General features: G+C 72.5%; 107 protein-coding genes and 2 tRNA genes (2 of these 109 only partly in view). 63 read left to right on the top strand and 46 right to left on the bottom strand.

Annotated elements, in window-relative coordinates; translation table 11 throughout:
- On the bottom strand, window positions 1-1,407 hold the 5' portion of the coding sequence (locus tag IEX42_RS07220; protein WP_229660684.1) for a glycoside hydrolase family 13 protein. Its footprint begins 174 nt before the window's first position; the window shows 1,407 of its 1,581 coding nt (coding positions 1-1,407); it begins with the start codon at window positions 1,405-1,407; its stop codon lies off the left edge, out of view.
- Between the two features lie 73 nt (window positions 1,408-1,480).
- On the opposite strand from IEX42_RS07220, the gene IEX42_RS07215 reads away from it, so the two are divergent.
- Window positions 1,481-2,176: an iron-dependent transcriptional repressor DtxR gene (locus tag IEX42_RS07215; RefSeq protein WP_188779168.1), complete on the top strand. Its 696-nt coding sequence runs from the start codon at window positions 1,481-1,483 to the stop codon at window positions 2,174-2,176.
- A gap of 40 nt (window positions 2,177-2,216) precedes the next feature.
- Here IEX42_RS07215 and IEX42_RS07210 read toward each other — a convergent pair whose 3' ends face one another.
- Window positions 2,217-3,023, bottom strand: a complete 807-nt coding sequence (locus IEX42_RS07210) for an NAD-dependent protein deacetylase (RefSeq protein ID WP_188780982.1) — start codon at window positions 3,021-3,023, stop codon at window positions 2,217-2,219.
- Window positions 3,024-3,131: 108 nt separating this feature from the next.
- Entirely contained in the window at window positions 3,132-3,398 is a 267-nt protein-coding gene (locus IEX42_RS07205) for a DUF2277 domain-containing protein (RefSeq protein WP_188779167.1), read from the bottom strand.
- 47 nt (window positions 3,399-3,445) lie between these two features.
- Between IEX42_RS07205 and IEX42_RS07200 the strand changes: the two genes are divergently transcribed.
- Window positions 3,446-4,642: a saccharopine dehydrogenase family protein gene (locus IEX42_RS07200; RefSeq protein WP_188779166.1), complete on the top strand. Its 1,197-nt coding sequence runs from the start codon at window positions 3,446-3,448 to the stop codon at window positions 4,640-4,642.
- A 33-nt stretch (window positions 4,643-4,675) separates the two neighbouring features.
- Here the strand turns inward: IEX42_RS07200 and IEX42_RS07195 are convergent, their stop codons facing one another.
- From IEX42_RS07195 to efeU, 4 genes are all read right to left on the bottom strand, one after another.
- On the bottom strand, window positions 4,676-6,022 hold the full coding sequence (locus IEX42_RS07195) for an endonuclease/exonuclease/phosphatase family protein (protein WP_188779165.1): 1,347 nt from the start codon (window positions 6,020-6,022) through the stop codon (window positions 4,676-4,678).
- 108 nt (window positions 6,023-6,130) lie between these two features.
- On the bottom strand, window positions 6,131-7,381 hold the full coding sequence (efeB, locus tag IEX42_RS07190; protein ID WP_188779164.1) for an iron uptake transporter deferrochelatase/peroxidase subunit: 1,251 nt from the start codon (window positions 7,379-7,381) through the stop codon (window positions 6,131-6,133).
- A gap of 22 nt (window positions 7,382-7,403) precedes the next feature.
- Complete coding sequence (gene efeO, locus IEX42_RS07185; RefSeq protein WP_188779163.1) at window positions 7,404-8,588, bottom strand: iron uptake system protein EfeO; 1,185 nt, start codon at window positions 8,586-8,588, stop codon at window positions 7,404-7,406.
- Window positions 8,589-8,614: 26 nt separating this feature from the next.
- Window positions 8,615-9,487 carry an iron uptake transporter permease EfeU gene (gene efeU / locus IEX42_RS07180; RefSeq protein ID WP_188779162.1) on the bottom strand — a complete coding sequence of 291 codons (873 nt, stop codon included), beginning with the start codon at window positions 9,485-9,487 and terminating at the stop codon, window positions 8,615-8,617.
- A 104-nt stretch (window positions 9,488-9,591) separates the two neighbouring features.
- On the opposite strand from efeU, the gene IEX42_RS07175 reads away from it, so the two are divergent.
- Entirely contained in the window at window positions 9,592-10,269 is a 678-nt protein-coding gene (locus tag IEX42_RS07175) for a lysophospholipid acyltransferase family protein (protein ID WP_188779161.1), read from the top strand.
- A gap of 101 nt (window positions 10,270-10,370) precedes the next feature.
- Here IEX42_RS07175 and IEX42_RS07170 read toward each other — a convergent pair whose 3' ends face one another.
- Window positions 10,371-11,282, bottom strand: a complete 912-nt coding sequence (locus IEX42_RS07170) for an SMP-30/gluconolactonase/LRE family protein (protein WP_188779160.1) — start codon at window positions 11,280-11,282, stop codon at window positions 10,371-10,373.
- Between the two features lie 128 nt (window positions 11,283-11,410).
- Between IEX42_RS07170 and nhaA the strand changes: the two genes are divergently transcribed.
- Complete coding sequence (gene nhaA / locus IEX42_RS07165) at window positions 11,411-12,718, top strand: Na+/H+ antiporter NhaA (RefSeq protein WP_188779159.1); 1,308 nt, start codon at window positions 11,411-11,413, stop codon at window positions 12,716-12,718.
- A 15-nt stretch (window positions 12,719-12,733) separates the two neighbouring features.
- On the opposite strand, the gene IEX42_RS07160 is transcribed toward nhaA, so the two are convergent.
- The gene (locus IEX42_RS07160) at window positions 12,734-13,342 is read right to left on the bottom strand and encodes a hypothetical protein (RefSeq protein ID WP_188779158.1); all 609 of its coding nucleotides are present in this window, start codon (window positions 13,340-13,342) and stop codon (window positions 12,734-12,736) included.
- Between the two features lie 157 nt (window positions 13,343-13,499).
- On the opposite strand from IEX42_RS07160, the gene IEX42_RS07155 reads away from it, so the two are divergent.
- The 6 genes from IEX42_RS07155 (at window position 13,500) to IEX42_RS07130 (ending at window position 25,100) form a co-directional block, all read left to right on the top strand.
- Window positions 13,500-14,171: a response regulator transcription factor gene (locus IEX42_RS07155; RefSeq protein WP_229660682.1), complete on the top strand. Its 672-nt coding sequence runs from the start codon at window positions 13,500-13,502 to the stop codon at window positions 14,169-14,171.
- Complete coding sequence (locus IEX42_RS07150) at window positions 14,168-15,511, top strand: sensor histidine kinase (RefSeq protein ID WP_188779157.1); 1,344 nt, start codon at window positions 14,168-14,170, stop codon at window positions 15,509-15,511. The genes IEX42_RS07155 and IEX42_RS07150 overlap by 4 nt, the downstream gene beginning before the upstream one ends.
- 116 nt (window positions 15,512-15,627) lie before the next feature.
- On the top strand, window positions 15,628-16,200 hold the full coding sequence (locus tag IEX42_RS07145; protein ID WP_188779156.1) for a TetR/AcrR family transcriptional regulator: 573 nt from the start codon (window positions 15,628-15,630) through the stop codon (window positions 16,198-16,200).
- 11 nt (window positions 16,201-16,211) lie between these two features.
- Window positions 16,212-18,521, top strand: a complete 2,310-nt coding sequence (locus IEX42_RS07140; protein ID WP_188779155.1) for an MMPL family transporter — start codon at window positions 16,212-16,214, stop codon at window positions 18,519-18,521.
- A 76-nt stretch (window positions 18,522-18,597) separates the two neighbouring features.
- Entirely contained in the window at window positions 18,598-21,867 is a 3,270-nt protein-coding gene (locus tag IEX42_RS07135) for an ATP-dependent helicase (RefSeq protein WP_188779154.1), read from the top strand.
- Entirely contained in the window at window positions 21,864-25,100 is a 3,237-nt protein-coding gene (locus tag IEX42_RS07130; RefSeq protein ID WP_229660681.1) for an ATP-dependent helicase, read from the top strand. The genes IEX42_RS07135 and IEX42_RS07130 overlap by 4 nt, the downstream gene beginning before the upstream one ends.
- 10 nt (window positions 25,101-25,110) lie before the next feature.
- Here IEX42_RS07130 and deoD read toward each other — a convergent pair whose 3' ends face one another.
- A complete protein-coding gene (gene deoD, locus IEX42_RS07125; protein WP_188779153.1) occupies window positions 25,111-25,827 on the bottom strand; it encodes a purine-nucleoside phosphorylase in 717 nt (238 codons plus the stop codon).
- A gap of 43 nt (window positions 25,828-25,870) precedes the next feature.
- Between deoD and nudC the strand changes: the two genes are divergently transcribed.
- Window positions 25,871-26,791 carry an NAD(+) diphosphatase gene (gene nudC, locus IEX42_RS07120; protein WP_229660680.1) on the top strand — a complete coding sequence of 307 codons (921 nt, stop codon included), beginning with the start codon at window positions 25,871-25,873 and terminating at the stop codon, window positions 26,789-26,791.
- 279 nt (window positions 26,792-27,070) lie between these two features.
- Here nudC and IEX42_RS07115 read toward each other — a convergent pair whose 3' ends face one another.
- Window positions 27,071-27,352 carry a mycoredoxin gene (locus IEX42_RS07115; protein ID WP_188779151.1) on the bottom strand — a complete coding sequence of 94 codons (282 nt, stop codon included), beginning with the start codon at window positions 27,350-27,352 and terminating at the stop codon, window positions 27,071-27,073.
- A gap of 79 nt (window positions 27,353-27,431) precedes the next feature.
- Between IEX42_RS07115 and IEX42_RS07110 the strand changes: the two genes are divergently transcribed.
- From IEX42_RS07110 to IEX42_RS07090, 5 genes are all read left to right on the top strand, one after another.
- A complete protein-coding gene (locus IEX42_RS07110; protein ID WP_188779150.1) occupies window positions 27,432-29,507 on the top strand; it encodes an ATP-dependent DNA helicase UvrD2 in 2,076 nt (691 codons plus the stop codon).
- Window positions 29,508-29,670: 163 nt separating this feature from the next.
- The gene (locus IEX42_RS07105) at window positions 29,671-29,910 is read left to right on the top strand and encodes a hypothetical protein (RefSeq protein ID WP_188779149.1); all 240 of its coding nucleotides are present in this window, start codon (window positions 29,671-29,673) and stop codon (window positions 29,908-29,910) included.
- A gap of 129 nt (window positions 29,911-30,039) precedes the next feature.
- Window positions 30,040-30,297 (top strand): WhiB family transcriptional regulator, encoded by a 258-nt coding sequence (locus tag IEX42_RS07100; protein WP_188779148.1) that lies wholly within the window; start codon window positions 30,040-30,042, stop codon window positions 30,295-30,297.
- A 44-nt stretch (window positions 30,298-30,341) separates the two neighbouring features.
- Window positions 30,342-30,491 carry a hypothetical protein gene (locus IEX42_RS07095; protein ID WP_188779147.1) on the top strand — a complete coding sequence of 50 codons (150 nt, stop codon included), beginning with the start codon at window positions 30,342-30,344 and terminating at the stop codon, window positions 30,489-30,491.
- 87 nt (window positions 30,492-30,578) lie between these two features.
- On the top strand, window positions 30,579-30,737 hold the full coding sequence (locus IEX42_RS07090; RefSeq protein ID WP_188779146.1) for a hypothetical protein: 159 nt from the start codon (window positions 30,579-30,581) through the stop codon (window positions 30,735-30,737).
- A gap of 6 nt (window positions 30,738-30,743) precedes the next feature.
- Here IEX42_RS07090 and IEX42_RS18280 read toward each other — a convergent pair whose 3' ends face one another.
- From IEX42_RS18280 to IEX42_RS07075, 3 genes are all read right to left on the bottom strand, one after another.
- The gene (locus tag IEX42_RS18280) at window positions 30,744-32,906 is read right to left on the bottom strand and encodes an AarF/UbiB family protein (RefSeq protein WP_308422207.1); all 2,163 of its coding nucleotides are present in this window, start codon (window positions 32,904-32,906) and stop codon (window positions 30,744-30,746) included.
- Window positions 32,907-33,027: 121 nt separating this feature from the next.
- Window positions 33,028-33,186, bottom strand: coding sequence for a DUF5679 domain-containing protein (locus IEX42_RS07080; RefSeq protein ID WP_188779145.1), 159 nt, complete (start codon window positions 33,184-33,186; stop codon window positions 33,028-33,030).
- A 376-nt stretch (window positions 33,187-33,562) separates the two neighbouring features.
- On the bottom strand, window positions 33,563-34,612 hold the full coding sequence (locus IEX42_RS07075) for a PHP domain-containing protein (RefSeq protein WP_188779144.1): 1,050 nt from the start codon (window positions 34,610-34,612) through the stop codon (window positions 33,563-33,565).
- A gap of 269 nt (window positions 34,613-34,881) precedes the next feature.
- Between IEX42_RS07075 and IEX42_RS07070 the strand changes: the two genes are divergently transcribed.
- Window positions 34,882-35,463 carry a M48 metallopeptidase family protein gene (locus IEX42_RS07070; protein ID WP_188779143.1) on the top strand — a complete coding sequence of 194 codons (582 nt, stop codon included), beginning with the start codon at window positions 34,882-34,884 and terminating at the stop codon, window positions 35,461-35,463.
- Window positions 35,464-35,470: 7 nt separating this feature from the next.
- On the opposite strand, the gene IEX42_RS07065 is transcribed toward IEX42_RS07070, so the two are convergent.
- Together IEX42_RS07065 and IEX42_RS07060 are read right to left on the bottom strand one after the other, a co-directional pair.
- Window positions 35,471-36,037 carry an NUDIX hydrolase gene (locus tag IEX42_RS07065; RefSeq protein WP_188779142.1) on the bottom strand — a complete coding sequence of 189 codons (567 nt, stop codon included), beginning with the start codon at window positions 36,035-36,037 and terminating at the stop codon, window positions 35,471-35,473.
- The gene (locus tag IEX42_RS07060) at window positions 36,027-37,478 is read right to left on the bottom strand and encodes a zinc-dependent metalloprotease (protein ID WP_188779141.1); all 1,452 of its coding nucleotides are present in this window, start codon (window positions 37,476-37,478) and stop codon (window positions 36,027-36,029) included. Before IEX42_RS07060 ends, IEX42_RS07065 begins: the two co-directional genes overlap by 11 nt.
- A gap of 65 nt (window positions 37,479-37,543) precedes the next feature.
- Between IEX42_RS07060 and IEX42_RS07055 the strand changes: the two genes are divergently transcribed.
- From IEX42_RS07055 to IEX42_RS07035, 5 genes are all read left to right on the top strand, one after another.
- Window positions 37,544-37,990 carry a molybdenum cofactor biosynthesis protein MoaE gene (locus tag IEX42_RS07055; RefSeq protein WP_188779140.1) on the top strand — a complete coding sequence of 149 codons (447 nt, stop codon included), beginning with the start codon at window positions 37,544-37,546 and terminating at the stop codon, window positions 37,988-37,990.
- Between the two features lie 42 nt (window positions 37,991-38,032).
- Window positions 38,033-38,284 (top strand): hypothetical protein, encoded by a 252-nt coding sequence (locus tag IEX42_RS07050; protein WP_188779139.1) that lies wholly within the window; start codon window positions 38,033-38,035, stop codon window positions 38,282-38,284.
- Window positions 38,285-38,376: 92 nt separating this feature from the next.
- The gene (locus tag IEX42_RS07045; protein ID WP_188779138.1) at window positions 38,377-39,441 is read left to right on the top strand and encodes a YlbL family protein; all 1,065 of its coding nucleotides are present in this window, start codon (window positions 38,377-38,379) and stop codon (window positions 39,439-39,441) included.
- A complete protein-coding gene (locus IEX42_RS07040) occupies window positions 39,435-40,055 on the top strand; it encodes a PPA1309 family protein (RefSeq protein WP_229660679.1) in 621 nt (206 codons plus the stop codon). The genes IEX42_RS07045 and IEX42_RS07040 overlap by 7 nt, the downstream gene beginning before the upstream one ends.
- Window positions 40,052-43,051, top strand: coding sequence for a UPF0182 family membrane protein (locus IEX42_RS07035; protein ID WP_229660678.1), 3,000 nt, complete (start codon window positions 40,052-40,054; stop codon window positions 43,049-43,051). The genes IEX42_RS07040 and IEX42_RS07035 overlap by 4 nt, the downstream gene beginning before the upstream one ends.
- A gap of 156 nt (window positions 43,052-43,207) precedes the next feature.
- Here IEX42_RS07035 and IEX42_RS07030 read toward each other — a convergent pair whose 3' ends face one another.
- A complete protein-coding gene (locus tag IEX42_RS07030; protein ID WP_229660677.1) occupies window positions 43,208-44,578 on the bottom strand; it encodes an amino acid permease in 1,371 nt (456 codons plus the stop codon).
- A 124-nt stretch (window positions 44,579-44,702) separates the two neighbouring features.
- On the opposite strand from IEX42_RS07030, the gene IEX42_RS07025 reads away from it, so the two are divergent.
- The 9 genes from IEX42_RS07025 to IEX42_RS06985 all read left to right on the top strand — a co-directional run bounded on the left by IEX42_RS07025 (window position 44,703) and on the right by IEX42_RS06985 (window position 53,713).
- A tRNA-Met gene (locus IEX42_RS07025) sits at window positions 44,703-44,776 on the top strand.
- A 130-nt stretch (window positions 44,777-44,906) separates the two neighbouring features.
- The gene (locus tag IEX42_RS07020) at window positions 44,907-45,545 is read left to right on the top strand and encodes a TetR/AcrR family transcriptional regulator (RefSeq protein ID WP_188779137.1); all 639 of its coding nucleotides are present in this window, start codon (window positions 44,907-44,909) and stop codon (window positions 45,543-45,545) included.
- Between the two features lie 133 nt (window positions 45,546-45,678).
- Window positions 45,679-46,728 carry an NAD(P)-dependent alcohol dehydrogenase gene (locus IEX42_RS07015; protein WP_188779136.1) on the top strand — a complete coding sequence of 350 codons (1,050 nt, stop codon included), beginning with the start codon at window positions 45,679-45,681 and terminating at the stop codon, window positions 46,726-46,728.
- Entirely contained in the window at window positions 46,725-48,227 is a 1,503-nt protein-coding gene (locus IEX42_RS07010) for a mycothione reductase (RefSeq protein ID WP_188779135.1), read from the top strand. The genes IEX42_RS07015 and IEX42_RS07010 overlap by 4 nt, the downstream gene beginning before the upstream one ends.
- 146 nt (window positions 48,228-48,373) lie before the next feature.
- Window positions 48,374-48,856, top strand: coding sequence for a CBS domain-containing protein (locus IEX42_RS07005; RefSeq protein WP_188779134.1), 483 nt, complete (start codon window positions 48,374-48,376; stop codon window positions 48,854-48,856).
- A complete protein-coding gene (locus IEX42_RS07000) occupies window positions 48,853-50,136 on the top strand; it encodes an ArsB/NhaD family transporter (protein ID WP_188779133.1) in 1,284 nt (427 codons plus the stop codon). The genes IEX42_RS07005 and IEX42_RS07000 overlap by 4 nt, the downstream gene beginning before the upstream one ends.
- Before the next feature lie 323 nt (window positions 50,137-50,459).
- On the top strand, window positions 50,460-52,601 hold the full coding sequence (locus IEX42_RS06995; RefSeq protein WP_188779132.1) for a DEAD/DEAH box helicase: 2,142 nt from the start codon (window positions 50,460-50,462) through the stop codon (window positions 52,599-52,601).
- A 64-nt stretch (window positions 52,602-52,665) separates the two neighbouring features.
- Window positions 52,666-53,475 (top strand): SigB/SigF/SigG family RNA polymerase sigma factor, encoded by an 810-nt coding sequence (locus IEX42_RS06990; RefSeq protein WP_188779131.1) that lies wholly within the window; start codon window positions 52,666-52,668, stop codon window positions 53,473-53,475.
- A 4-nt stretch (window positions 53,476-53,479) separates the two neighbouring features.
- Window positions 53,480-53,713, top strand: a complete 234-nt coding sequence (locus IEX42_RS06985) for a hypothetical protein (protein WP_188779130.1) — start codon at window positions 53,480-53,482, stop codon at window positions 53,711-53,713.
- A 9-nt stretch (window positions 53,714-53,722) separates the two neighbouring features.
- Here IEX42_RS06985 and IEX42_RS06980 read toward each other — a convergent pair whose 3' ends face one another.
- Both IEX42_RS06980 and IEX42_RS06975 read right to left on the bottom strand, forming a co-directional pair.
- Complete coding sequence (locus IEX42_RS06980) at window positions 53,723-54,748, bottom strand: glycosyltransferase family 61 protein (protein ID WP_188779129.1); 1,026 nt, start codon at window positions 54,746-54,748, stop codon at window positions 53,723-53,725.
- Between the two features lie 16 nt (window positions 54,749-54,764).
- Complete coding sequence (locus tag IEX42_RS06975) at window positions 54,765-55,310, bottom strand: DNA polymerase ligase N-terminal domain-containing protein (protein WP_188779128.1); 546 nt, start codon at window positions 55,308-55,310, stop codon at window positions 54,765-54,767.
- A gap of 75 nt (window positions 55,311-55,385) precedes the next feature.
- On the opposite strand from IEX42_RS06975, the gene IEX42_RS06970 reads away from it, so the two are divergent.
- Window positions 55,386-55,799 carry a CBS domain-containing protein gene (locus tag IEX42_RS06970; RefSeq protein ID WP_188779127.1) on the top strand — a complete coding sequence of 138 codons (414 nt, stop codon included), beginning with the start codon at window positions 55,386-55,388 and terminating at the stop codon, window positions 55,797-55,799.
- Between the two features lie 35 nt (window positions 55,800-55,834).
- A complete protein-coding gene (locus IEX42_RS06965; RefSeq protein ID WP_229660676.1) occupies window positions 55,835-56,494 on the top strand; it encodes a response regulator transcription factor in 660 nt (219 codons plus the stop codon).
- 12 nt (window positions 56,495-56,506) lie between these two features.
- On the opposite strand, the gene IEX42_RS06960 is transcribed toward IEX42_RS06965, so the two are convergent.
- The 5 genes from IEX42_RS06960 to IEX42_RS06940 all read right to left on the bottom strand — a co-directional run bounded on the left by IEX42_RS06960 (window position 56,507) and on the right by IEX42_RS06940 (window position 62,349).
- Window positions 56,507-57,166: a haloacid dehalogenase type II gene (locus IEX42_RS06960; protein WP_188779126.1), complete on the bottom strand. Its 660-nt coding sequence runs from the start codon at window positions 57,164-57,166 to the stop codon at window positions 56,507-56,509.
- Window positions 57,163-57,753 (bottom strand): nucleoside/nucleotide kinase family protein, encoded by a 591-nt coding sequence (locus IEX42_RS06955; protein WP_188779125.1) that lies wholly within the window; start codon window positions 57,751-57,753, stop codon window positions 57,163-57,165. The genes IEX42_RS06960 and IEX42_RS06955 overlap by 4 nt, the downstream gene beginning before the upstream one ends.
- Entirely contained in the window at window positions 57,750-58,613 is an 864-nt protein-coding gene (locus tag IEX42_RS06950; RefSeq protein WP_188779124.1) for an adenylate/guanylate cyclase domain-containing protein, read from the bottom strand. Before IEX42_RS06950 ends, IEX42_RS06955 begins: the two co-directional genes overlap by 4 nt.
- Window positions 58,614-58,915: 302 nt before the next feature.
- Window positions 58,916-60,748 (bottom strand): NAD(P)/FAD-dependent oxidoreductase, encoded by a 1,833-nt coding sequence (locus IEX42_RS06945; protein ID WP_188779123.1) that lies wholly within the window; start codon window positions 60,746-60,748, stop codon window positions 58,916-58,918.
- A 134-nt stretch (window positions 60,749-60,882) separates the two neighbouring features.
- On the bottom strand, window positions 60,883-62,349 hold the full coding sequence (locus tag IEX42_RS06940) for a WS/DGAT/MGAT family O-acyltransferase (protein WP_229660675.1): 1,467 nt from the start codon (window positions 62,347-62,349) through the stop codon (window positions 60,883-60,885).
- 170 nt (window positions 62,350-62,519) lie between these two features.
- Between IEX42_RS06940 and IEX42_RS06935 the strand changes: the two genes are divergently transcribed.
- The 4 genes from IEX42_RS06935 to IEX42_RS06920 all read left to right on the top strand — a co-directional run bounded on the left by IEX42_RS06935 (window position 62,520) and on the right by IEX42_RS06920 (window position 68,381).
- Complete coding sequence (locus tag IEX42_RS06935; RefSeq protein ID WP_188779122.1) at window positions 62,520-63,359, top strand: NHL repeat-containing protein; 840 nt, start codon at window positions 62,520-62,522, stop codon at window positions 63,357-63,359.
- A complete protein-coding gene (locus tag IEX42_RS06930) occupies window positions 63,356-64,837 on the top strand; it encodes an alkaline phosphatase family protein (protein WP_229660674.1) in 1,482 nt (493 codons plus the stop codon). Before IEX42_RS06935 ends, IEX42_RS06930 begins: the two co-directional genes overlap by 4 nt.
- Before the next feature lie 64 nt (window positions 64,838-64,901).
- Window positions 64,902-66,323 (top strand): MoxR family ATPase, encoded by a 1,422-nt coding sequence (locus tag IEX42_RS06925; protein ID WP_188779121.1) that lies wholly within the window; start codon window positions 64,902-64,904, stop codon window positions 66,321-66,323.
- 3 nt (window positions 66,324-66,326) lie between these two features.
- A complete protein-coding gene (locus IEX42_RS06920; protein WP_188779120.1) occupies window positions 66,327-68,381 on the top strand; it encodes a vWA domain-containing protein in 2,055 nt (684 codons plus the stop codon).
- 6 nt (window positions 68,382-68,387) lie between these two features.
- Here IEX42_RS06920 and IEX42_RS06915 read toward each other — a convergent pair whose 3' ends face one another.
- From IEX42_RS06915 to IEX42_RS06905, 3 genes are all read right to left on the bottom strand, one after another.
- The gene (locus IEX42_RS06915) at window positions 68,388-68,984 is read right to left on the bottom strand and encodes a hypothetical protein (RefSeq protein ID WP_188779119.1); all 597 of its coding nucleotides are present in this window, start codon (window positions 68,982-68,984) and stop codon (window positions 68,388-68,390) included.
- A gap of 159 nt (window positions 68,985-69,143) precedes the next feature.
- Window positions 69,144-70,250, bottom strand: coding sequence for an acyl-CoA dehydrogenase family protein (locus IEX42_RS06910; protein ID WP_188779118.1), 1,107 nt, complete (start codon window positions 70,248-70,250; stop codon window positions 69,144-69,146).
- A 9-nt stretch (window positions 70,251-70,259) separates the two neighbouring features.
- Window positions 70,260-71,426 carry an acyl-CoA dehydrogenase family protein gene (locus IEX42_RS06905; protein WP_188779117.1) on the bottom strand — a complete coding sequence of 389 codons (1,167 nt, stop codon included), beginning with the start codon at window positions 71,424-71,426 and terminating at the stop codon, window positions 70,260-70,262.
- A 154-nt stretch (window positions 71,427-71,580) separates the two neighbouring features.
- Here IEX42_RS06905 and IEX42_RS06900 point away from each other — a divergent pair, with 154 nt between their 5' ends.
- Window positions 71,581-72,840, top strand: a complete 1,260-nt coding sequence (locus IEX42_RS06900; RefSeq protein WP_229660673.1) for a DUF445 domain-containing protein — start codon at window positions 71,581-71,583, stop codon at window positions 72,838-72,840.
- Window positions 72,837-73,085, top strand: coding sequence for an RNA-binding S4 domain-containing protein (locus tag IEX42_RS06895; protein ID WP_188779116.1), 249 nt, complete (start codon window positions 72,837-72,839; stop codon window positions 73,083-73,085). The genes IEX42_RS06900 and IEX42_RS06895 overlap by 4 nt, the downstream gene beginning before the upstream one ends.
- Window positions 73,086-73,147: 62 nt before the next feature.
- Here IEX42_RS06895 and IEX42_RS06890 read toward each other — a convergent pair whose 3' ends face one another.
- The 5 genes from IEX42_RS06890 to aroA are packed head-to-tail and all read right to left on the bottom strand — an operon-like array spanning window position 73,148 to window position 77,253.
- Window positions 73,148-73,522: an FKBP-type peptidyl-prolyl cis-trans isomerase gene (locus tag IEX42_RS06890; protein ID WP_188779115.1), complete on the bottom strand. Its 375-nt coding sequence runs from the start codon at window positions 73,520-73,522 to the stop codon at window positions 73,148-73,150.
- 13 nt (window positions 73,523-73,535) lie between these two features.
- Window positions 73,536-74,006 (bottom strand): CBS domain-containing protein, encoded by a 471-nt coding sequence (locus IEX42_RS06885; protein WP_308422205.1) that lies wholly within the window; start codon window positions 74,004-74,006, stop codon window positions 73,536-73,538.
- Window positions 74,007-74,051: 45 nt separating this feature from the next.
- Window positions 74,052-74,933, bottom strand: a complete 882-nt coding sequence (locus tag IEX42_RS06880) for an inositol monophosphatase family protein (protein ID WP_188779114.1) — start codon at window positions 74,931-74,933, stop codon at window positions 74,052-74,054.
- 36 nt (window positions 74,934-74,969) lie between these two features.
- Window positions 74,970-75,965, bottom strand: a complete 996-nt coding sequence (rsgA, locus tag IEX42_RS06875; RefSeq protein WP_229660672.1) for a ribosome small subunit-dependent GTPase A — start codon at window positions 75,963-75,965, stop codon at window positions 74,970-74,972.
- A 7-nt stretch (window positions 75,966-75,972) separates the two neighbouring features.
- Window positions 75,973-77,253 (bottom strand): 3-phosphoshikimate 1-carboxyvinyltransferase, encoded by a 1,281-nt coding sequence (gene aroA, locus IEX42_RS06870; RefSeq protein ID WP_188779112.1) that lies wholly within the window; start codon window positions 77,251-77,253, stop codon window positions 75,973-75,975.
- Between the two features lie 53 nt (window positions 77,254-77,306).
- On the opposite strand from aroA, the gene IEX42_RS06865 reads away from it, so the two are divergent.
- A complete protein-coding gene (locus IEX42_RS06865) occupies window positions 77,307-77,858 on the top strand; it encodes an ArsR/SmtB family transcription factor (protein ID WP_188779111.1) in 552 nt (183 codons plus the stop codon).
- Window positions 77,855-79,114: an MFS transporter gene (locus IEX42_RS06860; protein WP_229660671.1), complete on the top strand. Its 1,260-nt coding sequence runs from the start codon at window positions 77,855-77,857 to the stop codon at window positions 79,112-79,114. The genes IEX42_RS06865 and IEX42_RS06860 overlap by 4 nt, the downstream gene beginning before the upstream one ends.
- A 7-nt stretch (window positions 79,115-79,121) precedes the next feature.
- Here IEX42_RS06860 and IEX42_RS06855 read toward each other — a convergent pair whose 3' ends face one another.
- Window positions 79,122-79,679, bottom strand: coding sequence for a DoxX family protein (locus tag IEX42_RS06855; RefSeq protein WP_229660670.1), 558 nt, complete (start codon window positions 79,677-79,679; stop codon window positions 79,122-79,124).
- Between the two features lie 81 nt (window positions 79,680-79,760).
- Here IEX42_RS06855 and IEX42_RS06850 point away from each other — a divergent pair, with 81 nt between their 5' ends.
- The 4 genes from IEX42_RS06850 to rsrA all read left to right on the top strand — a co-directional run bounded on the left by IEX42_RS06850 (window position 79,761) and on the right by rsrA (window position 82,323).
- Window positions 79,761-80,564 carry an SOS response-associated peptidase gene (locus tag IEX42_RS06850; RefSeq protein WP_188780969.1) on the top strand — a complete coding sequence of 268 codons (804 nt, stop codon included), beginning with the start codon at window positions 79,761-79,763 and terminating at the stop codon, window positions 80,562-80,564.
- Window positions 80,557-81,222, top strand: coding sequence for an alpha/beta hydrolase family protein (locus tag IEX42_RS06845; protein ID WP_188779110.1), 666 nt, complete (start codon window positions 80,557-80,559; stop codon window positions 81,220-81,222). The genes IEX42_RS06850 and IEX42_RS06845 overlap by 8 nt, the downstream gene beginning before the upstream one ends.
- A gap of 103 nt (window positions 81,223-81,325) precedes the next feature.
- Entirely contained in the window at window positions 81,326-82,021 is a 696-nt protein-coding gene (locus tag IEX42_RS06840) for a sigma-70 family RNA polymerase sigma factor (RefSeq protein ID WP_188779109.1), read from the top strand.
- On the top strand, window positions 82,021-82,323 hold the full coding sequence (rsrA, locus tag IEX42_RS06835; protein ID WP_188779108.1) for a mycothiol system anti-sigma-R factor: 303 nt from the start codon (window positions 82,021-82,023) through the stop codon (window positions 82,321-82,323). Before IEX42_RS06840 ends, rsrA begins: the two co-directional genes overlap by 1 nt.
- 12 nt (window positions 82,324-82,335) lie before the next feature.
- On the opposite strand, the gene IEX42_RS06830 is transcribed toward rsrA, so the two are convergent.
- Together IEX42_RS06830 and IEX42_RS18325 are read right to left on the bottom strand one after the other, a co-directional pair.
- Window positions 82,336-82,521: a hypothetical protein gene (locus IEX42_RS06830; RefSeq protein ID WP_188779107.1), complete on the bottom strand. Its 186-nt coding sequence runs from the start codon at window positions 82,519-82,521 to the stop codon at window positions 82,336-82,338.
- Between the two features lie 82 nt (window positions 82,522-82,603).
- A complete protein-coding gene (locus IEX42_RS18325) occupies window positions 82,604-82,678 on the bottom strand; it encodes a 50S ribosomal protein bL37 (RefSeq protein WP_369759046.1) in 75 nt (24 codons plus the stop codon).
- A 91-nt stretch (window positions 82,679-82,769) separates the two neighbouring features.
- On the opposite strand from IEX42_RS18325, the gene IEX42_RS06825 reads away from it, so the two are divergent.
- Window positions 82,770-83,150 (top strand): thioesterase family protein, encoded by a 381-nt coding sequence (locus tag IEX42_RS06825; protein WP_188779106.1) that lies wholly within the window; start codon window positions 82,770-82,772, stop codon window positions 83,148-83,150.
- Window positions 83,151-83,299: 149 nt separating this feature from the next.
- Here the strand turns inward: IEX42_RS06825 and IEX42_RS06820 are convergent, their stop codons facing one another.
- Complete coding sequence (locus IEX42_RS06820; RefSeq protein WP_188779105.1) at window positions 83,300-84,976, bottom strand: acetolactate synthase; 1,677 nt, start codon at window positions 84,974-84,976, stop codon at window positions 83,300-83,302.
- A 34-nt stretch (window positions 84,977-85,010) separates the two neighbouring features.
- Here IEX42_RS06820 and IEX42_RS06815 point away from each other — a divergent pair, with 34 nt between their 5' ends.
- Window positions 85,011-86,465: a sensor histidine kinase gene (locus tag IEX42_RS06815; protein ID WP_188779104.1), complete on the top strand. Its 1,455-nt coding sequence runs from the start codon at window positions 85,011-85,013 to the stop codon at window positions 86,463-86,465.
- A gap of 36 nt (window positions 86,466-86,501) precedes the next feature.
- Here the strand turns inward: IEX42_RS06815 and IEX42_RS06810 are convergent, their stop codons facing one another.
- Window positions 86,502-86,753, bottom strand: a complete 252-nt coding sequence (locus IEX42_RS06810; RefSeq protein WP_188779103.1) for a WhiB family transcriptional regulator — start codon at window positions 86,751-86,753, stop codon at window positions 86,502-86,504.
- A 346-nt stretch (window positions 86,754-87,099) separates the two neighbouring features.
- Between IEX42_RS06810 and IEX42_RS06805 the strand changes: the two genes are divergently transcribed.
- A complete protein-coding gene (locus IEX42_RS06805) occupies window positions 87,100-87,504 on the top strand; it encodes a hypothetical protein (RefSeq protein WP_188779102.1) in 405 nt (134 codons plus the stop codon).
- A 12-nt stretch (window positions 87,505-87,516) separates the two neighbouring features.
- Here the strand turns inward: IEX42_RS06805 and IEX42_RS06800 are convergent, their stop codons facing one another.
- The 3 genes from IEX42_RS06800 to sodN all read right to left on the bottom strand — a co-directional run bounded on the left by IEX42_RS06800 (window position 87,517) and on the right by sodN (window position 89,580).
- Window positions 87,517-88,293: a SigB/SigF/SigG family RNA polymerase sigma factor gene (locus tag IEX42_RS06800; RefSeq protein WP_188779101.1), complete on the bottom strand. Its 777-nt coding sequence runs from the start codon at window positions 88,291-88,293 to the stop codon at window positions 87,517-87,519.
- Window positions 88,293-88,673, bottom strand: a complete 381-nt coding sequence (locus IEX42_RS06795; RefSeq protein WP_229660669.1) for an ATP-binding protein — start codon at window positions 88,671-88,673, stop codon at window positions 88,293-88,295. Before IEX42_RS06795 ends, IEX42_RS06800 begins: the two co-directional genes overlap by 1 nt.
- A gap of 505 nt (window positions 88,674-89,178) precedes the next feature.
- A complete protein-coding gene (gene sodN / locus IEX42_RS06790) occupies window positions 89,179-89,580 on the bottom strand; it encodes a superoxide dismutase, Ni (RefSeq protein WP_188779100.1) in 402 nt (133 codons plus the stop codon).
- 69 nt (window positions 89,581-89,649) lie between these two features.
- On the opposite strand from sodN, the gene sodX reads away from it, so the two are divergent.
- The 3 genes from sodX (at window position 89,650) to IEX42_RS06775 (ending at window position 92,243) form a co-directional block, all read left to right on the top strand.
- Window positions 89,650-89,964: a nickel-type superoxide dismutase maturation protease gene (gene sodX, locus IEX42_RS06785; protein ID WP_188779099.1), complete on the top strand. Its 315-nt coding sequence runs from the start codon at window positions 89,650-89,652 to the stop codon at window positions 89,962-89,964.
- A gap of 71 nt (window positions 89,965-90,035) precedes the next feature.
- Window positions 90,036-91,214, top strand: coding sequence for an NAD(P)-dependent malic enzyme (locus tag IEX42_RS06780; protein WP_373286185.1), 1,179 nt, complete (start codon window positions 90,036-90,038; stop codon window positions 91,212-91,214).
- A 60-nt stretch (window positions 91,215-91,274) separates the two neighbouring features.
- Window positions 91,275-92,243 (top strand): zinc-binding dehydrogenase, encoded by a 969-nt coding sequence (locus tag IEX42_RS06775; RefSeq protein WP_188779098.1) that lies wholly within the window; start codon window positions 91,275-91,277, stop codon window positions 92,241-92,243.
- Between the two features lie 31 nt (window positions 92,244-92,274).
- Here IEX42_RS06775 and IEX42_RS06770 read toward each other — a convergent pair whose 3' ends face one another.
- Window positions 92,275-92,916, bottom strand: coding sequence for a TetR family transcriptional regulator (locus IEX42_RS06770; RefSeq protein WP_188779097.1), 642 nt, complete (start codon window positions 92,914-92,916; stop codon window positions 92,275-92,277).
- A 159-nt stretch (window positions 92,917-93,075) separates the two neighbouring features.
- Here IEX42_RS06770 and IEX42_RS06765 point away from each other — a divergent pair, with 159 nt between their 5' ends.
- Both IEX42_RS06765 and IEX42_RS06760 read left to right on the top strand, forming a co-directional pair.
- Entirely contained in the window at window positions 93,076-94,005 is a 930-nt protein-coding gene (locus tag IEX42_RS06765) for a DUF4397 domain-containing protein (protein ID WP_188779096.1), read from the top strand.
- A gap of 1 nt (window position 94,006) precedes the next feature.
- Window positions 94,007-94,744, top strand: a complete 738-nt coding sequence (locus tag IEX42_RS06760) for a class F sortase (RefSeq protein WP_188779095.1) — start codon at window positions 94,007-94,009, stop codon at window positions 94,742-94,744.
- Between the two features lie 6 nt (window positions 94,745-94,750).
- Here IEX42_RS06760 and IEX42_RS06755 read toward each other — a convergent pair whose 3' ends face one another.
- The 4 genes from IEX42_RS06755 to IEX42_RS06740 are packed head-to-tail and all read right to left on the bottom strand — an operon-like array spanning window position 94,751 to window position 100,343.
- A complete protein-coding gene (locus IEX42_RS06755) occupies window positions 94,751-95,590 on the bottom strand; it encodes an alpha/beta fold hydrolase (RefSeq protein ID WP_188779094.1) in 840 nt (279 codons plus the stop codon).
- 37 nt (window positions 95,591-95,627) lie between these two features.
- Window positions 95,628-96,362 (bottom strand): AAA family ATPase, encoded by a 735-nt coding sequence (locus IEX42_RS06750; protein ID WP_229660668.1) that lies wholly within the window; start codon window positions 96,360-96,362, stop codon window positions 95,628-95,630.
- 7 nt (window positions 96,363-96,369) lie between these two features.
- On the bottom strand, window positions 96,370-96,546 hold the full coding sequence (locus IEX42_RS06745; protein ID WP_188779093.1) for a DUF6104 family protein: 177 nt from the start codon (window positions 96,544-96,546) through the stop codon (window positions 96,370-96,372).
- Window positions 96,546-100,343, bottom strand: coding sequence for a multifunctional oxoglutarate decarboxylase/oxoglutarate dehydrogenase thiamine pyrophosphate-binding subunit/dihydrolipoyllysine-residue succinyltransferase subunit (locus IEX42_RS06740; protein ID WP_188779092.1), 3,798 nt, complete (start codon window positions 100,341-100,343; stop codon window positions 96,546-96,548). Before IEX42_RS06740 ends, IEX42_RS06745 begins: the two co-directional genes overlap by 1 nt.
- Window positions 100,344-100,534: 191 nt before the next feature.
- Between IEX42_RS06740 and IEX42_RS06735 the strand changes: the two genes are divergently transcribed.
- Window positions 100,535-101,362 carry a phosphatase PAP2 family protein gene (locus IEX42_RS06735; RefSeq protein ID WP_188779091.1) on the top strand — a complete coding sequence of 276 codons (828 nt, stop codon included), beginning with the start codon at window positions 100,535-100,537 and terminating at the stop codon, window positions 101,360-101,362.
- On the opposite strand, the gene IEX42_RS06730 is transcribed toward IEX42_RS06735, so the two are convergent.
- Window positions 101,336-101,408 (bottom strand) — tRNA-Arg (locus IEX42_RS06730). The two genes, IEX42_RS06735 and IEX42_RS06730, sit on opposite strands and share 27 nt — an antisense overlap.
- 98 nt (window positions 101,409-101,506) lie before the next feature.
- Between IEX42_RS06730 and argS the strand changes: the two genes are divergently transcribed.
- The 9 genes from argS to prfA form a co-directional block, all read left to right on the top strand.
- Complete coding sequence (gene argS, locus IEX42_RS06725) at window positions 101,507-103,189, top strand: arginine--tRNA ligase (protein WP_188779090.1); 1,683 nt, start codon at window positions 101,507-101,509, stop codon at window positions 103,187-103,189.
- Window positions 103,190-103,196: 7 nt separating this feature from the next.
- Window positions 103,197-104,612, top strand: coding sequence for a diaminopimelate decarboxylase (lysA, locus tag IEX42_RS06720; protein WP_188779089.1), 1,416 nt, complete (start codon window positions 103,197-103,199; stop codon window positions 104,610-104,612).
- A gap of 91 nt (window positions 104,613-104,703) precedes the next feature.
- Window positions 104,704-106,029, top strand: a complete 1,326-nt coding sequence (locus IEX42_RS06715; RefSeq protein WP_188779088.1) for a homoserine dehydrogenase — start codon at window positions 104,704-104,706, stop codon at window positions 106,027-106,029.
- Window positions 106,026-107,111 (top strand): threonine synthase, encoded by a 1,086-nt coding sequence (thrC, locus tag IEX42_RS06710; protein WP_188779087.1) that lies wholly within the window; start codon window positions 106,026-106,028, stop codon window positions 107,109-107,111. Before IEX42_RS06715 ends, thrC begins: the two co-directional genes overlap by 4 nt.
- The gene (gene thrB, locus IEX42_RS06705) at window positions 107,108-108,013 is read left to right on the top strand and encodes a homoserine kinase (RefSeq protein ID WP_188779086.1); all 906 of its coding nucleotides are present in this window, start codon (window positions 107,108-107,110) and stop codon (window positions 108,011-108,013) included. The genes thrC and thrB overlap by 4 nt, the downstream gene beginning before the upstream one ends.
- A gap of 205 nt (window positions 108,014-108,218) precedes the next feature.
- A complete protein-coding gene (rho, locus tag IEX42_RS06700) occupies window positions 108,219-110,066 on the top strand; it encodes a transcription termination factor Rho (RefSeq protein ID WP_188779085.1) in 1,848 nt (615 codons plus the stop codon).
- Window positions 110,067-110,079: 13 nt separating this feature from the next.
- Entirely contained in the window at window positions 110,080-111,777 is a 1,698-nt protein-coding gene (locus IEX42_RS06695; protein ID WP_188779084.1) for a CocE/NonD family hydrolase, read from the top strand.
- 354 nt (window positions 111,778-112,131) lie between these two features.
- Window positions 112,132-112,356, top strand: coding sequence for a 50S ribosomal protein L31 (gene rpmE / locus IEX42_RS06690; RefSeq protein ID WP_188779083.1), 225 nt, complete (start codon window positions 112,132-112,134; stop codon window positions 112,354-112,356).
- An 87-nt stretch (window positions 112,357-112,443) separates the two neighbouring features.
- Window positions 112,444-113,010 carry the 5' portion of a peptide chain release factor 1 gene (gene prfA, locus IEX42_RS06685; protein ID WP_188779082.1) on the top strand. 507 nt of this gene lie beyond the right edge of the window, so only the first 567 of its 1,074 coding nucleotides appear in the window; the start codon lies at window positions 112,444-112,446; its stop codon lies beyond the right edge, outside the window.

The raw sequence follows: 113,010 nt of genomic DNA, 5'->3' as shown, positions 1-113,010 counted from the left end.
CTCGATCCCGCGGTCCTGCGCCCACCCCTCGGCGAGCAGACCTCGCCGGGTCCGCAGAGCGCTGCGGTAGAACGCCAGGGTGGAGTCCGGGTCGGAGCGCTGGGCGGCGACGGAGAGGTCCGCGTACTCCTCGGGCTGCGGGAGCCAGGGCTGTCCGGCGCCCGGCCCGAAGGCGTACGGGGCCGAGTCGCCGTCCCAGGGGATCGGCACCCGGCAGCCGTCGCGGCCCGGGCCCCGGCCGTTGAGGTACTCCGGGTCCTGCTTGTCCTCCTCGGCGACCTCCACCTGCTCCAGACCGAGCTCCTCACCCTGGTAGAGGTACGCCGAGCCGGGCAGCGCCAGCATCACCATCGTCGCCGCACGGGTGCGCGCCAGCCCGCGCTCACCACCGCCGTAGCGCGTGGGCGGGCGGACGACGTCGTGGTTGGCCAGTACCCACGTCGCGTCGGCGCCGACCGGCTCGAGGGTGGAGAGCGTCAGCTCGACCACCTCGCGGAAGTCGGTCGCCGTGAAGTCGGCGGTGAGGAAGTGGAAGTTGAAGCTCTGCTGCAGCTCGTCGGGACGGACGTAGCGCGCCGTGCGCTCGGGCGTGGGCGCCCAGGCCTCGCCGACCGCCATCCGGTCCCCGGGGTAGGAGTCGAGCACCCGCCGCCAGCGCCGGTAGACCTCGTGCACGCCGTCCTGGTCCCACATCGGGCCGCCCGGGACGGTGCCGCCGGCGTACGCCATCGGGTCGCCCTCGACGTCCGGCAGTCCCTCTGCCTTGACCAGGCCGTGCGCCACGTCGACCCGGAAGCCGTCCGCGCCGCGGTCCAGCCAGAAGCGCAGCGTGTGCTCGAGGTCGTCGCCGACCTCCGGGTTCGTCCAGTCCAGGTCGGGCTGCGAGCGGTCGAAGAGGTGGAGGTACCAGGTGCCCGGCTCCCCGGGCACCGGCTCCCAGGCGCCGCCGCCGAAGACCGAGAGCCAGTTGTTCGGCGGCTCGCTCCCGTCGCCCCTGCCCGGCCGGAACAGGTAGCGGGCGCGGGCCTGCTCGTCGCCCGCGAGCGCGGCGCGGAACCACTCGTGGTCCCAGGAGGTGTGGTTGGGCACCACGTCGACGATCACCTTCAGGCCGAGCCCGTGCGCCTTCGCCGCGAGCGCGTCGAAGGCAGCCAGGTCGCCGTACGTCGGCTCGACGTCGCGGTAGTCCGCGACGTCGTAGCCGTGGTCGTGCTGGGGGGAGGGGTAGAACGGGGTGATCCACAGCGCGTCCACCCCGAGGTCGGCGAGGTGCTCGAGCCGGTCGGTGATGCCGGGGAGGTCGCCGAAGCCGTCCCCGTCCGCGTCGGCGAAGCTGCGGACGTACACCTCGTAGCAGACGGCGTCACGCCACCACGGGACACCGGGGCCGGGGACCTGCTCGCTCATCGTGCTCCTGACGTTCGCTACGGGCTGAGGCGTCATTTCACCAGTCGTCGGTCGGGTCAGTCACAATGGTCTCGTGAGCGACCTGATCGACACCACCGAGATGTACCTCCGCACGATCTACGAGCTGGTCGAGGAGGGGATCACGCCCCTGCGCGCGCGGATCGCCGAGCGGCTGCACCAGAGTGGCCCGACGGTCAGCCAGACCGTCGCCCGGATGGAGCGCGACGGGCTGCTCACCGTCGAGGGGGACCGGCACCTCGAGCTCACCGACGAGGGCCTGGCGCTCGCCACCCGCGTGATGCGCAAGCACCGGCTGGCCGAGCGGCTGCTGACCGACGTGATCGGGCTGGAGTGGGAGTTCGTCCACGAGGAGGCCTGCCGCTGGGAGCACGTGATGTCGGAGAGCGTGGAGAAGCGCCTGCTCTCGCTGCTCGAGCACCCGACCGAGTCCCCGTACGGCAACCCCATCCCCGGCCTCGGTGAGCTCGGGGAGGACGACGACACCGAGCTGTTCATGCAGGGCGTCGAGCCGCTCTCGGACTTCACCGGCGAGGACGCCGTGCGGGTGCGGGTCAGCCGGATCGCCGAGGAGCTGCAGAAGGACGAGGACCTGATGAAGGCCCTGCGCCGGATCGGGGCACTGCCCGGGTCGGTGGTCAACGCCTCGGGAGCGGTGGACGCCGCCGACGCGGTCAGGGTCGGCTCGGGCGGCGAGAGCGCCGAGATCCTGCTCGAGGCCGCCGAGCACATCTTCGTCCGACGCGCCTGAGCGCCGCACCGGGCGGTCACGGCGCGCCGCGTGGGCGGCCTCAGCCGTACGCCGCGACCGGGCCGGCGAGCGCCTCGAGGAACTCGGTCGTGCCCTCCTCCAGCTTGACCGTCGCCAGGTCGTCACCGCGGGTGGCGCCGCGGTTGACGATCACCACCGGCTGACCACGCTTGGCGGCGTGCCGGACGAACCGGAAGCCGGACATCACCGCCAGCGAGGAGCCGACGACCAGCAGCGCGTCCGCTCGGTCGAGCGCGTCGTACACTCGCTGCACGCGGGGCTTGGGGACGTTCTCGCCGAAGAACACGACGTCCGGCTTGAGCCGGCCGCCGCAGACCTCGCAGCCGGCGATGGCGAAGTCGGAGGTGACCTCCAGCGCGACGTCTCCGTCGGGGTTGGCGAGCGCCTCGGCGTGCCGCTCGGTGTAGCCGGGGTTGAGGTCGCTCATCCGCTGCTGCACCCGGGTGCGGGGGAAGACGGTCCGGCAGTCCAGGCAGACCACGTCGCTGATCCGGCCGTGCAGGTCGACGACGTCGGTGCTGCCGGCGCGCTCGTGCAGGCCGTCGACGTTCTGGGTGACCAGGAGCTCGACCCGCCCCTGTCGCTGCATGCGGGCCAGCGCGAGGTGCCCTCCGTTCGGCTCGGCCTGCCGCATCCGGGACCATCCGACGTGGGCACGTGCCCAGTAGCGCTGCAGCGCCTCCGGCCCGGAGACCAGCTCCTGGTACGTCATCGGCGTGCGCACCGGCTTGCCCGGCCCGCGGTAGTCCGGGATCCCCGAGTCCGTGGAGACGCCTGCCCCGGTCAGGACCAGCAGGCGACCGTCCAGCTCGTGCACGTCCTCCAGCGTACGTCGGCGTCGCTACGCCGAGCCCCGTCTCGCGGTGGTGCGAGGGTGCGGGCGGTCTCGACGTCTCGCTCGCTGGCGCTCGCCTCGGCTCGACCACCCGCCTCGTCAGGCGTAGCGGGCGGCGGAGCGGGCCCGCGCCTTGGCCGCCTCGACCTCGCGGTCCTTCGGCGGTGCGCTGGTGGTGAGGCCCTCGAGCAGGCGTCGGGTGGCGCCGGCCACCTCGGCGACGGCCGTGTCGAAGGCGGCCTGGTTGGCCTGGCTCGGTCGGGCCGAGCCGCTGATCTTGCGGACGTACTGCACCGCGGCGGCGTGCACCTCGTCCGTCGTCGCGGGCGGCTCGAAGTTGTGCAGGGTCCGGATGTTGCGGCACATGCCGCTCACGCTACGTCGGCGAGCGCCGACGGTGGGAGGGTTGGGCCATGAGTACGTCCCAGGACCGTCCGTACGACATCGTGCTGCTCGGTGCGACCGGGTTCACCGGTCGCCTCACGGCCGCCTACCTCGCCGAGCACGCGCCGTCAGGCCTGCGCTGGGCGCTGGCCGGGCGCAACCGTCGGCGGCTGGAGGAGGTCCGCCGCGACCTGGCCGACCTCGACCCCGACGGCGCCAAGGGTCTTGCGGAACTGCCGCTGCTGCACGCGGACAGCACCGACGCCGACTCGCTCGCCGCACTCGCCGCCTGCACCAGGGTGCTCGTGACGACGGTCGGCCCGTACGTCGAGCACGGCGCCCCGCTCGTGGCCGCGTGCGCCGCCGCCGGGACGGACTACCTCGACCTGACCGGTGAGCCGGAGTTCGTCGACCGGATGTACCTCGCCCACCACGAGGAGGCGGTGGCATCGGGCGCCCGACTGGTGCACTGCTGCGGCTTCGACTCGATCCCGCACGACCTGGGGGCGTACTTCACCGTCCAGCAGCTGCCCGAGGGCGAGCCGGTCACGATGCGCGGCGTCGTCCGTGCGGGGGCCGGATTCTCCGGGGGGACCTTCCACTCGGCGCTGGCGGCCTTCTCGCGCGGCCGGCAGATGGCCGCGGCGATGAAGCAGCGGCGGGCCGCGGAGCCCCGGCCGAGCGGTCGGTCGGTCCGCGCCCGCGGTGGCCGTCCCCACCGCGACCCGGTCACCGGCTACTGGCTGCTCCCGCTGCCGACGATCGACGCCTTCGTGGTCGCCCGGAGTGCCGCCGCGCTGGAGCGCTACGGGCCGCGGTTCACGTACTCCCACTACGCCGGCACCAAGACACTGCGGTACGCCGCCGGCGGCGCGGCCGGGATGGCGGCGCTGCTCGGCGCGGCCCAGGTCCCCGTGCTGCGCCGGGCGATCCTCTCCCGCGTGCCGGCCGGCGAGGGTCCCTCGCCGAGCCGGCGCTCGACCTCGTGGTTCACCGTCGACTTCGTCGCCGAGGCGGGAGGCCGGCAGGTGCGTACCCGCGTCTCGGGCGGCGACCCCGGCTACGACGAGACCGCGAAGATGCTCGCCGAGTCGGCGCTGTGCCTGGCGATGGACGACAACCCGCCCACCTCCGGGCAGGTCACCACCGCCGTCGCGATGGGCGACCACCTGCTCAGCCGGCTGCAGGCGGCCGGCCTGCGCTTCGAGGTCCTCACCGAGCGTTGAGCCGCGGGCCCCGCCCGCGGCTCGAGCGCCCCGTCAGGCCGGGGGCGCCAGGTGGGTGTGCGCGACGACGATCGGGTGGTCGGACACCTTCTGGGTCTTCGCGGCCCAGTCCCGGTCGTACGTCGTGAACCGAGCCGGGCCGGCGGCGAGGATCTGGTCGATCCAGATGCCCTTCGGCGGGGCGCAGGTCGTGCTGGGCACGCTGTCGGCGGAGAGCATCAGCTTGCCGGCCGTGAGCGGGCAGAAGGCGGCCTCGCGGTCGTTGAGGTCGCCGGTGAGGAACACCGGGAGCCCGCTGGCGCGCAGGTCGATGATCTTCTGCCGCTCGATCGCGATCGCCTTGGCGCGGTACGACTCCTGGTGCGGGAACTGCGCGGTGTTGGCCGGGTTGTGCGTGTTGATGAACCACGCGCTGCGTCCGCTGGCCTTCTCACGCAGCTGCACGACCGGGATCAACCGCGGGTTGCCGTCGAAGTACGGGATCTGCAGCGTCTGGGACGAGACGAGGTCGAAGGCGGACTTGCGCCAGATGATCGTGTTCTCGGTGTCGCGCGGGTGGTTGCCGTACGTCCGCGTCGTGTGGAACGACGCGTAGGTGCCGCCGGCCAGGCTCATCAGCTGGTCGTACTGCCCGGGCTGCAGCTCCTGCAGACCGGCCACGTCGACCTTCTTGGCGTTCAGCAGCGCGACCGCCTTGGGCATCCGGGTCGACGCGACCGGGTAGGCACCGCCGCTCGCGGTGTGGGAGGCGCCGAGGACGTTGAACGTCGCCAGGTTGAAGCCGCGGTTGCCGAAGTAGACGGTCTCGGGCATCCAGCCGCCGACGCGCGCGTTGAGGAACGCGGTGGCGTCGACGGGCTTGTTGTCGTGCGAGAGGACGGCGAAGTACACCTCGCACTTGCGGTCGTTGTGCAGGTCGCCGGCGACGCCGAGCTGCTGGCCGCCGGCCACGATCTGGCCGTCGCTCACGGTGGCGTTGCCGCCGACGGTGTACGTCGTCCGCGAGAAGCCCGTCGTGGTCGTGACGTAGACGAAGCGCGTGTTCGTCGTCGCGTTGAGCGCCCCCACGGTCACGGTGCCCGCGTGGGAGGCGATCACCGGGGTGCCGCACGGCGCGGCGATCTGCGTGCCGGCGTACTTCCCGGCGCGGTACATCTTCCGGTCGACGACACCGGCGCGGTACTGCACGGGGTAGAAGACGTTCGGGGCCGCGACCGTACGACGCTCGGGCGCGGTCGAGCCCGCGCTCGCGGACCCCGGGAGGGTCGCCGCGACGAGGGTGAGCGCGGCGGCGGCGAGGACCGTCGTGCCCGCGGCGCGGCGTCGGCCGCGTCGGCCGCGTCGGCCGACGGTGGGGGAGAGACGCTTCGTGATCTGCACGGGACTGCCCTCGTTCCGGTGAACCAGTGTGACGCGAGGGAGTATTGCTCAAACGTGACGAATTGTGTGACTCAGCGAGAAAAAAGTCCGAAATCTTCGGCGTGTCGCTCAGGTGAACAGCGATTGCCCGAGGTAGTGGCCCGGTTGGACGCCGGGCGGCACGGCGAACAGCGCTGAGCCGGTGTGCTGGAGGTACTCCATCATCGCGTCGCTCTTCGAGAGCTGGTTCTGCATGGGTACGTAGCCGGTCACCGGGTCGCGCACGAAGGCGATGAAGAAGAGCCCCGCGTCGAGGCGGCCGAGCTCGTCGTTGCCGTCGGTGAAGTTGTAGCCCCGCCGCAGGAGCTGCACGCCACGGTTCTGCGCGGGGTGGGCCAGCCGCACGTGGGCGTCGACGGGGATCAGGGGCCCGGCGCTGCCGCGGCGTGAGAAGTCGGGGTCGGTGTGCTCGGTGCCGCCGGAGAGCGGCGCGCCCGCGGTGCGGTCCCGCCCGACGACCGCCTCCTGCTCCGAGAGCGAGGTGGAGTCCCACTGCTCGATGCGCATGTTGATCCGCCGGGCCACGAGGTACGAGCCACCGGCCAGCCACTCCGCGTCCGGGTCGTCCTCGGGCCGCACCCAGACGAAGCGGTCGATCTCGGGGGTGTCCTCGGCCTTGATGTTGGCGGTGCCGTCCTTGAAGCCGAACAGGTTGCGCGGCGTGGACTGCGAGCGCGTGGTCGAGGACGTACGACCGAAGCCGAGCTGCGACCAGCGCAGCACCGCGGTCCCGAAGGCCAGCCGCGAGAGGTTGCGGATCGCGTGCACCGCGACCTGCGGGTCGTCCGCGCACGCCTGCACGCACAGGTCGCCGCCGGAGCGCTCGGGGCGCAGCGCGTCGGCGGGGAAGTGGGGGAGGGTCTGCAGGCCGGCCGGCTGCCGCTCGGCGAGGCCGAAGCGGTCCTCGCCCTCCTTGGTGAACAGCGTCGGCCCGAACCCGAAGGTGAGCGTCAGGCCGCTCGGCGGCAGTCCGAGGGCCTCACCGGTGTCCGAGGGCGGTGCGTCGTAGGGCTCAGGAGCATCCCCACCCACCTGCGCACCCCTGGTCATCTCCGCCGCGGCGGCGGTCCAGGTGCGCAGCAGGCCGATCAGGTCCTCGCGGGATGTGGCGGTGACGTCGAACGACGCGAAGTGCAGCCGGTCCTGGGCCGGGGTGACGATCCCGGCCTGATGCGTGCCGTGGAAGGCGAACCGCCCCCGGTCGGCCGTCGCCGGGGCGTCGTCGGTACGGCCCAGTGCCCAGCCGCCCGCACCGGCACCGGCCAGCCCGAGGGCGCCGGCGCCGGTCGCGCCGAGCACCCGGCGCCGACTCAGTCCCATGCGCCCATGATGACGCGCACCCTCACAGGGTCAGGGCGGCGGTGACCTTCGACAGCGGCTCGGCCAGCGCGTTGACCGCGTCGGAGAGCTGCTTGCGCTGTGCCTCGGTCACCTGGGTGTAGGTCACGAAACCGTCGCCGTCGCGGTACTCGTCCAGCTCGGTCTGCATCGCCGTGAACCGCTGGTCCAGCGTCGTGGCGAGCTCGGGGTCCTTGACCTGCAGCAGCGGCTTGAGCACCTCGAAGCCGGCCTTGGCGCCGGTGACGTTGGCCTGGAAGTCGTACAGGTCGGTGTGCGACCAGATGTCCTCCTCGCCGGTGATCTTGCTGGCGGCGACCTCGTCGAGCAGGCCCTTGGAGCCGTTGGCGATCTGGTCGACGCCGAAGTCCAGGGTCTTCACCCGGGTGTTCAGGGTCGTGAGGTTGGTCATCAGGTCGGCGGCGTAGGTCTTGCGCTGCGCGGGCGTCAGCGCGGTGTAGCCGGTCTTCGGCGGCCACAGGTCCTTCTCGATCCGGTGCCAGCCGGTCCACTTCTGGCCCTTCTCGAGGTCCGCCTCGCGGAGGTCGGTCTTCGGGTCGAGGTCGCCGAACGACTCCGCGACCGGCTCGACCGCCTCCCACGGCATCCGCGCGGTCGGGTAGAGCGCACGGGCCTTGTCGTCGTCGCCCGCGGTGTAGGCCGCGGTGAACGCCTTGGCGTCGACCAGCAGCTGCCCGGACTGGTTCTTGACGTACGACGCGTACTGCGCGGTCGCCGCGTCGATCGTCTTCGCGTCGACGCCGGTGATCTCGCCGGCCCCCTTCGCGCCCTTCTCGACGGTGAAGGCGTTGCGCATGCCCTTGCCGACCATGCCGGGGATGCAGGCGGTCTGGTACTTCCCCTCGGGGGCGCTGACCACCAGCTGGCGGGTCAGGCCGGGGCCGACGTTCTCGACCTCGCCGAGGATCCGCAGGCCGTCCTCGGCCAGCAGCTCGAACTCGGTGACCTTGGAGCCCTTGTTCGTCACGTCGAAGACGAGCGTCCCGGCCTTGCCGGACTCGGCGGCGACGTCGCACGAGGACTCGCTGGCGGCGACCGCGATCGCGCCGTCCTTGCTCCCGCCGCCGGAGTCGTTCGACTGGAAGACCGAGCACGCCGAGGTGCCGAGCAGGGCGAGTGCGGCGAGACCGCCGACGGTGAGGCGGCCGGGCAGGGGGATGGTGCGCATGGGCGGGTGTCTCTTTCGGTGTCGAGTCAGCCGGCGGCCGGGCTGGGCGCCTGGGTGGAGCGGGGAGCAGACGGGCCTGGTCGGCGCGCCTGACGCAGGAAGAGGGCCATCGTCGGGACGAGGTAGACCGCCCACACGAGCGCCTCGAGCTTGGTGGTGGCGGGCGAGAAGTTGAAGACGCCCTTGAGGAGCGTGCCGTACCAGCTGTCGAGCGGGATCGCGGCGCTGACGTCGAAGAGCAGGTCGTTCAGGCCCGGGAGGACGCCGGCCTCCTGGAGGTCGTGGACGCCGTACGCCGCCACGCCGGCGGCGATGACGATCAGGAACGCGCCGGTCCAGGTGAAGAACTTCGACAGGTTGATCTGCAGGACGCCCTTGTAGAACGCGTAGCCCATCGCGACGGCGACCAGGATCCCCGCGAGCGCGGCGAGCAGCGGGCCGACCTGGGAGGTCTGGGCGGTGGCGCCACCGGTGGCGGTCTGCGTCGCCGACCAGAGGAACAGCGCGGTCTCGAGTCCCTCGCGACCGACGGCGAGCAGCGCGACGAAGGCCAGGCTCGCCCGGCCCGCGTCGGCGGCCCGGTCGACCGCGCCCTTGAGCTCGCCGGAGAGTGCGCGGGCGTTGCGGCCCATCCAGAACACCATCCAGGTCACGAAGCCGACCGCGACCAGCGACAACGTCCCGCCGAGCGCCTCCTGCGCGGCGAAGGTGAGGTTCTGCGGGCCGTACGTCAGCAGCGCCCCGAAGCCGAGCGAGATCACGATGGCGGTCGCCACGCCGGCCCACACCCGCGGCAGCAGGTGGCGTCGGTCGGACTTGACCAGGTAGGCGATGAGGATGACGACGACCAGGCTGGCCTCGAGGCCCTCGCGCAGGCCGATCAGGAAGTTGCCGAGCATCAGGCGCCGTTCTCGTTCGGTAAGGCTTGCCTCAGTAGAGTACGACACCACGGCCGCTCGTGGGGTTACTGGTTCGTAGCGGCGCCTGCCGTCAGACTCCTGCCATGCCGTCGCCGCTGTACGCCCTGCTGCACTCGGTCGTGCCGCCGGTGGCGAAGGCGGTGTGGCGCCCGGAGATCGTGGGTCTGGAGAACGTCCCGCGCACCGGCCCGCTGCTGCTGGCCAGCAACCACCTCTCGTTCGTCGACTCCGTCGTGATCCCGATCGTGGTGCCCCGGGCGGTGACGTTCCTGGCCAAGGGGGAGTACTTCACCGGTACGGGCGTGCGCGGCGCGCTGTCACGGACCTGGTTCGAGGGCCTCGGGATGCAGCCGATCGACCGCGACGACAGCCGGGCCGCGATGACCAGTCTCGACACGGCTCTCGGCGTGCTGGAGTCGGGCGGCGCGTTCGGCATCTACCCCGAGGGGACCCGCTCCCGTGACGGAAGGCTCTACCGCGGACGCACCGGGGTGGCCCACCTGGCGCTGAGTGCGGGGGCGCGCGTCGTCCCCGTCGGGCTGCGCGGCACCGACCGGATCCAGCCGGTCGGCTCCCGCCTGCCCAGGCTGGCGAGGATCCGCGTCGCGTTCGGCGAGCCGATCGACCCCGTCGGGAGGTACGACGACCTCCCCACCGGCAAGGCGCGGCGGCTGCTCACCGACGAGGTGATGAGTGCGATCGCGACGCTCTCCGGGCAGGAGGAGGCGGGCGTCTACAACGACCGCGCCCCCGACGCCTGAGCCTCCCTCCGGGCTGGTCGCGACCCTTCGACAGGCTCAGGGCAGGCCAAGCGCACCCTGCGGTGGTGGCGGTGGTCGGGACCCGGCGAGGTGCCCGCGACCTACGGGCGGCCCCCGTGGGGGACCTCGACCTCGACGGCGCGGATCTCGCCCTCGCGCGCGGCCGCCCGGGCGCCGGCGTCGAAGTCCGGCGCGCAGCACATGAACAGCGTGCGGCCGTCGGAGCCGCCGAGCATGCAGGCGAAGACCCCGGTGCCGGGCTGGATCTCGGCCAGCACCTGCCCGCCCTGGGCGACGCGGACCACCCGGCCGTTGACGGCGTCCGCGACCCACAGGCAGCCGTCGGCGTCCAGCGCGCACCCGTCGGGGGCGACGACCGCGCCGGGCAGCGCCTCGGCGATGACGCGCGAGGCGGGGAGGTCGCCGAACTCCGCCCACGTCCGGCGGTCCACCAGCGAGCCGTCGGAGGCCACGGTGAACGCGGTGACCCGGTTGCCGAAGGTCTCGTCGACCAGGAGCACCGCGTCGTCGGTGAGGACGGTGCCGTTCGGGAACCACAGGTCCTCGGCGGCGAGCGTCACGGTCCCGTCGGGGTCGACGCGCAGCAGGTCGGTGGTCTCGATGTCGGCGCCCGCCATCAGGTCGAACCCGAAGCTCCCCACCCAGGCCCGGCCGTCCGCGTCGACGACCATGTCGTTGAGCTGCTCCGAGGCGTACGACGACAGGTCCGCGTGCACGGCGGTGGTCCCGTCCTCCTCGCGCCGCATCAGCAGCCGGTCCTTGGCCGAGACGAAGAGCAGGCGGCCGTCGGGCAGCCAGCCGATCCCGGAGGGCTGTGCGGGGACCTCGACCTCGGTCCGCAGGTCGGAGCCGTCCTCGAGGACGGAGTAGACCGCGTGCGTGTAGAAGTCGGCGAACCACAGCCGTCCCTCGTGCCAGCGCGGACACTCCGTGAACGTCATGCCCGAGACGACGGTGCGGATCTCGTGCGCGTCGACAGTGCCCTCGCTCATGCCCACGAACCTAGCAACGCACGTGACCGACGTCACCGAGAAGGATCTGGGTAGGCTGGGTCCCTGGTGAGCCGGGAAGTCTGGTCGGCACGTCGTACGCCCGTGCCCGCACCACTCCAAGGAGCCCGATGAGCACCTCCTCGAAGCGTCCTGCCCTCTTCTCGCGCGGGTCCTGGTCCGAGACCTCCCGCATCGCCGACATCCTGCGCGCCGAGACCACCGGTGGCTTCCTGCTGCTGGTCGCGACGGTGATCGCGATCGCCTGGGTGAACTCCCCGATGGGCGACTCCTACGAGTCGCTGAGCGAGCTGAGGGTGGGCCCCTCGGCGCTGCACCTGGACCTGGACCTGAGCACCTGGGCAGCCGACGGGCTGCTGGCGATCTTCTTCTTCGTGGTCGGCCTCGAGCTCAAGCGCGAGTTCGTCGCCGGGGACCTGCGCGACCCGCGCCGGGCGGCGCTGCCGATCGCGGCCGCGGTCGGCGGCATGGCGCTGCCCGCGGTGATCTTCACCGTCGTCAACCTCGACACCGGCGGCGACGCGCTCCAGGGCTGGGCGATCCCGACCGCGACCGACATCGCCTTCGCGCTGGCCGTCCTCGCGGTGATCGGCAACCACCTGCCGACCGCGCTGCGGACCTTCCTGCTCACGCTCGCCGTGGTCGACGACCTGATCGCGATCACGATCATCGCGCTCTTCTACACCGCCGACCTGCAGCCGCTCTACCTGCTCGCCGCGCTGGTCCCGATCGCGCTGTTCGGCCTCGCCGTGCAGAAGCGTGTGCGCTCCTGGTGGCTCCTCGTCCCGCTCGCACTCCTCGCCTGGGTGCTGGTCCACGAGTCCGGGGTGCACGCCACCGTCGCGGGCGTCGTCCTCGGCTTCACCGTGCCGGTGCTGCGCAGCCAGGCTGCGGGCGGTCCCGATGCCGGACCGGGGCTGGCCGAGCACTTCGAGCACCGGATCAGGCCGCTCTCGGCCGGTGTCGCGGTGCCGGTCTTCGCCTTCTTCGCCGCCGGTGTGGCGATCGGCGGCTGGGACGGCGTCGTCGAGACCGCGACCGACCGGGTCGCGATCGGGGTCGCGGTCGGCCTGGTCGTCGGCAAGCTCGTCGGCATCCTCGGGACCTCGTACGTCGTCGCCAAGGTGACCCGGGCCGACCTCGACCCGGACCTGTCCTGGTCCGACGTCCTCGGCGTCTCGCTGCTGGCGGGGATCGGCTTCACCGTGTCCCTGCTGATCGGCGAGCTCGCCTTCGGTGCGTCCTCCGAGCGCGACGAGCACGTGAAGCTGGCGATCCTGGCCGGCTCGCTGGTCGCCTCGCTGCTCGCGGCGGTCGTGCTCCGTGCCCGCGACCGGGCGTACCGCCGCATCGAGGCCGAGGAGAGGGTCGACTCCGACGCGGACGGCGTGCCCGACGTGTATCAGCGGGAGGCCTGAGGGACCCGAGGAACCTCAGCCCTCGGTGCTCGAGGAGCCGGACTCCTTGTCCTCCTTGCGCTGCTGGCGCTGGTCCTGGCAGGTCTGCTTGCGCTCGTCCTGCTTCTTCTTCGCGGTCTGCGCGTGCTCCTGGACCTCCGCGCCGTAGGCGCCCGAGAGCCGGCCCTCGCGGATCTTCTGGGCCGCGGCCCGACGGTCGGCCCCGGGCTGCATCTTCTGCAGTGCGTCGAGGTCGCTCCGCAGCTTCTCCGGCAGCGACGCCCGGTGCTTCTCGATGCGCTGCTCGCGCTTCTCGACGCGCTCCTGGACCTCCTTGCCGTACTTGCCGTCCGCGGCGTCCTTCCGGATCGCGGCCAGGCCCTCCCGCTGCTTCGCGCGCAGGGCCTGCAGGTCCTTGGTCAGCGACTGCGGCGCCTTGCCGATCCGCACCCCGAGAGGCGAGTGGTGGTGCGAGGTGCTGCGGCACGCGGAGGCCTGGCCCGGGGAGTGGGCGGCGAGCGACGTGGTCGACCCCGACGGTCCGGCCGTTGCCTGCTGGGCGCCGATCACCGAGGCGGTGACGAGGCCGGCGCCGGCGAGGGTGCCCGCGGCGGTCCGGGCGAGGACGTTCTTCGAGAGGTTCACTGGTCGTGCTCCGATCGGTGGGGAACTCATCTGGTGCGAAGGAGCCTGGCGGGCGCTGGTGAGCAGAGGGTGCGGTCCGTGTTCGGGTCGTGTAAGCGCGGCCGGGCGAGCGCGACGGAGGATCGTCCCGGGTCCCGGGGCGCACTAGGTTCGAGCAGTGCCCACCGGACTGGTGCTCGTCGTCGAGGACGAGCCGGCGATCGCCGACCTGGTGCGGCGCTACCTGCTCCGCGACGGCTACGGCGTGCACGTCGAGTCCGACGGTGACCGCGCGCTGGCCGCGTGCCGCCGGCTGCGTCCCGTCGCCGTCGTCCTCGACGTCGGTCTGCCGGGGCGCGACGGCATCGCCGTGTGCAGGGCGCTGCGCGAGGAGGGTGACTGGACGCCGGTGCTCTTCGTGACCGCGCGCGACGACGAGGTGGACCGGGTGCTCGGGCTGGAGATCGGCGCCGACGACTACCTCACCAAGCCGTTCTCGCCCCGCGAGCTGGTGGCGCGACTGGCGGCGGTGCTGAGGCGGCAGGGCGAGCCCGCTCGCCCCGCCGTCCTGGAGGCCGGCGGCGTACGGATGGACCAGGCGGCGCGCACGGTCCTCGTCGACGGCGCCGAGGTGGCCCTGACCGTCACCGAGTTCAACCTCCTCGAGACGCTGCTGCGCAGCCGTGGGCGGGTGGTGGCGCGCGCCGAGATCCTCGCCCGGGCCTGGGGCCAGGCCGACTACGGGTCGAGCCGCACGGTGGACGTCCACGTGGCGCAGCTGCGCGCGAAGCTCGGGCCGGGGTCGCCGATCGAGACGGTGCGCGGCGTCGGCTACCGGATCGCCGGATGAGGGTCCCGCGGTCGCTGGCCGGCCGGCTCGTGCTCGCGATGCTGGCGGTGGCCGTGGTCGCGCTGCTCCTGGCGGCGACCCTGACCAGCCCGTTGGTGCGGTCGAGCACCGAGGGGTCGGCACGCTCGACGCTGGCCCGACAGGCCGATCTCTTCGCCGCGCTGGCCCGGCCGGCGCCGCTGGTCAACCGTCTCGAGCTGCAGGGCGACGTCCGCGGTCTCTCGCTGGACTCGGTGAGCCCGCGCGGCCGCTCCGACGGGGTCGCCGCGCTGCTCCGCGCCGACGACCGGCGCCGCCTCCTCGCCGGTGACCCGGTCTCCACCACCGTCCGTGACGAGGACGGCGAGCCGCTGCTGGTCGAGGCGCGGCCCACCCGCAGCGGCGGGGCGGTCGTGCTGGCCACGGGTGCCGACACCGTCGACCGGGCGGTCGCCGAGCAGCGACGCAGGCTGCTCCTGGCGCTGACCCTTGCCCTGCTGGTCGCCGTCGGGATCGGCGTGGTCGTCGCCCGCCAGCTCGGGCGCCCGCTGGCACGGCTGGCCGAGGACGCCGGCCGGCTCGGCGCGGGGGAGCGCGGCACAGTCCGGGCGCCGGTACGCGGCGGGACCCGTGAGGTCGAGGAGGTCGCGGCTGCTCTGCGTCGGCTCGACGACGCGCTGGCGAGCAGCGAGGGCCGGCAGCGCAGGTTCCTGCTCTCGGTCTCCCACGAGCTGCGCACGCCACTGACCGCCGTGCTCGGCTACGCCGAGTCCCTCGCCGACGGTGTCGTCGGTCCCGAGGAGCTGCCCGAGGTCGGTGTGACGATGGTGGGCGAGGCCCGGCGCCTCGAGCGCTACGTCGCCGACCTGCTCGACCTCGCCCGGCTGGAGGCCGACGAGCTCGTCGTGCACACCGCGCCGTGCGACGCCGCCGAGGTGGTGCGCGAGGCCGCCCGCGCCTGGGGTGACCGCTGCGAGCGGGCGGGGCTCTCGCTACGTGTCGAGACGGAGGAGGCGCTGCCCGTCGAGTCCGACCCGCTGCGCCTGCGACAGGTGGTCGACGCCCTGGCCGACAACGCCGTACGGATCTGCTCGCCCGGCGACAGCGTCGTGCTGGCCGCGGTGCGCGCGCCGGGTGTCGTACGCCTGGAGGTCCGCGACTCCGGTCCCGGGCTGGACGTCGAGGATGCCGCGACCGCCTTCGAGCCGGGGGTGCTCCACGAGAAGTACGACGAGCGTGCCGGCGGTCTCGGCCTGGGGCTCTCCCTGGTCCAGGGGCTCGTGCGTCGCCTCGGCGGCACCGTCGCCGTCGGCCGCGGGCCCGAGGGGGGCGCCGCCTTCCGGGTCGACCTGCCGGGCTGAGCGTGTTCTCGCCCACACCCGGCGTCTCCTGGTTGGCGGGCTCGCCGGACGGCTCTAAGATCGAAACTGTTCCGTTTCGAAACGATGTCGTTTCGGCACGACCCCAGGGGAGGGTGATGACCAGGCTGACGGCCGAGCGGCTCGACGAGCTGTTCCGCGGCACCCTCGCGCTGGTCGCCGAGCACGGCTTCGAGCGGATCACCATGGACCAGGTCGCCGAGGCGACCAGCTCCAGCAAGGCCACGCTCTACCGTCAGTGGGGCTCGAAGTCGACGCTGGTCGTCGAGGCGCTGCGCCACCTCGCGGTCAGCGACGAGGTGCCCTCCGACACCGGCTCGCTGCGCTCGGACCTCGCCGCCCTGGTCACCGGTCGCTCGACCCGGATCGAGGCCGAGGCCGACCTCATCGGCGCCGTGCTCCACGCGGTGAAGTCCGACGAGGAGCTGCGCAACGCGTGCCGCGACCGCGTCGTCTCGGCGCTGCGGGAACGTCTGCAGACCGTCGTCGAGCGCGCCGTACGACGCGGCGAGGTCGCCGCCGACAACCCCGCCCTCGGCTTCGCCGACCTGGTCCTCATCGCCCCCTTCGTCCTGCGCAGCGTGCTCGAGGACGAGCACGTCGAGGACGACTACCTGCTCGGCTACCTCGACGCCGTGCTGGTCCCGACGCTCACCCACACGCCCGCTTAGGAGCTCAGCCCATGTCCTGGTACCTCTACCGCCTCGGTCGCTGGAGCTTCCGGCGTCGTCGTCTCGTCGCCTCGCTGTGGCTGGGTCTGCTGATCGTGATGGGCGTGGGCGCGGCCACCCTCAAGGGCCCGACCTCGGACCAGTTCGACCTCCCCGGCATCGAGTCCACCCAGGCCTTCAGCCTGATCAAGGAGCGGTCCCCGCAGGCGGCGCCGGACGGCGCGACCGCTCGCGTGGTGTTCCAGGCCCCCGAGGGGCAGCGCCTGGACACCGGCGCGAACAAGCAGCTCGTGCTCGACGCGATCGCCGCGGCCAAGACCGACGACGTGGTCTCCTCGACCGACCCGTACACGACCGGCACCGTCTCGAAGGACGGCCGCACGGCGTACTCCTCGATCTCCTACTCGAAGACCTCGGTCGAGCTCACCGAGGCAGACAAGAGCGCGTTGGAGGACGCCCCGGACGCGGCCCGCGACGCCGGGCTGACAGTCGCGATCGGCGGCGACGCCCTGCAGGCCATCCCGGAGACGGGCACCACCGAGCTGCTCGGTGTGATCGTCGCGATCGTCGTGCTGGTGATCACCTTCGGGGCGCTGCTGGTCGCCGGCATGCCGCTGCTCACGGCGCTGATCGGCGTGGGCATCGGGGTCCTGGGGATCACCACGCTCACCGGGTTCATGGACCTCGGCTCGACGACCCCGATCCTCGCCACGATGCTCGGGCTGGCGGTCGGCATCGACTACGCGCTGTTCATCGTCTCCCGCTACCGTCACGAGCTCTTCCTCGGCCGCAGCCACGAGGAGGCGGCCGGGCGCGCCGTGGGCACGGCCGGGACGGCGGTGGTCTTCGCCGGTCTGACCGTGATCATCGCGCTCGCCGGCCTCGCGGTGGTGAACATCAGCTTCCTCACCGAGATGGGGGTGGCCGCGGCCGCCACGGTCGCGGTCGCCGTGCTGATCGCGCTCACGATGCTGCCCGCGCTCTTCGGGTTCACCGGCAAGCGGATCGGCTGGGGCAGGGTGCCGTTCCTGTCCGCCCGGGACCCCGAGGACAAGTCCGGCCGCCGCACCAACGGCCGGCGCTGGGCCGACCTGGTGACCAGGCACCGCGCCCTGACCCTGGTCACCGGCCTGGTCGTGGCCGGCGTGGTGGCCATCCCCGTCGCCTCGATGCGGCTGGCCCTGCCCGACGACGGGACGGCACCCGACGGCAGCCAGACCCGGGTCGCCTACGACCTGATCGCCGAGAACTTCGGGGCCGGGACGAACGGCCCGCTGCTGGTCGTCGTGGACACCAAGGACGCCGCCGACCCGGCCGGTGCGGTCAGCACCGTCGTGTCCCGGCTGGGCACGATCGAGACCGATGTCGCCGCGGTGGTGCCGCCGGTCACCGACCCGAAGGACCAGCGCGCGGTGGCGGCGTACCAGCAGCAGCTCTCGCAGGCGCAGTACGCCCTCGTGACCGTGATCCCGAAGAGCGGCCCGTCCGCGGCGGGCACCCAGGACCTGGTCGACGAGATCCGCTCCACCGTGGGCGGGGACGCGGCGCCGGGAGGCTCGCGGGTGCTGGTGACGGGGCAGACCGCGCTCGGTGTGGACATCTCCGCCTCCCTCGCGGACGCCTTCCCGAAGTACCTGATCGTGGTGGTCGGCTTCGCGTTCCTGCTGCTGATGGTCGTCTTCCGCTCGATCCTGGTCCCGCTCAAGGCGGTCGTCGGCTTCCTGATCTCCGTGGGCGTCTCGCTCGGCGCGACGGTCGCGGTCTTCCAGTGGGGCTGGCTCGCCGATCTCGTCGGCGTGGACAAGTCCGGGCCCGTGCTGTTCCTGCTCCCGCTGCTGCTGACCGGCATCCTGTTCGGTCTCGCGATGGACTACGAGGTCTTCCTCGTGTCCCGGATGCGCGAGGAGTACGTCCACGGCCGCGAGGCGGTGGGCGCCGTCGTCCACGGCTTCCAGTACGGCGCACGCGTCGTCACGGCGGCGGCGGCGATCATGATCGGGGTCTTCGGGAGCTTCGCGCTCGGCGACAACGCGATCGTGAAGTCGATCGGGTTCGGTCTGGCCGTCGGTGTCCTCGCCGACGCGTTCCTCGTACGCATGACGCTGGTCCCGGCGTTCATGGCGCTGCTGGGCAGGCACATGTGGTGGCTCCCCTCCTGGCTCGACCGGGCGCTGCCCGACCTCGACGTCGAGGGCGAGTCGCTGAGCCGCCACCTCGACGGTGACCTCGCCCCGCCCGTGGCGGCCGACGGCGCTGACGGCCGTACCGGCGAGGACGGCGACCCCCGCGGCAGGCACGAGGCGGGTGCCCACGCCCGCTGACCGAGGTGGGAGTACGCGGCGCGTGCCGCGAGTGCCCGGTCGGCGGGTGTCGGTGGCGGCTGCTTGAGTGGTCGCGATGACCGGTCCGACGTACTCCCTCACCCCCTCCGCGACTCGTGGTGCGGCGGCGCCGACCCTCGACGCCGCCCAGCAGCGGGTCGTCGACCACGAGGGCGGGCCGCTGCTGGTGCTCGCGGGGCCTGGCACGGGGAAGACCACGACGCTCGTCGAGGCGATCGTGGACCGGGTGGAGAACCGCGGGGCCGACCCCGGCGCGGTGCTCGCACTGACCTTCAGCCGCAAGGCCGCCGAGCAGCTGCGCGACCGCGTGACCACGCGGCTCGGGCGCACCACCTCGGCGGCGATCAGCTCGACCTTCCACTCCTTCGCGTACGGGCTCGTCCGGGCGAAGTCGCCGGCCGAGCTCTACTCCGACCCGCTGCGCCTCCTCTCGGCCCCGGAGCAGGACGTGCTCGTCGCCGAGCTGCTGACCGGGCCGGAGGCCGTGCGTTGGCCCGATGGGCTGCGTGCCGCCGTCGGGACCCGGGGCTTCGCGCGCGAGGTCGCGTCGGTGCTCTCGCGGGCGCGGGAGCGGGGGGTCGACCCCGAGGACCTGGTCGCCCTGGGGGAGCGCGCGGACGAGCCGGCGTACTCCGCGGCCGGCCGGTTCCTGTCGGGCTACCTCGACGTCCTCGACGCGACCAGCAGCATCGACTACGGCGACCTGCTCCGCCGCGCGGTCGCACTTGCGGGCAGGTACCGCGAGGAGCTGCGCGAGCGGTACCGCCACGTGTTCGTCGACGAGTACCAGGACACCGACCCGAGCCAGGTCGCGCTGCTGCGGGAGCTGGCCGGCGACGGAGGCGACCTGGTCGTGGTCGGCGACCCGCACCAGTCGATCTACGGCTTCCGTGGTGCCGACGTGCGCGGCATCCTCGACTTCCCCGCGCAGTTCCCGCAGACGTCGGGCGAGCGGGCCGAGACGGTCGTGCTCGGGACGACCCGCCGCTTCGGTGAGCACCTGCTCCTGGCGAGCCAGCGGGTCGCCGCCAGGCTGCCGCTGCACGGATCGGTCGCCGAGGAGGGCAAGGCAGCCTTCCGCTCACCGGTCGCGCTCGGCGCGGCGACGCCGGGACGTGCGGAGGTGATCACCTTCGACACCGACCGTGCCGAGACCGAGCACCTCGCCGACCGGCTGCGCCGCGCCCACCTCGAGGACGGCGTCGACTGGTCCGACATGGCCGTGCTCGTGCGGTCCGGACGCGCCTCGATCCCGGCGCTGCGGCGCGGGCTCGCCGCCGCCGGCGTCCCGGTCGAGGTCGCCTCCGACGACACGCCGCTGGTCGCGGAGCCGGCCGTGCAGCCGCTGCTGGCCGCGCTGCGCGCGGTGCTCGACCTCGACGTCACCGACACCTCGCGGCCCGACCACCTCGACGCGGTCCGCGCGCACACGTTGCTGGTCTCCCCGCTGTGCGGCCTGGACGCGACCGAGGTCCGGTCGCTGGGTCGTGCGCTGCGCGGCGTCGCCCGTGCCGACGGCCTGCCGGTCCAGGCGGCGCTCGACGACCAGGTCCAGGCCGCCGCCACGGGCACGCCGGTGGACTCCTCGCCCGAGCTCCTGCGCCGGGCGCTGGTCGAGCCGGACCTGTGCGCCGATCTTCCCGGAGCCGCGGCGGCCAAGGTGCGTGCCTTCGCGGCACTGCTGGCGGCCGCCCGCGATCGGCTCGACGCCGGTGGCACCGCGGAGGACGTGCTGTGGCAGCTCTGGTCGGGGACCTCCTGGCCGCGACGCCTGTACGACAGCGCGGTCGGCGGCGGCCCTGGCGCCCGCCTGGCGCACCGCGACCTCGACGCGATCTGCTCGCTGTTCGACACTGCCGCCCACACCGAGGAGCAGCGCGGCCACACCAGCGTGCCGGTGTTCCTCGAGACGTTGACCGCCCAGCAGATCCCCGCCGACACCCTCGCCGACCGGGGGGTGCGCGGATCGGCGGTGCGGCTGATGACCGCCCACCGCTCCAAGGGCCTGGAGTGGCGACTGGTCGTCGTCGCGCACGTCCAGGAGGAGGGCTGGCCCGACCTCCGCCGCCGCGCCAGCCTGCTGCGTGCCGACCGGATCGGCCGCGACGGCCTGGTCCCGCCGGCGACGACCCGGTCGATGCTGGAGGAGGAGCGGCGGCTGTTCTACGTCGCCTGCACCCGCGCCCGCGAGCAGCTCCTGGTCACGGCGGTCCGCTCGGCGGACGAGGACGGCGAGGTGCCGTCCCGCTTCCTCGAGGAGCTCGGCGTCGAGGTGCGCCACGTCGCGGGGCGACCGGCCAGGCCGCTGTCCCTGCCCGGTCTGGTGGCGACCCTGCGCCGTACGACCGCCGACCCCGACGCCTCCGAGGCGCTGCGCGACGCGGCCGCCCGCCGGCTGGCCGCTCTGGCCGCTGTGGAGGTCGGCGGACGCCCGGTCGCGCCCGGCGCCGACCACCGTCGCTGGTGGGGGGTGCGCCCGCCCAGCCGGGCCGACGCACCGTTGCGCCGGGCCGACGAGCCCGTGACGATCTCGCCCTCGGCGCTCACCACGTTGGAGGAGTGCCCCGCGAAGTGGTTCTTCGAGCGTGAGGCGGGAGGCCGCGAGGGCACCACCTCCGCCCAGGGCTTCGGGCTGGTGATCCACGCGATCGCCGACCGGGTCGGCTCCGGCGAGCTGACCGGGGACGACGCGACCCTCGACGCCCTGATGGAGCAGGTCGACGCCGTGTGGTCGAGGCTGGCCTTCCGCACCCCCTGGTCGGCCTCCCGCGAGCGGGAGCAGGCGCGCAAGGCGCTCGCCCGGTTCATCGAGCACCACCACCGGGAGGGCGCTCGTACCGTGATCGCCACCGAGAAGGAGCTCGAGGCCCGCGTCGAGCTCCCCGACGGCACCGTGGTGCGGGTGCGCGGCTTCGCGGACCGGCTCGAGCTCGACGAGGCCGGCGACGTCGTCGTCGTCGACCTCAAGACCGGCAAGAGCGCGCCGACCGGCGCCGAGGTCGCGGTCCACCCGCAGCTCGGGCTCTACCAGCTCGCCGTCGACCACGGCGCCGTCGCCGACCTCGAGGTCGTGCCCGACGGGGCGGGCGCGGGTGGTGCCGAGCTGTGGCACCTGCGTCAGGAGACCAAGGGGCGGCTGAGGAGCCAGCGCCAGGAGCCGCAGGTGCCGGACGAGGACGGTCGTACCGACGTGCTGCGCCAGCTGGAGGACGCGGTCGGTCACCTCCGCGCCGAGTCGTTCCCGGCCCGGCCGGGGTCGCAGTGCCGCTACTGCTCGTTCACCCGGATGTGCCCGGCGCAGACCACCGGGTCGGTGCTCGGGTGACGGCGGCGGAGAGCCGGCAGACCCGGACGACGATCGGCTCGCCCGCCGAGCTGCGCGAGGTGATGGGCACCGAGTTCGAGGTCAGCCCGCAGCAGTGGGCCGCGGTCTCGGCACCCCTGGAGCCGACCGTGGTGATCGCCGGCGCCGGGTCCGGCAAGACCTCGCTGATGGCGGCGCGCGTCGTCTACCTCGTCGCCACCAGGCAGGTCGCCGCCGACCAGGTGCTCGGTCTGACGTTCACCACCAAGGCGGCGGCCGAGCTGCGCAGCCGGGTGCGGGGAGCCCTGGAGCGGTCCGGTCAGGTCGACCGTGACGCGGACGGTGAGCGACTGGAGCCGGCGGTCGCGACGTACCACTCCTTCGCCTCGACCCTGCTGACCGAGCACGGTCTGCGGATCGGTCACGAGCCGGACACCCGGTTGATGGCCGACGCCTCCCGCTACCAGCTCGCGGGCCGGGTCGTGGCGCGGCACACCCGCGCGGTCGAGCACCTCTCCGACAGCCCGCCGCACGTGATCGAGGCCCTGCTGGCGCTCGACGGCGCGCTGAGCGAGCACCTGGTCGACCTCGACCGGCTGCGGGCGTACGACGCCGCCGAGCGCGACCGTTTCACGACCGCGCTGGCCTCCGAGCGGGCGAGGGCGGACATCCTCAAGGCGATCGGGGTGATCGACCAGCGCAGCGAGCTGCTGGGACTGGTCGGGTCCTACCGCGACCTCAAGTCCGAGCTCGGCCTGATGGACTTCTCCGACCAGATCGCTCTGGCGGCCCGGCTGAGCGCGGCGCACCCGCAGGTCGGTGCGGAGCAGCGCGAGGCCTACCGCGTGGTGCTCCTCGACGAGTACCAGGACACCTCCGTGGCCCAGGCCCAGCTGCTGGCGGCGCTGTTCTCCGGGCCGGACCCGGCTCGGGGACGCGGACACCCGGTCACGGCCGTCGGCGACCCCAACCAGGCGATCTACGGCTGGCGCGGCGCCTCGGTCAGCAACATCCTCGGCTTCGGCCGGGACTTCCCGCGGGCCGACGGGTCGACCGAGGTGCCGGTCCTCCCGCTGACCGTCAACCGGCGCTCGGACCGGCACATCCTCGAGGTGGCCAACACGATCGCCGGACGCCTCTACGACAGCCAGCCCTCGGTGAGCCCGCTGGAGCCGCCGCCGGGCGCCGCGGAGGGGGAGGTGCACGTCCTCAACCACGAGACCTACCCCGAGGAGCTGGCCTGGGTGGCCGAGGCGGTGGTGGCTGCTCACGGCCGGACCGGCTCCTGGCGCGAGATCGGCGTGCTGCTGCGCGACAACCAGCACGCCGCCGACGTCTTCGACACGCTGTCGCAGGCCGAGGTGCCGGTCGAGATCGTCGGGCTCCAGGGCCTGCTCGCCCTGCCCGAGGTCGCCGAGGTGCTGGCCACGCTGCGGCTGCTGCAGGACCTCACCGCCAACGCGAGCCTGCTCACCCTGCTCACCGGCCCGCGCTGGGCGATCGGGCCGCGGGACCTCTCCCTGCTGGCCCGCCGCGCCCGCGAGCTGGCCGGCGATGGTGCGCGGACCGGCCCGCCGGACTCGCCGCCGGTCGACCTCGCCGCCTCGCTCGAGGAGGCCGTGGCGGGCAGCGACCCGACGGAGGTGGTGGCGCTGGCCGACGCGCTGTCCGACCTGGGCGAGGACACGGCGTACTCCGAGGTCGCCCGTGCGCGGTTCGCCGCGCTCGACCGCGAGCTGCGCCAGCTGCGCCGCCACGTCGGGGAGCCGCTGCTGGACCTGGTGCGCCGCGTGATCGACGTCTGCGGCATCGACGTCGAGCTCGCCTCCTCGGGCAGCGAGTCGGCGCGGGCCAGGCGCGAGAACCTCGACCTGTTCGTCAAGGCGGTGGCCGAGTTCCGGGCCGTCGACGGCGAGGTGTCGCTGCCGTCCCTGCTGGCGTGGTTCGAGGCCGAGGACGACCTCGGGGGACTCGACGTCGCGACCCCGTCCGAGAGCGACTCGGTCAAGCTGCTCACCGTGCACCGGGCGAAGGGGCTGGAGTGGGACGAGGTGTTCTGCCTGGGCGTCGTCCGGGAGCGGTTCCCGGTCACCCGCTCGCGCCCGCTGTGGGTCACCCAGGCACAAGCGCTCCCGCACGCGCTGCGCGGCGACGCCCGCGACCTGGCGGGGCTGGGTGGGCACACCAAGGAGCACCTCGACCGGCTGAAGGCCGACGCCAAGGAGCACCAGGCCGAGGAGGAGCTCCGCTTGGCGTACGTCGCGTTCACCCGCGCCAGGCACCGGATGTGGGTGTCGTCGTACCACTGGCGCGACAGCCGGTCCAAGCCCAACGGTCCCTCCGACTACCAGCAGACCATCCGCACGACCATCGCCGGATGGGGCCAGGAGCCGGACACCTGGGTCGAGGAGTCCGCCCACGAGACCAACCCGCTGCACGCCGGTGACTCCGACGTCGCCTGGCCGGTCACCGGACGCACGGCCGAGGCCGAGCGTCGTACGTCGGCGGCGGAGCGGGTGGAACGGGTCCGGCACGAGACCGGCGAGGTCGAGGGATCCGAGGACCCTGAGGACTCCGGGCTCGACCTCGTCGAGCGGGCGGTCGTCGAGGAGTGGGACGCCGCGATCGGCGTGCTGCTCACCGAGGCGGAGCGCGAGGCGGGGCGGACCGTCGAGGTGGCGCTGCCGTCGGGCCTCTCGGCCACGGCGCTCTCGCGGCTGCGCGAGGACCCCGAGGAGCTGGCCCGCGACCTGGCCCGGCCGATGCCCCGGCGTCCGTCGCCGGAGGCCCGGTTCGGCACCCGTTTCCACGCCTGGGTGGAGGCACGGTTCGGCCAGCAGGACCTCTTCGACCCCGACGACCTGCCCGGGCGGGCCGACACCGGCATCGACGGCGAGGACGACCTGGCGGCGCTGGTCGCCGCCTTCGAGTCCGGCCGCTTCGCCGACCGGGTGCCCCTCGCCGTGGAGGCGCCGTTCTCGCTGGTCCTGGCCGGTCAGGTGGTCCGTGGTCGGATCGACGCCGTCTACACGGAGCCCGACGGTGCCTTCCTGCTCGTCGACTGGAAGACCGGCCGGGAGTCGGGCACCGACCCCTGGCAGCTCGCGGTCTACCGCGTCGCCTGGGCCGAGCTGCACGGCGTGCCGCCGGAGCAGGTCCGCGTGGCCTTCCACTTCGTGCGCACCGACCGCACGGTCGTCCCCGACCCTGCCGACCTCCCCGACCGCGCGGCCCTCGAGGCCCTGCTCCGGTGAGCCGCGCCGCTCACCCGCCGTCGCGTGCGGCGGCCGCCAGCGCGACCTCGACCATCGGCGCGAAGCTGCGCTCGCGGTCCTCGCTGCTCAGCTCGACGCCGGTGACCACGTGGTCGGACACCGTGCACACCGCCAGCGCTCGGCGACCGTGCGCTGCCGCGAGCGTGTAGAGCGCGCTCGCCTCCATCTCGACCGCCAGCACCCCGTGCGCCACCATCGGCGCGGTCAGCTCCGGTCGCGGGTGGTAGAAGCTGTCGCCCGACAGCACCAGCCCCGTGTGCACGACCAGACCCTCGCGCGCCCGGGCCGCGTCGCGCGCCGCGACGACGAGGTCCAGGTCGGCCACCGGGGCGTAGTCGTAGCCGTGGAAGCGGATCCGGTTCATCGAGGAGTCGGTGCACGCGCCGGTCGCGATGACGAGGTCGCGCAGCCCCACGTCCTCGGTGAGTGCGCCGCAGGAGCCGACGCGCACCACCGTGCGCACGTCGTACGACGTGAACAGCTCGGTCGCGTAGATCGCCAGCGACGGCTGGCCCATCCCCGAGCCCTGCACCGAGACGCGGTGCCCCTGCCAGGTGCCGGTGAAGCCGAGCATGCCCCGCACCCGCGAGTAGCACTCGACGTCGTCGAGGAACGTCTCGGCGATCCACTGCGCCCGCAGCGGGTCCCCGGGCATGAGGACGGTCGGGGCGATCTGGCCGGGCTCGGCGCCGAGGTGGGTGCTCACCCGCGACACCGTAGCCAGGCGGCGGCGTGGTAGGCCTGACCTCGTGGCGACTTCCCCCGCTGACCAGCACCCACCGCTCGCGCTGACCCGCGCTCCGCACGACCGCGAGGCCGAGCGGCGCACCGACGAGGAGTGGCTGGTGCGGGCCTGGTCCGACCCGGCCACGCGGGTGCTCGTGCTGGCTGGAGCGCGGTTCCGCGTCGTCGACGGCGACGTCCCGTGGGTCGCGCCGAGCCAGGCGCCGGACGGCGTGAAGGTGCTGCTGGGGGAGAAGGACGGCGTGACCCACGTCGCCGTCGTCGCCGACGAGGACCTGGCCGACGACGGGGAGGGTGTGTGGGCCTCGCTGCGCGACGCACTGTCCCTGGTGGACCGGATCGAGGCCGAGCTCGTGGCCCACGCGGTCGGGATCGCGGAGTGGCTGCGCGTCACCCGCTGGTGCCCCCGCTGCGCGGGCCGGCTGGAGCCGACCCACGCGGGCCACCAGCTGCAGTGCACCGGCACGTGTGGCCGTGCCCAGTTCCCGCGGACCGACCCGGCGGTGATCATGGTGGTCGTCGACGGCGAGGCCCCCGACGACCGGGTGCTGCTGGGCCGCAGCCCGCTGTGGCCGACGGGTCGCTACTCCACCCTCGCCGGGTTCGTCGAGCCCGGCGAGTCGGCCGAGGACGCAGTCCGCCGCGAGGTCCAGGAGGAGACCGGGGTACGGGTCGACAGGGTCGAGTACTTCGGCAGCCAGCCCTGGCCGCTCCCCGCCAGCCTGATGATCGGCTTCGTCGCGCACGCCGCCACCACCGACGTCGCGGTCGACGGCGTGGAGATCGAGGACGCGCGCTGGTTCACCCGCGAGGAGCTCGGCGCCTCGGCGGAGGACGGCAGCCTGGTGCTCCCCGGCGGGATCTCGATCAGCCACTACCTCATCGAGTGGTGGTACGGGGCCCACCTCTCCGGCTCCTGGCGGTAGGGCGCGTTGCTCAATCCATGGCCTGCTGCGCGCCGCCCCTCACGCACGCTGGCTGCGTTGCCTCGCTTGACGGGCCGCCGGCCCGTCTGCGCTCCCGCGCCAAGCCACCACCCCACGAGACCGCTCGCTGCGCTCGCGCTCCCGCGGGGACCCCGGAGGTGCCATCGCACGCGCTGGACGACGCGCAGCGAACGGCCAGCGATTCAGCAACACCCCTGGTCCAGGACGTTGGCGCGGTCGATCGTCGCTGCGGACGACGCGAACGTCAGGGACTACCCCTCAGACGCCGAGCTTCTCCTTGACCTGCTTCAGCGACGGGTTGGTCTGCGTGGTGCCGTCGTCCCACACGAGGGTCGGGACGGTCTGGTTGCCACCGTTGGCCTGCATCACGATCTCGGCAGCGGCGGGGTCCTGCTCGATGTCGACCACGTCGTACACCTCGCCCTCGGCGATGCCCTCGCGGGTGAGCTGCGAGCCGAGGCGGTGGCAGTAGCCGCACCACGGCGTCTTGTACATCGTGAACCGCACGGCCTGTGCCCCTGCCTGTGAACTGTCGGTCATGACTGTCCGTCCTCGGATCTAGGGTGGTGTCTCCGCCCTGGCACGACAGCCAACGCCCATCTCGGAGAGGACATTCCGCGTGACACCCGAGCAGCTGCTGGATGCGCTCGACCCCGAGCAGCGGCAGGTCGCAGAGGCGCTGCGCGGCCCGGTCCGGGTGCTCGCCGGCGCCGGTACGGGCAAGACGCGGGCGATCACGCACCGGATCGCCCACGGCGTCGCCACGGGGGTGTACGTCCCCACGGAGGTCCTCGCGGTCACCTTCACCACGAAGGCCGCCGGTGAGATGCGCGGTCGGCTGCGTGCGCTCGGTGCAGCAGGGGTGCAGGCGCGGACCTTCCACTCCGCCGCACTGCGCCAGGTGCGGTACTTCTGGCCGCGGGTCTACTCCGGTGAGCCGCCCGAGCTGATCGAGTCCAAGCTCGGCCTCGTCGGCGGCGCCGCGCGGCGCAACCGGGTCCAGACCGACGCCTCGACGCTGCGCGACCTGGCCTCCGAGATCGAGTGGGCCAAGGTCTGCAACGTGCGACCCGACGACTACGCGCGCCTCGCACCGGGGCGCGGGCGGCAGGTGTCCGGCGTCGACCCGGCGAGCGTCGCGCACGTCTACGCCGGCTACGAGGAGCTCAAGCGCGAGCAGGGCCGGATGGACATGGAGGACGTGCTGCTCCTCGACGCGGCCCTGCTCACCGAGGACGACCGGGTCGCCGCCGAGGTGCGCCGGCAGTACAAGTGGTTCGTCGTCGACGAGTTCCAGGACGTCTCCCCGATCCAGTCGGCGCTGCTCGACCTGTGGCTCGGCGGGCGGGACGAGATCTGCGTGGTGGGTGACCCGGCCCAGACCATCTACTCGTTCGCGGGTGCGAGCGCGTCGTACCTCTCCGACTTCCCGCAGCGCTACGCCAGCACCACCTCCATCCGGCTCGAGCGCAACTACCGCTCCACGCCCCAGGTGGTCGAGGCGGCGAACCGGCTGCTGCACGGCACGGCGTCGGCCGGCGTCCAGCTGCGCTCGCAGTCCGACTCCGGGCCCGCCGTGGCCTGGAGCGAGCACCCCGACGAGGTGGCCGAGGCGGACCACGTGGCCCGCGAGATCTCCCGGCTGCACCGCGCCGGCACGCCGCTGAGCCAGATCGCGGTGCTGTTCCGGATCAACGCCCAGTCGGAGACCTTCGAGGAGGCACTCGCCGCGGCCGCCGTCCCGTACGTCGTCCGCGGTGCGGCCCGCTTCTTCGACCGCCAGGAGGTGCGTCAGGCCACGGCGATGATGCGCGGGGCGGTGCGTGCCGGCGAGGCCGGGGGTGACCGGGGGGACGACGTCGCCGAGCAGGTGCGTGCGGTCCTGGTCGGGCTCGGCTGGACCGAGAAGGCGCCCGAGGCTCGCGGGCGGGCCCGCGACCGCTGGGAGTCCTGGCAGGCGCTGGTCTCCCAGGCCGAGGAGTTCACCCGGGCGGCGCGCGAGTCCGGCGAGGACGCCGACCTGACCGCGTTCGTCGCCGAGCTGGACCGCCGCGCGATGGAGCAGCACGCGCCGGTCGCCGAGGGGGTCACCCTGGCGACCCTGCACACGGCCAAGGGCCTGGAGTGGGACGCGGTCTTCTGCTGCGGGATGCAGGAGGGCACGCTGCCGATCACCTACGCCGACGGGCCCGAGGAGATCGAGGAGGAGCGCAGACTGCTCTACGTCGGCCTCACCCGCGCCCGACGGCACCTCTCGGTCTCCTGGTCGCTGGCCCGCAACCCCGGGGGGCAGGCGCGCCGCAGGCCTTCGCGGTTCCTGGTGCCGCTGCTGCCCGAGGGAACGACCGCGACGGGAGAGTCCGGTGGCCCGCGCCGGACCAGGTCCGGGCGCAAGCAGATGGCCGTGTGCCGGATGTGCCGCAAGCCCCTGGTCACCGCCAAGGAACGCAACCGCGGCTACTGCGACGACTGCCCGGTGCCCTACGACGAGGAGCTCTTCGGAGCACTGCGCACCTGGCGCAAGCAGCGCGCGGACGCCGACTCCGTCCCGGCGTACGTCGTCTTCTCCGACGCCACGCTCGAGGCCCTGGCCGAGGTGCGGCCCGACAGCCGGCAGAAGATGCTGCAGATCAGCGGGATCGGTGCCTCCAAGCTGGAGAAGTACGCCGACGAGGTGCTCGAGATCCTCGCCTGATCGCGGCGCGAGAAGCGCGCAATTAAATGGGTTGGCGCTTGATGAGACTTCGGGTCTACCGTGTGCGACGTGCCCGGGAGACCGGGCGCGACCCACACCCACCAGCGCACAGCGGCCCTGGCAAGGCCGGCGCACGAGGACCGATGAAGGAGGTGCAGCACCCATGAACAACACGATCACCCAGCGCTCCGTGACCACCGTTCGGGCGACGGTCTGCACCCACGTGCCCTCCCGCGCCCGCGTTCTCGGTGGCCTCCGCATGGATGGCGTCACCGGCGCCGCCCGCGTGGCACCGGCCACGTCGTTCATCGACGCCGCTGCCGGCTTCTCGGGCCCGGCCGATGCCGCCACCGCCGAGATCAAGACCCGCCAGGGGACCTCTGCCACGAGTCCGCCGACCTAGAGACCACAGTCTCTACCGGCACTCACAGGCCGCGGAACCCGATCCAGGGATCCGCGGCCTTCGTCTTTCCCGGACGACCCGGACCCCGCCACAGGCACCGACCAGACACGAGGGAAGGAGGTGAGACCCATGACCGTCGACATCACCCCGCCGGCACTGCCCTGCCAACGTGGCCAGGGGGAGCTGTTCTTCGCCGAGGCGCCCGCCGACCTCGAGTGCGCGAAGGCCCTGTGCAGCTCCTGCCCCGTCCGCAACGAGTGCCTGGCCGGGGCGCTGGACCGGCGCGAGCCCTGGGGGGTGTGGGGTGGCGAGATCTTCGACCACGGCGTCGTGATCGAGCGCAAGCGGCCCCGCGGCCGTCCCAGGAAGAACCCCGTCGCCGCCTGAGCACAGACCAGCACCACGAAGCACGACACCCGAGGAGCACCACGATGAACCTGAACCAGGAGCGCGAGGTCCGGACCCGTCACCGCCGTCGCGGCCCGCTGCCGCCCCGGGGGCGGCTGGACCGTACGGCCGACCGGGCACTGTCCTCGCAGCTGGACCTCGCCCGGATGCTGTACGGCGCACACGGCCGGTGACCACGCCGGCGCACGCATCCCTCATCAGGGCCGGCTCGGCCCCCGCAGTCGCGGGCCGGGCCGGCCCTTTCGGCTACCGTCGCGCAGATGATCGCCTGCGCGCACTGCGGACGCGTCGTGGCCGAGCCGCCGCCACTGACCTGGACGTCGGCGACCGAGCACGGGCGGCTGCGGCACTTCTGTGACCGGTGCTCGCGCGACCACCTGCGCTCGATGGAGGCCAAGCTGGACTCCGAGTGGTGGTGAGCGCGCTCAGCCTGCGAAGCCGGGCAGCGACTCGGTGAGGATCTCCCGGAAGGGTGCCTCGGCACCGAGCTGGCTCATCACGCCGATCCCGCCGAGCCAGGTCCGGTGGATCAGCATGTACGACGGCGGCAGGTTGAGCTTGAGCGTCAGGGTGTAGCCCGGCTCGCGCGGGTCGTTGATCCGCTGGAACTGGGCTCGCATCCACTCGCGGGTGAACCGGAACCTCTCGACGCTGGCCGGCTCCACGAACGGCGAGAGGTAGTCGCGCAGCTGCTGGGGGTCGACGCTCACCCTCGGACGGACGAAGCCGATCTCGCGCAGTCCGGCCAGCAGCGCGTCGGCATCGCCCTGCGTCGCGATCCGGATCATCCTGCCCATCTCCTCGGGGAGGCTGCCCTCGGCGAGCCGGGCGACCGCGCCGAAGTCGAGCACGCCGAGGCGTCCCGGCCCGCCGTCAGGGTCGGGCACCACGCGGTAGTTGCCGGGGTGCGGGTCGGCGTGCAGCATCCCCGTGCGCGTCGGCCCGGCGAACAGGAACCTGATGAACAGCTCGCCGTAGTGGTCGCGCTCGGCCTCGGTGCCCTCGGCGATCACCGCCGCCAGCGACGACGTGCTGTCCAGCCACTCCGTGACCAGCACCCGGGCGCCGTGGTCGACCACGTCGGGGACGATGACGGAGGGATCGTCACGGAAGGCCGTGGCGAAGGTGTGCTGCGCCGCGGCCTCGAGGTCGTAGTCCAGCTCGTCCTTCGCGCGCTCCTGCAGCTCCTCGACCAGCGGGCGTACGTCGATGCCCGGCAGCAGCGTGCCGATGGTCCGGGCCAGCCGGGAGATCTGCCGCAGGTCCGCGAGCAGCGCCTCCCCGGCGCCGGGGTACTGCACCTTGACCGCGACCTCGCGCCCGTCGACCCAGCGTCCGCGGTGCACCTGGCCGATGGAGGCGGCGGCCGCCGGCACCGGGTCCAGCTCGACCAGCTGCTGCTTCCAGTCGGCGCCGAGGTCCTCGGCGAGGATCCGGCGCACCGTCGCGGTGGGCATCGGCGGCGCGGAGTCCTGCAGCTTGGTCAGCGTCTCGCGGTACGGCCCGACCACGTCGTCGGGGAGCGCGGCCTCGAGGATCGACATCTGCTGGCCGACCTTCATCGCCCCGCCCTTGAGCTCGCCGAGGGTGCGGAAGACCTGCGCGGCGGTCCGCTGCTGGATCTCGGTGAGGACCGTCTCGCTGGACGCCCCACCGAGCCGACGCCCGAGGCCGACGGCGCTGCGGCCGGCGTACCCCAGCGGCAGCGCGGCCAGGCGGGCCGAGCGGGTGAACGCCTTGCGGGGCAGGCTCGCCGACTCGTCCTCGCTCATGCTCCGATCATCGCGCACGGCTGGTCGGACGGTCACCAGGTGCAGGCACAGTCCGGGTGCTGCAGCCAGGAGACCAGCTCCACCTCGCCGAGGTCGGGCGGCAGCCGCAGGGTCGCCGACCGGGTCCCGGCCACCCGTCCGGCCAGATGAGTGGCGAGGTCCCGGACCGCCCAGGCCAGCGCCAGCGCCGAGCACCGGGTCGGCCCGGTCGGTCAGACCGTCGCGCCGCACCTGCTCGTCGAGCTCGGCGTGCCGGTGCACGAGCTGCGGCCACCGCGGGTCGTCCACGGTGCGGTACGCGTCCAGGCAGCGCAGGCAGGCTCCGGCACCGGGGACGACCAGGGGGCCGACGACGGCCTCCGTCGCGTGCAGGCGTACGACCAGGTGTGGCAGGCCGGCGTACACCCACGGGTCAGTGAGCTCGCGAGCCGGCTCGCCGAAGCCCACCAGGAGCGCTGCGTCGGCGTCCTCGCCGTCGGGCCGGGGGAGGAGACCGGTCTGCTCGAGCAGGGGCACGGGGTCGGGGACCCAACCGGCCCCGAACCGCCGGACCTGCACGCGGCGACCCTCGGAGGAGCCGACCGCGTCGTGGTGCAGCAGACCGTGGGAGGCGAGGGCGGTGAGCACCGGGTCGTCCGTGTCGACGGCGAGCGCCGCGTCCGCGAGTCCCGCGAGGGTACGCCGCACCTCGTCCGTGTCGGGCAGCCTCAGCCGTCGCTGGGGCTCCAGCCCGACCTGCCACTGGTCGGGTCCGTGCCGCAGCACGCGCACCCCGAGCCCGAGCCGGGGACGCTGCGCTGGTGGAGGGGTCGGCACCGGCTCAGGCAACCAGAGTCGGAGCGCGAGGCGCCGCGGTTGTCCACAGGTCCGTCGACCAGGCCGACAGACCGGGCCCCCGAGGGTCACCGGGGCGCGGTGGCCGGCCCTGCTCGCCGGGTCAGGCCCTGCCGAGGATCCGGTTCAGCTTGGTGCCGCAGATCGGGCAGACGGCCTTGGCCATCCGGGTGCCCTTCTCACTGACGGACACGTCGCCGTCGGCCTCGCGCTTCTCCTTGCACTTCACGCAGTAGAACTCGCCGCTCCAGGTCTCGGCCATGGCTGGTCTCCTCGTGCTCTGCTCGTCTTGGTGCTGCCGACGTCCACGCGCGACCGGCCCGGCCCGACGGACCGCGCCCGACCCTACTCCCGGGGTCGCGCGCATCGTCTTCTCGAGCCGGAGCCAAAGACGAAGAAGGGCCCCCGGGGTGCCCGGCCGCCGGCCTTCCCCTTGCCTGCGACCGAGCTGCCCCGGGGGCCTCTCGTACGGTCCAACCTAGGGCGCGGTGCGGGGGTGGGTCAACGCCGGCGACGTTCGACGAGCGGCGCCGCATTCCGCTACGCCCTGTGGAACGTCCACACCCTGTGGACAACGGTGTGGACGGCCTGTGGAGCGATGTGGATCACCCCGTGCCGCCTGTGGATCCCGGACCGGCTCAGGACGCGGGGGCCGCCCAGGTCAGCAGGCGCTCGCGCGTCCAGGTGTTGACGATCCGGTCGGCCTCGATCCCGAACTCCTCCGCGCGGGCGCAGCCGTACGCGAGGAAGTCCAGCTGCCCGGGCGCGTGGGCGTCGGAGTCGATGGAGAACAGGCAGCCGAGGTCGCGGGCCAGCTCGATCAGCCGGCTCGGGGGGTCGCGGCGCTCGGGCCGGGCGTTGATCTCGACCGCGACGTCGTGCTCGACGCAGGCCTCGAAGACCGCGCGGGCGTCGAACTCCGAGGAGGGGCGGGTGCCCCGCGACCCGGTGACGAGGCGGCCCGTGCAGTGTCCGAGCACGTTGGTCATCGGGTGCCCGACGGCTGCGACCATCCGCGCGGTCATCGGGCGTGCGTCCATCCGCAGCGCGGAGTGGACGGAGGCGACCCGTACGTCGAGCCGGCCCAGCATCTCCTCGCTCTGGTCCAGACCACCGTCGTCGAGGATGTCCACCTCGATCCCCTTGAGCAGCCGGAAGCCGCCGGTGCCCAGGTGCGCGTTGACCGCGTCGACGACGTCGAGCTGTCGAGCCAACCGTGCTGCCGACAGGCCGTGGGCGACACTCAGGCGAGGGGAGTGGTCGGTGAGCACGAGGTACTCGTGGCCGAGCTCCATCGCCGTGAACGCCATCTCCTCGATCGGCGAGCCGCCGTCGGACCAGTCGGAGTGCGAGTGCAGGTCCCCCCGCAGCGCGGCACGTACCTCCTCGCCGCCCTCGACCAGCGGTCCTGCCTCGTCACGCTCGAGACGGGCCAGCCGCTCGGGGACACGGCCGTCGACCGCGTCGGAGATCACCGCGGCCGTCGACGCACCGATCCCGTCCAGCTCCTGCAGCGTCCCCGCGGCGGCGCGCTCGGCGACCTCGTCCTCGCCGAGGGGGAGGAGGCCGGCCGCGGCGTTGCGGTAGGCCTTGACCTTGTACGTGTCCGCACGGGACCGCTCCAGCAGGAAGGCGATCCGGCGCAGCGCGGCGACCGGGCCCTGGTCCCACTTCTCCTCGGTCGGCACGCGATCAACCTACGACGCACCCGTCGGTGGCGGGCCCTAGGGCATGTCTCTCAGTTCAGTGGCCTGCTGCGCGCCGCCCATCACGCGCGCTGGCGGCGTTGCCGTCACTGCACAGACGCCCGGTATGCGTGCGTTCCGGCGCCAAGCCACCACCCCACGAGACCGCTCGCTTCGCTCGCGCTCCCGCAGGGACCCCGGAGCTGCCAGCGCACGCGCTGGACGACGCTCGCCACGACCAGAATTGAGAGACACGCCCTAGCGTGGCCGACATGGACGACCCGACGCTCCCCTTCTCGCCCGCGAACGACGACCCCTCGTCGCCGCGGGTGGAGGTGCGCCGCTCGGCCCGCCGCTCGCGGACCGTCTCCGCCCGGATGGAGCAGCGCTCCGACGGTGAGGTGATGGTGCTGATGATCCCGGCCCGGGCGAGCCTGGAGGAGGAGCGCAGGTGGACCGAGGACATGCTGGCCAAGCTCCTGGCGAAGCGGCGCACCGGCCGGGCGGCCGGGGTCGACCTCGACCGTCGGGCCCAGGCCCTCGCCGACCAGTACGACCTCCCGCGGCCGACCTCCGTGCGCTGGGTGACCAACCAGGAGCACCGCTGGGGCTCCTGCACCCCCGCGCGGGGCACGATCCGGATCAGCCACCGGCTGCAGGACGTGCCGGGCTACGTCCTCGACTCCGTGCTGGTCCACGAGCTGGCCCACCTGGTCGAGCCCCACCACGGTCCGCGGTTCCGAGCGCTCGCCGAGCGCTTCCCGCGCACCGAGCGGGCCACGGGGTACCTCGAGGCGCTGGCGACGTCGGCGGGCTGGCCGGACGACGCGGGCGACGACGTCGAAGGGGAGTGAGCGGTGCTCAGCCCAGGGCGCGCTCGACCAGCCGGTGCAGCGACTCCTCGTCCGACGGCAGGTCGTCCACGGGCCACCACCGAAGGTCCAGCGACTCCGCGCTGACCTCTGCTGCGGCACCGGCGGGCGCGTGGGCGGCGTACTGGACGTCGAGATGGCGGGCGGTGCCGTCGGCGTGGCAGAACGGCACCGGGTGCAGGTCCAGACGTACCGGTGCGGCCGTGACCTCCAGCCCGGCGATGCCCGACTCCTCGGTCGCCTCGCGCAGGGCCGCGTCCCGCAGCGTGGCGTCGGCCGGCTCGAGGTGACCGCCCAGCTGGAACCAGCGTCGTGCCTTGCGGTGCAAGGTGAGCAGCACCCGGGTGCGGTCGGCGGAGAGGACGGCGACGCTCGCGGTCAGGTGATCCGGCTCCGGGTCCCTGACCAGTCCGTCGAGGCGCTCGTCGCGGTGGCGCCGCAGGTGGGCGAGGTACTGGTCGCGAAGCCGGTCCTGCTCCTCGTCGGGCGGGGTCCAGCCGTGCAGGACGGCCAGGGCGTCCTCGCGAAGCCCCGCCGGAGCGGCGTCAGCCGGCACCCGGGCCCTGGTCCGTGCCGTCGCCACCGTCCTCGCGCTCGTCCGGGGCGTCCGGCAGCTCGCCGGAGAGCAGCCTGCCCAGCTCGGAGTCGAAGTCGTCGTCGCTCAGCTCGGCCGGCTGCTCGAGGTCGGCGCGGAAGACCAGCGGGTCGTCGAGGTCGGCCGCGGTCGGCAGCAGGTCGGGGTGGGCCCACACGGCGTCGCGGGCGTCCTGCCCCTGCCGCGAGCGCAGCGAGCCCCACAGCGTGGAGGCGTCGCGCAGCCGACGCGGGCGCAGCTCGAGACCGACCAGCGCGGCGAACGTCTGCTCGGCGGGACCACCGGCGGCCCGCCGGCGGCGGACGGCCTCGTGCAGCTTGCTCGCAGCGGGCATCCGGGTCTCGGTGGCCTGGCCGACGACCTCGTCGACCCAGCCCTCGACCAGGGCCAGGGTCGTCTCCAGCTTGGCCAGCGCGGTCTTCTGCGCCGGGGTCTGCTCGGGCTCGAACAGACCTCCCTCCATCGCCTCCTGCATCCCGGCCAGGTTCGTCGGGTCCAGGCCCTGCAGCTTGCTCTCGATCCCGGAGACGTCGATCCGCATGCCGCGGCCGTACTCCTCGACCGCGGAGAGCAGGTGCTGGCGCAGCCACGGCACCTGCGCGAACAGGCGCTGGTGGGCGCACTCGCGCAGCGCGAGGTAGAGCACGACGTCGTCCTCGGACACGTCGAGACCCTCGGCGAAGGCCGCGACGTTCGTGGTCACGAGCGCGGCCTGCCCGGCCGGGCCGAGCGGCAGGCCGATGTCGGACGCGGTGAGCACCTCGCCGGCCAGCCCGCCGAGCGCCTGACCGACCTGGGAGCCGAACATCGTGCCGCCGAGCTTGCCGAGCATCCCCATCAGCGGCCCGGCCATCGCCCGGGCCTCCTCGGGCATCTGGTCGCCCAGCGCCCCGTTGACCGCACCGTTGACGTGCTCGGCGACCGGCTCGACGAGCCGCTTCCACACCTCGGCGGTTTGCTCCACCCACTCCGCGCGGCTCCAGGCCGCGCCGACGGTGACGCCGGAGGCCAGCGGGGTGACCGCGTCGAGCCAGTGGTCGGCCAGCCGCACGCTGTCGGCGACCCGGTCACGGTCGGGCCGCCCCGGCGTCGGGTCGGGCTGCTGGGCCACGGACTTGCGCGCGATGTCGTTCGCGAGCGTCCAGTTCACCGGGCCGTCGTACGGGGTCATCAGGCTCTGCACCTGCCCGAGCAGCGCGTTCAGGTCCGGCATCTGCCCGCCCTGGCCGCCGAACATCCCGGCCATCCCCTCGCCGCCGGCGCCCCCGCCGAACGCCGAGAAGATCTGCTCGAAGGGCGTGCCCGCGAACGGGTTCTGCCCCGAGCCGCCGCTGCTGTCGTCGCGCGAGTGGTCCGGGTCCTCGGGGTCGCCGGGAAGGTTGCCGGAAGGGTTGTCAGGCATGGTCCGACGGTACTCCGCCGCGACCAACGGCTCACCCGCCAGCGCCCCGCCCTAGGGTTGGCACCGTGACCGACGCGACCGCTGCCTCGCACCCCGTCGTCCGCCTCGTCGAGGTCCGCGAGGAGCCCTTGGACGTCGCCGAGGTGACCGCGGCGCTGGGCCACGACGCCGGCGGCGCGGTCGACCTCTTCCTCGGCACCGTCCGCGACCACGACGACGACCGGGGGGTCACCCACCTCGACTACTCCGCCCACCCGAGTGCGGCGGAGGCGATGCGCGAGGTGGCCGCCGAGGTCGCCGAGGAGTACGACGTCCTCGCCGTCGCCGCGGTCCACCGGGTCGGGCGGCTCGCCATCGGTGACGTCGCCGTGATCACGGCCGTGGTCACCGCGCACCGTGCCGAGGCGTTCGTCGCCGGCAAGGCGCTGATCGACCGGCTCAAGGAGCGGACGCCCATCTGGAAGCACCAGGTGTTCGCCGACGGCGACGAGGAGTGGGTCAACACGCCCTGAGCGCAGCCGCGCCGGGCGCCCGGTCGGTCCTAGATTGGCCGGATGGAGATCCTGCTGTGGCTGGTGCCGGCGGTGCTGGTCACGCTCCTGGCCGCCTGGGGTGCGGCCGTCGCGGCGCGCCGCGAGGAGGCTCGCCGGGTCGAGCTGGAGCGCGCGCGCCCGGCACCCGCGGCCCCGGAGCCGACGTACGACGAGGACGGCGGCGTCTCCGCGCCACGCCCGGCACGCCGCCCCGCGGAGCAGCCGGACACCGACGAGCGCGGTCACGGCGACCGTCACCGCCGCTCCGCCTGACCACCCCGGCAGCGGCGTTGGTGCCTGGTGAGACAGTGACCGGGTGATCCGGCAGGTGCGAGTGTCTCCGACGAGCAGCAGGTGAGGAGGCCGTGAGTCGTCGCGGACTGGCCTCGACGATCGCGACGGTGGGCCTGCTGGTCGTGTTCCTGGTGGTCCTGCTCGTCCCGGTCCCGTACGTCGTCTACCGCCCGGGCCCGACGGTGAACCTGCTGCAGAAGGTGTCGGCGAAGGAGGGCGGCTACGTCGTGCGCGTCTCCGACGGCACCAGGACCTACCGCGACGACGGTGCGCTGCGCTTGCTGACGGTCTCGCCCAGCGGAGCCGACGGCTACATCACGCTCGCGCAGGCGCTGACGGCGTGGGTCAAGCCGTCCGAGGCGGTCTACAAGTACGACGACATCTACGCGCCCGACGAGTCCGCCGACGACGTCAAGGCGGAGAACCAGGTCGCGATGGTCGGCTCCCAGGACTCCGCGGTCGCTGCGGCGCTGCGTGAGCTGGGCTACAAGGTCCCGACGTCGGTGCAGATCCTCGGCATCGCGCGCGGCGGTCCCGGCGACGGGGCGTTCGACGTCCGCGACCGGATCGTGTCGGTCGACGGGCAGAAGGTCGGCTCGGTCGAGGGTGCCGTGAGCGCGGTGCAGGCGGTGAAGCCCGGCGCGACCGCCGCCGTGGTGGTCGTCCGCGACGGGAAGCAGATCACCGTCCGGGTGAAGACCGTCGCCTCTGCGGACGACCCGACGCAGTCGGCGCTGAAGGTGACCGTGGGGCAGGGGTACGACTTCCCCGTCCAGGTCACCGTCCGGATCCCCGAGGCGATCGGCGGCCCGAGCGCCGGGATGATGTTCGCGATGTCGATCTACGACACTCTCACCCCGGGCTCGTTGACCGGCGACTCCGACATCGCGGGCACCGGCACGATCGACGCCAAGGGTGCCGTCGGTGCGATCGGCGGGATCCAGCAGAAGCTCGTCGCTGCCCAGGCGGCCGGCGCGAAGCTCTTCCTCGCGCCCGCCTCCAACTGCGACGAGGTGCGCGGAGGCCCCTACGACCAGGAGAAGATGCGGGTGGTCAAGGTGAGCACCTTCGCGCAGGCGCTGGATGACGTGAACGCCTGGCGCGAGGACCACGACGCGAAGCTGCCGACGTGCTGACCCCCGAGGCGACCGACCGCGCCCTGCGGGTCGCGGTCGCGGAGGTCGAGGCGCACGCGGCGGAGCGTGGCTGGGACCGTGCGGCACAGCTGTTCGCGCTGGTGCCGACCGCGGACCTGGTACGCGCCGAGCCCGAGCTGGCCGGCCAGCTCGGCCTCTCGCCCGACGCGAGCGGCCTGACGCCAATCGACCAGGAGCTGCCCGCCGACCGCGACCTCGAGGCCACGCTGGAGCAGATCAGCTGGCCGGACGAGGTCGCCGGGTGCGCCGCCGTCGTCGAGCGCGTGGTGCTCCCGCCGTCAGCGGACGCCGACCTGGCCGCGCTCGAGGACGATCCGGCGGCGGCGTCGTCGTACGCCGCGGAGCACCCGGAGCGCCAGGAGCTCCGGATGATCGCCGCGGCCACCCGGACCGGTCAGACCTGGTGCGCCTTCCGGTTCCGCAGCCACGACGACCCGCAGTCGGTCGTGGCCGGCCCGGACCTTGTGCCTGCCCTTCTAGAGTTGCTGCAAGCCACCCTCACCGACGAGGCGGACGTGCCGGACAGCCCGGCCGCGAGCGGTCCCGAGGGCGAGAACGACCGCGCGCCAGCGCCCGAGGAGGAGAGCACGTGAGCGACGCGATGCAGCCGCCACGCCCCGGCCGACCCGGTGGGGCGGGCGGCGCAGGTGAGGGACCCACGCCACCGCGCACCGGTCGGCGCCGCCCCAGCCCGCTGCTGCTCACCGCGGTGGTCCTGGTCGTGCTGTTCCTGCTGCTCAGCGTCTTCACGGGCGTCTGGACCGAGAAGCTGTGGTTCTCCTCGGTCGGCTACTCCTCGGTGTTCAGCACCCTGCTGTGGACCCGTGTCGGCCTGGCCGTCGGCTTCGGCCTGGTGATGGCGCTGGTCGTCGGGGTCAACCTGTGGGTCGCGTACCACTTCCGCCCCGGCTTCCGCGCCGACACCTACGACGAGGCCAACCTCGAGCGCTACCGCTCGGTGATCAACCCGCTGCGCCGGGTGCTGCTGATCGGCGTGAGCGTGCTGCTCGGGATCTTCGCCGGCATCTCCGCGACCGGCCAGTGGCGGACCTTCCTGCTGTGGAAGGACCGCACGCCGTTCGGCCGGACCGACCCGTACTTCGACAAGGACGTCGGGTTCTACTTCTTCTCCCTGCCCTGGCTGCACTACCTGGTCGACTTCGCGACGACGGCACTGGTGATCGGGCTGATGGCCGGCGTGCTCGTGCACTACCTGTACGGCGGCGTCCGGCTCGCGGGACCGCACCGGTTCTCCGGCGCCGCCCAGGTGCAGGTGTCGGTTGTCCTCGGCATCCTGCTGCTGCTCAAGGCGGCGGACTACTGGCTGGACCGCTTCGACCTCACCACCGACACCGGCGGCCTGGTCACCGGCATGACGTACGCACGCGAGAACGCCGTCCTGCCGGCGAAGAACATCCTCCTGATCATCGCGCTGATCTGCGCGCTGCTGATGTTCGCCAACGTGTTCCGCCGCACCTGGCTGCTGCCCGGCGTCGGGGTCGCGCTGCTGGTGCTGTCCGCGGTGCTGCTGGGCGCGATCTGGCCGGCGATCGTGCAGCGCTTCCAGGTCGACCCGTCGGCGGCCGACAAGGAGGCCCCGTACATCGCCAAGAACATCCAGGCGACCCGCGCGGCCTACGACGTCGGCGGGGCGAAGATCAGCTCCTACGACGCCACCGACACCCTCAACCAGGCCCGGCTGGGCCAGGACGCCGCGTCACAGGCGGGGATCCGGCTGGTCGACCCGCAGGTCGTGTCGAACACCTTCGAGCAGCTCCAGCAGGTGCGCGGCTACTACTCGGTGCCCAACGTGCTCGACGTGGACCGCTACGACATCGACGGCCGGGAGCGCGACCTGGTCGTCGCGGCGCGCGAGCTGAACCAGGCGGGCCTGCCCGACGCGCAGAAGAACTGGGCCAACGAGAAGACCGTCTACACCCACGGCTACGGCATGATCGCGGCGTACGGCAACCAGCGGAACGCGGCCGACCAGCCCGTGACGACGAACAACGGTCAGCCGGTGTGGGCCGAGCAGAAGCTGCCGCCGGTCGGTGAGCTCTCCGACCTGACCAAGGGTGGCTACCGTCCGCAGATCTACTACGGGGAGCAGAGCCCGGACTACTCCGTCGTCGGCCGGCCCAAGGGCGAGAGCCCGATCGAGCTGGACGTGCCGCAGGGCAACACCGACGACCCGAGCTCGTCGCGCACCAGCACCTACGAGGGCAAGGGTGGCGTCGAGATCGGCTCCACCTTCCGCAAGCTGCTCTACGCGATGAAGTTCGGCGACTCGAACCTCGTGCTGTCCTCGCGCGTCAACGACGACTCCAAGATCCTCTACGACCGCAACCCGCGCCAGCGCGTCCAGAAGGTCGCGCCGTGGCTGACGGTCGACAACGACGCGCTGCCGGCGGTCGTCGACGGCAAGATCGTGTGGATCATGGACGGCTACACGACCAGCGACAAGTACCCGCTCTCGGAGTCGCGCTCGCTCGACGAGATGGTCTCCGACGCGCTGAACCCGCGGGCGGCGTACGCGACCCTGCCGACCGACCACATCAACTACATGCGCAACGCGGTCAAGGCGACCGTGGACGCCTACGACGGCACGGTCACGCTGTACGCCTGGAACGAGTCCGACCCGGTGCTGAAGACCTGGCGCAAGGTGTTCCCCGGCGTGGTCAAGGACCGCTCGGAGATCCCGAAGGACCTGCTGGCGCACATGCGCTACCCCGAGGACATGTTCAAGGTGCAGCGCAACATCCTCGCCGACTACCACGTCACCAACCCGAAGACCTTCTACGAGGGCTCGGACAAGTGGGACGTGCCGCAGGACCCCGAGGCCGACACCCGCAAGCAGCCGCCGTACCGCCTGTCGGTGTCCACGACGCAGGGCGGGGCTCCGACGTTCTCGCTGACCTCGGTCTACGTGCCGACCAAGCGGCAGAACCTCGCGTCCTTCATGACGGTGGGCGCGGACGCCGCCGACCCGGACACGTACGGCAAGTTCCAGATCCTGCGCCTGCCGGACAACACCCAGGTGCCCGGGCCGAGCCAGATCGCGAACCAGTTCAACTCCGACGACAAGGTCGCGACCCAGCTGCGGTCCTTCACGCAGTCCAACGCGTCGGTGCGCTACGGCAACCTGCTCACCCTGCCCGTGGGGGGTGGCCTGCTCTACGTGCAGCCGCTCTACACCCTGCGGTCCGGGGGCGCGGCGTCGTACCCGCAGCTGGAGTTCGTGCTGGTCTCCTTCGGCGACAACGTCGGCATCGGGGCGACGCTCGACCAGGCGCTGAGCCAGATCGTGCCCGGCGGCACGTCGGGCTCGACCGGGTCGACCGGCTCGTCCGGTACAGGCGACACCGACGGCTCGACGCAGACCGGCTCGTCCGGCAGCGGGGGGACCGGCAGCACCGGGACCGGCGGCGACGTCAAGCTGAGCGCTGACGCCAAGGCGCTGCTCGAGCAGGCCAACGCCAAGTTCCAGGCGGCGCAGACCGCGCTCGAGGCGGGCAACCTGTCGACGTACCAGAAGAACGTCGACCAGGCGCGCTCACTGGTCCAGCGGGCGCTCTCCGGCGGTCAGTAGGTCGCCGGCCGGCGCACCTGCAGCGTCGAGCGGTGCCTCCCACCGGCTCGAGTGGTGCTTCCTGCTGGGTCGAGTGGTGCCCATTGCCGTGCCGGGCTGCGGGATGCACCGTTCATGCCGGTACGAGGCACCACTCATGCCGGTAGGAGGCACCACTCAACGAGCCGGGCGTACGCGCGACAGGATCGCGTACGCCGCGAGGACCACGAGCAGCACGACGACGCTGAGCAGGAACTCGGTGCGGGTCCCGGGGTCGAGGCCGTTGACGACGATCACGACCACCATCGCGGCGATCGTGAGGTAGGACAGCCACGGGAACAGCCACATCCGGAAGGTCAGCGCCTCGGGGTCCTCGCGCTCGAGCCGGCGGCGCAGGCGTACCTGGGAGACCGCGACCAGCAGGTAGACGAACAGCGCGACGACGCCGTAGCTGGAGATCAGGAACGCGAAGACCTGGTCCGGCGAGACGTACGACGCCCCGATCGAGATCAGCGCGACGACGGTGCCGATCAGCGTCGCGCGCAGGGGCACCCCGCGCGGGCTGACCTTCACCAGCGCACGCGGTGCGTGGCCGCGCGAGGTGAGCGCGAACAGCATGCGCGAGGCGGCGTACAGGCCGGAGTTGAGCGAGGAGAGCACCGCGACGAGCACGATCGCGTTCATCACCGTGGCGGCCGCGGGGACGTCGAGCTTCTGCAGCACGGCGACGTACGGGCTGGTCGCGACGTCGTCCGCGTCCCACGGCACGATCGCGACGACGACGAAGATCGAGCCGACGTAGAACAGCAGGACCCGCAGCACGACGGAGTTCGTCGCCCGGGCGACCATGCGTGCGGGCTCGTCGGACTCCGCCGCCGCGACCGTCACCAGCTCGACGCCGACGAAGAACGCGACCGCCGGGACGGCGCCCACCACCACCGCCGACCAGCCGTTCGGGGCGAACCCGCCGTTGCCGGTCAGCGGGGCCAGGCTCGCGTCCGCGTCGGGCCACCAGCCCAGCAGGTACGCCGCGCCGACCGCGATGAACACCACGATCGCGATGACCTTCAGCGAGGAGAACCAGAACTCGAACTCGCCGAACGCGCGGACGGAGTAGAGGTTCGTCGCCGTCATCAGGGCGAGCAGCACCAGCCCGATCAGCCACGGCGGCGCACCGGGCACCCAGATCCCGATCACCCGTGCCCCGGCGACCGCCTCGACAGCCACCACGACGACCCAGAAGTACCAGTACAGCCAGCCGACGGTGAAGCCCGCCCACTCGCCGAGCCCGACGCGGGCGTACTCGTAGAAGCTGCCGACCGCCGGGCGCGCCACCGCCATCTCGCCGAGCATCCGCATCACCAGCATGACCAGGACGCCTGCCAGCAGGAACGAGATCAGCGCCGCCGGTCCGGTGTCGCCGATGACGACCCCGGACCCGACGAACAGGCCCGCGCCGATCGTGCCGCCGATCGAGATCAGGGTCATGTGTCGCTGCCTGAGCCCTTGCTTCAGGCCGCCGCGCGCCTCGTCGGTGTCTGTGCTCACCCGACGGGACCGTACGCCGGGCCGGCCTGCCGCTGCCGGTCGGGAGCGGCACGGCGAGACGACTCCTGCGGCCGCTGCTCGATTTGGCCGCCCGTCCACTCTCCCGTAGGCTCGGTGTCACCGACGCGGGGTGGAGCAGCTCGGTAGCTCGCTGGGCTCATAACCCAGAGGTCGCAGGTTCAAATCCTGCCCCCGCCACTGATGTCAGGCCCGGAGTCGTCCGACTCCGGGCCTGACTGCTTCTCGGCTACCCCTGGGTGCGGACTCGCGACGGGGATCCTGCTCGAAAGCGGCCCGCATCGACTCCGGGCGTACCTAAACTGATCGCGTGACAGTCGTGGCCGGCCGCCGGGAGCAGCGCAAGGCGGAGACGCGCGGGGCGCTGTTGAGCGCCGCCCGCACGGTGCTCGCGGAGCGTCGCACGAGTGTCAGCATCCGTGAGATCACCACCATGGCCGGAGTCGGCTTCGGATCGTTCTTCAACCACTTCGAGACCAAGGACGCGCTCCTCCACGCGGCGTTCACGGACTCGGTCGAGACCTACGCGGGGATGCTCAACGCACTGTGCCGCACCATCGAGGATCCCGCCGAGGCCGTGAGCGCTGCGCTCCGGCTCACCGGGCGGCTGCAGCGTCGGCTGCCGCAGCACTTCCAGGTGCTGCTCTCAGGCGGGACGCTGGTCACGCTGCACACCACCGAGATCGGATCTCCCTTCATCCGCCGCCTGCAGGCGGGCAACGAGAGCGGGCGCTTCGTCGTTCCGGACCTCGACCGGGCCAACCTCTCGATCGGCGGGGCGACGCTGGGGTTCGTGCAGCTGCTGGACCTGCGCCCTGACCTCGACGCGGCGAAGGAGTCCGACGAGTTCACCTGGCGCACACTGATGACCCTCGGCGTGTCCCAGGTGGAGGCACAACGCCTGGTGGCGCTGCCGCTCCCGCCGATCCCCGACTGGGTGGGGGAGTAGCGCTCGACGGTGCACGAGGCGCGGCGCACCGGGCCGCGTGGGATGCCGCACAGGCGATCAGCGGAATGACCGCGGGGGTGCGGGGTATTGGGGAAGGCGTACTCACGATTCCCCGAGCGAGAGAGAGCGCTTCGTGACCACCACCGTGAACGCCCTGCAGACCACCGCCGCCGACGCCGGCTTCGAGCGCGCACAGATCGAGCGGCGCGACCTGCGCCCCGACGACGTGCGCATCGACATCGCGTACGCCGGGATCTGCCACTCCGACATCCACACCGCTCGCGAGGAGTGGGGCACCACGCAGTTCCCGCTGACCCCGGGCCACGAGATCGTCGGCACCGTCTCCGAGGTCGGCGACCAGGTCACCGACCACAAGGTCGGCGACATCGTCGGCGTCGGCTGCTTCGTCGACTCCTGCATGGAGTGCGAGGCCTGCAAGGACGGCGAGGAGCAGTACTGCACCAACCCCGGCGTCGTGCAGACGTACGGCCAGGAGGACTACTACGGCGAGGTCACCAAGGGCGGCTACAGCCAGCAGGTCGTCGTCCGCGACCACTTCGCGGTCAAGATCCCTGACGGGATGGACCTCGCTGCGACCACGCCGCTGCTGTGCGCCGGCATCACCACCTACCACCCCCTGAAGGCGCTCGGCGTGAAGCAGGGCTCGAAGGTGGGGGTCATCGGTCTCGGCGGCCTGGGCCACGTCGCGGTCAAGATCGCGGCCGCGATGGGCGCCGACGTCACCGTGCTCTCGCGCACCGAGGCCAAGAAGGAGGACGGCCTGAGGTTCGGTGCCAAGGAGTACCTCGCGACCGAGGACGAGTCGGTCTTCACCGACCACGCCGGCGAGTTCGAGGTCATCCTCAACACCGTCGGGTCCGGCATCCCGCTGGACTCCTTCATGGGCCTGCTCGGTCGCGGCGGCGTCATGCACAACCTCGGCGCCCCGGAGGACAAGCTCTCGATCACGGCGTTCTCGATCCTCCCGAACCGGCGCTCGCTGTCCGGGTCGATGGTCGGCGGGCTGCCCGAGACCCAGGAGATGCTGGACTTCTGCGCCGAGCACGGCATCACCGCGGAGATCGAGCTGATCGACGCCGACAAGGTCGACGAGTACTACGACAAGGTCGTCGAGGGCTCCGTGCGCTACCGCGCGGTCATCGACACGGCCTCGCTCGCGTGACCCACTACGACCTGGTGGTCCTCGGCACCGGCTCGGGGAACACCATCGTCAACCGCACGTTCGCCGACTGGTCCTGCGCCATCATCGAGCGCAGGACCTTCGGCGGGACGTGCATCAACCGCGGCTGCATCCCCTCGAAGATGTTCGCCCACCCGGCGACCGTCCTCGACGAGGCCGCGGAGGGGGGCCGGCTCGGTGTGCGTACGACCGCGAACGGAGCGGACTGGCCAGCGGTCCGCGACCGCGTCTTCGGCCGGATCGACCCGGACGTCGAGGACGCCGCAGCGTTTCGCGAGGGCCAGGACCACGTCACGGTGTACGCCGGCGAGGCGCGGTTCACCGCGCCGCGCACGCTCAGCGTCCAGCTGGAGTCCGGCGAGACCGTCGAGGTCTCCGGCGACCAGGTGGTCATCGCGGCCGGCAGCCGGCCCGTCGTACCCCCGATCGAGGGGCTGGACACGCTGCGCGCGCCCGCGACCGCACCGCCGATGCGGCCGGACGACCCGGGAGCGGCCGACTGGTACACCTCCGACGAGGTCATGCGGATCCCGGAGCTCCCGCGCCGGCTCGCGGTGCTCGGCGGCGGGTACGTCGGGGTCGAGCTCGCGCACGTCTTCGCGGCGTACGGCTCGCAGGTCACCCAGGTCGACGTCGCCGACACCCTGATCTCCAACCAGGACGCCGAGGTGGCCACGATGTTCACCCGGTTCGCGCGCGAGCAGTGGGACGTACGCACCGGCACGTCGCTCGAGCGGGTCGAGAAGACCGACTCCGGGGTGGTGCTGCACCTGTCCGGCGACCAGGCGGGCTCCGGGACCGTCGAGGTCGACGCCCTCCTGCTCGCGGTCGGGCGCAAGCCCAACGGCGACCGGCTCGACGTCGAGAAGGCCGGCGTGGAGGTCGACGACGACGGCATCGTGGTCGTCGACGAGCTCCAGCGCACGAGCGCCGAGGGCGTCTGGGCGCTGGGCGACGTCTCCAGCCACACGCCGCTCAAGCACTCCGCCAACCACGACGCCCGCGTGGTCAAGCACAACCTGCACCACGTCGACGACCCGGCGCAGATGGTCGCGGCGGACCACGAGCACGTCCCCAGCGCGGTGTTCTCCCACCCCCAGGTCGCCTCGGTCGGGCTGACCGAGGAGCAGGCGCGCGAGCAGGGGATCGACCTGGCGGTCGGTCGGCACACGTACGCCGAGATCGCCTACGGCTGGGCCATGGAGGACGACCACCTCGGCCCGAACGGTGACAACACCGACGCCCAGGGCGCCGACCTCGAGCACTTCGTGAAGCTGCTCGGCGACCGCGCCACCGGTCGGCTCGTCGGCGCCCACCTGATCGGTCCGCAGGCGTCCGTGCTGATCCAGCCGCTGATCATGGCGATCAGCCAGGGCGTCGAGATCGGCGGCCTCGCGCGCTCGATGTACTGGATCCACCCCGCCCTCACCGAGGTCGTCGAGAACGCCCTGCTCAAGCTCGAGGCCGATCTCGACCGCTGAGGTTGCCGTGAACCGGCCCGACTGCCGGAGTGATCGAGCCGGGCTGTGCCGGAGGTGGTCGAGCCCGAACCGAGCTCTGCGAGGGAGGACGTCGAGACCACCGGCACCCCCTCCACCGGCGACGACCACCGGCCTAGGGTGGCCCGGTGCGCGCTGAGGACCTGAGGGAGGACTTCCCCTCGATCGAGGTGGGGGCGACGGCGCAGGAGGCGGCGAGGCTGATCGGTGCCGAGCGGCACTCGGCGGTGATCGTGGTCGACCAGGGTCGCCCGGTGACGGTGCTGACCGCGTCGCAGGTGCTCGGGGCGATGGTGCCGGGCTACCTGCAGGAGGACCCCAACCTGGTGCGGGTGTACGGCGAGAGGGCCGCCGACGCCTGCGCGGGTCGGCTGGACGCGAAGACCGTCAAGGACCTGCTCCCGCCCAAGGACAGGCGCACCGAGCTGCCGGTGGTCGACGACGACGCGACCACGCTGGAGTGCGCGGCTCTCATGTCGCGGCTGAAGATGCCGATCCTGGTGGTCGCCAGCGACGAGAAGGACGGCGTGATGCTCGGGGCGATCACCGCCAGCCGGGTGCTGCAGCACCTCGTGGCCCGGCCCGAGCAGCCGGAGCAGCCCGCTCCGTGAGCCTCACCCACGTCCTGGCGCTGGTCGTCTTCGTCGGGGCCTACGCCCTCATCGCCTCCGAGAAGGTGAACCGCACGGCCGCGGCCCTGGGCGGAGCCGCGCTGATGCTCGCGCTCGGCCTCACCGACGGCGAGGCGGCGTTCTACTCCGAGACCTCCGGCGTCGACTGGAACGTCGTCTTCCTGCTGTTCGCGATGATGGTGATCGTCGGCGTGCTCAAGCGCACGGGCCTCTTCGAGGCGATGGCGATCTACGCCGCCAAGCGGGCGCGGGGCCGACCGTTCCCGGTGCTGGTGCTGCTGATCGCGATCACGGGCATCGCCTCGGCGATGCTCGACAACGTCACCACGGTGCTCCTGGTCGCGCCGGTGACCTTCGTGGTCTGCGAGCGGCTCGGCCTGGACGTGGTGCCGTACCTCGTCTGCGAGGTCCTCGCCTCCAACATCGGGGGAGCCGCGACCCTGATCGGCGACCCGCCGAACATCATCATCGGCAGCCGGTCGGGCCTGGACTTCAACGACTTCCTGCTCAACCTGGCGCCGTTCGCGCTGGGCATGCTGGTGGTGCTCGTCCTGCTCGTACGCGTGATGTTCCGGCGCACGTTCGTCTACGACGCCGAGCGGGCCGCCGAGGTGATGGCACTCTCCGAGCGCGAGGCGATCCGCGACCCGAAGCTGCTCGCCCAGAGCCTCGTGGTGCTCGTGCTGGTGATGGCCGGCTTCGTGCTCGGTCCGGTGATCGGGAAGGAGCCGTCCACCATCGCCCTGCTCGGCGCCGGTCTGCTGGTGCTGGTCTCCTCGGTCACCGTCGAGGACGCGATCGCCGACGTCGAGTGGGAGACCCTCGTCTTCTTCATGGGCCTGTTCGTGATGGTGGGCGCGCTGGTCGAGACCGGGATCATCGGTGACCTCGCGGAGCAGCTGGCCAAGGCCACCGGCGGCAACCTCACCGTCGCGGTCCTTCTTCTCCTGCTGGCCTCGCTGCTGCTGTCCGGCGTCGTGGACAACATCCCGTACGTCGCGACCATGGCGCCGATCGTGGTCGCGCTCACCGCCGACGTACCGGGCTCCGGTGACGGGCTGTGGTGGGCACTCGCGCTCGGGGCCGACCTCGGTGGCAACGCGACCGCCGTCGGCGCCAGCGCCAACGTCGTCGTGATCGGGATGGCTCGGCGCTACGGCACCCCGATCAGCTTCTGGCGGTTCACGAGGTACGGCGCGACCGTCACGCTCGCCTCGGGTCTGCTCGCCGTCCCGTACCTCCTGCTCCGCTACACCTGAGACCAGCCGCCGGGCCGGTCGCGCGTCCGCCGCGTCCGCGTCGGCTCGTGTCGGATTAGGTACGACCCGGGCGGTGCGCGCTAGGATGCCGGTGGAGCCGGGCGGCCCACGCGCCGCTGCTCGAGTCCCAGCGCCCGTCCCGGGCCCGGTCGGATCGCCGCCGATGGCAGCGCACGGCCGCCCCGCCGACGTCTCCCTGACTCGTCCGGCTCCGGGGGACGTCAGCGTCCACCCGCACCATGGTCGTCAGCCCGCCGCACGGTCGGCGCGCGCCGTGACGACGCCCCGACGTACCGCAGCAGATGTGGAACCAGGAGACCCCGTTGGCCCGACGAGACCAGCGCCGATCCGGTGGCAACCGGAGCGCAGCCCGCAAGCGTCCCCTCGACAACGAGGGCATCATCCCGGTGCTCGCACGCGCGGTACGCGAGGTGGAGTCCAGCGCCCAGCGCGGACCGGTGAAGCCCGCCAACCGGACGAAGTACCAGGCCGTGGCGCTGCTCGTCCGCGAGGAGCGGGCCCGGGTCAAGGCCGACGAGGACAGCACCACCGCGCACCGCGACGAGCAGCTCAAGCGGCTCGACGGCATCGGCACCATCCTGGCCAAGACGGCCACCCGCGACCCGTCGCTGTTCACCCTCCTCGGCGACGGCGCGTCGGTCTCCGACGCCACCAAGGCGCTGAAGGCCGAGATGGAGGAGGCCGGGGGGATCGAGCCCGTGCCGGTGGAGAACCCGGCCGAGAACGGCACCTCGGACGGCGTCACGACCCAGCACGTCGTACGACGGGTCGTCCCCGCGTCGGTGCGGGCCCGGCAGCTGGCCAACCCGTTCCTGACCCCCGACTTCTCCCACGCGCCGGTGCGGCCCAACGGCCTGCACCGGCTGGCCACCTGGGAGCTGCTCGGACCGCTGTTCCGCTCCTTCGAGGAGGGCGGGGGGGCGGCGTCCTGCATGGACCTGCCCGAGCCGATCAGCCTCGCCGCGCCCGGTGGACGCGAGCTGATGCCGCACCAGGGCCGCGTGATCGCGGCCGCCGCGAAGGGGCACCGCACCTTCCTCCTCGCCGACGAGCCCGGCCTGGGCAAGACCGCGCAGTCGCTGCTGGCCGCCGAGGCCGCCGACGCGTTCCCGCTGCTGGTCGTCGTCCCCAACGTGGTCAAGACCAACTGGGCGCGTGAGGCCGAGCTGTGGACGCCGCACCGCCCGGCCACCGTCATCCACGGTGACGGTGCCGACGTGGACGGCTTCGCCGACATCGTGATCGTCAACTACGAGGTGCTCGACCGGCACGTCGGCTGGCTGGGGGAGTTCGGCTTCCGCGGGATGGTCGTCGACGAGGCGCACTTCATCAAGAACAAGACCTCCCAGCGCTCGCAGCACGTCCTGCACCTCGCGGAGCGGATCCGTGCGCGCAGCGGCCGGCCGCTGATGCTGGCGCTGACGGGGACGCCACTGATCAACGACATCGAGGACTTCCGCGCGATCTGGCAGTTCCTCGGCTGGATCGACGACAAGCGTCCGACCGTCGAGCTGATGAACGCGCTCGAGGACAACGGGTACACCCCGGCCGACCGCGGGTTCTACCCCGCCGCCCGCCACAGCGTGGTCGAGCAGGGCATCGTCCGCCGCCGCAAGGTCGACGTCGCCGCCGACATCCCCGCCCGCCGGGTGGCCGACCTGCCGGTCGAGCTCGACGACGAGGCCGGCCGCTCCATCCGCGCCGCGGAGAAGGAGCTGGCGCGCCGACTGCTCAAGCGGTACGACGCGGCCGTCGCCGCTCGCGCCGAGCACTCCGGCACCGCGCCGACCCAGGGCATCGACCCGGAGCTGGTGCGCCGTGTCGCCGGCTGGGAGCGCGAGGACTCCTCGGGCACGAGCGAGGAGAACGTCTTCGGGCTGCTGCGCCGGATCGGTCGGGCGAAGGCCGGCCTGGCCGCGGACTACACCGCACAGCTCGCCCGCAGCGTCGGCAAGGTGGTCTTCTTCGCCAAGCACATCGACGTCATGGACGCCGCGGAGGAGATGTTCCGCGAGCGCGGCATCGGCTACGCCTCGGTGCGCGGCGACCAGACCAGCAAGGTCCGACAGCAGCAGATCGACGCCTTCACGAACGACCCCGAGGTCAAGATCGCGGTCTGCTCGCTGACCGCGGCCGGCGTCGGGCTCAACCTGCAGGTCGCCTCCGACGTGGTGCTCGCCGAGCTGTCGTGGACCGATGCCGAGCAGACCCAGGCCATCGACCGCGTCCACCGGATCGGCCAGGACCAGCCGGTGACGGCATGGCGCCTGATCGCGGCCCAGACCATCGACACCCGGATCGCCGAGCTGATCGACGCGAAGGCGGGTCTGGCGGCCCGAGCGCTGGACGGGGCCGACGAGGACACCGGCTCCTCGGCCGACATCCAGCTCGAGGCGATGGTCTCGCTGCTCACCGGCGCGCTGGAGCGTCGTACTCGCCGCTGAGCCTGCGACGCGGTCACCCCCTGGGGCGGTCGTCGGACTTCGGCGGTCTGGATAGGTTCGAGTCATGTCACGCCCTGCAGCAGGCTCCGCCACCCCGGAGCCGGCCGATCGTCGTGCGCGCACAGCGGCCTTGATGCTCGACGCTGCGAGGACCGGCTCGCGGCGCGTCCACGACCGGCTGATCGACGAGGTCGTCGAGATCAACATGGCGGTCGCCGACACGGTCGCCTCGCGCTACGCGCGGCGTGGTCTGCCGGCCGAGGACCTGCGCCAGGTGGCGTACGTCGCGCTGGTCCGCGCAGCGCAGCGCTTCGACCCCGAGCGGGGCAAGGACTTCCTGGCGTACCTCGTGCCCAGCGTCCGGGGCGAGATCCGGCGCTACTTCCGCGACTACGGCTGGATGGTGCGCCCGCCGCGGCGGATCCAGGAGCTGCAGGCCCGGATCATGACCGCGCGCAAGGACCTGACCGACGCGCTGGGCCGGGCGCCTGAGCCCGCCGAGGTCGCCGCGCGGCTGCAGGTGAGCGCCGAGGAGATCGATGAGGCGATGGTCGGCGACGGCGCCTTCGAGCCGACGTCGCTGGACCGGCCGGTGGGCGAGGGGGAGGCCACCCTCGGCGACCTGCTCGGCGACGACCACGACGAGCACGACCCGGCCGAGGCGCGGATCATCCTCGCTCCGCTCATCGACAAGCTGGCCGAGCGGGACAAGCTGATCATCGAGCTGCGCTTCTTCCACGGCCGCACCCAGCAGGAGATCGCCGACGAGATCGGAGTGACGCAGATGCAGGTCTCGCGGCTGCTGTCCCGGATCTTCCGTGAGCTGCGCGAGCAGATCACCGGCCACGCCGACGCGACCTCCCTGGTTGACTGACCCGATGACCGGCAACGACCCGCGCAGCATCGACCCCGCACTCGCCGAGACCGACGAGGCGGACGTCGCCCGTCAGGACGGCTCCTCGACCCCCGACGTGGACGAGGAGGAGCGCGAGGGCCACGACCTGTCCTCCGGCTCGCAGGGCGACGGCGCCGCCCTGCGCGGGATGACCGCTGCCGACGGCGGCTCCGGGGACCAGGTCACCAGCCGGCAGCCGGACAGCACCGAGGACTGAGCGGGCGGCTCAGGCCAGCCCCAGCCGCTCCAGCACGGCTGGGTACGACTCCGGCGGCACCTCGGCCGGCACGAGCGCCGACGGGTGCTCGCGCGCGTGGTCGAGCACCTGCTGGTGCGGGACCTGCCAGCCGGGGGAGCGGGTGTCGCCGATCTCCAGCACCCGCACCCCGGCCGGGGCGAAGGCCGAGAGGTGCAGGGCCGTTCCCGCTCCGCCGGCGAGGACGGACGCACCGGCCACCAGGCGGACCTGGTCGGCGACCGGAAGCCGTTCGGGCTCGACGACCTCGAAGTTGGTGCGAGCGAACACCTCGTCCAGCGCGTGGTCCCGCCCGGCATCGGACCGGGTCGGCTCACCGCGCTCGCGCAGCCTGGTGTTGAACCCGGTCCGCGAGAGGAAGACCCGTGGCCCGTCGGTCCGGAGCGCGCCCCGTCCGCCAGCCGTGCGCGCCATCTGCGACCACACCTCGACCGCACCCGGGTGCGCCCAGCCGTTCACGACCACGCCCCGGGTCGGCACGTGCAGCCGCTCGACGCGTACCGGCTCGGTCTTGACCACCTCGACGGGGAGCCCGGCGTACGACGTCAGGTCCAGTGCCGTGCGCTCCCAGTCCAGGACCCCCGCGTGGGCCGGCCCGAAGGCGTGGAAGACCAGCCCGTCGACCCGGAGGTCCCGGGGCCACAGCGTCGGCAGAGTCTCGGTCACGAAGTGGCCGAAGTGGTCGATCCAGTGCCCGCCGTACAGCCAGGTGCCGGGGAGACGGCGCGCGTCCGCGGCGATCGGGACCCGGTTCGGGTCCGCGGCCACCAGCCGGTTGCCGCCCAGCCCGCCGATCTTCTGCGAGTCGCGCACCAGCCTGCCGTCGGCGGAGTGGACGGCGCCGCTGATCCAGCGGTCCGGCCGGCGCACGGTCCGCAGCGGCCCGCGCTGCATCCGGGTGAGGTACGCGTCCTCCACCAGGCTCAGCGTCGGCTCGTCGACCGGCTCGTGCGGGAACGGCGGCACCGCCCACGCGGTCGGTCCGGAGGCGGTCACGCCGGCGAGCCTAGAGTCATCGCTCCGGGTCCGGCAGCGGCCGGTCGGGCCCCTCGGCGGCGGCGACCTCGGCGTTGGTGCGTCCACTGAGCACCGACGGCAGGTCGCCGCTCAGATCCGCGTCGCGGTCGGCGTGCTCGTCGTCGACCTTGACCAGCAGCCAGGCGTCCGCGCGTGCGGAGCGCGGGCCGGTCGGTACCCGGGTCAGCGCGAAGCCGCCGTGCAGCCGGGATCCCTCCAGCCGGACGACGAGGTGCCCGGCGCCCAGCGCGTCGGCGGCCGAGACGGCCTTCCCGGCGACGCGGCTGCGGTTCTCGTACGTCCCGGTGTCCCAGACGACCACCGAGTTGCTGTGCCGTCGGCTGGACCCGGCCACTCCCTCGAAGTCGGCGTGCGCGAGGTCGTGGTCGCCGACCCTGCGGGCGAAGCGCCGTACGCCGGGGTCGAGCGACGGGCCCTTCGGCACCGCCCAGGAGACCAGGACCCCCTCGATCTCCAGGCGCAGGTCGTAGTGCAGCGCCGTCGCCTCGTGGCGCTGGACGACGAAGACCGGGGCGCTCACGGTTGCCGTCCTACCACCTGCATGAGGGCCGTGGCACCGGGTACCAGACCGGCAGCCCACCGCAGGGAGGCTCCCGTGCTCCGCGTCGCCGAGATCATGCAGCCCGATCCCGTGTGCGCCGACGCGCGGACGGACGTGGTGCAGGTGGCACGGCTGATGCGCGACCACGGCCTCGACCAGGTGCCGGTGTGTCGCGGCGGCGCGTACGTCGGGATGGTCTGCCTCGTCGACGTCGTCCACCACTGCGTCGCGGCCGGCCTCGACCCGGCCACCACGCCGGTCAGCGACGTCGTGCCCGCCGACGACGCGCGTGCCCAGGCGGAGACCTCCGCCGAGGAGGCCCTGCTGACGGTGCTGCACACCGGGCAGCGGTGCCTGGCCGTGCTCAGCGGCGAACAGCTGGCCGGGACTCTCTCGTACGCCGATCTCGTCCGCGCGCTGCCCGACGAGACGGTCAGCGGGATCCTGGCGGTCGTGTCGGGATCCTGACCTGCGCGGACCACTCGGGGTCCTATATTTCTGCCGTGGAACCACACCGCCCGATCAGCATCACCGTCCTCAACGACTACGACGTCGTCGTCGCGGGAGTCACCCGCATGCTCGAACCGTTCGCCGACCGGGTACGCGTGGTCGAGGCGGTGGCCGGGGAGCCGGGCCGCGCCAAGGTCGACGTGGCGCTCTACGACACCTTCGCCCAGCCGATCGTCAACGGCCTCGACCACGTCGAGCAGGTCGCGGCCAACGCCGAACGGCTCGTGGTGTACAGCTGGGCCGAGGAGGCCACCGCGCTGGACCTGGTCGACGGCCGGATGGTCGACGGGTTCGTGTCCAAGCGGGCCGGCGCCGAGGAGATCGTCGGTGCGCTCGAGCGAGCGCACCGCGGCGAGCGGCTCCCGCCCACGCCGCCCTCGGACCTCGCCGACGGCGATCCGGAGGGTGACTGGCCGGGTCGTACCGAGGGCCTGACGGCCCGCGAGTCCGAGATCGTCTCGTTGATCGTGAGGGGGCTGAGCAACGACGAGGTGGCCGGTCGGGTCTTCTTGTCGATCAACACGATCAAGTCCTACATCCGCTCCGCCTACCGCAAGATGGGCGTCCAGAGCCGCAGCCAGGCGGTGCTGTGGGGCGTCGACCACGGGTTCCGCCCTGCGGCCCGACCCAGCGAGGTCCCGCAGTTCCGCTGACGGGACGCCGGGTCAGGTCGAGAGGACTGCCGCCAGGTCCGTCAGCGACGTGACCTCGACGTCCGCGCGCGCGAAGTGCGACGGGTACGACGTCCCCGCGCGGTCCACCCACGCCGTCCTCAGCCCGGCCGCCCTGGCCCCGTCGACGTCCCAGGGGTGCACCGCGACCAGCATCGCCTCGTCCGCGCGCACCCCGGTCCGCTCCAGCGCGTAGGCGTAGGCCGCCGCGCCGGGCTTCCACGCCTCCGCGTCCTCGACGCTGAGCGTCGCCTCGACGACGTCCTCGAGCCCCGTACGGTCCAGCAGCGCCTGCGCGACCGCCGCGGCGCCGTTGCTCAGCGTGACGACCCGGACGCCGGCATCTCGCAGCGCACGCAGCCCCGGCACCACGTCGTCGTGCGCGGGCAGCGTCATGAACCCCTCCAGCACGTGCGCCCACGCGGCCTCGGCGTCCTGGGGCGGGACCAGGCCCGGCAGCAGGGCGGCACCGATGTCTGCGAAGCGGGCGCTGCGGCCGCTGGCGGTGAGCGCGAACCCGTCGCGCAGCACGCTCGCGAACCAGGTCGCCGCACTCTGCGGCGCGGCGCCGAGGTCGACGAACCGGTCGGCCAGGGGAGAGAGGTCGGAGAGCGTCTCGTTGACGTCGAGCACGACCAGGCGAGGTGGGGTCACGACACGGGCGGTGCCCCGGAGGCGTCCTCGGCATGCACGACCCGGTCGGCCCGGTGCCGCGAGGCGAGCACCAGCCGCGCGTTCGGCTCGTCGACCCGGTCCACCCACGCGGCCGCCTCGCTCGGCGACTTGCCGAACTCGCGGTGCCGCGCGACCAGCCGCTCACGTCGCACGTCGTCCTCGCAGTCGAGGAACCACACCTCGTCCAGAGCCGCCCGCACCGCCCGCCAGGGCTCCTCGTCGAGGAGCAGGTAGTTGCCCTCGGTGACCACCACCGCCGCCTCCGGGGCGACGACGAGCGCCGCGGCCAGGGGTTGCTCCAGGTCGCGCTCGAAGCCGGGGGCGTAGACGGGGTGCGGCTCCTGCTCGCGCAGCCGCCGGAGGAGGGCGGCGTACCCCCAGGCGTCGAAGGTCTCCGGTGCACCCTTGCGCTCGGTCAGCCCGAGGTCGGCGAGCACGGCGTCGGAGAGGTGGAATCCGTCCATCGGCAGGTACGCGGCCGTGGGCACGCCCGCGGCGTACGACCGGGCCCACGTGGTCTTCCCGGCGCCGGGGGCGCCCGCGACCCCGATCAGCCGCCGGCTCACGCCTGCTCCTCGTCGGGCAGCCGCCGCCCGCCTCGGGTGACGACGTACAGCTGGTGCTTGCCGGGCAGCCCCTTCAGCTCGACGCGCTGGCCGGGGGTGAGGCGGAAGCGCTCGTCGCCGCCGAGCTCGTCGGCGACCGAGCTGGTCACGAGCATCTGCCCGCCCTCGGCCGCGGCGCCCACCCGCGCCGCCATCGCGACGTTGCGTCCGAAGTAGTCGCCCGCACGCGCGACGACGGTCCCGGTGTGGATGCCGATCCGCACGCTCACCGGGGTCCGCCGCAGCGCCCTGGACCAGGTCTCGGAGAACGAGCGCTGGATGGCCAGCCCGGCACGTACCGCCCGGGTGGCCTTGGTGAAGACGATCATGAAGCCGTCGCCCTGGCTCTTCACGATGTGTCCCCGGTAGCGCTCCACGTGCGCGCGGACCATCGTGTCGTGGGCGATCAGCTGCGTCACGAACGCCTCGTCGCCGAGCTCGGTGTTGAGCGTGGTCGACCCCTCGATGTCGGAGAACAGGATGCTGACCGTGCCGTCGTCGGCGGCCAGCCGGTCGATCTCGCCGCGGTCGTCCATGGCCCAGGTCGAGAGCTGGTCGATGGAGGTCATCAGCAGCCCGCCCATGCCCCTGGTGCGCACGATGCCGGGAACCTGGGAGGCGCCGCCGATCACCGAGCGGACCGCGTCGACCGCCCGCTCCGAGCGGGTGCGCGGCGGCTCGTCACCGGACTCGAGCGCCTCGACCCGGGCGCGAAGCCGCTCCGAGTGGCGACTCACGACACGCAGGCGGACGCCGGCCGCGATGAGCGCGCCGAGGCTCAGCGCGAGCAGCACCCCCAGCACGACCACGGCCACGACCACGGGCTCATGCTGGCAGACCCCGACCGACGGTGGCGTGGGTGGAGCACCCGCAGTGTGTGTCTCGCGGTGGTGGGTCCCGACAACCGCTCCGCTCGCTGCGCTGCTCGACCTCCGGTGGTCGCCGCGCTGCCCGCGGAGGTCGAGCTCAGCGTCGGTGGCGCGGACGGTGACCCCGGTGGTCGAGCTTGTCGAGACCAGACTCGGCGGGAACCCCAGAGTTCGGACTCGTACCCCAGGGACGTCATACAGGCTGGTCGTCCCGGCGACCGATTCGTATGACGTCCCGATCGGGGCGGCCGTGCTCAGCCGGTGTGGTGCACCTCCTGCAGGGCGTACACCGGGGTGTCGATGCCCTCGTAGCGCGCCTTGAGCTGCAGCGCGAGGTAGAGCGAGTAGTGACGGGACTGGTGCAGGTTGCCGCCGTGCATCCACAGGTGGGGGACGTTGGTCGGCTTCCACATGTTGCGCTGCTCGCCCTCCCACGGGCCCGGGTCCTTGGTCGTCTCCGAGCCCAGCCCCCAGCACTTGCCGAGCCGGTCGGCGGTCTCGTCGTCGATCAGGTCGGACACCCAGCCGTTCATCGAGTTGTAGCCGGTGGCGAGCACGACCACGTCGGCGGGCAGCTCGGTCCCGTCCTCGAGCACCACGGCGTCCTCGGTGAGGTGGTCGATCTGGCCGTGCGCGAGCTTGACCGCCCCGTCCGCGACGAGCTCGGCCGCGCCCACGTCGATGTAGTAGCCCGAGCCGCGACGCAGGTACTTCATGAACAGCCCCGAGCCGTCGTCGCCCCAGTCGTGCCAGAAGCCGGCCCCCTCCAGCCGGTCGTAGAAGTCCTTGTCCACCTCGGCCATCGTCTCGTACGCCGGGATCTGGAAGCGGTGCATGATCCGGTACGGGAGCGAGGCGAAGATCAGGTCCGCCTTCTCCGTGGTCGTCCCCGCGGCCAGCGCGCGCTCGGAGTACAGGTCGCCGAGGCCGTACTCCATCAGGCTCTCGCTCTTCACGATGTGCGTGCTGGTCCGCTGCACCATCGTCACGTCCGCGTCGTTCTCCCACAGGGCGCCGCAGATGTCGAAGGAGGAGTTGTTCGAGCCGATCACGACGGCCTTCTTCCCGGCGTACGCGTCGGGGCCGGGGTGCGCCGAGGAGTGGTGCAGGTCGCCGCGGAAGACGTCCGCGCCGGGCACCTCGGGGACCCGCGGCTTGCCGCTCATCCCGGTCGCGAAGACCAGCTCCTTGGGCTTGAGGGTGAGTGCGCGACCCTCGCGCTCGACCTCGACCGTCCACTCGCCCTGCTCCTCGTTGTACGAGGCCGACGTCGCGGTCGTGTCGGACCAGTACGGCACCTCCATCACCTTCGTGTACGACTCCAGCCAGTCGCCGACCTTGTCCTTGGGGGCGAACACCGGCCAGTTGTCGGGGAACTTCAGGTAGGGCAGGTGGTCGTACCAGACCGGGTCGTGCAGGCACAGCGACTTGTAGCGGTTGCGCCACTGGTCGCCCGGGCGCGGGTGCTTGTCGATCACCAGCGCCGGGATCGAGAGCTGTCGCAGCCGCGCGCCGAGCGCGATCCCGCCCTGCCCGCCGCCGATGACGAGGACGTACGGCTGCGTCGTGCTGCCGAGACTCTCGGCCTCGGCCTGCCGCTTCTCGAGGTACGACGACCGGTGCTTGTCGGCGCCGTGCTCGGCGCCCTTCGGGCGGTGGGTGCCGCGCGGCTCCTCGTGGCCCTTGAGCTCGTAGAGCGTGGTCAGCAGGGTGAACGCGCGCTGCTCGCCATCCTCCTCCACGAGTCTGAGCAGCCCGCGCCCGCGACCGACCGCGGTCTCGAAGACGATCCACGCGGTGACGACCCCGTCGGCCTCGTCGGCCGGCTCCTCCAGCACCCAGCCGGAGGGAGCGGCGTGGTCCAGGGTGCTGGTCAGCAGGTCGGTGACGCCGGCCCGGCCCTCGACCGTCTTGAGGTTCCAGGTGAAGGCCACCAGGTCTCGCCAGAAGGACTCGGTCGCGAACATCCCCGCCGCCGCATCGACGTCGCGCGCCTGCAGCGCCGTGTCGAAGGCGGTGAGCCAGGCCGTCGCCGTCTCCGAGGCCGGGTCGGAGGCGGTGGTCGGGCGGTCGAGGGTCTCGGTCATCGAACGGTGCTCCTCGGGTCGGTGAGTCGTGTGACCGAGCACACACCCAGACGACGTTCGACACAAGGGTCGCGCCGCGACGACTGGCCGTCGGACGCGGTACGTCCTGCCCGGTCGGGCAGGTGCGTCCGGGCTCAGCCGGCCGAGGCCTCCGCGGCCGGCCCGTCGTGCGTACGGTCCAGCCCCAGCGCCGCCTCCATCGCCTCGAGCTCCTCACCGGTGCGGACCGCGATCCGCTGCAGGCTGGGGACCGAGTCGCGGCAGCCGGTGAAGCCGATGTTGAACGTGCCGTCGTAGCTGACCGCGGTGATGTTCAGCGCCTGGCCGTGGAACAGCAGGCTGATGGGGTACATCTCGTCCAGCCTCGAGCCGTTGAAGTAGCGGGTCTCCCTGGCGCCCGGCACGTTCGAGACGACGATGTTGCAGGCGGGGTTGGCCACGCCGCCGACGAGGACGGCCTGGGCGAGGAACGGCGCCATCAGCGCGGCGGTGTAGAGGTCCATGGCCCCGGCACCGACGTCGGGCAGCCGCTCCTTGCCCCTCGCGGTCGAGGCGTGCACCGCGGCGATCCGCTCGACCGGGTCGGCCACGTCGGTGCCGAGACTGGCGTAGAGGAAGCTGATCGCGTTGCCGACCTGCACCCTGCCGTCCTCGGGACGCACGGAGACCGGGACGTTCGCGATCAGCGGGTCGTGCGGCAGCGCGTCGTGCTCCTCGAGGTAGCTGCGCACCGCGCCTCCGACCAGGGCCAGGAAGACGTCGTTCAGGCTGGAGTCCGTGCGCTCGGCCACCGCCTTGAGTCGGTCCATCTCGTACGTCTGCGTGGCGAAGCGTCGTGGGGCCTGGATCCGGCCGTTGAACAGCGTGCGCGGGGCGCGGAAGGGGACGGCGCGCTCCTTCGAGGCCCAGCCGGTCAGGGACTCGGCGTACGTCCGCACCAGCGCACCGCCGACCTCGGTCGAGGTGCCCGCGAGGGCGCGTACGCCTCCGAGGACGCTCTGGCGGGGCCGCGCCTTCTCCAGCGAGCGGGAGCGCGGCCGCTCGTGCTGCTCCTGCCCCGACTGGTCGCGTCCGTGGGTGCCGATCGCCCACGGCGGCAGCATGTCGCGCTGGTCGGGGTCGACCGAGAGGATCCTCCGCATCAGGCGGACGCCTCCGACGCCGTCGATCTGCGAGTGGTGGGCCTTGAGGTAGAGCGACCAGCGGTTCTCCTCCAGGCCCTCGATCACGGTGCACTCCCACAGCGGGTAGCGCCGGTCCAGCGGCGTCGAGTGCAGACGCGAGATCAGCACGCCGAGCTCGCGCTGCGTGCCGGGGGAGGGGAGGGCCGAGTGGCGCAGGTGGTAGTCGAGGTCGATCCGCTCGGCGGGGACCTTCACCCAGTGCGGGACCGGTGCCATCCGAAGCCTGAGGTCGTACGGCGACTCGAAGGTCCGCACCTCGCGCCAGGACCGCACCAGCTCGGCGACGAAGTCCGGCTGGTCCTCAGGCACCGTGAACGTCGCGAGCACACCCACCTGCATCGGCGTGCGGTAGTGGTCGGCGAGGAGCCACGCGGCGTCGTTCAGCTTCAACGAGCCGGCGAGCGGGTTGTGCAGCAACGAAGGCGACCTTCCACGTCCGTGCCCCGTCGGCGTGCGGGGCCTGGGGTGAGGGTACGCGCGAGTAGCGTTCGTCACACCTGTTCACCGGGAGTCGGCCGACGCGGCCTTGCCGGGGTCGCCCACCGGGTCGAGGATGGGCGGGTCACCTGATCTCGGGACGGAGACCCATGCCCACGACCGCTCCGCCGACGCGCCGCTTCGCCGGGCAGCTCGGCCGTACGCTCACCTCGCCCGCCGGGCTCGCGCTCGACCCGTCGACCGGCGACCTCTGGGTCGCCGACACGTTCGCCGGCGTCGTGCACCGCTACGACCGCCACCGCCGCCTCGCCGCGGAGGTCGGCCGAGGGCGCCTCGCGGAGCCGCGCGACGTGTCCGTGGCCGAGGGCCGCGCGTACGTCGTCGACTCCGCGCTCGAGCGGGTCGAGGTGTTCGACCTCGCCGGTGCGCACGTGGCGACCCTCGGGCGCGGGCGGCTGGTCCGCCCCCGCGGCGTGGCTGTCGAGACCGCGTCCGGAGTCCGTGTCCTGGTCTCGGACGTCGGCGGCAACCGGGTCGCCCGCATCGATCCCGACGCCGACGAGGTCGTCGCCTCGCTGCGCGACGGCGTGCACACCCCGCACGGCCTGCACGTGGGCGCCGACGGGTCGCTGCTGGTGGTCTCCTCCAGCAGGCAGTACGACGGCGACGGAGGCGTGACGAGGTACGTCGACGACGCGCGGGTGGCGACGTACGGCGAGGGTCAGCAGAGCACCTTCGGTGCGATGTCCAACCCCGCGCACGCCGTCGCCGAGCCCGACGGCAGCGTGTGGGTGAGCGTTCCCGACTACGGCTTCGTGCAGCACTTCGCCGCCGACGGCACCTTCCTCGAGGAGATCGGCACCTCGGGGGCGGGGCTGCTGCGCCAGCCGCTCGGCCTGGCGCTGAGCGCCGACGGCGAGCTGCTGGTCGCCGACTCCGGCGGCCACCGGGTCGCCCGGTTCGCGCCGGTCGAGGGGAGCGCCCGGTGAGCCCGGCGGACGCGGCGGCAGGCCGTACCGACCGGCCCGTCGCCGGCTTCCGCCGCCGCGCGTTCCTCGGCAGCCTGGCCGGCATCACGGGCTCGGCCTGGCTGCCGCTGAACCTGCAGCGGGCCATGGCGGCCACGCCCGAGGTCCGCCACGGCCGGCTCGAGGACATCGAGCACGTGGTGATCCTCATGCAGGAGAACCGCTCGTTCGACCACTACTTCGGCACGATGCCGGGCGTCCGGGGGTTCGACGACCCCGACGCGCTGACGCTCCCCGACGGCCACTCGGTCTTCGACCAGCCGGTCCCGGGCGGCGGTCGGCTGCGACCGTTCCGCTACGACACGGCCACCACCAGCGCCCAGGTCACCCCGACGCTGCCGCACGACTGGGAGGACCAGCACACGGCGTACAACGACGGTGCGCTGGACTCCTGGATCAGGGCCAAGGGCGTCAACACGATGGGCTACTTCGACGCTGAGGACATCCCGTTCCATCGGGCGCTGGCCGAGAACTTCACCATCTGTGACGGCTACCACTCCTCGGTGATCGGGCCGACCAACCCGAACCGGCTCTACATGTGGACCGGCTTCATCGATCCCGACGGCAGGTACGGCCACCCGGCCAACCACAACGACATGTCCGCCGACGACCCCCGGCTGACCTGGCAGACCTACCCCGAGCGGCTCGAGGCGGCCGGGGTGAGCTGGCGGATCTACCAGGAGGAGGACAACTACGGCGACAACTCGCTGGAGTGGTTCGGCCAGTTCGCCGGCGCCAAGCGGGGCTCCCCGCTCCACCGGCGCGCGATGGAGAAGAAGTCGGCCGGCTGGTTCGAGCACGACGCGGCGCACGACCAGCTGCCCCAGGTCTCCTGGCTGGTCGCGCCGTCGGCACAGACCGAGCACCCGAACTGGATGCCGGCCGCGGGAGCGCAGTACATCGCCTCCAAGCTCGACGCGATCGCCGCCAACCCGGACGTCTGGAAGAAGACCGTCTTCATCCTCACCTACGACGAGAACGACGGTCAGTTCGACCACGTGCGCCCGCCGGTCGCGCCGCCGGGCACGCCGGGGGAGTACGTCGACGGGGTGCCGATCGGGCTCGGTTTCCGGGTCCCCACGATCATCGTCTCGCCGTGGACCAGGGGCGGGTACGTCGCCTCCGAGACCTTCGACCACACCTCGCTGCTGCGCCTCCTCGAGCGCCGCTTCGGCGTCGCCGCGCCGCTGATCAGCGACTGGCGCCGACGCACGGTGGGCGACCTGACCTCGGCCTTCCGCTTCGCGCGGGCGGCGGCGTCGTACCCCAAGGACCCGCGGCTGACCTACGCCGCCGCGACCGCCTCGCTGGTGCGGGCCCAGCGCGAGGCGCGGGACAACCCGGCGCCGACCGCGCCGCTGCCGGCCGCCGCCCGTGCCCGGCCGCTGCTCGCCCCGCTGAAGCAGACGGCGCGCTACCACCCGGTCGGCCGCGGCTGAGGCGCGTTCGTCTCCCTCCCCAGGGGGCGCGCGTCCGTGCGGAGGGCCGGAGTAGCGTCGAAGGGTGACGTCCTCTCCCTCACAGACGACCCGCACACCGACCCCCCGCCCCACCGTCGCCACCCTCGGCGAGCTGCGCGCCAGTGGCCACGAGCTGCGCACGCTGCGCCAGGAGCTGCGCGAGAACCTCCTCTCCCGGCTGCGCGACGGCGTCGACCCGTGGCCCGGTCTGCACGGGCTGGAGAACACCGTCGTCCCGCAGCTGGAGCGAGCGCTGATCGCCGGGCACGACGTCGTGCTCCTCGGCGAGCGCGGGCAGGGGAAGACCCGGCTGCTGCGCACCCTGGTGGGGCTCCTCGACGAGTGGACGCCGGTGATCTCCGGCTCCGAGCTGGGCGAGCACCCGTACGAGCCGATCACGGTGCAGTCCAAGGCCGCCGTCGCCGAGCACGGTGACGCGCTGCGCGTCTCGTGGGTGCACCGCGACGAGCGGTACGCCGAGAAGCTCGCCACCCCCGACACCTCGGTCGCCGACCTGATCGGCGACGTCGACCCGATGAAGGTCGCCGAGGGCCGCTCGCTGGGCGACCCCGAGACCATCCACTTCGGGCTGATCCCGCGCAGCCACCGCGGCATCGTCGCCATCAACGAGCTGCCCGACCTGGCCGAGCGGATCCAGGTCGCCATGCTCAACGTGATGGAGGAGCGCGACATCCAGATCCGGGGGTACGTCCTCCGGCTCCCGCTGGACGTGCTCGTCGTCGCCTCGGCGAACCCCGAGGACTACACCAACCGCGGTCGGATCATCACCCCGCTCAAGGACCGCTTCGGCGCCGAGATCCGTACCCACTACCCGGTCGCGCTCGACGACGAGGTCGCCGTGATCCGCCAGGAGGCGGACCTGGTCGCGCAGGTGCCGTCGTACCTCGTGGAGATCCTGGCCCGCTTCACCCGCCTGCTGCGCGAGTCGCAGTCGGTCGACCAGCGCTCGGGGGTCTCGGCGCGCTTCTCCATCGCCGGGGCCGAGACGATCGCCGCCGCGGCGCTGCACCGCGCGACCGTGCAGGGCGAGGAGCAGGCGGTCGCCCGGGTGGTCGACCTGGAGACCGCGGTCGACGTGCTGGGCGGCAAGATCGAGTTCGAGACCGGCGAGGAGGGCCGCGAGCGCGACATCCTCGACCACCTGCTGCGCACGGCGACCGCCGAGACCGTGCGTCGCTCGATGCGCGGGCTGGACTTCGGCGTCCTCGTCGACGCCATCGAGGGCGGGGCGTCGGTGAGCACCGGCGAGCAGGTCACCGCCCGCGACTTCCTGGCTGGGCTGCCCGTGCTCGGCGAGTCGGAGCTCTACGACGACATCTGCGAGCGTCTGGAGGCCACCAACGACGGCGAGCGCGCGGGGGCGATCGAGCTCGCGCTCGAGGGGCTCTACCTCGCGCGCAAGGTCGACAAGGACTCCGCCGACGGCGAGACGGTCTACGGCTGAGCCATGGCCAAGGACTCCGTCAACCCGGGCCACGGCTCCCGCTACGGCCGCTACACCGGCGGCCCGGACCCGCTCGCGCCGCCGGTCGACCTGGCCGAGGCACTGGACGCGATCGGTCAGGACGTGATGGCCGGCTACTCCCCCGAGCGGGCGATGCAGGAGTTCCTGCGCCGCGGCGGCCGTGACCAGCGCGGCGCCGACGACCTGGCCCGCCGGGTCGCCGAGCGACGCCAGGAGATCCTCTCCCAGCACAACCTGGACGGCACGCTGCGCGAGGTGAAGGAGCTGCTGGACAAGGCGGTGCTCGCCGAGCGCGGCCAGCTGGCCCGCGACATCACGATGGACGACGACGACCGCACCTTCCGCGAGATGCAGCTGGACGACCTGCCGGCCAGCACCGCCTCCGCGGTCAGCGAGCTGTCCTCGTACGACTGGCAGAGCGCGGAGGCGCGGGCGGCGTACGAGGAGATCAAGGACCTGCTCGGCCGTGAGCTGCTCGACCAGCGCTTCCAGGGCATGAAGGAGGCGATGGCGGGCGCGACGGACGAGGACCGGCAGCGGATCTCGCAGATGCTCTCGGACCTCAACGAGATGCTCGAGGCGAACGCGCGCGGCGAGCACACCCCGGAGCAGTTCGAGAAGTTCATGGACGAGCACGGGGACTTCTTCCCGGAAAACCCGCAGGACATCGACGAGCTGCTCGACGCGATGGCCAAGCGGGCAGCCGCCGCGCAGCGGATGATGAGCTCGATGACGCCGGAGCAGCGCCAGGAGCTCATGGAGCTCTCCGCGCAGGCGTTCGGCTCGCCGGAGCTGATGGACCAGCTGTCCCGGCTGGACGGCAACCTCCAGGATGCGCGGCCGGGCGAGGACTGGGGCGGGTCGGAGCAGTTCGAGGGGTCGGAGGGACTCGGCCTCGGTGACGGCACGGGGGCACTGCAGGACCTCGCCGACCTCGATGCGCTCTCCGAGCAGCTCTCCCAGTCCTACGACGGCTCGCGGATGGACGACGTCGACCTCGATGCGCTCTCGCGCCAGCTCGGCGAGGACGCCGCGGTCGACGCGCGGGCGCTGGCCGAGCTGGAGCGGGCGCTGCGGCAGTCCGGCTACCTCAAGCGCACCTCCGACGGCGAGCTGCGGCTCTCCCCGCAGGCGATGCGGCAGCTCGGGAAGGCCCTGCTCAAGGACGTCGCGCGCCGGATGTCGGGGCGTCAGGGTGCGCGCGACATGCGCCAGGCCGGTGCCGCCGGTGATCGTACGGGCGGGTCACGGCCCTGGGAGTTCGGCGACACCGAGCCGTGGGACGTCACCGGCTCGATCACCAACGCCGTGCTTCGCGAGGCGGGATCCCGGGAGGACGTCGAGACCACCCGCGCCGGTGTGCGGCTGCAGATGGACGACATCGAGGTGCTGGAGACCGAGGCCCGCACCCAGGCCGCGGTCGCGCTGCTGGTCGACACGTCGTTCTCGATGGCGATGGACGGCCGCTGGGTGCCGATGAAACGCACGGCGCTCGCGCTGCACCACCTGATCGGGTCGCGCTTCCGCGGCGACGCGCTGCAGCTGATCGGCTTCGGCCGCTACGCCGAGACGATGCCGATCGAGCACCTCACCGCACTCGACGCGATGTGGGACAAGGGCACCAACCTGCACCACGCGCTGCTGCTGGCGAACCGGCACTTCCGCAAGCACCCGAACGCCCAGCCGGTGCTGCTGGTCGTGACCGACGGCGAGCCGACGGCCCACCTGGAGCCGGACGGGGAGGTGTGGTTCTCGTACCCGCCGCACCCGGTGACCATCGCGAAGACGGTCAAGGAGCTGGACAACACCGGCAGGCTCGGCGCCCAGACGACGTTCTTCCGCCTCGGCGAGGACCCGGGGCTGGCGCGATTCATCGACCAGATGGCGCGCCGGGTCGACGGGACCGTCGTCGCGCCCGAGCTCGACGACCTCGGCGCGGCCGTGGTCGGCTCCTACCTCGGCTCGCGTCGCCCGGGTGGGTCGTACCGCGACCAGTTCGGCGACTGGACGGGTGGCCGCGGCTTCTGGGCCGGGTGAGAGCGCTCAGTCCGTGAACTCGAAGGACGCCAGCGAGGGTCCCTTGACGTCCTGGGACTCCTTCTCCTGAGCGCTCGAGGGGAAGGAGTACGTCAGCGTGTAGGCGTCGCCGTCGTGGATGGCGATGTACTGGTCGGTGACGTACTCGACGCCGCTCGCGGACGCGCTGGCCGTGACGTGGACGGCTGTCTCGCCGTCGAGCGCCACCCGTGGCTGGACCTTGACGTTCGTGGCGCCGACCTTCTTCAGCTGGCTGGTCAGCTGCTCCTCGCCCTCGTCGAAGTCCTTGTCGCTCGGCGTGCCGCTGCCGACGTCCTTGCCGATGATGATGTTCAGGTTGGGCTTGAAGTTGTCGACGGCCTGCGGGGAGGCGTACGCCTGGTCGACCTGCTTCTGGGAGGCCTTCACGGACGACGTCACGTCGGTCCAGCCCTTCGGGGCGTGCATCTCGTAGCCGGTCCCGGAGATCGCGGGGCCTGTGGCGGGGTCGTAGCCCTCACCTGCCTTGGTCGACGGCAGCTCGGCACCGCCGCCGCACGCGGTGAGTCCGGCGCTGAGGGCCACAGCGGCGATCGGGAGAGCGAGCAGGCGGGTCCGGGTCATGGCGTCATCTTCCGCGTCGAGGGGCGAGGGGCGAGTGGCGAAACGGATCCTCGCACCATGCGGTGAACCGTACAAACCCGGCGCGCGGTGAGCCTGCGCCCGGCTCGTGTGCTGGAGCGGTCGCCCGGGCAGCCGCACCAGCACACGAGGGGTCGAGGATCAGGGCAGCGGCTCCACGACGCCGTACGACGTGAGGTTCTCGCGCAGCGCCCGCCCCTGCTCGCGACCGTCCCCGAGGAGGTGGTCGATCGTGGTGAGCCGGGTGGTGATGTGCCCGACGGCGTACTCCATGGTCATGCCGATCCCGCCGTGCAGCTGGATCGCCTCCTGGCCGATGTGACGACCGGCCCGGGAGACCTGCAGCTTGGAGCGGCGGGCGGCGTCCTTGACCAGCGCGGGGTCGCCGGCGTCGGCGAGCACCATCGTGGCCCACATGACGATCGAGCGGGTGAGCTCGACCGAGGTGTACATGTCGGCGGCCCGGAAGGTCAGCGCCTGGAAGGTGTTCAGCGTGACCCCGAACTGCTTGCGGGTCTTGAGGTACTCGGTGGTCATCGACAGCCCGGACTCCATCGCGCCCAGGGCCTCGTGGCCGTACGCGATCCGCGCGATCGCGACGAGCATCTCGAAGGCGTCGTGCGCGTCGCCCCCGTCACCGAGCGGGGTGGCCGGCGTCTTGTCGAAGCTCACCCGGGCGGCGCGACCGCCGTCGACGGTGCGGTACGACGTCCGCTCGCCGTGGGCGTCGACGTCCTCGCCCTTGACCACGAAGAGCCCGCCCTCGGCCAGCACCAGCAGCACGTCGGCACGAGCGCCGTTGAGCACCGGCTCCTTGACACCGGTGAGCGTGTCACCGTCGACGGTGACGCCCTCGTCGTCACCGTGGGGGCTCATCCAGGCCACGGCCGGAAGCAGCTCGCCGGCGGACAGCCCGCCGAGGATCTCCTTCTTCTGGCCGTCGCTGCCGAGCGCAGCCACGAGGCCGCCGGCGAAGACCACGGCCTCCACGAACGGCTCGGGTGCGATCACCCGACCGATCTCCTCGGCCACCACCGACACCTCGGCCGGGCCGGCGCCGGAGCCGCCGACGTCCTCGGGGAAGGGGAGACCGAGCACGCCCATGTCGGCGAGCTTCTTCCACATCGCCTCGTCGAAGCCGGGGTCGGCGTCGGTCACCTGGCGCCGCTTCTCCGCGTCGTAGCCCTTGAGCAGGCCGCGCACCGCGTCGCGCAGCGCCTCTTGTTCGTCGTCGAGCAGGAAGTCCATGTCAGTTCCTCACAGTCCCAGGATGTTGCCGGCGATGATCTGGCGCTGCACCTCGTTGGAGCCGCCGTAGATGGAGGCCTTGCGCAGGTTGAGGTACGTCGGCGTCGCCGTCCGCGCGAGCGCGGGCAGGTCGGAGCCGTCGGCCACATCGGCCGCGCCGGAGCCGACCGAGAGCGGCCCGAAGACGTCGACCAGCAGCTCCGAGACGGCCTGCTGCAGCACGGTGCCCTTGAGCTTGAGCACCGACGAGGCCGGGTGCGGCTTGCCGCCGTCGGAGTTGGCAGCGACGCGCAGCGCGGTCAGCTCGAGAGCGAGCAGCTCGTTCTCGAGGTCGACGATGGTGGCCTGCAGCGCGGGATCGTCGAGCGCACCGGTCTCCTGCGCCTTCTCCTTGGCGATGGCCAGGTTGCGCTTGGTGGCGCCGACGGGGGCGACCCCGACGCGCTCGTTGCCGAGGAGGAACTTGGCGTACGTCCAGCCGGCGTTCTCCTCGCCGACGAGGTTCTCGGCCGGGACGCGCACGTCCTCGAAGAACACCTCGTTGACCTCGTGGCCGCCGTCGATCAGCTGGATCGGGCGCAGCGTGACGCCCTCGGCGTCCATCGGGCACAGGATCATCGAGATCCCGGCCTGCTTCTTCACGTCGGGGTTGGTGCGGCACAGCACGAAGATCCAGTCGGCGTGCTGACCCAGGGTGGTCCAGGTCTTCTGCCCGTTGATCACCCAGTCGTCGCCGTCGCGCACGGCCTTGGTCGACAGCGAGGCCAGGTCGGAGCCGGCGTTGGGCTCGGAGAAGCCCTGGCACCACCAGATGTCGAGGTTCGCCGTCTTGGCGAGGAACTTCTCCTTCATCTCGTCACTGCCGAAGTTCGCGATGACGGGGCCGATCATGTTGGCGTTGAAGGCCAGCGGCGGGATCACGCCCGCCAGCTGCATCTCCTCGTGCCAGATGTGCTTCTGCAGCGGCGTCCAGTCCTGGCCGCCGTACTCCTCGGGCCACGAGGGCACCGCCAGCCCCTTGGCGTTGAGCAGCTGCTGGGTCTTGACGACCGCCTCCTTGAACTGCTCGTCGCCACGGCCGATGCCGTCGCGGAGCTCCTTGGGGACCTCGTCGTTGAAGAAGGTGCGCATCTCCTCGCGGAACGCGCGCTCCTCCTCGGTCAGCTGCAGCTGCATCGGTGCCTCCTGGCGGAACGGGATGGGGGAGCGCGGACGGTCCGCCCGTGCTCCACGGCAGAAACTACTCCCCGGTACCGACGGCCTGGCACCCTCCTGCGGCGGCGCGCGTGACACGGATCGCGCCGGGTCGGCGCCGGATACCGTGTGCCGGGTGAGCATCTCGCTGATCACGCCGGACCCGACGGCCGACGCCCGGCGTCGTACCCGGCTGCGGCAGATGCGCACCGTCGCCGTCTCGCTGCTGGTGCTCGCCGCCGTGGTGTACGTCGCCACGCTCGGCCGGGACGGCTGGGTCGGGTACGTCAACGCCGCGGCCGAGGCCTCGATGGTCGGCGCGATGGCCGACTGGTTCGCGGTGACGGCGCTGTTCAAGCACCCGATGGGGCTGCCGATCCCGCACACGGCGCTGATCCCCAAGCGCAAGGACGAGCTGGGCCGGAGCCTGGAGGAGTTCGTCTCCGACAACTTCCTGCAGGAGCAGGTGATCCGCGACCGGCTGGCCTCCGCGGACGTCTCGCGCCGGGTCGGTGCCTGGCTGAGCCAGGAGGCCAACGCCGACACCGTCGTACGCGAGGGTGCGACGCTGCTGGCCATCGGTCTGCGGCAGCTGCGCGACGAGGACGTGGCCTCGATCGTCACCGAGGTGATCGTCCCGCGGCTGATCGAGGAGCCGGTGAGCCCCGTCGCCGGCCGGCTGCTGGCCGAGGTGGTCCGCGACGGCGCCCACCACGGGTTCGTGGACCTCGTGCTCGAGGAGGGTCACCGCTGGCTGTCCGGCAACCACGACACCTTCACGAAGGTGCTGGGGGAGCGGGCGCCGTGGTGGAGCCCGCCGCGGCTCAACGAGGCGGTCACCGACCGGCTGCACCTCGAGGCGCTGCGGTGGCTGGCCGACATTCGCGCCGACCCGCACCACACGGCCCGCGAGGCGCTGGACAGCCTGCTCGCCGACCTCGCCGAGGACCTGCTCGCGGACCCGGGGACCCAGGAGCGCGCCGAGCGGCTCAAGCGGCGCGTCCTGGAGCAGCCACAGCTGGTCGACTCCAGCGTCTCGGTGTGGAACGCCCTGCGGAAGGCGCTGATCGAGGCGCTCGAGGAGGTCGACGGGCCGCTGCGCCGTCGCCTGGTCAAGGAGCTGAGCACCTTCGGCGTACGCCTGGGTGCCGACGAGGAGCTGCGGAGCAGGCTGGACACCTGGGGCGCCGACCTCGCCGTCTTCGCGGTCTCGCGCTACGGCGACGAGATCACCGCGATCATCACCCAGACCGTCGAGCGCTGGGACGGCAAGGAGGCCGCCGGGAAGATCGAGCTGCACGTCGGTCGCGACCTGCAGTTCATCCGGATCAACGGCACCATCGTCGGCGGCCTGGTCGGCCTGGCGATCCACACCCTCTCGGAGCTGATCTCGTGAGCGCCCCCTCAGCAGAGCCCCGCGACGTCGTCATCCGCGACGACGCGATCCGCCTGGGCCAGTTCCTCAAGCTCGCGGACCTGGTGGACAACGGCTCCGACGCGCGCCAGCTGCTCGGCCAGGGCGTCGTGACCGTCAACGGCGAGGTCGAGACGCGCCGCGGCCGGCAGCTGGTCCCCGGCGACGTCGTCGACCTCACCGACCTCACCCACCCGCTCGGCACCCTGGTGCGCGTCTCTCGTTGAGTGGTGCCCCCTACAGGGTCGAGTGGTGCCCCCTACAGGGTCGAATGGCGCGTCGTGCTGGTTCAGCCGACGGCGACGAGGTCGCAGACGAAGATCAGCGTCTCGCCGGGGGCGATGACGCCGCCGGCGCCGCGCTCGCCGTACGCCAGGTGCGACGGGATCACGATCTGGCGACGACCGCCGACCTTCATCCCCTGCACGCCCTGGTCCCAGCCGGCGATGACCTGGCCGACGCCGAGCTGGAACTGCAGCGGCGTGCCACGGTTGTACGAGGCGTCGAACTCCTCGCCGGTGCTGAACGCGACGCCGACGTAGTGCACGCTCACGCGCTTGCCGGCCACCGCCTCGTCGCCGTCGCCCTCGACGACGTCGGTGATCACCAGGTCGGCGGGCGGCTCCCCGCCGGGGAACTCGATCTCGGGCTTCTCTGCAGTCATGGGACCCACCCTGTCAGGTCTGGTGGACGTACGACTCCAGGTGGTCCCGCTCCTGCTCCAGCTGCTCGATGCGGTGCTTGACCACGTCGCCGATGCTGATCACGCCGACCAGCTGCTCGCCGTCGAGCACGGGCACGTGCCGGATCCGCCGGTCGGTCATCAGCCGCATCAGACCGACGACGTCGTCGCCGCCGTCGCCCGAGACGACCGTCGTGGTCATGATCGTGGACACCGGGGCGTCGAGGACGGTCTCGTCGCGCTGCAGGTGGCGTACGACGTCGCGCTCGCTGACGATGCCGGCCACCGCCCGGCCGTCGCCCGAGACGACGAGTGCGCCGATGTTGTGCTCGGCGAGGACGGCGAGCAGGTCCCGCACGCTCGCGTCGGGCGCGATCGTCAGCGCGCCGGTGTGGGTCTTGGCGTCGAGCACGTCCTTGATCTGCATGATGGCCTCCGCAGCGACTCGTCCCGCAGTGTGACTCACGACACTAGGGGAGGTCGTCCGGGCTGACCAGAGCCGCGCGTCGGCTCAGCCGCGGCGGAACGTGTCCAGGTGGTGCACGGACCCCGGCTCCTGCTCGGTCCCCCGCTCGGGCCCGCGACCGGGCATCGAGCCGAGGAACGCCAGCGCCTGGTCGTGCAGCCGGCCGTTGCTGGCCAGCGCGTTGCCCCCGAAGGGGCCGGGAGTGCCCTCGAGCGAGGTGAACATCCCGCCGGACTCGCGGACGATGACGTCCAGCGCCGCCATGTCGTACAGCTCCAGCTCGGGCTCGGCGGCCAGGTCGACCGCCCCCTCGGCGAGCAGCACGTAGGACCAGAAGTCGCCGTACGCCCGCGTGCGCCAGCAGCGCCGCGTCAAGGACACGAAGTCCTCGAGCCGGTCGCGCTCCTCCCAGCCGCCCATGGAGGAGTACGACAGCGAGGCGTCCTCGAGCCGGCTCACGTCGGAGACCCCGCAGCGCGACGCGCGCAGCAGCGACTTGCCGCTCCACGCCCCGTCGCCGACCGAGGCCCACCAGCGCCGGTTCAGCGCCGGGGCGGACACCAGCCCGACCTTGACCTCCTCCTCGACGACCAGCGCGATCAGGGTCGCCCAGACCGGGACCCCGCGGACGAAGTTCTTGGTGCCGTCGATCGGGTCGACGACCCACTGCCGCGGGGCGCCGGCGGAGGACGTGGCGGGGCCGGTGACGCCCTCCTCCTCGCCGTACACGCTGTCGCGGGTGCGCGCGCGCGAGAGGGTGCGCCGGATGCTCGCCTCGACCGCCTGGTCGGCGTCGGTCACCGGCGTGAGGTCCGGCTTCGTCATCACGTGCAGGTCGAGGGCCTTGAAGCGCTCCATCGTGAGCGCGTCGGCGTCGTCGGCGAGCACGTGCGCGAGACGCAGGTCGTCGGTGAACGCGGAGGCCATGGGCCACAGGGTAAGGCCGGGACCTCCCGCGACCGGTCAGGCGGCGGCCTCCCGCGAGGCGAGCAGTCGGCGGTACGCCGTCACGCGGTCGGCCGCGACCGCTCCGGCGAGCACCCCGGCGTCCAGCCCGCACTCCGGTTCCGACGCCGCGTGCGTGCACCCGCGCGAGCACCCGGCGGTGAGCGCCGCGAGGTCCGGGAAGGCGTCGATCAGGTCGTCGGGGTCGACGTGGGCGAGCCCGAAGGAGCGGATGCCGGGGGTGTCGACGATCCACCCGGCGCCGGCGGGGAGCTCGAGCATCAGCGCGCTGACGGAGGTGTGCCGGCCGCGGCCGGTGACGGCGTTGACCGACCCGGTCTCCCGGTCGGCGTCGGGCACCAGGGCGTTCACCAGGGTCGACTTCCCGACCCCGGAGTGGCCGAGCAGCACGCTCGTCCGGCCGTCGAGCCGCTCGCGCACCGCGGTCACGTCGGCGCCGCGGCGCGTGACGACGTACGGCACCCCGAGCGGGGCGTACACCGCCAGGAGGTCGTCGGGTGCCGCCAGGTCGGACTTCGTCAGGCACAGCAGCGGGTCCATGCCGGCGTCGTACGCCGCCACGAGCGCGCGGTCGACCAGCCCCAGCCGCGGCTCGGGGTCGGCGAGCGCGACCACGACCACGAGCTGGTCGGCGTTGGCGACGACCACGCGCTCGACGGGGTCGGTGTCGTCGGCGGTACGACGCAGCACGGTGCGCCGCTGCTCGACCTCGACGATCCGCGCCAGCGTCCCCTCGTCGCCCGAGACGTCGCCGACGATGCGCACCGAGTCACCGACGACGACGCCCTTGCGCCCGAGCGGTCGCGACTTCATCGTCGTGACCAGCGTGTCCTCGACCAGGCAGGTGTAGCGACCGCGGTCCACCGTCACGACGCGGCCGGTCACGGCGTCGTCGTACGTCGGCCGCTCCTTGGTCCGCGGTCGGGTACGGCGTCGGGGCCGCTCGTACGACTCGTAGTCCTCCGCGCCGTAGCGTCCCGTCCGCCGACTCACCGCTGGCTCACCCGAACAGCCCGGCCCAGACCTCGGCGAACCCGGGGAAGGTCTTGCTCGTCGTCGCGACATCCTCCACCAGCACGCCGTCGACGGCGGCACCGAGGACGACGCCGGCGTGCGCCATGCGGTGGTCGGCGTACGTCGCGAAGCGGCCGCCGTGCAGCGGTGCGGGTCGGATCGCCAGCCCGTCCTCGGTCTCGGTGACGTCGCCGCCGAGCGCGTTCAGCTCGGTGGCGAGCGCCGCCAGCCGGTCGGTCTCGTGACCGCGGATGTGCGCGATGCCGCGCAGCACGGACGGCGAGTCGGCCAGCGCGCACAGGGCGGCGACGGCCGGCGCGAGCTCGCCGACGTCGTGCAGGTCGACGTCGACGCCGCTGATCGTGCCGGTACCGCCGACGGTGAGGCCGTCGTCGTCGAGCACCACCTCGGCACCCATCCGCGCGAGCAGGTCGCGCAGCACGTCACCGGGCTGGGTGGTCGCGCCCGGCCAGCCGGGGACGGTCACGGCGCCGCCGCTGAGCATGCCCAGCATCAAGAAGGGGGCGGCGTTGGACAGGTCGGGCTCGACCGTGGTGTCGCGGGCACGCACCGTGCCGGGCAGCACCCGCCACCGGTCGGGCTCGGCGTCGTCGACCTCGACGCCGTGCCCGCGCAGGCAGGCGACGGTCATCTCGATGTGGGGGAGCGAGGGGACCGGCTTGCCGTCGTGCAGCACGTCGACGCCCTCGTCGTACGACGCCCCCGCGAGCAGCAGCGCGGAGACGAACTGGCTGGACGCCGAGGCGTCGATCGTCACCCGGCCACCGCGCACGGACCCGGTGCCGCGCACCGTGAACGGCAGCGTGTCGCCGGCGCTGACGCCGACCCCGAGCGAACGCAGCCCGGCCAGCACCTCGCCCATCGGGCGCGTGCGCGCGTGCGGGTCGCCGTCGAAGGCGACCTCACCGTCGCTCAGCGCCGCCACCGGCGGGACGAACCGCATCACCGTCCCCGCCAGCCCGCAGTCGACCGCCACGCCTCCGCGGAACGGGCCCGGGGTCACCGTCCAGTCCGCGCCAGAGGTGTCGACGGGCGACCCGAGCGAGGTCAGCGCCGCCGCCATCAGCTCGGTGTCGCGCGATCGCAGCGCGGCGCGCACGACCGACGGGCCGTCCGCCAGGGCCGCCAGGACGAGCTCGCGGTTGGTCAGCGACTTCGACCCCGGCAGCGCCACCGTGGCGCGCACCGGGGCGGCGGCGTACGGCGCGGGCCACGGGTCGGTCGTCACGGGGAGCAGGCTATCCATGGAGATGTACAAGAACTCTTGTGAGATCTCGCGAGCGTCGCGAGAGTCGCGCCATGGTCTCCATCGACACCCTCGTCGCCGTGCACCACCCGGTACGCCGGCGCATCGTCGACCGGCTCGTCCTCGACGGGCCCGCGCAGGTCGGCACCCTCGCCCGCGAGCTCGACGAGCAGATCGGCTCGATCAGCCACCACCTGCGGATCCTCGAGCGGGTCGAGGTGGTCGTCCGGGCTCCCGAGCTGTCGACCGACGGCCGTACGAGCTGGTGGCGGGCGAGCACCACCTCCTTCAGCTGGGCCGTGGACGACTTCGCCGACCGCCCCGCGGACCAGCACCGTGCCCGAGTGGCCGACCGGCTCAACGCCGAGCGGCACTTCACCAAGCTCGCCGACTGGAAGCGGCGGGAGGCCGCGGCGCCCGAGGCGTGGCGGCGGGCGGCGTACAGCACGGACAGCCTCGGACGCGCCACGGCGGTGGAGCTCGAGGAGCTGATGCGACGCCTCGTCCGGACGGTCGCCGAGTGGAAGGCCGACATCGACCTCGACGACGGCCAGGAGCGAGAGCCCGTGTTCATGTTCAGCCACGGCTTCCCGAGCCGGCCGTGAGCACGCCGACCAGGCCGGCGCCGAGGACTGCGCCGACCGAGCCGCCGTCGCTGCGCCGCGACACGATGGCGCGCACCTGGCTGGCGCTGCGGGGGCTCTCCCAGGCCGGTGACTCGATCTGGACCATCGCGCTGGCCTGGACCGCCGTGCACGTCGCGAGCCCCGCGGCAGCCGGCGCGGTCGTGGCCGCGGGCACCGTCCCGCGAGCCCTCGTCCTGCTGCTCGGCGGTGTCGTGGCGGACCGCTTCGACGCCCGACGGGTGATGACGGCGGCGAACCTCGGCCGCGTGGTCGTACTGCTGGCGATCCTCGTCCGGGTCCTCGTCGGCCCTCCGTCGCTGACGGTGCTCGTGCTGGCCGCCGTCGTCCTCGGCGTCTTCGACGCCCTCCACGACCCGTCGGCGATGACCGTCTCGCGCCAGCTCGTGCGCCGCGAGGACCTGCCGGCCTACGGCGCGGCCGGACAGACGCTCTCCCGCCTGGGCGAGACCGGGGGTGCGGCGACCGGGGGTCTGGTGGTGGCCGCCTGGGGTCTGGGAGCAAGTGCCGCGCTCGACGCGGTCACCTTCGCCGCGCTCGCTGCGTTCCTTCTCTGGCGGATGAAGCCGCGCTACCCGTTGCGACGGGCGGCGGCCGAGTCGCCGCTGCGCAGCATCGCCGGCGGCGTACGACACCTGCGGGCCACGCCGCTGACCCGGACCCTGGTGGTGTCGATGGCGGGGCTGAACCTGTTCGTCCTCCCCGCCGAGAGCATCGGCATCGCGCTGCGAGCCAGTCGCGAGGGCTGGGGCGCCGGCTCGGTCGGACTCTCCCTGGCCTGCATGGGCGCCGGGGCGGCAGCCGGGGCCCTGGTCTCGATGCGCTGGCGGCCCCGGCGCGAGGCCTGGTGGTCGTACGTCTGGCTGGCCGGGCAGGGGGTGGCGATCGTCGCCCTCGGTGTCGGCCCGCAATGGGTCATGCTGTTCGCTGCCTCCGCGATCGGCGTGAGCGCGGGGGTGGCCTCGGTGCTGCTCAGCGCGACCTTCGTCGCGGTGGTCGAGGAGTCCTACCTGGGCCGGATGGCCTCGATCCAGCGACTGGGCGACGACGCGCTGATGCCGCTGGCCACGGTCGGCTTCGGCGCCCTGACCGGTGTCGCCGGCCTGACCACGGCGTTCGCCGTCTTCGGGGCCGCCATGACCGCCGCGATGGCGCTGCCGCTGGCCAGTCCCGCGATCCGTCGGCTGAGTCTGCGTGAGGGCCCGGCCGGGGGGTGAGCCCCGCTCAGCCGACCTTGGCTGCGGCCAGGCGCGCCTCGTACGCCGCGTCCTTGCCCATGTGTCCGGCCTCCTTGCGCAGGTCCTTGGCGGCGCGGCGGGCGCGCCAGGCGACGCTGGGCTGGGCCTCGGTGTCGACCGCGGCCAGCAGGGCACCACCGAGCATCGAGAGGTTCTTGGCGAACTGCAGGCGCTGGTTGTTCTTGGCGACCGGGTCGGTCTCCTCCCAGAAGGCGTGCCCGGCGACCGTGGTCGGCACCAGGCTGGCGGCCAGCAGGGACGCGGAGGCGCGCGGGAAGCGGCCGGTGGCCAGGGCGAGGCCCGCCACGATCTGCACCCCGGCGTTGACCCGGACCAGCGTGACCGGCTCGCTCGGGATCTGCGGCACCTTCTTCTGGGCTGCCGGGATCACCTTGTCGGTGACCTTGCGGGCCACCGGGGCCAGCTTCTCGGAGTGGCGGAGTCCGTTGATGCCACCGACGACGAAGCCGGCGGCGAGCAGGGGACGGGCGAGGCGGCGCGCGATCATCATGGGTCCTTGATACCCCATCGGGTCGACGCTCATGCGACCCACCGCTGTGCGTACGCGGGCGGCAGGCACCGATCCGTGACGACCCTGTCCCAGGCCCCGCCTATCGTCGAGGCCATGTGCGGCCGGTACGCCTCCAGCAAGGAGCCCGAGGACCTCGCCGACGAGTTCGACGTCCTCGTGCCCGCCGCCGACCTGCCGCGGATCGAGCCGGACTGGAACGTCGCCCCCACCAAGGAGGTGTACGCCGTCCTCGAGCGGCCACCGGGACGGGGCACCGACGAGGAGGAGACCGGGCGTACGCAGGAGCGTCAGCTGCGCGGGCTGACCTGGGGGCTGGTCCCGTTCTGGGCCAAGGACGCGAGCATCGGCTCCCGGATGATCAACGCCCGGATGGAGACGGTCGCGGAGAAGCCGGCCTACCGTCGTGCGTTCGAGCGGCGCCGCTGCCTGCTGCCGGCCGACGGCTACTACGAGTGGTACCCGACCTCCCAGACCACCGCCAAGGGCAGGGCGAGGAAGCAGCCGTTCTTCATCCGTCCCACGGACGGCGGCACGCTGGCGATGGCCGGGCTGTACGAGATCTGGCGCGACCCCGAGCGCGCGGACGACGACCCCGAGCGGTTCCGCTGGACCTGCACCGTCCTCACCACCTCCGCCGAGGACTCCCTGGGCCGCATCCACGAGCGGATGCCGCTGATGCTCGACCCGGAGCGGTACGACGCATGGCTCGACCCGACGCTCGGCGACACCGACACGCTGCTCGGGCTGCTCACCCCCGCGGCACCGGGCCGGCTGGAGGCGTACCCGGTCAGCACGCGGGTCTCCCAGGTCGCCAACAACGGGCCCGACCTCGTCGAGCCGCTGCCGTTAGACGACGTGCCGGCCGAGGTCGCCGACCACGCGGTGGGTCGTGGCTGAGCCGGGCGGCGCGCGTGCCCGCGAGGTCGAGACACCGTACGGCACGGCGCGGGTGCTCACCTGGCCCGCGACGGGCCGTTCGTACGGCGATCTGCTGCTCATGCACGGCGCCAACGGCAAGCTCGACTCCGCCGACCTGGTCCGACTGGTGACCGACCTGCCGGACCAAGGGGTGACGACGCGGCTGCTGCAGCAGCCGTTCGCCGTGGCGGGCAAGCGGATCGGCCCGCGGCCGGCGGCGCTGGACACCGTCGTCGACGAGGTCGTGGCCGACCTCTCGCTCGAGGGACCTCTGGTGCTGGGCGGGCGCTCGGCCGGCGCCCGGTGCGCCGTACGCCGCGCCGGGCCGCTCGGTGCCGTCGCCGCACTGGCCCTCGCGTTCCCGCTGCACCCGCCCGAACGGCCGGAGAAGAGCCGCGCCGACGAGCTCCTCGGGTGCACCGTGCCGACCCTGGTGGTGCAGGGGGAGCGCGACCCGTTCGGCGGCCCGGGCGAGCTGCCGGAGCTGCCCGCGGGACAGGAGGTCGTACCCGTTCCGGGGGCGGACCACGGCTTCGCGGTGCTGAAGAGCTGGGACGGGCCGGACCACCTCGCGCTGCTCTCCACCGCCGTCGCCGAGTGGCTGGGGCGGATGCTGTCCCGTGCCGACGGGGAATGAGCCGGCCGGGAGTGACGTTCCGACAGGCATGCAGGACCTCCTCAGCCGCCCGGCGGCCATCGACAACGGCGCGCTGAGCGCCGCGTCAGTAGGCTGGAGCGCGATGACCGACACCAAGGCTCCCCAGCCCTCCCGCCGTCCGCGGCGCGACGACCCGCCCCGCCAGACCGACTCCGTCGACGTCGAGCGCGACGGAGACGTCCGCGAGACCGAGAGCGACGCCGACCGGACGGCGCGCTTCGAGCGCGACGCGATGCCGTTCCTGGACCAGCTCTACTCGGCGGCGATGCGGATGACCCGCAACCCGAGCGACGCCGAGGACCTCGTGCAGGAGACCTTCGCCAAGGCGTTCGGGTCCTTCCACCAGTACCGCCCGGGCACCAACCTCAAGGCCTGGCTGTACCGAATCCTGACCAACACCTTCATCAACAACTACCGCAAGAAGCAGCGCCAGCCGCAGCAGTCGATGTCCGAGGACGTCGAGGACTGGCAGCTGCACCGGGCGGAGTCGCACACCTCCGGGGGCCTGAAGTCGGCCGAGACGGACGCGTTGGAGCACCTGCCCGACTCGGAGGTGAAGACGGCGCTGCAGGAGCTGCCGGAGGACTTCCGCCTGGCGGTCTACCTCGCCGACGTCGAGGGGTTCCCGTACAAGGAGATCGCCGAGATCATGGGCACGCCGATCGGCACGGTCATGTCCCGGCTGCACCGCGGTCGCCGACAGCTGCGCGAGAAGCTGACCGACTACGTGCGGGAGAACGACCTGCTCACCCCGGCCGCGACCGAGGGGGTGAAGTGATGGCGTCCCACGACGAGTTCCAGTCTCCCGGCCTGGTCGGCCAGGAGCTGCCGACCGACCTGGACTGCTCCGAGGTCGTCGACCGACTCTTCGTCTTCATCGACCAGGAGCTCGACCAGGCCGACTGCGGGCAGATCGAGAAGCACCTCGAGGACTGCCAGCCGTGCCTGGCGAAGTACAACCTGGAGCGGACGGTGAAGACCCTGGTCTCCCGCTCCTGCACCGAGGTCGCCCCGTCCGGGCTGCGCGAGCGGGTGCTGACCAGCATCCGCGAGGTGCGCGTGACGATCACCGAGGAGTGAGCGGCGCAGCCCTCAGTCCTTCGTGATCCGGTCCCGCAGCCACAGGAAGTACGCGAAGTCGCCGACCGCGAAGACGATCAGCACGATGCTGAACACGTTGTGCAGCACGACGGCCAGCACGAGCGCGAGGGCCGCGAAGCCGATCGCCAGCCACATCGCCGTCTTGGGGTCACCGGGGCCGGAGTGGTCGACGCTCATGGCCGGATCGTAGGACCCGGGAGAGCGCGAAGGGCACGACGCGCCAGTCGCGTCGTGCCCTTCGTTCGTCCGAGTGCCTGCATCAGGCGTTGGGACGCTTGCCGTGGTTGGCGCCCTTCTTCTTGCGAGCGCGGCGCTTGCGGCCGGTCTTGCCCATGGCGGACCTCCTCGTCTTCCTCGTACGACTCCCATCGTCCCAGGTCGCGGCCCGGCAGCGAAATCGCCGCCGGATCGGCCACACTGACCCGATGGCCGCGATCACCCAGGGACTGACCGCCTCGCTCGACGTCGAGGTGGCCGACGACGACACCGCCGCCGCTCTCGGTTCGGGGAGCCTGCCCGTGCTCGGCACCCCACGCCTGCTCGCCTGGTGCGAGGCGGCGACCTGTGCGGCGCTCGCCGACGTGCTCAACGACGGCGAGACCAGCGTCGGCACCCGCGTCCAGGTCGAGCACCTCGCCCCCAGCGCCGTGGGTCGCTCGCTGCACGTCGAGGCCTCCGTGCTGCACGTGGACGGGCGGCTCGTCCGCTTCACCGTCGCCGCCACCGACGACGGCAAGCTGGTCGGCTCGGGCGAGATCACCCGCGTCGTCGTCGAGGCCGACCGCTTCCTCTCCCGCCTGCGCTGAGGCCCGTCGAGTGGTCTGTTCTCCCGGGTCGAGTGGTGCGTCCTGCGGGTTCGAGTGGCGCCTCGTACTGTCCGGGCGCAGCCGAACCCGGTAGAACCCGCCACTCGACCCGGTGGCGGGCACCACTCAACGGGGTAGGTGCCGGGCAGTCAGATGCCGAAGGTCGCGCGGGGGTACGCGGCCTCGACGTCGGTGATGACGTTGACGAGGTACGGGACACCCGAGGCGAAGGCGCGGTCCATCGCCGGACCGATCTGGGCAGGGTCGGTCACCGTCTCGCCAGCCCCGCCGAGGGCCTTGACCACCTCGTCGTACCTCGTGGCGGGCGCGAGGTCGGCGGCGACGTCGTAGCCGTACAGCATCTGCATCGGGCCCTTCTCCAGCGCCCACGCGGAGTTGTTGCCGCAGACCATGACGACGGGGAGGTCGTGCCGGACGAGGGTGTCGACGTCCATCAGCGACATCCCCGCCGCGCCGTCGCCGTAGAGCAGCACGACCTGGGACGACGGCCGCACCAGGCGGGCGGCGATGGCGGCACCCATGCCGGCGCCGAGGCACCCGTACGGGCCCGGGTCCAGCCAGCCGCCGGGCCGCTGCGGCTCGACGAACTTGCCGGCGAACGAGACGAAGTCGCCGCCGTCGCCGATCACCACCGCGTCCTCGGCGAGCCGCGGCACCAGCTCGCCGTAGATCCGCGCCGGGTGGATCGGGTCGGCCGTCGCGGTGAGCAGCGCGGAGTCCCGCTCGACCGCCGCCTTGACCGAGTCCTGCAGCTCGGTGACCCAGGACGCCCAGTCCGGGCGTGAGGACAACGACTCCACCGCCGAGCGGATGCCGTCCAGCGCCAGCGTCAGGTCACCAGAGGCCGAGGCGGCGAGCGCCGCGTGGGTCGACACCTGGGCGTCGGAGTCGGCGACGTGGACGACCCGCGCGGGCGACGTGCCCTCCTGCTTGCCGCCGAAGACGCCGTAGCCCAGCCGGAAGTCCAGCGGCGTCCCGACGACGACGACCAGGTCGGCGCCGTTGAGCGCGGCGCCGCGCGCCTTGGTGACCAGCAGCGGGTGCCCTCCGGGTACCAGACCGCGACCCATGCCGTTCGTGATGGTCGGAACACCCAGTCCCTCGACGAGCCGGAGTGCCGCGTCCTCGGCCCCGTCGAGCCACACGTCGCTGCCGAGGATCAGCACCGGACGCCGGGCCTCGCCCAGCAGCCGGCCGATGTCGCGCAGCCGGTCGCCGTCGGGCTCCGTACGGGTCCGCGTCGGTGCCGCCGGACGGTCCACCTCGGCGGCGTTGAACAGCTCGTCCATGGGGACGTCGACGAACACCGGCCCGCGGTGCGAGGACCCCGCGAGCGTGAACGCCTCGTCGAAGCCCGCCGCCACCTCGGGTGCCGTCGGGACGGTGCGCGACTGCTTGGCGATCGGCGCCATGATCGGCGGCTGGTCCAGCTCCTGGAGGCTGCCCTGGCCCCAGCGGTTCTGTGGTGCGCGACCGCCGAGGACCACCATCGGCGACCCCGCGAACTGCGCCTGCGCGATCGCGCTGGTGCCGTTCGTGACGCCGGGGCCCGCGGTGAGCACCGCCAGCCCCGGGGTACGGGTCAGCTTGCCGGTCGCCTCGGCGGCGAACGCGGCGGTCTGCTCGTGCCGCACGTCGAGGATCCGCATCGGGGGCGTGGCGTTGACGGCACCGTCGTACAGCGGGAAGACGTGGGCGCCGGACAGCGTGAACATCGTCTCCACGCCGTGCGCCCGGGCCACCTCGACCGCGTGCGCCCCTGCGTGGCCGGTCAGCCGGCCGTCCGTGCTGCTGTCGTCGCTCATGGAGGCGAACCTACAAGCCCTACGCTTGTGCAGCGTGGCCCTCCTGGACGACCTGGCGCGGCGGCACACCGATCTGTCGTACGCCGACCTGGCCTGGGTGCAGCGCCTGGTCGCCGACTGGCAGATCCTGGCCGACCTCTCCTTCGCCGACCTGGTGCTGTGGCTCGCCGACCGGGACGGCGACGGCTGGTGGGCGGCGGCCCAGATGCGCCCGACGACGGGCCCGACCGCTCTGATCGACGACGTCGTCGGTCACCACCTCGCGCCCGGGAGCCGGGTGGCGATCGAGGACGCCTTCCGCCAGGTACGCGTCGTGCGCGAGGGCGATCCCGAGTGGCGCGACGACGTGCCGGTGCGCGTCGAGGCGATCCCGGTGGTCTGCGAGGACCGCGTCCTCGCCGTGCTCACGCGCAACACGAACCTCAACGGGGTACGCACCCCGAGCCGGCTCGAGCTGACGTACCTCCAGACCGCCGCCGAGCTGATCGAGATGATCGCAGCGGGCGAGTTCCCGCACCCGGGCCAGCGCTCGGACCACGCGGACTCGCCGAGGGTGGGCGACGGGTTCGTCCGCGTCGACCCGAGGGGCGGGGTGCTGTACGCCAGCCCCAACGCGCTCTCGGTCTACCGCAAGCTGGGACTCACCGGGGACCTGACCGGCCAGGTGCTCGCCGACCTGACCCGCGACCTGGTGCCCGCGGCCTCCCGGCCCGACGAGGAGACCGTCTCAGCCGTGCTCGGGGCGAGGGTCGCGCGCGACACGGAGCTGGAGAACGACTCCGCGGCGGTCATCTGGCGCTCCATCCCCCTCCGGTCGGGCGGCGAACCGGTCGCAGGGCTGGTCCTGCTCCGCGACGTCACCGACATCCGCAGCCGCGACCGGGAGCTGATCACCAAGGACGCCACGATCCGCGAGATCCACCACCGGGTGAAGAACAACCTGCAGACCGTGGCCGCGCTGCTCCGCCTCCAGGGTCGGCGCCTCAACGCGCCCGAGGCCCGCGCGGCGCTCGAGGAGGCCGTACGCCGGGTCGGGTCGATCGCGATCGTCCACGAGACGCTCAGCCAGTCCGAGGAGGAGAGCGTCGACTTCGACGACGTCGCGGACCGGCTGCGGCGTGCGGTCGGAGAGCTGGGCGGGGCCGGCGTCCACACCAGCCGGCACGGGTCGTTCGGCTCCCTGGACGCGGAGGTCGCCACGCCGCTGTCCATGGCACTCACCGAGCTGATGCAGAACGCCGTGGAGCACGGCTTCGGCCGCGGCGGCCCGGGACACCTCGAGCTGGTCGTACGACGCGCCGCCGACCGGCTCAGCATCGACGTGCTCGACGACGGCGTCGGGGTGCCCGAGGACCTCGACCCGTTCACCGGCAGCCTGGGGCTCTCGATCGTGAGCACGCTCATCGAGGAGCTCGGGGGAGAGGTACGACTGGGTCGCCGCTCGGACGGTCAGGGGACCGCGGCGACGCTGGAGGTCCCGCTGGGATGAGCCGTGGCCCCGGTCGAGGGCCGTCCGGGCGTGGTCCTAGGCGGTACGCACCCGTGCCCGGGCATTGCGCCGCTTGAGGGCCCGACGCTCGTCCTCGCCCAAGCCGCCCCAGACCCCGTGGTCCTGACCGGCCTCGAGCGCCCACGCGAGACACTGCTCACGGACGTCGCAGCGGCGACAGACCTGCTTGGCCTCCTCGATCTGGAGGATGGCGGGACCGGTGTTGCCGATCGGGAAGAACAGCTCGGGGTCCTCTTCGAGGCACGCAGAGCGGTGACGCCAATCCATGGCGGGTGACTCCTTCTTGCTTGCGTCAACGGCCGCGGTCTGCCGCGGCCTGCTGGACCCGCTCGACGGCCAGGTCGTGGTCGGGTGCGGGTCGGTGCAGAAGTGCTCGTCCGGGGGAGACGAGACCTGCGCACCTGCCTTCTCCCTGCCCCGCGTGACGGACCAGGAAGGGGGCGCCACACAGGCGGTCGAGACGGTTCCTCGACAGCACGCGTGGCCAACCAGTAGATCGTGACAACTCCGAGCCCGGTATACAACCCCCCACTCCGGTCGCATGGGTCACACGTCACACCGCCGTTCGCAGGCGAGCGGCCGCGCTCGGCGGCAGCCCGACTAGTCTCCTACGGTGCCCGATCCCGCTGCCGATCCCTCGCAGGCGTCGCCGGCGGTGCTCAGGGCGGCCGCGGCGATCGCCGTGGTGCAGGGCGCGGTCACGGCCGTGCTCGGCGTCGTCGAGGCGTTCGCGGTCGACGGCGACCGCGTGGTCGTCGGTGTGACGACGGCGGTGTTTTTCGCCGCGTACGGCCTGCTGCTGGTCGTCAGCGGCGTCGCCCTCTGGCGTCCACGCACCTGGGCGCGCGGCCCGGTCCTCGCCGCGCAACTGGTGTGGCTGGGCGTCGCCTACTCGCTGCACAGCGGCTCGGCCACCTGGCTGGCCGTCGTGCTCGCGGTCTCGGCGGTCCTGTGCCTGGCGGCGTTGCTGCACCCGGCCTCGATCCGGGCCATCGAGGAGAACCGGCCGGCCGACTGACGCGGGCCGCGCTCAGGTGTCGAAGGACCCGCGCAGCGTCTCGAGCGCTCGCCGCAGCAGCCGGGAGATCTGCATCTGCGAGAGTCCGACCCGGTCGGCGATCTGCTGCTGGGACAGGGACTCCACGAAGCGCATGCGGACGATGTCGCGCTGCCGGGCGGGCAGGCTGTCGACCAGGGGCCACAACGACTCGCGCAGCTCGACGCCCTCGAGGGCCTCGTCCTCCGCACCGAGGAGATCGAGCACCGACGACCCCTCGTCCTCGTCGTCGCCGTGGCCGCGGTGGTCCAGGGACAGGGTGGAGTAGGCGTTCGAGGACTCCAGCGCCTCCACCACCTCGTTCAGCCCCAGGCCGAGGTGGATCGCCACCTCGCGCGGGGTGGGCGAGCGCCCGAGATCCTGGGTCAGGTCGCCGGTGGCGGCGTTGACCTCCGCGCGCAGCTCCTGGAGGCGCCGAGGTACGCGTACCGCCCAGCTCTTGTCCCGGAAGTGCCGCTTGATCTCCCCGACGATGGTGGGCGTCGCGAACGTCGCGAACTCGAACCCGCGCTCCGCGTCGAACCGGTCGATCGCGTTCAGCAGGCCGATCGTGCCCACCTGGACGAGGTCGTCCAGGCTCTCGCCGCGCCCGCCGAACCGACGGGCGCACAGCGTGACGAGGTCCAGGTGCAGGTGGACCAGCTCCTCGCGCGAGCCGGTCGTCTGCGCGCTGGACGCGGTCGCGGAGGCCAGGGTCGCGAACAGCGACCGTACGTGGTCCCGGTCGGGCGGGTGCGGCGCGCCGGCCATCACTCGAGGGGCGTCGACTTCATCGTCAGCCCGATCCGCAGCCGAGCGTCCTGCAGGTCCGCGGTCAACGACGTGGTCAGCGCCGTCAGCAGCTGCCAGGCGAAGCCCTCACGGTCCGGCTCCACCGAGCCGGCGACCTCGACCGAGACGTCGATGGTCATCTCGTGATCGCCGAGGTGGTACTCGACGAGCAGGTCCGTCGCCGGTCGCGCCGCCTCGAGGAGCATCGTGGTGGTCTCGCCGACCGCCAGCCGCAGGTCGTCGATGTCGTCGACCGTGAAGTCCAGTCGTGCGGCGAGCGACGCCGCCGTGCTCCGCAGGACCGCGGCGAACGCACGCTCCGCGGGCAGGCGCAGCTCGACGTCGGGTCGTGACGGCACCGGAGGTCTCCTCTCGCCCGGGATCGGCCCTCAGGCTAGACCCGTCACGACGTACGACGGGGAGCCGCCGCGGGTGCGGCGACTCCCCGTGCGTGGAGCGTCCGGTCCGACCGACGCGTTCCGCGTCGGCGAGAGACCGTCTCGCTCGGGTGCTCCTGGTCCAAGGGCAGGCTCAGCGCCGTGCGTCGCTGGGCACGAGGCGTACCTCCGTGCGTCGCAGCGCTCGGCACAAGGCGTACGTCCGTGCTTCGCGAGCTCAGCGCGTCCTCAGACCTGGAAGGCCTGAGCTTCTCTCGGCACAAGGCGTACGTCGGTGCTTCGCGAGCTCAGCGCGTCCTCAGACCTGGAAGGCCTGAGCTTCGCTCGGCACAAGGCGTACGTCCGTGCTTCGCTTCGCTCAGCACGTCCTCAGACCTGGAAGGCCTGAGCTCAGCTCGGCACAAGGCGTACGTCCGTGCTTCGCTTCGCTCAGCACGTCCTCAGACCTGGAAGTCCTTCACTTCGTTCAGGACTTCTTGGTCTCCCAGAAGATCTCGGCGATCTCGTCGATCTTGGCCAGCAGCGCGTCGGCGCCCTCGACCGTCATGTCGGCCTTGGTGCCCGAGGCGCCGGCGAGCTTGGTCGCCTCGTTGACCAGCGTGTGCAGCTGGGGGTACTTCTCGAAGTGCGGGGGCTTGAAGTAGTCGGTCCACAGCACCCACAGGTGGTGCTTGACCAGCTCCGAGCGCTGCTCCTTGATGATGATCGCGCGGGTGCGGAAGTCCGGGTCGTCGTTGTCGGCGAGCTTGGAGACGATGCCCTTGATCGACTCGGCCTCGATGCGGGCCTGGGCCGGGTCGTAGACCCCGCACGGAAGGTCGCAGTGGGCGGAGACGTCGATGGTCGGGGCGAAGAAGCGCGAGAACATGCTTGATCCTCACTGTCGGCTGTCGTGGCTGTCATGTGGGGTGTACCCACACCTTGCGACACTACGCGCATGCCGAGGCTGGGGATCGCTCGCGTCCACGGACGCTCCATGCTCCCGACCCTCGTCGAGGGCGACCGGCTCCTGGTGCGCTACGACGTCGTACCGCGCCGGGGCGACGTGGTCGTCTGCCGCTTCCCCGACGCCACCCTCGCCGTCAAGCGGGCGACCGCGTCGGTGCGCGGCGGCTGGTGGGTCGAGCGGGACAACCCGCGCGAGGGCGTGGACTCGGCGCTGGTGGGTCCGGTCGCGCCGGACGACCTGCTGGGCGTGGCCGTCGTACGGCTGTGGCCGCGACCGCGCCGACTGCGCCGGCGCGGCGACTGAACGTCGGGTCGCCCGGCGGGGACCACAGGCGCCGGCGCCGTGGGCGCCACCGCTGTGCGACGATCACGACCGTGGCCGACCACGAGATCTCACCCGCCGACGACCCAGCCTTCGCTCTGCACGAGGGCGGCAAGATGGAGATCGCCGCGACCGTCCCGCTCGCCGGTCGCGAGGACCTCTCGCTGGCCTACACGCCGGGGGTCGCGCGGGTCTGCCAGGCGATCGCCGACGACCCGTCGCTGCTGAGCCGCTACACCTGGGTCCCGAACACCGTCGCGGTCGTCACCGACGGTTCGGCCGTCCTCGGGCTGGGCAACATCGGTCCTCGTGGGGCGATGCCGGTGATGGAGGGCAAGGCGGTGCTGTTCAAGGCCTTCGGAGGGGTCGACGGCGTCCCGGTCACGCTGGACACCCAGGACACCGACGAGATCATCGAGACCGTGTGCCGCATCGCGCCGGGCTTCGGTGGGATCAACCTCGAGGACATCTCCGCGCCGCGCTGCTTCCTCATCGAGGACGCACTGAAGCAGAAGCTGGACATCCCCGTCTTCCACGACGACCAGCACGGCACGGCGGTCGTCGTCCTCGCCGCCCTGACGAACGCGCTCGCGCTGACCGGGCGGCTCTTCGAGACCACCCGGGTCGTCGTCTCCGGCGCCGGCGCCGCGGGAGTGGCCTGCGCGCGGATCCTGCTGGCAGCGGGGGTCCGCGACATCGCCGTGGTCGACAGCAAGGGCGTCCTGCACCCCTCCCGCGAGGACATGAACCCCGTGAAGGCCGCCCTGGCCGGCGAGACCACCGCGGACACGGGCCGCTCGGGGAGCCTCGCCGACGTGCTCGCCGGGGCCGACGTGCTGGTCGGCGTCTCCGGCGGGACGATCCCCGAGGACCTGGTGGCCACGATGGCCCCCGAGGCGATCATCTTCGGCCTGGCCAACCCGACCCCCGAGGTGATGCCCGAGGTCGCGCACCGGCACGCGCGCGTGGTCGCCACCGGACGCTCGGACTTCCCCAACCAGATCAACAACGTGCTCGCCTTCCCCGGCATCTTCCGCGGTGCGCTCGACGCGCGCGCCAGCGCGATCACCGAGGGGATGAAGCTGGCTGCCGCGGAGGCGCTGGCCGACCTCGTCGGCGAGGACCGCGCCGACGACTTCGTCGTCCCCGACCCGTTCGACGCCCGGGTGGGGCCCGCCGTGGCCCTGGCCGTCGCCGAGGCCGCACGCCGCGACGGCGTGTCCCGGGCCTGAGCCCGCCCGGTCGTCCGACCGCACGGTCGCGTCGCCGAGGGATGTCCTAGGGTCGCGAGCATGTACGCCGCCTACGTCGAGTCCTTCTCCTCCGACGACCCGCTGTCCGGACTCCGGCTTGGGGAGCGCCCCGAGCCCGAGGTCCCCGACGGCTGGACGACGGTGACGGTCAAGGCCGCCTCGCTCAACCACCACGACCTGTTCTCCCTGCAGGGCGTCGGCCTGCGCGGGGAGAGCCTGCCGATGATCCTCGGCTGCGACGCGGCCGGGCTCGACGAGGACGGCAACGAGGTCGTGGTGCACGCCGTCATCAGCGACCCGTCCTGGCACGGCGACGAGACGCTCGACCCCAAGCGGTCGCTGCTCAGCGAGCGCTACCAGGGCACCCTGGCCGACCGGGTCGCGGTCCCCAAGGGCAACGTCGTGCCCAAGCCGGCCTCGCTGTCCTTCGAGGAGGCCGCCTGCCTGCCGACCGCGTGGCTCACGGCCTACCGGATGCTGTTCACCCGCGGCGGCTTCAAGGCCGGCGACACGGTCCTCGTGCAGGGTGCCGGCGGCGGCGTCGCCACCGCCGCCATCACGCTGGCGCGTGCGGGCGGTCTGCGGGTCCTCGCCACGAGCCGCGACGAGGCGAAGCGGCGGCGTGCGCTCGAGATCGGCGCCCACGAGGTGTACGAGTCCGGCGAGCGGCTGCCGGGGAAGGTCGACGGCGTCATCGAGACGGTCGGCAAGGCGACGTGGGGGCACTCGGTGAAGTCGTTGCGCCCCGGCGGGCGGCTGGTCACCTCCGGCCACACGTCCGGCCCGGACATCGCCGCCGAGCTGACCCGCATCTTCTTCCTGCAGCTCGACGTGGTCGGCTCGACGATGGGGACGCGCACCGAGCTCGCCTCGCTGGTGACCATGCTCGACGCGACCGGCGTGCGGCCGCTGATCGACCGGACGATGCCGCTCGAGGACGCGGCGGACGGCTTCGCCGCGATGCGTGACGGCGAGCTGTTCGGGAAGGTCGTCTTCACGCGTCCGTGAGGTGAACCGCGGGCCGGGCCGTGCGTACCGCTCAGGTCGCGGCGGGTCGGCTCTCCCAGTGCATGGCGCCGACCACGACCATCAGGAGCCGCTTGTGGGCTCTCCGGACCACGGCCGCCGAGGCCGTGCCCGACGGCGCCTCGAGCAGCTCGCCGGCCGTGGTGACCATGGCCGTCACGATCAGCTCGCTGAGCAGCGTCAGGTCCTCGGAGGACCACTCCTCGGTCCCGGGGACGCGGGCGACGTCGGTGGCGAGCTCGCGCTGGCACAGCTCCAGCTCGTGCTGGATCGCGCGTCGGACCCGGGCGGGACCCGCCAGCCGCTCGCGAGCGATGAAGGCGAAGTGGGCCGACTCCGAGATCACGTGGCGCTTCACGACGTCGATCGAGCGGATGATCATGGCGTCGATCGCGGTGTCGCGGCGCACGTCGCGCAGCATCGCCCGCAGCGAGACGAACGCCTGGTCGACCAGGGCGAGCCCGAGGTCCTCGATGGAGTCGAAGTGTCGGTAGAACGCCGTCGGCACGATCCCGACCTCTCGAGCGACCTTGCGCAACGAGAGTGCACTGAGGCCGCCCGCGGTCGACAGGGCCAGGGCGGCATCCAGGATGTGCTGCCTGGTCCGCTCTTTTCGCTGCTGCCGAGTGCCGTCGAGCACAGAGTCAGTGGACATCTGTCACATAATACCGCGAACCGCCCGCAACCGACCTCGGTGCGTCGACGGGGACAGTATCCTTTCGACGTCGCGGTCGTTGACCGTGACGTGCCGAGCCTGCTCGGCGTCGACGGGGCCCTGCAACCGCTGTGCCCGACGAGCGTTGGAGGATGACCTGTGAGCCGTCTGAGCATCGCCGGAGCGACCGGCGCGACCGCGCTGATCGTCGGCGTCCTCCTCGCCCTCCCGGCCCACGCCGACGCGCCCAGCGCGTCGTCCGCGGCCAGCGGCGCTCAGGGCCAGGTGACCGTCGTCCAGGCGCTGCCGGGCAGCGCCGTCGGAGTCTCCGTCGACGGGAGGTCGGTCCAGACGGGCGCCTCCGCGGGGTCGGTCCTCGGGCCGTACTCGCTCGCTCCGGGTGCGCACGAGATCTCCTTCAGCGACGTCGAGGGCACGACGGTGACCGAGAAGGTCGAGGTGGCCGCCGGTGGCAGCCGCGACGTGGTGCTCCACCTGCCCGAGGCTGTCGACGGCAAGCCCGAGGTCAACGTCTACGACACCCCGACCACCGCGATCGGCCCGGAGAAGAGCCGTGTGCTCGTCGCCCACACCGCCAACGTCGGCGCCGCCGACGTGGCCTTCGACGGCACCGTCGTCTTCGACGGCGTGACCAACGGGCAGTTCGCCGAGGCCGACGTCCCCTCCGGCGAGCACGAGGTGCAGCTGTTCCCGGCCGGCCAGGACACCACGCCGGTCCTCGGCCCGCTGTCGATGACGCTGCCCTCGGGCACGGTGACCATGACGTACGCCTACGGCAACCCCGCCACCAAGTCGATGAAGGTGGTCAGCCACACGGCGACGCTGTCCACCACCGGGACCGCTGCCCCGCAGCGCATCCACACCGGGTCCGCCGGTCTCGCGTCGGCCGTCCCGACCGCGTTCGGGCTGGGCGGAGCCCAGCAGGGTGTCGCCGGGTGGATCACGATGCTGTCGTGGGTGCTCGCCCTTCCGACGCTCGCGCTCCTCGGACTGTCGGTGCTCCGCAGGACGCGCGGCGAGAGTGGCCTGAGCGTCGCGATCGCCGGCGAGCGGCGCCGACGCCGCTGAGGTGCCGCGAGCCGGTGCGACGGCCCACCCGGTCCGTCGCTGGCTGACGACGTACGCCGGTCCGCTGCTCGGACTGACCGTGGTCACCGCGCTGCTGGTCAACCTCGGCGCGCAGCAGCCGCGAGAGAGCACGTCGGGCTCGGCCGTGGGGTCGGCCAGCGCCGAGCCTGCCACGCCGACGCCGCGACCCGCGCCGAAGCTCTTCACCGTCACGCCGGACTTCTCCGGTGGGGCCGGGACGGCCGCGGTCCCCGCCCTGACCGGACAGACCTCGCCGCCTGTGACGCTGCGGCTGGCCAACGACGTGGTCGTGCCGGTGCGGGCGGTCGGCACGGGCGCCGACGGCTCGTTGGACGTGCCCGACGACATCCGGGTCGCCGGCTGGTGGCAAGGGGGAGCGCGGCTCGGCGACCCGTTCGGGTCGATGCTGATCGCGGCTCACGTGGACTCGCGCACCCAGGGTCTGGGTCCCTACTCCGTGCTGCTGAGCGTGGGGCCGGGTGCGCGCTTCACCGCCACCGGCGAGCGTGGCCTGACGCAGACCTTCGCCGTCTCCGAGAGACGAGTCGTCGCGAGGGACAAGCTCGACACGGTGCCTGACATCTTCTCGCCGCGGGGGAAGCCCAGGCTCACGATGGTGACCTGCGCCGGGCCGTACGACCGCTCGCGCGGCGGCTACCAGAACCTCGCTGTCGTCACGGCCGAGCCGGTCGGGCCGGCCGTGGCACCGGCCGGCTGAGGACGCTCAGCGCACCCGGTCCAGGATGATCTCCGCCAGCCGCTCGGGCGCCTGCTCCGGGATCCAGTGGCTGACACCCTCGAGGACCTCGAAGCGGTAGGTGGCGGCGTCGACGTACTCCGCGGTCAGGTCGGCACCGGTCCGGCCCAGGGCGCCGTCGTCGTCGCTCCACACGAACGTCGTCGGCACCGTGACCGGGCGACCCAGGCCCCTGGGGTTCTCCAGCGGGAGGGCGCGGTACCAGCAGATGCCGCCGTACAGCGCCCCGGCGTCGACGATCTCGCGCTGGTAGCGCCGCAGGCTCTCGCGGTCCATCCCGATGCCGCGCAGCATCCGGCGGGAGATCGAGGCAGAGGCCATCGCCCGCTCCGGCAGCCACGGCAGCTGGAAGAAGCCCATGTACCACGACTTCGCCAGCTGTCCCGGGGTCTTGAGCGCACGCACGAAGGCCTGAGGGTGGGGGACCGAGACCGTGGTGAGGGTGCGGACCGCCTCGGGGTGCGCCGCGGCGGTGGACCAGGCCACCGCCGCACCCCAGTCGTGCCCGACCAGGTGCACCGGGCCGCTGGCGAGCTGGTCGACGAGCGCCACGGTGTCGCCGACGAGCCTGCCCAGGGTGTACGACGACCGCCCCCGCGGACGGGCGCCGGGGGAGTAGCCGCGCTGGTCCGGAGCGACCGTGCGGTAGCCGGCCTCGTGCAGCAGCGGCACCACGCCGTCCCAGCACGAGGAGGTCTGCGGGAAGCCGTGCAGCAGCACCACCACCGGACCGTCGACCGGTCCCTCGTCGCGGACGGCGAACTGCAGCCCGTCGTGGGAGTACGAGGTCAGTCGCTGCGTCGTCATGGGCGCCAACCTACGACGCAGACCTCGACGCCGTGCCTCACCCCTCGAGCACGTGCCGCAGGAATCGCTGCGGCTCGGCCAGGTAGTCACGCCAGAGCGCGACCAGGGGGAGGTCGTCGTACGTGGTCTCGCGGATGCCCCACTCGCCGACCTCCAGCAGTCGTGCTCCGGGCAGCGCCGCGAGCAGCGGTGAGTGGGTCGCGCAGACGAGCTGAGCGCCCGCCCGGGCGAGGTCGTGCATCGTGCCGAGGAGGGCCATCTGACCGCTGAAGGACAGCGCCGCCTCGGGCTCGTCGAGGGCGTAGAACCCGGCGGAGTCGAACCGGCTGCTCAGCACGGAGAGGAACGACTCCCCGTGGCTCAGCGCGTGGAAGTCGGGCTCGTGGGGGTTCGACCCCGGGTTCTCGGCGAGGTAGGTGTAGAAGCCGTGCATCGACTCCGCGCGGAGGAAGAACCCCCAGCGCGGGCCACCGGGCCCTCGTTCCATGCTCAACCAGGAGTGCAGGGGCGACTCGGTGGCGTACGTCGTGTGCTCGGCGCCGCTGCTGCCGCCCTCCGGCCCGAGGCCGAAGCGCATCGCGAACGCCTCGACGAGCGTCGACTTGCCGGCGCCGTTCTCCCCGAACAGCAGCGTGACGCCGGGCGTGACGTCGAACCCCTCGCGCAGGACCTGCTCGACCGCGGGCAACCCCCGCGGCCACTCCTCGCCGACGTCGTCGTTCGCGCGGAACCGACGCACCGCGAGCTCGTGCCCGGGCCCGCGCAGCGCCACGACGCGCTCAGTCCTCGGGGTCGTCCAGCCGGGCGAGCCAGGTGGCGAACCGCTCGACGGGAACCTCGTGCTCGGGGTGGACGTCGGTGAACTCGCTGAGCCGCTCCGCGACCCAGGCGAGCGTCACCTCCTCCTCGCCGCGCCGGGAGGCCAGCTCCTCGACCCCCCGGTCGGTGAAGTACATCAGCCGCCGAAGGCCGCGCCCAGGAGCAGCTTCTGCTCCTCGACGTGACGCGAGTGCGTCCCGACCGCGGGAGAGCTCGACGCCGGCCGCGAGATGAACTCGACCTCGTGGTCGAGCTCGGGGAAGACGTTGAGCCGGTAGTGCGGGGCGGGGCCGTTGTTGGCCGGCTCGTCCTGCACCCAGCGGACGGTCCGCAGGTTCGGGAAGCGGGCGATCTCGGCCTGCAGCTCCTCGATCGGCTCGGGGTAGAGCTGCTCCACCCGAGAGATCGCGGTGACCGGCTCGTCGCCCTCGCGCTTGCCGCGCTCGACCATCAGGTCCCAGGTGATCCGCCCGCTGCACAGCAGCAGCGTGGTCACCTTCTCGTCCTCGACCGTGCGGTCCGAGGCGACCTTCTTGAACGTGGTGCCCTCGAGGAAGTCCTCGGGCTTGGACGCAGCCTCCTTGCGCTTGAGCATCGACTTCGGGGTGAAGACCACCATCGGGATGTGGTCGGCGCCCAGCGAGTGCCGTCGCAGCAGGTGGAAGTACGACGCCGGCGTCGAGGGCTGCGCGACGACCATCGCCTTGTCCGCGGCGAGGGAGAGGAACCGCTCGATGCGCGCGGAGGAGTGGTCGGCGCCCTGGCCCTCGAAGCCGTGCGGCAGCAGCAGCACGACACCGGATCGCTGACCCCACTTGCTGGCCGAGGAGCTGATGAACTCGTCGATCACCGTCTGCGCGCCGTTGACGAAGTCGCCGAACTGGGCCTCCCAGGCCACGAGCGCGTCGGGGCGGGCAACGGAGTATCCGTACTCGAAGCCGAGGGCGGCGTACTCCGAGAGCAGCGAGTCGTAGACGTAGAAGTGCGCCTGGTCCTCGGTGAGGTTCGCCAGCGGCGTCCACTCGTCGGCGTTCTCGCGGTCGATGATCGTGGCGAAGCGCGACACGAACGTCCCGCGCCGGGTGTCCTGGCCGGCCAGGCGCACCGGGCGGCCGTCCATCAGCAGCGAGCCGAGCGCCAGGATCTCGCCGGTGCCCCAGTCGATCGGGCCCTCGGTGATGGCCGCCGAGCGGCGCTGCAGCTGCGGCAGCACCTTCGGGTGCACGGTGAAGCCGTCGGGCGCGCTGACGTAGGCGTCGGCGATCCGCTTGAGCGTCTCGCGCGAGATCGCGGTGTCGTCCTCGTCGTGGGCCTTCTCGGGGTAGTCCGGGACGGTGGTCCACTCGGAGGGGGCGCTGGTGGCCTCGCGCACCTCGGTGAACACCCGCTCCAGCTGCTTCTGGTAGTTCTTGAGGACCTCCTCGGCCTCCTCCAGCGTGATGTCGCCGCGGCCGATGAGGGACTCGGTGTAGAGCTTGCGCACCGAGCGCTTCTGCTCGATCAGGTCGTACATCAGCGGCTGGGTGTACGAGGGGTCGTCGCCCTCGTTGTGGCCGCGCCGGCGGTAGCAGACCAGGTCGATGACGACGTCCTTGTTGAACGCCTGGCGGTACTCGAAGGCCAGGCGGGCGACCCGGATGCACGCCTCGGGGTCGTCGCCGTTGACGTGGAAGATCGGTGCCTGGACCATCCGGGCCACGTCGGTGCAGTACAGCGAGGAGCGCGACTGGGCCGGCGAGGTGGTGAAGCCGACCTGGTTGTTGACGATCAGGTGCACGGTGCCGCCGGTGCGGTAGCCGCGCAGCTGCGAGAGGTTGAGCGTCTCGGCGACCACGCCCTGACCGGCGAACGCCGCGTCACCGTGGACCAGCAGCGGCAGCACCGGGAACTTCTCACCCTGGTTGAGCACGTCCTGCTTGGCCCGGGCGATCCCCTCGAGCACGGGGTCGACAGCCTCGAGGTGCGAGGGGTTGGCCGCGACGGAGACCTTGATGGTGTCGCCGTCCTCGGCGGTGAACTCGCCCTCGGCGCCGAGGTGGTACTTCACGTCGCCCGAGCCCTGCACGGTCCGCGGGTCGATGTTGCCCTCGAACTCGCGGAAGATCTGGCCGTAGCTCTTGCCGACGATGTTGGCCAGCACGTTGAGCCGGCCGCGGTGGGCCATGCCGATCGTGACCTCGTCGAGCTCCGCCTCGGCGGCGGCCTCGCAGATCTCGTCGATCAGCGGGACGGTCGTCTCGCCACCCTCGAGGCTGAACCGCTTCTGCCCGACGAACTTGGTCTGCAGGAACGTCTCGAAGGCCTCGGCCTGGTTGAGCTTGAGCAGGATCCGCAGCTGCTCCTCGCGCGGCGGCTTCTGGTGCGGCTGCTCCACCCGCTCCTGGATCCACCGGCGCTGCTCGGGGTCCTGGATGTGCATGTACTCGATGCCGGTGGTGCGGCAGTACGAGTCGCGCAGGATGCCGAGGATGCTGCGCATCTTCATGAACCGACGCTCGCCGCCGAACTCGCCGGTGGCGAACTCGCGGTCCAGGTCCCACAGGGTGAGCCCGTGCGTGGCCGTGTCGAGGTCGGGGTGGGTGCGCTGGCGGTACTCCAGCGGGTCGGTGTCGGCCATCATGTGGCCGCGCACGCGGTAGGCGTGGATCATCTCCAGGATCCGGGCCTGCTTGGAGACCTCGTCGTCGTGGGAGGTGGAGATGTCGGCGGCCCAGCGGATCGGCTCGTACGGGATCCGCAGCGACGCGAACACGTCGTCGTAGAAGCCGTCCTCGCCCAGCAGCAGCTGGTGCATCCGGCGCAGGAACTCACCCGACAGCGCGCCCTGGATGACGCGGTGGTCGTACGTCGAGGTCAGCGTCAGGAGCTTGCTGACCGCGTTGCGGTTCAGCGTCTCCTCCGAGGCGCCCTGGAACTCGGGCGGGTACTCCATCGAGCCGACGCCGATGATCGCGCCCTGGCCGTTCATCAGCCGCGGCACGGAGTGGTTGGTGCCGATAGTGCCGGGGTTGGTCAGGCTGATCGAGATGCCCTGGAAGTCGGAGATCTGCAGCTTGTTGTCGCGCGCGCGGCGCACGACGTCCTCGTACGCGGTCCAGAACTGCGCGAAGTCCATCTGCTCGGCGGCCTTGATCGCCGGGACCAGCAGCTGGCGGGTGCCGTCGTCCTTGGCCATGTCGATGGCCAGGCCGAGGTTGATGTGCGCGGGACGCACCAGGTTGGGCTTGCCGTCGACCTCCTCGAAGCCGACGTTCATGTCCGGGACGTCCTTCAGGGCGCGCACGAGCGCGTAGCCGATCAGGTGCGTGAAGGAGACCTTGCCGCCACGGGCGCGCTTGAGGTGGTTGTTGATGACGATCCGGTTGTCGAAGAGCAGCTTGACCGGCAGCGACCGCACCGAGGTGGCGGTCGGCATCGTCAGGGACGCGTCCATGTTCTTGGCCGTACGGGCCGGTGCGCCGCGCAGGACGGTGTACGACGGCTCGTCGCTGGCGTCGGCGTCGGGCTTCTGCTCCGGCTCCTTGGGCACGACCTTGCCCGACGACGCCGACTCGGACTTCGTGGCCGGTGCGGCGGTGGCCTTCTTCGCCGGCGTCTCCGGCTTCTTCCCGGCCGCCTGCTTCTCGCTGGAGGCGGCGGGCGCGGCCTGCTTCGTCGGCGCGGAGGTCGGCGCCGGGCTGCTGGTCGCGGCCGGGCGCGAGGGCGAGCCGTCACTCACCTTCGGGGCCGCGCCGTTGCCGGAAGCGGTCGGCGCAGCAGGGGCCGACCCGGTGCCCTGGGAGGCTCCGTTGGTCGGGGAGTCGCCGTGCGCGGCGAAGTACTCCTTCCACCGTGCGTCGACGCTGTCCGGATCGCGCCGGAACTGCTCGTACATCTCGTCCACGAGCCACTCGTTGGCTCCGAAGGAGGACAGTGGGGACTCCGACTCGGGCACGTTCGATTTTCGCCTCTTCCGCTGCGCGTGGGTGCTGGGCTCGACACTATCGCCTCAGGGGTGCGAAACCCGAGGGGTGTCCACGTCTCCCGCGTCACGTCTCTCGACGTCGAGAGACATGACGGCAGACGTTCACCCGGACGTCGGTCCGGTGTGACTCGGGGGTGGGTGCCGCGCGGCACGATGACGAGGTGGCGCAGGTCGACGAACCTCGGGCAGACATCGTGACGGCGCGGCCCCGACGGCCTGGGGATCCAGGGCTGCACCTGCCGCGCTGGTGCACCTCTCGCCGTCGTCGGGTCGAGGTCGCGGTCCTGCTCTTCGTCGCGTTCACCGTCCTCGCGATCGGTCCGCTGAAGGCCTTCGACCTCGCCCTGCACCGGCCCTGGGCGACGGTCCTCACCCCCAACCGCGTCGAGCTGCTGCGCGACACCGCCGACAAGGTCGCGGGCCAGCAGGTGAACACCTCCGTGCTGGTCCTCGTGGCCCTGATCGGGGTGGCGCGGTCGCGGTCCTGGAACCCGCTCGTGTACGCCGTCGCCGCGACGATCGGCTTCTACGCCGTCGGCGCGGTGAAGATCGTCTTCGCCCGCGACTCGACCGCCCTCGGCACCGGCGCCGACTTCTTCAGCGGCCAGCTCGGGCACATCGAGAAGTTCGTGATGAGCTACCCCTCGGGCCACAGCAGCGAGGCGATCTTGATGTACGGCGTCAGCTACGCCGTGCTGCGGCGCCACGTCGGGCTCGGCCCGCGAGGGCTCGTGGTCGCCCGCCTGGTGTGGGCGGCGGTGGTCGCCAACGCGGTGACCGTGTCGTTCTACCTCGGCTACCACTGGCTGACCGACCTGCTCGGCGGCCTGCTGCTCGGGTGGATCCTGCTCGAGCTGGTGCTCTACGCCGCGGGTCGGGTGCCGAGGCTGCCGATCGGGAGAGCCCGGGCGCCGGAGCCCGAGCACGCGGTCGGCACTGGCGACCCCGCTCGCGCGGCGAAGCGCCTCCGACAGGATTCGAACCTGTGACACCTGGTACCGGAAACCAGTGCTCTATCCCCTGAGCTACGGAGGCCCCGCAGCGCTGCCGGGTGACCGGCGGGCTGCGCGTCGAGGAGACTACCGGCAGATATCCGTGCCGGACCAACCGGAGGCCCCCGATAGGCTCGCTCGGTGACTCCGCAGCAGCTCTCGGCCGGCATCGTCGGCACCCTGACCGCCCTCGTCGACGCCGGCGAGCTGACCCTCGACGGCGAGGTCCCCGCGCAGGTCACGGTCGAGCGTCCGCGCCAGAAGGGGCACGGCGACTACGCCACCAACGTCGCGATGCAGCTGGCCAAGAAGGCCGGTACCAACCCGCGCGCCCTGGCCGAGCTCTTGGCCGGCCGGCTGGAGCAGGTCGACGGCGTCGCCGGGGTCGAGGTGGCCGGGCCGGGCTTCCTCAACATCACCGTCAGCGCCGGTGCGCAGGGCGAGGTCGCTGCCGAGATCGTGGCTGCGGGAGCGTCGTACGGCGCGACGCAGACCTTCGCGGGGGAGAAGGTCAACCTCGAGTTCGTCTCCGCGAACCCGACCGGCCCGATCCACATCGGCGGGGTCCGCTGGGCCGCGGTCGGCGACGCCCTCGGCCGGATCATGACGCTCGCCGGCGCCGAGGTCACCAGGGAGTACTACTTCAACGACCACGGGGCGCAGATCGACCGCTTCTCCTCCTCGCTCCTGGCCGCCGCGAAGGGCGAGCCGACCCCCGAGGACGGCTACGGCGGGCAGTACGTCGCCGACATCGCCGCGCAGGTGCTCGCGCAGCGGCCGGACGCGAAGGACCTCCCCGACGAGGAGGCCCAGGAGGTCTTCCGTGCGATCGGCGTCGACCTGATGTTCGCCGAGATCAAGCGGAGCCTCCACGACTTCGGCGTGGACTTCGACGTCTACTTCCACGAGAACGACCTGCACGCGTCGGGCGCGGTGGACCGGGCGGTCGAACGGCTCACCGAGCTGGGGAACACGTACACCAGCGACGGTGCGCTCTGGCTGCGCACGGAGCAGTACGGCGACGACAAGGACCGGGTGATCATCAAGTCGGACGGTCAGGGCGCGTACCTCTCCGGCGACCTGGCCTACTACCTCGACAAGCGCGAGCGCGGCTTCGACCGGTGCGTCATCATGCTCGGCGCGGACCACCACGGCTACGTCGCGCGGATGATGGCGATGTGCGCCGCCTTCGGGGACGAGCCGGGGGAGAACCTGGAGATCCTGATCGGGCAGATGGTCAACCTGCTGCGCGACGGGCAGCCGGTGCGGATGTCGAAGCGCGCGGGCACCGTGATCACCCTCGAGGACCTGGTCGGGGCGATCGGCGTCGACGCCGCGCGGTACGCGCTCGCCCGCTACTCCAGCGACGCGACCATCGACCTGGACCTCGACCTGTGGGCCAGGGCGACCAACGACAACCCCGTCTACTACGTCCAGTACGCCCACGCCCGCAGCTGCCGGATGATCGCCAACGCGACCGACCTGGGCATGGCGTTGCCCGAAGGCCGTTCGGGGGGAGACTTCGACCCCTCGCTGCTCTCCCACGAGCGCGACGGCGAGCTGCTGCGTGCCCTGGCCGAGCTGCCGCGGGTGGTCAAGGCGGCTGCGGAGCTGCGCGAGCCGCACCGCGTCGCGCGCTACCTCGAGGACACCGCCTCGGTGTTCAACAAGTGGTACGACACCAAGGAGTGCCGGATGCTGCCCGTCGGCGACGAGCCGGTCGGTCCGGCGAACCTGGCACGGCTGGTGCTGGTGCACGCCACCCGCACCGTGATCGCCAACGGCCTCGGCCTGCTGGGCGTCTCCGCACCCGAGCGGATGTGACGGGCCGGTGACCACCACGCACGAGGCCGGCTGGGCGCACGCCTCCGGTGCCCTCAAGGGCCCGTCCTGGCTGCGGCAGCCCGGTGACCCCAACGACCTGGTCCCGCTGCTCTGGTCGAGCACCGCGCACAAGCGCGACGGCGACCTCGTCGTCGGGGGAGTGGCCGTGGCCGACCTCGTCGCCGAGCACAACACGCCCGCGTACGTCCTCGACGAGGACGACTTCCGTGGTCGCGCCCGGGCGTTCCGCGAGGCGTTCGCGGCGTACGACGTCTACTACGCCGGCAAGGCGTTCCTCTGCACGGCCGTCGCGCGCTGGGTGGCCGAGGAGGGCCTGTGCCTCGACGTGTGCAGCCCCGGCGAGCTGACGGTCGCGCTGCGCGCGGGCTTCGACCCGGCACGGATCGGCTACCACGGCAACAACAAGACGGTGCCCGAGCTGCGCCGCGCGGTCGCCTCCGGGGTGGGCCGGATCGTCGTCGACTCCCTCACCGAGGCCGAGCGGCTGGCCGCGGTCGCCGCCGACCTGCGCGAGGAGGGCCACCTGGCGGGACCCCAGGGCGTGATGGTGCGGGTGACCGCCGGGGTCGAGGCGCACACGCACGAGTACATCGCCACCGCCCACGAGGACCAGAAGTTCGGGCTGTCGATCACCTCCGGCGACGCCCTGGAGGCCGTACGCCGGCTGCTCGCCTCGCCCGACCTCGACCTGCGCGGGCTGCACTCGCACATCGGGAGCCAGATCTTCGACTCCTCCGGCTTCGAGGTGGCCGCCCGCCGGGTGCTCGGGCTGCACGCCACGGTGGCCGAGGAGCTCGGGGTCGAGCTGGAGGAGATGGACCTCGGCGGCGGCTTCGGGATCGCGTACACGACCCAGGACGACCCGGCCGAGCCGTCACGTCTCGCCGAGGAGATGACCCGGATCGTCGAGCACGAGTGCCGGGGCCGCGGCATCGCCGTCCCCCGGCTCTCGATCGAGCCAGGCCGTGCGATCGCCGGGCCGGCGACCTGCACGGTCTACACCGTCGGCACGGTCAAGCCGGTGATGCTCGACGGCGGCGCGGTGCGGACGTACGTCTCGGTCGACGGCGGGATGAGCGACAACATCCGGACGGCGCTGTACGACGCCGACTACTCCTGCACGCTGGCCAACCGCCGCAGCGACGCCCCGCCGGTGCTGGCGCGGGTGGTCGGCAAGCACTGCGAGGCCGGCGACATCGTGGTCAAGGACGAGTTCCTGCCCGGCGACGTCGCGCCCGGCGACCTGATCGCGGTGCCGGGCACCGGCGCGTACTGCCGGTCGATGGCCTCGAACTACAACCACGCCCTGCGCCCGCCGGTCATCGCCGTGCGCGACGGCGGGGCCCGGGTGCTCGTGCGCCGGGAGACCGAGGACGACCTGCTCGCCCTCGACGAGGGCTGACGCTCGAGATCGTGTGTCTCACGACGACCTGGAGGGCGTCGTGAGACACACGACGGGCCGGCCGCGAGCACAGTGCGAGGATGGGGGCGCCATGAACTCTCCCCACCCGACCCCGTTGAAGGTCGCCGTGCTCGGCTGCGGCGTCGTCGGCAGCCAGGTCGTCCGGCTGCTGACCACCCAGTCGGAGGACCTCGCCGCCCGCGTGGGCGCGCCGCTCGAGCTCGCCGGGGTCGCCGTACGCCGTCCCGACGCCCCGCGCGACGTCGACCTCCCCGCCGGCCTCGTCACCACGGACGCGGAGGCGCTGGTGCGTCGCGACGACGTCGACCTGGTGGTCGAGGTGATCGGCGGCATCGAGCCGGCACGGTCGCTGATCCTGGCCGCGCTGGAGTCCGGCGCCTCGGTGGTGAGCGCCAACAAGGCGCTGATCGCCGAGGACGGCGCGACGCTGTTCGCCGCCGCCGACGCGGCCGGGCGCGACCTGTTCTACGAGGCCGCGGTGGCAGGGGCGATCCCGATCCTGCGTCCGCTGCGCGAGTCGCTGGCCGGCGACAGGGTGACCCGGGTCCTCGGCATCACCAACGGCACCACGAACTTCGTGCTGGACCGGATGGACTCCCAGGGCTCGGGCTTCGCCGAGGCCCTCGAGGAGGCACAGCGTCTCGGGTACGCCGAGGCCGACCCCACGGCCGACGTCGAGGGCTTCGACGCCGCCGCCAAGGCCGCGATCCTCGCCTCGCTGGCCTTCCATACCCGGGTCACCGCCAACGACGTGCACCGCGAGGGGATCTCCGAGGTCACCGCCAGCGACGTCGCCTCGGCGCGCGAGATGGGCGCCGTGGTCAAGCTGCTCTCGATCTGCGAGCTGGTCGAGGGGCCGGACGGCCCGGCCGTCTCGGCCCGCGTCCACCCGGCGATGATCCCGCTGAGCCACCCGTTGGCCAGCGTGCGTGAGGCGTACAACGCGGTCTTCGTCGAGAGCGAGGCCGCCGGCCGGCTGATGTTCTACGGCCCCGGCGCGGGCGGCCCCCCGACGGCCAGCGCGGTGCTCGGGGACCTGGTATCCGCAGCGCGCAACCGGGTCTCGCAGGTCCGTGGGGCGGCCGAGACGACGTACGCCGACCTGCCGGTGCTGCCGATGGGCCGCACCCAGACGCGCTACCACATCCAGCTCGACGTCGACGACAAGGCGGGCGTGCTGGCCTCGGTCGCGCAGGCCTTCGCCGAGCACGACGTCTCGCTGCAGACCGTGCGCCAGGAGGGACGTGGCGACGACGCGCAGCTCGTCGTCGTCTCGCACCGCGCCAGCGACGCCGACCTCTCCGCGACGGTCGAGACGCTCAGCGCGATGGCGTGGGTGCGTGAGGTGTCCTCGGTGATGCGGGTCGAGGGCGACACCGAGGGGGCGCTGTCGTGAGCGCGCCCGCACCGGTCCGCGGTCGCCAGTGGCGGGGCGTGATCGAGGAGTACCGCCACCGCCTCGACATCCCCGGGTCCACCCCGACCATCACGCTCGGTGAGGGCGGCACCCCGCTGGTGCGCAGCGGCTGGCTCTCGGGCCTGCTCGGTGCCGACGTGCACCTGAAGGTCGAGGGGGACAACCCGACCGGCTCCTTCAAGGACCGCGGGATGACCGTGGCGCTCTCGGTCGCGGTCGGCGAGGGCGCCGAGGCGGTGGTGTGCGCCTCGACCGGGAACACCTCCGCATCGATGGCGGCGTACGCCGCACGGGCCGGGGTCAAGCCGCTGGTCCTCGTGCCCCAGGGCAAGATCGCGGCCGGCAAGCTGGCCCAGGCGATCATCCACGGCGCGCAGGTGATCATGGTCCGCGGCAACTTCGACGACTGCCTGCGCCTCTCGCGCGGTCTCGCCGAGGACTACCCGGTCGCGCTGGTGAACTCGGTCAACCCGATGCGCCTGCAGGGGCAGAAGACCGCCTCGTTCGAGATCGTGGACGCTCTCGGCGACGCGCCCGACGTGCACGTCCTGCCGACGGGCAACGCCGGCAACGTCTCGGCGTACTGGCTGGGCTACCGCGAGGCGGCGGACGCCGGCGACGCCACCCGGCGCCCGGTGATGCGCGGCTGGCAGGCGTGGGGTGCCGCCCCACTGGTCGACGGGGCGCCCGTCGCGGCGCCGGAGACCCTGGCCTCGGCGATCCGGATCGGCAACCCTGCGTCGTGGGACCTCGCGGTCGAGGCCGCCGAGCAGTCCGGTGGGATGTTCCGCAAGGTCACCGACGACCAGATCCTCGCCGCGCAGCGCGAGCTCGCCTCCCGCGACGGCGTCTTCGTCGAGCCGGCGTCCGCCGCAGGGGTCGCCGGGCTGCTGCTCGAGCAGGCCGAGGGCGCGGACGTCTCCGGCCGTACGGTCGTGGTCACCGTGACCGGTCACGGCCTGAAGGACGTCGACACCGCGCTGTCGACGTTCACCGACGTCGTGGACACCGTCGTGGACGCCGACGTCGACGCCGCGGCTGCCGCCGCCGGCCTGCGGTGAGGTTCGTCGACGGGCCGGTCGCCGCCAGCGTCCCGGCCAGCAGCGCCAACCTCGGTCCCGGCTTCGACACCCTCGGGCTGGCCGTCGGCGTCCTCGACGGCCTCGGAGCGGAGGTCGTCGACGGCCCGCTGCAGATCCTCGTCGAGGGGGAGGGTGCCGAGGACGTGCCGCGCGACGAGCGGCACCTCGTGCACCGCGCCATGGTCGCCGCCTTCACCGAGATGGTCTGCGAGGCGCCCGGCCTGCGCCTGGTCTGCAGCAACCTGATCCCCCATGCCCGCGGTCTCGGGTCGTCCTCGGCCGCCATCGTCGGTGGCATCGTGCTGGCGCGGGCACTGGTCGAGGACGGGCGCTCGCTGCTCGACGAGGAGGCCGCGCTGGCGCTGGCGACCCGCCTGGAGGGCCACCCCGACAACGTCGCCCCTGCCCTGCTCGGCGGCCTGACGGTGTCGGTGACCCAGGACGACGGCCGCATCCGCGTGGCGCGGCTGCAGCCCGATCCCGAGATCGCCGGCGTGGTGTACGTCCCGCCCGACCCGCTCTCCACCGAGGTCGCGCGTGGACTGCTGCCCGACGTCGTCCCCCACGCGGACGCCGCCGCCAACGCCGGTCGCGCGGCGCTGCTGGTCACTGCACTGACCGGTCGCGCGGACCTGCTGCTGCCGGCCACCGAGGACCGGCTGCACCAGCAGCAGCGACGCCCGGCGATGCCGGACAGCATGGCGCTGGTCGACGCCCTGCGGGCCGACGGGGTCGCCGCGGTCGTCTCCGGTGCCGGGCCGAGCGTGCTCGCCCTGGTCCGTGACCGCGACGTCGAGGAGGCCGCGGCCCGGCTGCCGGCGGGATGGACGCTGCGGACGCCCGACATCGGCGTCCCCGGCGCGAGCGTCGAGGTCGGCTGAGCCGTAGCGCTCCGGGTCGGTCCCGGTGTGGTCGTCGTGGTGCTACGCTCGCGCCGCCGTACGCAGATGCCGGGGTCGCCCCGGTTCGCACCTGCGCCGGGTCTTGCGTCGTACGGCCTCCGGCAAGGCTCCGCGCCTCCTCATCACTCCCACTGGGACCGTTCGCCGTCGCAGCCACTGGTCGCCAGGGACAAGGACGCAGCACATGACCGAATCCGCCGAGAACGGCCGCGACGTCTCCGCGATGCTGATGCCCGAGCTGCGCCGCGTCGCCGGCGCACTGGGGATCAAGAGCGCGGGGATGAAGAAGGCGGACCTCGTCGCCGCTGTCAGGGGTGCCCAGGGAGGTTCCCAGGAGAGCGGGCGTCCGGCGAGGCAGGGTGCCCAGAGCTCCGCGACGCAGCAGGACACGACGCCCGACGCAGCAGCCAACGCCCCGCAGGGTGAGGCTCCGGCGCGCCGCACCCGCAAGCGGGCGGAGCCGGCGCCGGCCGCGACCGACCAGCCCCAGGACCAGCAGCCCGACCGGCCCGACGAGGCGACCCGTACCCAGCGCGAGGGTCACGCTGGCGGCGACCAGCAGCGCGGTCGCGGCGGCCGTCGCAACCAGCAGAACGACAAGCAGCAGAACGACAAGCAGCAGAACGACAAGCAGCAGAACGACAAGCAGCAGAACGACAAGCAGAAGGGCCAGGACAAGGGCCCGAAGCAGCAGGACGCCCGCGGTGGTCAGAGCAACAACCAGGGCGGGCAGGACCAGAACAAGCAGGACCAGGGCGCGACCGCCGGCTCCGACGACGACGACGAGAGCGGTGGTCGCCGCAACCGCCGCCGCCGTGGCCGCGACCGGCAGCAGCAGGGCGGTGGTCGCACCAACCGCAACGAGCCCGACACCAACGTGCTCGAGGACGACGTGCTGCTGCCGTGCGCGGGGATCCTCGACGTCCTCGACAACTACGCGTTCGTCCGCACGACCGGCTACCTCGCCGGTCCCGACGACGTCTACGTCTCGCTGTCGATGGTCCGCAAGCTCGGGCTGCGTCCGGGCGACGCGATCAGCGGTCAGGTACGCCTCCCGCGCGAGGGCGAGCGCAAGGAGAAGTTCAACCCCCTGGTCAAGATCGACTCGGTCAACGGCGCCGAGCCCGAGCTCTCCCGCTCGCGCAAGGAGTTCGGTGCGCTGACGCCGCTCTACCCGACCGAGCGGCTGCGCATGGAGACCCGGGCCGACGAGCTGATCGGCCGGGTCATCGACGTGGCCGCCCCGATCGGCAAGGGCCAGCGTGGGCTGGTCGTCTCGGCGGCGAAGGCGGGCCGGACGACCGTGCTCCGGGCGATCGCGGACGCCGTGAGCGCCAACAACCCCGAGTGCCACCTGATGGTGGTGCTGATCGACGAGCGGCCCGAGGAGGTCACCGACTTCGAGCGGTCCGTGCGTGGAGAGGTGATCTCCTCGACCTTCGACCGGCCGCCGTCGGACCACACCGCGATCGCCGAGCTGGCCATCGAGCGGGCCAAGCGGCTCGTCGAGCTCGGCCACGACGTCGTGGTGCTGCTGGACGGCGTCACGACGCTGGGCCGCGCCTACAACCTCGCCGCGCCCGCCTCCGGCCGCACGCTGGCCGGCGGTGTCGACGCCTCGGCCCTCTACCCACCCAAGCGGTTCTTCGGCGCCGCCCGGAACATCGAGAACGGCGGGTCGCTGACCGTCATCGCCACCGCGACGGTCGAGTCGGGCTCGGCGATGGACGAGGTGATCCTCGAGGAGTTCGAGGGCACCTCGACGATGGAGCTCCGGCTGCGCCGCGACCTGGCCGACCGCTGGCTGTTCCCCGCGGTCGACGTGCTCCGCTCGGGCACCCGTCGTGAGGAGCTGCTCCTCGGTGCGGAGGAGATCGAGATCTCCCGCAAGCTGCGGCGCGCGCTGGCGGAGCTGGAGCCGGCCCGCGGGCTGGAGATGGTGCTCGCACGCCTGGGCCACACCCGCAGCAACTACGAGTTCCTCACCGCGATCCAGCGGGCCGAGGACTCCGAGCTCACCACCACGAGGTGACATCCTCGACCCGGTGAGCGGCCTGCGGATCGACACCGACGTCGAGATGACCACCCGCGACGGCGTCGTGCTCCGTGCCGACGTCTACCGGGTCGACGACGACCGGCCACGGCCCGCCCTGCTGCACCGGACGCCGTACGACAAGACGAGCCCGACGCTGGTCTCGGCCCTGGTCGCCGACCCCGTCGCGCTGGCCCGGGCCGGGTACGCCGTGGTGGTCCAGGACGTGCGCGGGCGCTTCGCCTCCGACGGGGTGCTGGACTTCGGCGAGCAGGAGCACGACGACGGCTACGACGCCGTCGAGTGGGCGGCTGCGCAGCCCTGGTGCGACGGGCAGGTCGGCGTGTACGGGTCGTCGTACCACGCGATCACGGCGTACGCCGCCCTCGCCGCGGCTCCGCCACACCTGAGGGCGGCGCTGGTGATGATCGGCGCTGCCGACCTGTCCACGACCGTCCGCCCCGGCGGGCTGCTCGAGCTGGGGTTCCTGACCGGCTACTCGTTGGGCCAGTGCGTCGGGCAGGTCGTCCGCAGCGACCGTACGGGCGAGGAGAAGGCTTCACTCCTGCAGCGGATCGGAGCGGCGGCGGCCGACCTCCGCGGCACCGTCGCGCACACGCCGGTCGCCGGGATCGACGTGCTCGCCGACCCCGACCTCGCACCGTGGTGGGCCGCCTGGGTGCGCGACGAGTCCGGCGGCTACGTCACCCGGTCAGCGGCTCGTGACGCACCGGTCACCGACGTGCCGGTGCTGAGCGTCGTCGGCACCCGGGACTTCATGCAGCCGAGCATGCTGACCGCGTTCGGGCGTCGGGACGCGGGGGAGCGGCACCGGCTGGTGGTCGGGCCGTGGGCGCACAACGGCACCTACACCGGCAACGTCGGGGCCCGCACCTGGGCCGCCGCACCCGGCGGGGTCGGCGCCTGGCAGTCGGTGGTGCAGGGCTGGTTCGACCGGTGGTTGCGACCCGACGCGGACCCGGTCGCGGCGCCGCTGGCCCGGCGGCTGCTCGACGGGCCACCGGTGGCGTGGTTCGCCACGGGGCCTGGAGCCTCCGGCGCATGGGCCGGCGGGGAGTCGTGGCCGCCGGCGGACGCCCGGCCGGTCGACTGGCACCTGGACGACGGCGGCGCGCTGTCCCGCGACCCCGGCGCGGGGGAGTCGACGTACGTCCACGACGCGGCCACGCCCGTCCCGACCGTCGGCGGGGCGTTCACCTGTGCCCCGCTCGGTCCCGACGGGGTCCAGGACCAGGCCGCGCGGCAGGCACGCGACGACGTCGTGGTGTGGACCTCTCCGCGGCTCGACGACGACCTCGAGGTGGTCGGCGAGCCGGTGCTGACGCTGCGCGTGGCCAGCACCGGCGAGGACACCGACGTGGTCGTCGTGGTCAGCGACGTCGAGCCGGACGGGTACGTCGCCAACGTCAGCGAGGGCGCGCTCCGTCTCCGCACGCGCGAGGGCGGGACCGAGGACTGGCTGGTGCCCGGGAGGACGTACGAGGTGCGGGTGCCGCTGCTGCACACGGCGCACCGGTTCGCTGCCGGGCACCGGCTGCGCGTCGACGTCGCCGGGAGCAGCTTCCCGCGGTTCAGCCGCAACCTCGGCACGCGCGAGGTGCCCGAGCTCGGACGGATCGAGGACGCCGTGGTCACCGTGCAGACGGTGAGCCACACGGGATCGTGGCTGACGCTGCCGGTGCGGGGCTGAGGTTGCTTGTCGGTGTGGTCTCGACGCGCTCCCTCGTTCCTCGGTCGCTGCTCAACCACCTGGAGGACACGCTCCACCACCAAGAGAACGGGCTCCAGCACCTAGGTGGTCCAGCCCGACCGAGCGCCAGCGAGGGAGGCGATGTCCTGAGCAGCGACGAAGGAGCGCGTCGAAGGGACGTCGAGACCCGTCCAGGGCCGACCGGCCGAAGGAACAACGACGCGCCCCAGCCCGTTGGGCCCGGTGTCACCGATTGGCCCGGTCCACCGGGCGGTGGCACAATCACTCGCTGGTTCCGGTTCACGTGCCTCGTCCCCGAGGTCACGACCCGGCGACCGTCACCGAGAGGACACCATGAAGACCGACATCCACCCCGCGTACACCGAGACGACCGTGCGCTGCACCTGCGGCAACACGTTCACCACCCGCAGCACGTCCGAGAGCGACACCATGAGCGCCGACGTCTGCAACAAGTGCCACCCCTTCTACACCGGCAAGCAGAAGATCCTCGACACCGGCGGCCGCGTGGCCCGCTTCGAGGCCCGCTACGCCAAGAAGGCGCAGAGCGACAAGAAGTAGCGCCCCTGCCGACACCGGCCCCGCACCTCGCGTGCGGCGGCCGGTGTCGTGCGTCGTGAGGTCCGGCACGAGACGAAGGAGGCAGCGGTGTTCGAAGCGGTCGACGCACTGCGTGACGAGCACCGCGAGCTGGAGCCGCGTCTGGCCGACCCGGCGGTGCACGCCGACCCGGCCCTGTCCAAGCGCCTGAACCAGCGCTACTCCGAGCTCAGCGCCGTCCTGCGCGCCGACGACGAGTGGCGCCGTCTCGGCGACGACGAGGAGGCCGCACGCGAGCTGGCCTCCGAGGATCCCTCGTTCGCCGAGGAGGCCGACGAGCTCGCCGCGCGTCGCGCGAGCGCGGCCGAGCGGCTGCGTGGTCTGCTCGTGCCGCGCGACCCCTCCGACGGCAAGGACGCGATCGTCGAGGTGAAGTCCGGCGAGGGCGGCGAGGAGTCGGCGCTGTTCGCCGGCGACCTGCTGCGGATGTACACCCGCTACGCCGAGCAGCACGGCTGGCGCACCGAGATCATCGACGCCACCGCGTCCGACCTCGGCGGCTACAAGTCCGTGACCGTGGCGGTGCAGGCCAAGGGCACGCCGGAGCCCGGCCACGCGCCGTACGCCCGGCTGAAGTTCGAGGGCGGCGTCCACCGGGTCCAGCGCGTACCGGTG

The sequence above is a fragment of the Marmoricola endophyticus genome (genome assembly GCF_014644415.1).
GTDB lineage: Bacteria > Actinomycetota > Actinomycetes > Propionibacteriales > Nocardioidaceae > Marmoricola > Marmoricola endophyticus.
The sequence above is the reverse complement of the archived record's forward strand: the minus strand, read 5'-3'. Positions and strand labels throughout refer to the sequence as shown.

Bases quoted from the DNA above. Each gene is read 5' to 3' on its own strand.
- rho (WP_188779085.1), top strand. From the start codon at position 108,219: ATGACCGAATCCGCCGAGAACGGCCGCGACGTCTCCGCGATGCTGATG.
- IEX42_RS06770 (WP_188779097.1), bottom strand. From the start codon at position 92,916: ATGTCCACTGACTCTGTGCTCGACGGCACTCGGCAGCAGCGAAAAGAG.
- efeB (WP_188779164.1), bottom strand. From the start codon at position 7,381: ATGGGACTGAGTCGGCGCCGGGTGCTCGGCGCGACCGGCGCCGGCGCC.
- IEX42_RS06830 (WP_188779107.1), bottom strand. From the start codon at position 82,521: ATGAGCGTCGACCACTCCGGCCCCGGTGACCCCAAGACGGCGATGTGG.
- IEX42_RS06820 (WP_188779105.1), bottom strand. From the start codon at position 84,976: ATGAGCGACGACAGCAGCACGGACGGCCGGCTGACCGGCCACGCAGGG.
- IEX42_RS06715 (WP_188779088.1), top strand. From the start codon at position 104,704: ATGAACTCTCCCCACCCGACCCCGTTGAAGGTCGCCGTGCTCGGCTGC.
- sodN (WP_188779100.1), bottom strand. From the start codon at position 89,580: ATGTTCTCGCGCTTCTTCGCCCCGACCATCGACGTCTCCGCCCACTGC.
- rsrA (WP_188779108.1), top strand. From the start codon at position 82,021: ATGGCGTCCCACGACGAGTTCCAGTCTCCCGGCCTGGTCGGCCAGGAG.
- aroA (WP_188779112.1), bottom strand. From the start codon at position 77,253: ATGGATAGCCTGCTCCCCGTGACGACCGACCCGTGGCCCGCGCCGTAC.
- sodX (WP_188779099.1), top strand. From the start codon at position 89,650: ATGCCGAGGCTGGGGATCGCTCGCGTCCACGGACGCTCCATGCTCCCG.
- IEX42_RS07070 (WP_188779143.1), top strand. From the start codon at position 34,882: ATGGACGACCCGACGCTCCCCTTCTCGCCCGCGAACGACGACCCCTCG.
- IEX42_RS06905 (WP_188779117.1), bottom strand. From the start codon at position 71,426: ATGCAGCTGCAGCTGACCGAGGAGGAGCGCGCGTTCCGCGAGGAGATG.
- IEX42_RS06800 (WP_188779101.1), bottom strand. From the start codon at position 88,293: ATGGCCGGCGCGCCGCACCCGCCCGACCGGGACCACGTACGGTCGCTG.
- IEX42_RS07170 (WP_188779160.1), bottom strand. From the start codon at position 11,282: ATGAGCGAGGGCACTGTCGACGCGCACGAGATCCGCACCGTCGTCTCG.
- IEX42_RS07200 (WP_188779166.1), top strand. From the start codon at position 3,446: ATGAGTACGTCCCAGGACCGTCCGTACGACATCGTGCTGCTCGGTGCG.
- IEX42_RS06825 (WP_188779106.1), top strand. From the start codon at position 82,770: ATGGCCGCGATCACCCAGGGACTGACCGCCTCGCTCGACGTCGAGGTG.
- efeU (WP_188779162.1), bottom strand. From the start codon at position 9,487: ATGCTCGGCAACTTCCTGATCGGCCTGCGCGAGGGCCTCGAGGCCAGC.
- IEX42_RS07060 (WP_188779141.1), bottom strand. From the start codon at position 37,478: ATGCCTGACAACCCTTCCGGCAACCTTCCCGGCGACCCCGAGGACCCG.
- IEX42_RS06880 (WP_188779114.1), bottom strand. From the start codon at position 74,933: ATGGCCTCCGCGTTCACCGACGACCTGCGTCTCGCGCACGTGCTCGCC.
- IEX42_RS06855 (WP_229660670.1), bottom strand. From the start codon at position 79,679: ATGAGCGTCGACCCGATGGGGTATCAAGGACCCATGATGATCGCGCGC.
- IEX42_RS07090 (WP_188779146.1), top strand. From the start codon at position 30,579: ATGATCGCCTGCGCGCACTGCGGACGCGTCGTGGCCGAGCCGCCGCCA.
- IEX42_RS07115 (WP_188779151.1), bottom strand. From the start codon at position 27,352: ATGACCGACAGTTCACAGGCAGGGGCACAGGCCGTGCGGTTCACGATG.
- IEX42_RS07080 (WP_188779145.1), bottom strand. From the start codon at position 33,186: ATGGCCGAGACCTGGAGCGGCGAGTTCTACTGCGTGAAGTGCAAGGAG.
- IEX42_RS06745 (WP_188779093.1), bottom strand. From the start codon at position 96,546: ATGTACTTCACCGACCGGGGGGTCGAGGAGCTGGCCTCCCGGCGCGGC.
- IEX42_RS06890 (WP_188779115.1), bottom strand. From the start codon at position 73,522: ATGACTGCAGAGAAGCCCGAGATCGAGTTCCCCGGCGGGGAGCCGCCC.
- IEX42_RS07175 (WP_188779161.1), top strand. From the start codon at position 9,592: ATGCCGTCGCCGCTGTACGCCCTGCTGCACTCGGTCGTGCCGCCGGTG.
- IEX42_RS07095 (WP_188779147.1), top strand. From the start codon at position 30,342: ATGAACCTGAACCAGGAGCGCGAGGTCCGGACCCGTCACCGCCGTCGC.
- IEX42_RS07145 (WP_188779156.1), top strand. From the start codon at position 15,628: ATGACCAGGCTGACGGCCGAGCGGCTCGACGAGCTGTTCCGCGGCACC.
- IEX42_RS06920 (WP_188779120.1), top strand. From the start codon at position 66,327: ATGGCCAAGGACTCCGTCAACCCGGGCCACGGCTCCCGCTACGGCCGC.
- IEX42_RS07205 (WP_188779167.1), bottom strand. From the start codon at position 3,398: ATGTGCCGCAACATCCGGACCCTGCACAACTTCGAGCCGCCCGCGACG.
- nhaA (WP_188779159.1), top strand. From the start codon at position 11,411: ATGAGCACCTCCTCGAAGCGTCCTGCCCTCTTCTCGCGCGGGTCCTGG.
- IEX42_RS06910 (WP_188779118.1), bottom strand. From the start codon at position 70,250: ATGGACTTCCTGCTCGACGACGAACAAGAGGCGCTGCGCGACGCGGTG.
- IEX42_RS06865 (WP_188779111.1), top strand. From the start codon at position 77,307: ATGGTCTCCATCGACACCCTCGTCGCCGTGCACCACCCGGTACGCCGG.
- IEX42_RS07105 (WP_188779149.1), top strand. From the start codon at position 29,671: ATGAACAACACGATCACCCAGCGCTCCGTGACCACCGTTCGGGCGACG.
- IEX42_RS06755 (WP_188779094.1), bottom strand. From the start codon at position 95,590: ATGACGACGCAGCGACTGACCTCGTACTCCCACGACGGGCTGCAGTTC.
- IEX42_RS06775 (WP_188779098.1), top strand. From the start codon at position 91,275: ATGTACGCCGCCTACGTCGAGTCCTTCTCCTCCGACGACCCGCTGTCC.
- IEX42_RS06840 (WP_188779109.1), top strand. From the start codon at position 81,326: ATGACCGACACCAAGGCTCCCCAGCCCTCCCGCCGTCCGCGGCGCGAC.
- IEX42_RS06850 (WP_188780969.1), top strand. From the start codon at position 79,761: ATGTGCGGCCGGTACGCCTCCAGCAAGGAGCCCGAGGACCTCGCCGAC.
- IEX42_RS06985 (WP_188779130.1), top strand. From the start codon at position 53,480: ATGACCGGCAACGACCCGCGCAGCATCGACCCCGCACTCGCCGAGACC.
- IEX42_RS06935 (WP_188779122.1), top strand. From the start codon at position 62,520: ATGCCCACGACCGCTCCGCCGACGCGCCGCTTCGCCGGGCAGCTCGGC.
- IEX42_RS07100 (WP_188779148.1), top strand. From the start codon at position 30,040: ATGACCGTCGACATCACCCCGCCGGCACTGCCCTGCCAACGTGGCCAG.
- IEX42_RS06810 (WP_188779103.1), bottom strand. From the start codon at position 86,753: ATGGATTGGCGTCACCGCTCTGCGTGCCTCGAAGAGGACCCCGAGCTG.
- rpmE (WP_188779083.1), top strand. From the start codon at position 112,132: ATGAAGACCGACATCCACCCCGCGTACACCGAGACGACCGTGCGCTGC.
- IEX42_RS06915 (WP_188779119.1), bottom strand. From the start codon at position 68,984: ATGACCCGGACCCGCCTGCTCGCTCTCCCGATCGCCGCTGTGGCCCTC.
- IEX42_RS07135 (WP_188779154.1), top strand. From the start codon at position 18,598: ATGACCGGTCCGACGTACTCCCTCACCCCCTCCGCGACTCGTGGTGCG.
- IEX42_RS07050 (WP_188779139.1), top strand. From the start codon at position 38,033: ATGGAGATCCTGCTGTGGCTGGTGCCGGCGGTGCTGGTCACGCTCCTG.
- IEX42_RS07150 (WP_188779157.1), top strand. From the start codon at position 14,168: ATGAGGGTCCCGCGGTCGCTGGCCGGCCGGCTCGTGCTCGCGATGCTG.
- IEX42_RS07140 (WP_188779155.1), top strand. From the start codon at position 16,212: ATGTCCTGGTACCTCTACCGCCTCGGTCGCTGGAGCTTCCGGCGTCGT.
- IEX42_RS06945 (WP_188779123.1), bottom strand. From the start codon at position 60,748: ATGACCGAGACCCTCGACCGCCCGACCACCGCCTCCGACCCGGCCTCG.
- efeO (WP_188779163.1), bottom strand. From the start codon at position 8,588: ATGCGCACCATCCCCCTGCCCGGCCGCCTCACCGTCGGCGGTCTCGCC.
- IEX42_RS06990 (WP_188779131.1), top strand. From the start codon at position 52,666: ATGTCACGCCCTGCAGCAGGCTCCGCCACCCCGGAGCCGGCCGATCGT.